This window comes from Enterobacter sp. S-33, from assembly GCF_028735835.1.
GTDB lineage: Bacteria > Pseudomonadota > Gammaproteobacteria > Enterobacterales > Enterobacteriaceae > Enterobacter > Enterobacter vonholyi.
Window position 1 is genome coordinate 3550175 of record NZ_CP117838.1, and the last position, 115343, is coordinate 3665517.

At 57.7% G+C, this 115343-nt stretch carries 111 protein-coding genes, 5 tRNA genes, 1 other RNA gene and 1 pseudogene (2 of these 118 running past the window's edge); 54 read left to right on the forward strand and 64 right to left on the reverse strand.

Annotation, left to right across the window (positions count from 1 at the left end):
- On the forward strand, positions 1-923 hold the 3' portion of the coding sequence (pheA, locus tag PUP35_RS16730) for a bifunctional chorismate mutase/prephenate dehydratase (RefSeq protein ID WP_274240638.1). It extends 238 nt beyond the left edge of the window; only the last 923 of its 1161 coding nucleotides appear in the window; the start codon falls outside the window, past its left edge; it ends in the stop codon at positions 921-923.
- Here pheA and PUP35_RS16735 read toward each other — a convergent pair.
- Genes PUP35_RS16735 through aroF form a run of 3 tightly spaced genes read right to left on the reverse strand, consistent with a single transcriptional unit; the run spans position 920 to position 4055 of the window.
- Complete coding sequence (locus PUP35_RS16735) at positions 920-1792, reverse strand: SMP-30/gluconolactonase/LRE family protein (protein ID WP_271369178.1); 873 nt, start codon at positions 1790-1792, stop codon at positions 920-922. The genes pheA and PUP35_RS16735 overlap by 4 nt on opposite strands.
- A 60-nt stretch (positions 1793-1852) precedes the next feature.
- On the reverse strand, positions 1853-2974 hold the full coding sequence (tyrA, locus tag PUP35_RS16740; RefSeq protein WP_143345408.1) for a bifunctional chorismate mutase/prephenate dehydrogenase: 1122 nt from the start codon (positions 2972-2974) through the stop codon (positions 1853-1855).
- A gap of 10 nt (positions 2975-2984) precedes the next feature.
- The gene (aroF, locus tag PUP35_RS16745) at positions 2985-4055 is read right to left on the reverse strand and encodes a 3-deoxy-7-phosphoheptulonate synthase AroF (RefSeq protein WP_111964897.1); all 1071 of its coding nucleotides are present in this window, start codon (positions 4053-4055) and stop codon (positions 2985-2987) included.
- A gap of 214 nt (positions 4056-4269) precedes the next feature.
- Here aroF and PUP35_RS16750 point away from each other — a divergent pair, with 214 nt between their 5' ends.
- The 4 genes from PUP35_RS16750 (at position 4270) to PUP35_RS16765 (ending at position 7045) form a co-directional block, all read left to right on the forward strand.
- Positions 4270-4644, forward strand: a complete 375-nt coding sequence (locus tag PUP35_RS16750; RefSeq protein ID WP_115876094.1) for a DUF2799 domain-containing protein — start codon at positions 4270-4272, stop codon at positions 4642-4644.
- A 138-nt stretch (positions 4645-4782) separates the two neighbouring features.
- On the forward strand, positions 4783-5334 hold the full coding sequence (locus PUP35_RS16755) for a YfiR family protein (protein ID WP_223580273.1): 552 nt from the start codon (positions 4783-4785) through the stop codon (positions 5332-5334).
- Positions 5327-6547: a diguanylate cyclase DgcN gene (gene dgcN, locus PUP35_RS16760; protein WP_115876095.1), complete on the forward strand. Its 1221-nt coding sequence runs from the start codon at positions 5327-5329 to the stop codon at positions 6545-6547. The genes PUP35_RS16755 and dgcN overlap by 8 nt, the downstream gene beginning before the upstream one ends.
- 12 nt (positions 6548-6559) lie before the next feature.
- Positions 6560-7045: an OmpA family protein gene (locus PUP35_RS16765; protein WP_045909260.1), complete on the forward strand. Its 486-nt coding sequence runs from the start codon at positions 6560-6562 to the stop codon at positions 7043-7045.
- Between the two features lie 2 nt (positions 7046-7047).
- Here the strand turns inward: PUP35_RS16765 and PUP35_RS16770 are convergent, their stop codons facing one another.
- The 7 genes from PUP35_RS16770 to ffh form a co-directional block, all read right to left on the reverse strand.
- Complete coding sequence (locus PUP35_RS16770; RefSeq protein ID WP_274240639.1) at positions 7048-8418, reverse strand: PepSY-associated TM helix domain-containing protein; 1371 nt, start codon at positions 8416-8418, stop codon at positions 7048-7050.
- Between the two features lie 39 nt (positions 8419-8457).
- Entirely contained in the window at positions 8458-8862 is a 405-nt protein-coding gene (locus PUP35_RS16775) for a DUF2946 domain-containing protein (protein WP_274240640.1), read from the reverse strand.
- 132 nt (positions 8863-8994) lie between these two features.
- On the reverse strand, positions 8995-9342 hold the full coding sequence (gene rplS, locus PUP35_RS16780; protein ID WP_002914145.1) for a 50S ribosomal protein L19: 348 nt from the start codon (positions 9340-9342) through the stop codon (positions 8995-8997).
- Between the two features lie 43 nt (positions 9343-9385).
- Entirely contained in the window at positions 9386-10153 is a 768-nt protein-coding gene (trmD, locus tag PUP35_RS16785; protein ID WP_014832949.1) for a tRNA (guanosine(37)-N1)-methyltransferase TrmD, read from the reverse strand.
- Between the two features lie 31 nt (positions 10154-10184).
- The gene (rimM, locus tag PUP35_RS16790; RefSeq protein ID WP_252093567.1) at positions 10185-10724 is read right to left on the reverse strand and encodes a ribosome maturation factor RimM; all 540 of its coding nucleotides are present in this window, start codon (positions 10722-10724) and stop codon (positions 10185-10187) included.
- Between the two features lie 15 nt (positions 10725-10739).
- Positions 10740-10988, reverse strand: a complete 249-nt coding sequence (gene rpsP / locus PUP35_RS16795; protein ID WP_003863133.1) for a 30S ribosomal protein S16 — start codon at positions 10986-10988, stop codon at positions 10740-10742.
- A 116-nt stretch (positions 10989-11104) separates the two neighbouring features.
- Entirely contained in the window at positions 11105-12466 is a 1362-nt protein-coding gene (gene ffh / locus PUP35_RS16800) for a signal recognition particle protein (protein WP_274240641.1), read from the reverse strand.
- Between the two features lie 166 nt (positions 12467-12632).
- Here ffh and PUP35_RS16805 point away from each other — a divergent pair, with 166 nt between their 5' ends.
- Both PUP35_RS16805 and PUP35_RS16810 read left to right on the forward strand, forming a co-directional pair.
- Positions 12633-13424, forward strand: coding sequence for a cytochrome C assembly family protein (locus PUP35_RS16805; protein WP_032623031.1), 792 nt, complete (start codon positions 12633-12635; stop codon positions 13422-13424).
- Between the two features lie 18 nt (positions 13425-13442).
- The gene (locus tag PUP35_RS16810; protein ID WP_039263458.1) at positions 13443-14729 is read left to right on the forward strand and encodes an HlyC/CorC family transporter; all 1287 of its coding nucleotides are present in this window, start codon (positions 13443-13445) and stop codon (positions 14727-14729) included.
- Between the two features lie 52 nt (positions 14730-14781).
- Here PUP35_RS16810 and grpE read toward each other — a convergent pair whose 3' ends face one another.
- The gene (gene grpE, locus PUP35_RS16815; protein ID WP_136195203.1) at positions 14782-15375 is read right to left on the reverse strand and encodes a nucleotide exchange factor GrpE; all 594 of its coding nucleotides are present in this window, start codon (positions 15373-15375) and stop codon (positions 14782-14784) included.
- A 122-nt stretch (positions 15376-15497) separates the two neighbouring features.
- Here grpE and nadK point away from each other — a divergent pair, with 122 nt between their 5' ends.
- The 3 genes from nadK (at position 15498) to bamE (ending at position 18600) form a co-directional block, all read left to right on the forward strand.
- Positions 15498-16376, forward strand: a complete 879-nt coding sequence (gene nadK, locus PUP35_RS16820) for an NAD(+) kinase (protein WP_008502500.1) — start codon at positions 15498-15500, stop codon at positions 16374-16376.
- 85 nt (positions 16377-16461) lie between these two features.
- On the forward strand, positions 16462-18123 hold the full coding sequence (gene recN, locus PUP35_RS16825) for a DNA repair protein RecN (protein WP_274240642.1): 1662 nt from the start codon (positions 16462-16464) through the stop codon (positions 18121-18123).
- A gap of 138 nt (positions 18124-18261) precedes the next feature.
- The gene (gene bamE, locus PUP35_RS16830; RefSeq protein ID WP_008502502.1) at positions 18262-18600 is read left to right on the forward strand and encodes an outer membrane protein assembly factor BamE; all 339 of its coding nucleotides are present in this window, start codon (positions 18262-18264) and stop codon (positions 18598-18600) included.
- A 98-nt stretch (positions 18601-18698) separates the two neighbouring features.
- On the opposite strand, the gene PUP35_RS16835 is transcribed toward bamE, so the two are convergent.
- Both PUP35_RS16835 and PUP35_RS16840 read right to left on the reverse strand, forming a co-directional pair.
- Positions 18699-18986 carry an RnfH family protein gene (locus PUP35_RS16835; protein ID WP_274240643.1) on the reverse strand — a complete coding sequence of 96 codons (288 nt, stop codon included), beginning with the start codon at positions 18984-18986 and terminating at the stop codon, positions 18699-18701.
- On the reverse strand, positions 18976-19413 hold the full coding sequence (locus PUP35_RS16840) for a type II toxin-antitoxin system RatA family toxin (protein ID WP_014832955.1): 438 nt from the start codon (positions 19411-19413) through the stop codon (positions 18976-18978). Before PUP35_RS16840 ends, PUP35_RS16835 begins: the two co-directional genes overlap by 11 nt.
- A gap of 156 nt (positions 19414-19569) precedes the next feature.
- Between PUP35_RS16840 and smpB the strand changes: the two genes are divergently transcribed.
- Together smpB and ssrA are read left to right on the forward strand one after the other, a co-directional pair.
- Complete coding sequence (gene smpB / locus PUP35_RS16845; protein WP_008502505.1) at positions 19570-20052, forward strand: SsrA-binding protein SmpB; 483 nt, start codon at positions 19570-19572, stop codon at positions 20050-20052.
- A gap of 89 nt (positions 20053-20141) precedes the next feature.
- Positions 20142-20505, forward strand: a transfer-messenger RNA (tmRNA) gene (ssrA, locus tag PUP35_RS16850).
- 141 nt (positions 20506-20646) lie between these two features.
- Here the strand turns inward: ssrA and PUP35_RS16855 are convergent.
- The 3 genes and pseudogenes from PUP35_RS16855 to PUP35_RS16865 all read right to left on the reverse strand — a co-directional run.
- On the reverse strand, positions 20647-21693 hold the full coding sequence (locus PUP35_RS16855; protein ID WP_274243290.1) for a bifunctional transcriptional activator/DNA repair enzyme AdaA: 1047 nt from the start codon (positions 21691-21693) through the stop codon (positions 20647-20649).
- On the reverse strand, positions 21677-22453 hold the full coding sequence (locus PUP35_RS16860; protein WP_133294998.1) for an isocitrate lyase/PEP mutase family protein: 777 nt from the start codon (positions 22451-22453) through the stop codon (positions 21677-21679). Before PUP35_RS16860 ends, PUP35_RS16855 begins: the two co-directional genes overlap by 17 nt.
- 157 nt (positions 22454-22610) lie before the next feature.
- Positions 22611-22808: pseudogene (locus tag PUP35_RS16865) on the reverse strand (nucleotidyltransferase domain-containing protein); the annotation flags it as partial.
- Positions 22809-23194: 386 nt separating this feature from the next.
- Between PUP35_RS16865 and PUP35_RS16870 the strand changes: the two are divergent.
- Both PUP35_RS16870 and PUP35_RS16875 read left to right on the forward strand, forming a co-directional pair.
- Complete coding sequence (locus tag PUP35_RS16870; protein WP_008502540.1) at positions 23195-23551, forward strand: hypothetical protein; 357 nt, start codon at positions 23195-23197, stop codon at positions 23549-23551.
- A 105-nt stretch (positions 23552-23656) separates the two neighbouring features.
- Entirely contained in the window at positions 23657-24217 is a 561-nt protein-coding gene (locus PUP35_RS16875; protein WP_115876103.1) for a YceI family protein, read from the forward strand.
- Here the strand turns inward: PUP35_RS16875 and PUP35_RS16880 are convergent.
- The 3 genes from PUP35_RS16880 to PUP35_RS16890 are packed head-to-tail and all read right to left on the reverse strand — an operon-like array spanning position 24209 to position 26062.
- Positions 24209-25000 carry an anti-sigma factor family protein gene (locus tag PUP35_RS16880; protein WP_274240644.1) on the reverse strand — a complete coding sequence of 264 codons (792 nt, stop codon included), beginning with the start codon at positions 24998-25000 and terminating at the stop codon, positions 24209-24211. The two genes, PUP35_RS16875 and PUP35_RS16880, sit on opposite strands and share 9 nt — an antisense overlap.
- Positions 24997-25527, reverse strand: coding sequence for a sigma-70 family RNA polymerase sigma factor (locus tag PUP35_RS16885; protein ID WP_133295001.1), 531 nt, complete (start codon positions 25525-25527; stop codon positions 24997-24999). The genes PUP35_RS16880 and PUP35_RS16885 overlap by 4 nt, the downstream gene beginning before the upstream one ends.
- A 7-nt stretch (positions 25528-25534) precedes the next feature.
- Positions 25535-26062, reverse strand: a complete 528-nt coding sequence (locus PUP35_RS16890; protein WP_274240645.1) for a tetratricopeptide repeat protein — start codon at positions 26060-26062, stop codon at positions 25535-25537.
- Positions 26063-26822: 760 nt separating this feature from the next.
- Between PUP35_RS16890 and PUP35_RS16895 the strand changes: the two genes are divergently transcribed.
- From PUP35_RS16895 to PUP35_RS16920, 6 genes are all read left to right on the forward strand, one after another.
- Positions 26823-36890, forward strand: coding sequence for a BapA/Bap/LapF family large adhesin (locus PUP35_RS16895; RefSeq protein WP_274240646.1), 10068 nt, complete (start codon positions 26823-26825; stop codon positions 36888-36890).
- 79 nt (positions 36891-36969) lie between these two features.
- A complete protein-coding gene (locus PUP35_RS16900; protein WP_274240647.1) occupies positions 36970-38373 on the forward strand; it encodes a TolC family outer membrane protein in 1404 nt (467 codons plus the stop codon).
- Entirely contained in the window at positions 38370-40568 is a 2199-nt protein-coding gene (locus PUP35_RS16905; RefSeq protein ID WP_274240648.1) for a type I secretion system permease/ATPase, read from the forward strand. Before PUP35_RS16900 ends, PUP35_RS16905 begins: the two co-directional genes overlap by 4 nt.
- Before the next feature lie 10 nt (positions 40569-40578).
- Positions 40579-41748, forward strand: coding sequence for an HlyD family efflux transporter periplasmic adaptor subunit (locus tag PUP35_RS16910; protein ID WP_086374946.1), 1170 nt, complete (start codon positions 40579-40581; stop codon positions 41746-41748).
- A 250-nt stretch (positions 41749-41998) separates the two neighbouring features.
- The gene (locus tag PUP35_RS16915) at positions 41999-42298 is read left to right on the forward strand and encodes a type II toxin-antitoxin system RelE/ParE family toxin (protein ID WP_111965881.1); all 300 of its coding nucleotides are present in this window, start codon (positions 41999-42001) and stop codon (positions 42296-42298) included.
- A gap of 10 nt (positions 42299-42308) precedes the next feature.
- Positions 42309-42656, forward strand: coding sequence for a HigA family addiction module antitoxin (locus PUP35_RS16920; protein ID WP_063408808.1), 348 nt, complete (start codon positions 42309-42311; stop codon positions 42654-42656).
- 20 nt (positions 42657-42676) lie between these two features.
- On the opposite strand, the gene PUP35_RS16925 is transcribed toward PUP35_RS16920, so the two are convergent.
- The 3 genes from PUP35_RS16925 to PUP35_RS16935 form a co-directional block, all read right to left on the reverse strand.
- Positions 42677-43195, reverse strand: a complete 519-nt coding sequence (locus tag PUP35_RS16925) for a DUF6622 family protein (RefSeq protein ID WP_133295004.1) — start codon at positions 43193-43195, stop codon at positions 42677-42679.
- A gap of 85 nt (positions 43196-43280) precedes the next feature.
- Complete coding sequence (locus PUP35_RS16930; RefSeq protein ID WP_274240649.1) at positions 43281-44462, reverse strand: aminotransferase-like domain-containing protein; 1182 nt, start codon at positions 44460-44462, stop codon at positions 43281-43283.
- A gap of 20 nt (positions 44463-44482) precedes the next feature.
- Positions 44483-45370 carry a LysR family transcriptional regulator gene (locus PUP35_RS16935; RefSeq protein ID WP_115876110.1) on the reverse strand — a complete coding sequence of 296 codons (888 nt, stop codon included), beginning with the start codon at positions 45368-45370 and terminating at the stop codon, positions 44483-44485.
- A 97-nt stretch (positions 45371-45467) separates the two neighbouring features.
- On the opposite strand from PUP35_RS16935, the gene PUP35_RS16940 reads away from it, so the two are divergent.
- Positions 45468-46070 (forward strand): short chain dehydrogenase, encoded by a 603-nt coding sequence (locus tag PUP35_RS16940; RefSeq protein ID WP_023308908.1) that lies wholly within the window; start codon positions 45468-45470, stop codon positions 46068-46070.
- A gap of 116 nt (positions 46071-46186) precedes the next feature.
- Here PUP35_RS16940 and PUP35_RS16945 read toward each other — a convergent pair whose 3' ends face one another.
- The 6 genes from PUP35_RS16945 to PUP35_RS16970 form a co-directional block, all read right to left on the reverse strand.
- Positions 46187-47566 (reverse strand): amidohydrolase family protein, encoded by a 1380-nt coding sequence (locus PUP35_RS16945; RefSeq protein WP_274240650.1) that lies wholly within the window; start codon positions 47564-47566, stop codon positions 46187-46189.
- A gap of 1 nt (position 47567) precedes the next feature.
- Positions 47568-48524: a carbamate kinase family protein gene (locus PUP35_RS16950; RefSeq protein WP_271369190.1), complete on the reverse strand. Its 957-nt coding sequence runs from the start codon at positions 48522-48524 to the stop codon at positions 47568-47570.
- Positions 48521-50074, reverse strand: coding sequence for a xanthine permease (locus PUP35_RS16955; protein ID WP_115876113.1), 1554 nt, complete (start codon positions 50072-50074; stop codon positions 48521-48523). Before PUP35_RS16955 ends, PUP35_RS16950 begins: the two co-directional genes overlap by 4 nt.
- A gap of 11 nt (positions 50075-50085) precedes the next feature.
- Positions 50086-51501, reverse strand: coding sequence for a DUF1116 domain-containing protein (locus PUP35_RS16960; RefSeq protein ID WP_274240651.1), 1416 nt, complete (start codon positions 51499-51501; stop codon positions 50086-50088).
- On the reverse strand, positions 51501-53042 hold the full coding sequence (gene fdrA, locus PUP35_RS16965; protein ID WP_274240652.1) for an acyl-CoA synthetase FdrA: 1542 nt from the start codon (positions 53040-53042) through the stop codon (positions 51501-51503). Before fdrA ends, PUP35_RS16960 begins: the two co-directional genes overlap by 1 nt.
- Positions 53043-53150: 108 nt before the next feature.
- Positions 53151-53756 carry an ankyrin repeat domain-containing protein gene (locus tag PUP35_RS16970; RefSeq protein ID WP_133295010.1) on the reverse strand — a complete coding sequence of 202 codons (606 nt, stop codon included), beginning with the start codon at positions 53754-53756 and terminating at the stop codon, positions 53151-53153.
- Between the two features lie 320 nt (positions 53757-54076).
- Between PUP35_RS16970 and PUP35_RS16975 the strand changes: the two genes are divergently transcribed.
- Positions 54077-55006: a LysR substrate-binding domain-containing protein gene (locus PUP35_RS16975; protein WP_115876116.1), complete on the forward strand. Its 930-nt coding sequence runs from the start codon at positions 54077-54079 to the stop codon at positions 55004-55006.
- Here PUP35_RS16975 and PUP35_RS16980 read toward each other — a convergent pair.
- Positions 55003-55161, reverse strand: a complete 159-nt coding sequence (locus tag PUP35_RS16980) for a YqaE/Pmp3 family membrane protein (protein WP_115876117.1) — start codon at positions 55159-55161, stop codon at positions 55003-55005. The two genes, PUP35_RS16975 and PUP35_RS16980, sit on opposite strands and share 4 nt — an antisense overlap.
- Positions 55162-55342: 181 nt before the next feature.
- Here PUP35_RS16980 and PUP35_RS16985 point away from each other — a divergent pair, with 181 nt between their 5' ends.
- The 3 genes from PUP35_RS16985 to PUP35_RS16995 all read left to right on the forward strand — a co-directional run bounded on the left by PUP35_RS16985 (position 55343) and on the right by PUP35_RS16995 (position 56432).
- A complete protein-coding gene (locus PUP35_RS16985; RefSeq protein WP_111965890.1) occupies positions 55343-55642 on the forward strand; it encodes an ArsR/SmtB family transcription factor in 300 nt (99 codons plus the stop codon).
- 9 nt (positions 55643-55651) lie between these two features.
- Positions 55652-56173, forward strand: a complete 522-nt coding sequence (locus PUP35_RS16990; RefSeq protein WP_274240653.1) for a rhodanese family protein — start codon at positions 55652-55654, stop codon at positions 56171-56173.
- Positions 56174-56252: 79 nt separating this feature from the next.
- Complete coding sequence (locus PUP35_RS16995) at positions 56253-56432, forward strand: hypothetical protein (protein ID WP_023308920.1); 180 nt, start codon at positions 56253-56255, stop codon at positions 56430-56432.
- A 38-nt stretch (positions 56433-56470) separates the two neighbouring features.
- On the opposite strand, the gene stpA is transcribed toward PUP35_RS16995, so the two are convergent.
- Entirely contained in the window at positions 56471-56875 is a 405-nt protein-coding gene (stpA, locus tag PUP35_RS17000) for a DNA-binding protein StpA (protein ID WP_127732086.1), read from the reverse strand.
- Between the two features lie 495 nt (positions 56876-57370).
- On the opposite strand from stpA, the gene alaE reads away from it, so the two are divergent.
- Positions 57371-57820 carry an L-alanine exporter AlaE gene (gene alaE / locus PUP35_RS17005; RefSeq protein WP_274240654.1) on the forward strand — a complete coding sequence of 150 codons (450 nt, stop codon included), beginning with the start codon at positions 57371-57373 and terminating at the stop codon, positions 57818-57820.
- Between the two features lie 32 nt (positions 57821-57852).
- On the opposite strand, the gene PUP35_RS17010 is transcribed toward alaE, so the two are convergent.
- The gene (locus PUP35_RS17010) at positions 57853-58197 is read right to left on the reverse strand and encodes a DUF2002 family protein (protein ID WP_023308923.1); all 345 of its coding nucleotides are present in this window, start codon (positions 58195-58197) and stop codon (positions 57853-57855) included.
- A 160-nt stretch (positions 58198-58357) separates the two neighbouring features.
- Between PUP35_RS17010 and PUP35_RS17015 the strand changes: the two genes are divergently transcribed.
- The 13 genes from PUP35_RS17015 (at position 58358) to leuA (ending at position 73116) form a co-directional block, all read left to right on the forward strand.
- Positions 58358-58684, forward strand: a complete 327-nt coding sequence (locus PUP35_RS17015; RefSeq protein WP_274240655.1) for a DUF883 domain-containing protein — start codon at positions 58358-58360, stop codon at positions 58682-58684.
- Positions 58685-58936: 252 nt separating this feature from the next.
- The gene (gene nrdH / locus PUP35_RS17020; protein WP_274240656.1) at positions 58937-59176 is read left to right on the forward strand and encodes a glutaredoxin-like protein NrdH; all 240 of its coding nucleotides are present in this window, start codon (positions 58937-58939) and stop codon (positions 59174-59176) included.
- A complete protein-coding gene (gene nrdI / locus PUP35_RS17025; protein WP_133295016.1) occupies positions 59173-59583 on the forward strand; it encodes a class Ib ribonucleoside-diphosphate reductase assembly flavoprotein NrdI in 411 nt (136 codons plus the stop codon). Before nrdH ends, nrdI begins: the two co-directional genes overlap by 4 nt.
- Complete coding sequence (gene nrdE / locus PUP35_RS17030; RefSeq protein ID WP_274240657.1) at positions 59556-61700, forward strand: class 1b ribonucleoside-diphosphate reductase subunit alpha; 2145 nt, start codon at positions 59556-59558, stop codon at positions 61698-61700. Before nrdI ends, nrdE begins: the two co-directional genes overlap by 28 nt.
- Before the next feature lie 9 nt (positions 61701-61709).
- A complete protein-coding gene (gene nrdF, locus PUP35_RS17035) occupies positions 61710-62669 on the forward strand; it encodes a class 1b ribonucleoside-diphosphate reductase subunit beta (protein WP_274240658.1) in 960 nt (319 codons plus the stop codon).
- Positions 62670-63000: 331 nt separating this feature from the next.
- On the forward strand, positions 63001-64203 hold the full coding sequence (gene proV, locus PUP35_RS17040; protein ID WP_127732090.1) for a glycine betaine/L-proline ABC transporter ATP-binding protein ProV: 1203 nt from the start codon (positions 63001-63003) through the stop codon (positions 64201-64203).
- The gene (gene proW / locus PUP35_RS17045) at positions 64196-65260 is read left to right on the forward strand and encodes a glycine betaine/L-proline ABC transporter permease ProW (protein WP_271369196.1); all 1065 of its coding nucleotides are present in this window, start codon (positions 64196-64198) and stop codon (positions 65258-65260) included. The genes proV and proW overlap by 8 nt, the downstream gene beginning before the upstream one ends.
- A 9-nt stretch (positions 65261-65269) precedes the next feature.
- The gene (gene proX, locus PUP35_RS17050; RefSeq protein ID WP_115876127.1) at positions 65270-66265 is read left to right on the forward strand and encodes a glycine betaine/L-proline ABC transporter substrate-binding protein ProX; all 996 of its coding nucleotides are present in this window, start codon (positions 65270-65272) and stop codon (positions 66263-66265) included.
- A 174-nt stretch (positions 66266-66439) separates the two neighbouring features.
- Complete coding sequence (locus PUP35_RS17055; RefSeq protein ID WP_274240659.1) at positions 66440-67624, forward strand: MFS transporter; 1185 nt, start codon at positions 66440-66442, stop codon at positions 67622-67624.
- Positions 67625-67937: 313 nt separating this feature from the next.
- On the forward strand, positions 67938-68468 hold the full coding sequence (gene mprA / locus PUP35_RS17060) for a transcriptional repressor MprA (RefSeq protein ID WP_023333174.1): 531 nt from the start codon (positions 67938-67940) through the stop codon (positions 68466-68468).
- Between the two features lie 126 nt (positions 68469-68594).
- Positions 68595-69767 (forward strand): multidrug efflux MFS transporter periplasmic adaptor subunit EmrA, encoded by a 1173-nt coding sequence (gene emrA, locus PUP35_RS17065; RefSeq protein ID WP_274240660.1) that lies wholly within the window; start codon positions 68595-68597, stop codon positions 69765-69767.
- 16 nt (positions 69768-69783) lie between these two features.
- The gene (gene emrB / locus PUP35_RS17070; RefSeq protein WP_115876129.1) at positions 69784-71331 is read left to right on the forward strand and encodes a multidrug efflux MFS transporter permease subunit EmrB; all 1548 of its coding nucleotides are present in this window, start codon (positions 69784-69786) and stop codon (positions 71329-71331) included.
- Between the two features lie 129 nt (positions 71332-71460).
- Entirely contained in the window at positions 71461-73116 is a 1656-nt protein-coding gene (leuA, locus tag PUP35_RS17075) for a 2-isopropylmalate synthase (protein WP_274240661.1), read from the forward strand.
- Here the strand turns inward: leuA and PUP35_RS17080 are convergent.
- The 19 genes from PUP35_RS17080 to mltB all read right to left on the reverse strand — a co-directional run bounded on the left by PUP35_RS17080 (position 73103) and on the right by mltB (position 87631).
- Entirely contained in the window at positions 73103-73867 is a 765-nt protein-coding gene (locus PUP35_RS17080) for an AraC family transcriptional regulator (RefSeq protein WP_274240662.1), read from the reverse strand. The two genes, leuA and PUP35_RS17080, sit on opposite strands and share 14 nt — an antisense overlap.
- A gap of 53 nt (positions 73868-73920) precedes the next feature.
- Positions 73921-74436, reverse strand: coding sequence for an S-ribosylhomocysteine lyase (gene luxS / locus PUP35_RS17085; RefSeq protein ID WP_014833019.1), 516 nt, complete (start codon positions 74434-74436; stop codon positions 73921-73923).
- A 153-nt stretch (positions 74437-74589) separates the two neighbouring features.
- Complete coding sequence (gene gshA, locus PUP35_RS17090; protein WP_274240663.1) at positions 74590-76134, reverse strand: glutamate--cysteine ligase; 1545 nt, start codon at positions 76132-76134, stop codon at positions 74590-74592.
- Between the two features lie 83 nt (positions 76135-76217).
- Complete coding sequence (locus PUP35_RS17095; RefSeq protein WP_008499541.1) at positions 76218-76646, reverse strand: YqaA family protein; 429 nt, start codon at positions 76644-76646, stop codon at positions 76218-76220.
- Positions 76643-77209 (reverse strand): fructose-1-phosphate/6-phosphogluconate phosphatase, encoded by a 567-nt coding sequence (yqaB, locus tag PUP35_RS17100; protein WP_032648006.1) that lies wholly within the window; start codon positions 77207-77209, stop codon positions 76643-76645. Before yqaB ends, PUP35_RS17095 begins: the two co-directional genes overlap by 4 nt.
- A 117-nt stretch (positions 77210-77326) precedes the next feature.
- Positions 77327-77403 (reverse strand) — tRNA-Arg (locus PUP35_RS17105).
- Between the two features lie 160 nt (positions 77404-77563).
- Positions 77564-77640: transfer RNA gene (locus PUP35_RS17110), tRNA-Arg, on the reverse strand.
- Between the two features lie 29 nt (positions 77641-77669).
- Positions 77670-77746, reverse strand: a tRNA-Arg gene (locus PUP35_RS17115).
- A 64-nt stretch (positions 77747-77810) separates the two neighbouring features.
- Positions 77811-77887: transfer RNA gene (locus PUP35_RS17120), tRNA-Arg, on the reverse strand.
- Between the two features lie 4 nt (positions 77888-77891).
- Positions 77892-77984: transfer RNA gene (locus PUP35_RS17125), tRNA-Ser, on the reverse strand.
- A 342-nt stretch (positions 77985-78326) separates the two neighbouring features.
- Positions 78327-78512 (reverse strand): carbon storage regulator CsrA, encoded by a 186-nt coding sequence (csrA, locus tag PUP35_RS17130; protein ID WP_000906486.1) that lies wholly within the window; start codon positions 78510-78512, stop codon positions 78327-78329.
- Positions 78513-78753: 241 nt separating this feature from the next.
- Positions 78754-81381, reverse strand: coding sequence for an alanine--tRNA ligase (gene alaS / locus PUP35_RS17135; protein ID WP_223580361.1), 2628 nt, complete (start codon positions 81379-81381; stop codon positions 78754-78756).
- 131 nt (positions 81382-81512) lie between these two features.
- The gene (gene recX / locus PUP35_RS17140) at positions 81513-82013 is read right to left on the reverse strand and encodes a recombination regulator RecX (RefSeq protein ID WP_111965498.1); all 501 of its coding nucleotides are present in this window, start codon (positions 82011-82013) and stop codon (positions 81513-81515) included.
- A 69-nt stretch (positions 82014-82082) separates the two neighbouring features.
- A complete protein-coding gene (gene recA / locus PUP35_RS17145; protein ID WP_024907698.1) occupies positions 82083-83141 on the reverse strand; it encodes a recombinase RecA in 1059 nt (352 codons plus the stop codon).
- An 89-nt stretch (positions 83142-83230) separates the two neighbouring features.
- The gene (pncC, locus tag PUP35_RS17150; RefSeq protein ID WP_032643004.1) at positions 83231-83728 is read right to left on the reverse strand and encodes a nicotinamide-nucleotide amidase; all 498 of its coding nucleotides are present in this window, start codon (positions 83726-83728) and stop codon (positions 83231-83233) included.
- A 129-nt stretch (positions 83729-83857) separates the two neighbouring features.
- Complete coding sequence (locus PUP35_RS17155; protein WP_274240664.1) at positions 83858-84736, reverse strand: metal ABC transporter substrate-binding protein; 879 nt, start codon at positions 84734-84736, stop codon at positions 83858-83860.
- 14 nt (positions 84737-84750) lie between these two features.
- A complete protein-coding gene (locus tag PUP35_RS17160) occupies positions 84751-85611 on the reverse strand; it encodes a metal ABC transporter permease (RefSeq protein WP_133295027.1) in 861 nt (286 codons plus the stop codon).
- Positions 85608-86261 carry a metal ABC transporter ATP-binding protein gene (locus PUP35_RS17165; protein ID WP_115876137.1) on the reverse strand — a complete coding sequence of 218 codons (654 nt, stop codon included), beginning with the start codon at positions 86259-86261 and terminating at the stop codon, positions 85608-85610. Before PUP35_RS17165 ends, PUP35_RS17160 begins: the two co-directional genes overlap by 4 nt.
- A gap of 269 nt (positions 86262-86530) precedes the next feature.
- The gene (mltB, locus tag PUP35_RS17170) at positions 86531-87631 is read right to left on the reverse strand and encodes a lytic murein transglycosylase B (RefSeq protein WP_181899769.1); all 1101 of its coding nucleotides are present in this window, start codon (positions 87629-87631) and stop codon (positions 86531-86533) included.
- A 252-nt stretch (positions 87632-87883) separates the two neighbouring features.
- On the opposite strand from mltB, the gene srlA reads away from it, so the two are divergent.
- The 7 genes from srlA (at position 87884) to gutQ (ending at position 92793) form a co-directional block, all read left to right on the forward strand.
- Complete coding sequence (gene srlA, locus PUP35_RS17175) at positions 87884-88447, forward strand: PTS glucitol/sorbitol transporter subunit IIC (RefSeq protein ID WP_115876139.1); 564 nt, start codon at positions 87884-87886, stop codon at positions 88445-88447.
- On the forward strand, positions 88444-89403 hold the full coding sequence (gene srlE, locus PUP35_RS17180) for a PTS glucitol/sorbitol transporter subunit IIB (protein WP_271369202.1): 960 nt from the start codon (positions 88444-88446) through the stop codon (positions 89401-89403). Before srlA ends, srlE begins: the two co-directional genes overlap by 4 nt.
- Before the next feature lie 12 nt (positions 89404-89415).
- Positions 89416-89778 (forward strand): PTS glucitol/sorbitol transporter subunit IIA, encoded by a 363-nt coding sequence (gene srlB, locus PUP35_RS17185; RefSeq protein WP_274240665.1) that lies wholly within the window; start codon positions 89416-89418, stop codon positions 89776-89778.
- 14 nt (positions 89779-89792) lie between these two features.
- Complete coding sequence (srlD, locus tag PUP35_RS17190) at positions 89793-90572, forward strand: sorbitol-6-phosphate dehydrogenase (RefSeq protein WP_274240666.1); 780 nt, start codon at positions 89793-89795, stop codon at positions 90570-90572.
- Between the two features lie 66 nt (positions 90573-90638).
- Entirely contained in the window at positions 90639-90998 is a 360-nt protein-coding gene (gene gutM, locus PUP35_RS17195; RefSeq protein ID WP_045908515.1) for a transcriptional regulator GutM, read from the forward strand.
- A 63-nt stretch (positions 90999-91061) separates the two neighbouring features.
- On the forward strand, positions 91062-91835 hold the full coding sequence (gene srlR / locus PUP35_RS17200; RefSeq protein WP_032640855.1) for a glucitol operon DNA-binding transcriptional repressor SrlR: 774 nt from the start codon (positions 91062-91064) through the stop codon (positions 91833-91835).
- Positions 91828-92793, forward strand: coding sequence for an arabinose-5-phosphate isomerase GutQ (gene gutQ / locus PUP35_RS17205; protein WP_111965491.1), 966 nt, complete (start codon positions 91828-91830; stop codon positions 92791-92793). The genes srlR and gutQ overlap by 8 nt, the downstream gene beginning before the upstream one ends.
- Here the strand turns inward: gutQ and norR are convergent.
- Positions 92790-94304: a nitric oxide reductase transcriptional regulator NorR gene (norR, locus tag PUP35_RS17210; protein WP_271369204.1), complete on the reverse strand. Its 1515-nt coding sequence runs from the start codon at positions 94302-94304 to the stop codon at positions 92790-92792. The two genes, gutQ and norR, sit on opposite strands and share 4 nt — an antisense overlap.
- A 186-nt stretch (positions 94305-94490) precedes the next feature.
- Here norR and norV point away from each other — a divergent pair, with 186 nt between their 5' ends.
- Positions 94491-95936 carry an anaerobic nitric oxide reductase flavorubredoxin gene (norV, locus tag PUP35_RS17215; protein WP_274240667.1) on the forward strand — a complete coding sequence of 482 codons (1446 nt, stop codon included), beginning with the start codon at positions 94491-94493 and terminating at the stop codon, positions 95934-95936.
- On the forward strand, positions 95933-97066 hold the full coding sequence (norW, locus tag PUP35_RS17220; protein ID WP_271369206.1) for an NADH:flavorubredoxin reductase NorW: 1134 nt from the start codon (positions 95933-95935) through the stop codon (positions 97064-97066). Before norV ends, norW begins: the two co-directional genes overlap by 4 nt.
- Before the next feature lie 449 nt (positions 97067-97515).
- Here norW and PUP35_RS17225 read toward each other — a convergent pair whose 3' ends face one another.
- From PUP35_RS17225 to PUP35_RS17240, 4 genes are all read right to left on the reverse strand, one after another.
- Positions 97516-98538, reverse strand: a complete 1023-nt coding sequence (locus PUP35_RS17225; protein ID WP_271369208.1) for a HoxN/HupN/NixA family nickel/cobalt transporter — start codon at positions 98536-98538, stop codon at positions 97516-97518.
- Positions 98516-100756, reverse strand: coding sequence for a carbamoyltransferase HypF (gene hypF, locus PUP35_RS17230; protein ID WP_271369209.1), 2241 nt, complete (start codon positions 100754-100756; stop codon positions 98516-98518). Before hypF ends, PUP35_RS17225 begins: the two co-directional genes overlap by 23 nt.
- Positions 100757-100761: 5 nt before the next feature.
- Complete coding sequence (gene hydN, locus PUP35_RS17235; protein ID WP_023308960.1) at positions 100762-101307, reverse strand: electron transport protein HydN; 546 nt, start codon at positions 101305-101307, stop codon at positions 100762-100764.
- Positions 101308-101441: 134 nt separating this feature from the next.
- Positions 101442-102455, reverse strand: a complete 1014-nt coding sequence (locus PUP35_RS17240; RefSeq protein ID WP_133295037.1) for a LacI family DNA-binding transcriptional regulator — start codon at positions 102453-102455, stop codon at positions 101442-101444.
- A gap of 214 nt (positions 102456-102669) precedes the next feature.
- Here PUP35_RS17240 and ascF point away from each other — a divergent pair, with 214 nt between their 5' ends.
- Together ascF and PUP35_RS17250 are read left to right on the forward strand one after the other, a co-directional pair.
- Positions 102670-104121, forward strand: a complete 1452-nt coding sequence (gene ascF, locus PUP35_RS17245) for a PTS cellobiose/arbutin/salicin transporter subunit IIBC (RefSeq protein WP_274240668.1) — start codon at positions 102670-102672, stop codon at positions 104119-104121.
- An 18-nt stretch (positions 104122-104139) separates the two neighbouring features.
- Positions 104140-105564, forward strand: a complete 1425-nt coding sequence (locus tag PUP35_RS17250) for a 6-phospho-beta-glucosidase (protein ID WP_023618131.1) — start codon at positions 104140-104142, stop codon at positions 105562-105564.
- A 67-nt stretch (positions 105565-105631) separates the two neighbouring features.
- Here PUP35_RS17250 and hycI read toward each other — a convergent pair whose 3' ends face one another.
- From hycI to hycA, 9 genes are all read right to left on the reverse strand, one after another.
- Positions 105632-106087, reverse strand: coding sequence for a hydrogenase maturation peptidase HycI (gene hycI, locus PUP35_RS17255; protein WP_115876149.1), 456 nt, complete (start codon positions 106085-106087; stop codon positions 105632-105634).
- Positions 106080-106490, reverse strand: coding sequence for a formate hydrogenlyase maturation HycH family protein (locus PUP35_RS17260; RefSeq protein WP_111965483.1), 411 nt, complete (start codon positions 106488-106490; stop codon positions 106080-106082). Before PUP35_RS17260 ends, hycI begins: the two co-directional genes overlap by 8 nt.
- Positions 106487-107254 carry a formate hydrogenlyase subunit HycG gene (hycG, locus tag PUP35_RS17265; RefSeq protein WP_048029233.1) on the reverse strand — a complete coding sequence of 256 codons (768 nt, stop codon included), beginning with the start codon at positions 107252-107254 and terminating at the stop codon, positions 106487-106489. The genes PUP35_RS17260 and hycG overlap by 4 nt, the downstream gene beginning before the upstream one ends.
- Positions 107254-107796 carry a formate hydrogenlyase complex iron-sulfur subunit gene (locus tag PUP35_RS17270; RefSeq protein ID WP_111965481.1) on the reverse strand — a complete coding sequence of 181 codons (543 nt, stop codon included), beginning with the start codon at positions 107794-107796 and terminating at the stop codon, positions 107254-107256. Before PUP35_RS17270 ends, hycG begins: the two co-directional genes overlap by 1 nt.
- Before the next feature lie 9 nt (positions 107797-107805).
- Complete coding sequence (hycE, locus tag PUP35_RS17275) at positions 107806-109515, reverse strand: formate hydrogenlyase subunit HycE (protein ID WP_271369212.1); 1710 nt, start codon at positions 109513-109515, stop codon at positions 107806-107808.
- A 15-nt stretch (positions 109516-109530) separates the two neighbouring features.
- Positions 109531-110454, reverse strand: a complete 924-nt coding sequence (locus tag PUP35_RS17280; protein ID WP_274240669.1) for a respiratory chain complex I subunit 1 family protein — start codon at positions 110452-110454, stop codon at positions 109531-109533.
- Between the two features lies 1 nt (position 110455).
- Positions 110456-112270, reverse strand: coding sequence for a formate hydrogenlyase subunit 3 (hycC, locus tag PUP35_RS17285; RefSeq protein ID WP_274240670.1), 1815 nt, complete (start codon positions 112268-112270; stop codon positions 110456-110458).
- Positions 112267-112875, reverse strand: a complete 609-nt coding sequence (locus tag PUP35_RS17290) for a 4Fe-4S dicluster domain-containing protein (RefSeq protein WP_023308971.1) — start codon at positions 112873-112875, stop codon at positions 112267-112269. Before PUP35_RS17290 ends, hycC begins: the two co-directional genes overlap by 4 nt.
- Positions 112876-112945: 70 nt before the next feature.
- A complete protein-coding gene (hycA, locus tag PUP35_RS17295) occupies positions 112946-113410 on the reverse strand; it encodes a formate hydrogenlyase regulator HycA (protein ID WP_032653166.1) in 465 nt (154 codons plus the stop codon).
- Between the two features lie 210 nt (positions 113411-113620).
- Between hycA and hypA the strand changes: the two genes are divergently transcribed.
- The 4 genes in view from hypA to hypD are tightly spaced (at most 3 nt apart) and all read left to right on the forward strand, a layout consistent with a single transcriptional unit that may run on beyond the window.
- A complete protein-coding gene (gene hypA, locus PUP35_RS17300) occupies positions 113621-113971 on the forward strand; it encodes a hydrogenase maturation nickel metallochaperone HypA (protein ID WP_008499580.1) in 351 nt (116 codons plus the stop codon).
- A 3-nt stretch (positions 113972-113974) separates the two neighbouring features.
- Positions 113975-114838, forward strand: coding sequence for a hydrogenase nickel incorporation protein HypB (gene hypB / locus PUP35_RS17305; RefSeq protein ID WP_127732128.1), 864 nt, complete (start codon positions 113975-113977; stop codon positions 114836-114838).
- Positions 114829-115101, forward strand: a complete 273-nt coding sequence (locus tag PUP35_RS17310) for a HypC/HybG/HupF family hydrogenase formation chaperone (protein ID WP_111965475.1) — start codon at positions 114829-114831, stop codon at positions 115099-115101. Before hypB ends, PUP35_RS17310 begins: the two co-directional genes overlap by 10 nt.
- 2 nt (positions 115102-115103) lie before the next feature.
- Positions 115104-115343 carry the beginning of a hydrogenase formation protein HypD gene (gene hypD, locus PUP35_RS17315; protein WP_274240671.1) on the forward strand. It continues 882 nt past the right edge of the window, so 240 of the gene's 1122 nt are visible here — the first part of the coding sequence; the start codon lies at positions 115104-115106; the stop codon falls past the right edge of the window.

Below are 115343 nucleotides of genomic sequence, written 5' to 3' on the forward strand. Positions count from 1 at the left end.
TCATTGAAGACTCCGTTCTGACCCAGCAAGCGTTACTCCAGCAGCACCTCAATAAAACCAATCCACACTCTGCGCGTATCGCCTTCCTGGGACCGAAGGGCTCTTATTCTCACCTGGCCGCACGTCAGTACGCTGCACGCCATTTCGAAGAATTTATTGAGAGCGGCTGCGCGAAGTTTGCCGACATTTTTAACCAGGTCGAGACCGGCCAGGCGGATTACGCCGTGGTGCCGATTGAAAACACCAGCTCCGGCGCCATCAACGACGTCTACGATTTGCTGCAGCACACCAGCCTGTCGCTGGTCGGCGAGCTGACGATCCCTATCGATCACTGCGTGCTGGTATCCGGTTCAACGGACCTGAACACGATCGAAACGGTTTACAGTCATCCGCAGCCGTTCCAGCAGTGCAGCCAGTTCCTGAACCGCTATCCGAACTGGAAAATTGAGTACACCGAAAGCACCTCGGCGGCGATGGAAAAAGTGGCGCAGGCTAATTCTCCCACCGTCGCGGCGCTCGGCAGCGAAGCGGGCGGCGCGCTGTATGGCCTGCAGGTGCTGGAACGCAACCTGGCAAACCAGACGCAAAACATTACCCGCTTCGTGGTGCTGGCCCGCAAGGCAATCAATGTGTCTGACCAGGTACCCGCCAAAACCACGCTGCTGATGGCAACCGGCCAACAGGCCGGTGCGCTGGTTGAAGCCCTGCTGGTGCTGCGTAATCACAACCTGATCATGACCAGGCTGGAATCACGCCCAATCCACGGTAACCCGTGGGAAGAGATGTTTTACCTCGACATCCAGGCCAACCTGGAGTCTGCTTCCATGCAGAAAGCTCTCCGCGAGCTGGGCGAGATCACGCGTTCCATGAAGGTGCTGGGCTGCTACCCGAGCGAAAACGTCGTGCCGGTCGATCCAATCTAACGTTCGATAAAGCGGCTTTTCTTCATCCCTGCCACGCTCACCGGCAGGGTGAAGATAGCTCCGGAGAGAGGATATTTCGCCACCTCCTCCGCATCCATATTTTCCCGTGTGGTAGTAATAAACAGCGTTTTCATGTCATCGCCGCCAAAACAGACCATCGTCGGGCAACGTACCGGCATGCGATACTCTTCCAGCTGCTCCCCTTGCGGTGAAAAACGCGCGATGCGCCAGCCGTCAAACAGCGCGCTCCAGTAGTAGCCTTCCACATCCATCGCCGCGCCGTCAGGTATCCCCTCGCCCTCTTTAAACTGACGAAACACCTCCCGCTTACCCGGCTCGCCCTGCTCATCAAGCGGGGTACGGTAAATAACACCGTTGGGCGTGTCTGAGGTAAACATCCACTGCTTATCAGGGCTAAACGCTAAGCCATTGTGACCGTGAATATCGCACTGGATCACCTTTGGCGTCAGGTCGTTGTCGATGCGCATCAGCAGGGCCCCGTTGTAATCTCCCGGTCCCCAGAACGTACCCGCATAGAACCGGCCCTGATGGTCGGTGCCTCCATCGTTAAAACGCGCCAGCTGCGGGTTAGAGGGGTTATCGCACACCTTGCGCTGCAGAAGGCCATGCTTATCGGCAAGCCAGATGCCATTGCGCATGGCGACGATAAAGCCGCCGCGCTCGCGCAGCGCGAAACAGCCCACCTCCTCATGAAAAGAAAGCACGGTGTGTTCCGCCGTCGGAAGATGGTAGCGGTGGATCTCTCCTTCCAGAATATCGGCCCAGTAGAGCGCGTGCTCTTCTGCACTCCACGTCGGGCATTCAGGCAAATGCCCGGTGTAATTCAACAGCAGCTGCGGTTCGGCCATGACAGTTCCCCAAAATGAAAAAAGCCAGCAATGCTGGCTTTCAGTATATACATCATCGCATTACTGGCGACTGTCATTTGCCTGGCGCAATAAAGTCCGACTCTCATTCTGGAAACGCTGCGCGTAATCGCCAAACCAGTGTTCGACCTTGCGGAAGCTATCGATAAACGCCTGCTTATCTCCGTGCTCCAGCAGCGTAATGGCTTCACCAAAGCGCTGATAGTAGCGCTTGATCAGCGCCAGGTTGTTTTCAGAGGACATAATAATGTCCGCGTACAGCTGTGGATCCTGCGCAAAGAGACGCCCGACCATCGCCAGCTCCAGACGATAGATAGGTGAAGAGAGCGCCAGAAGCTGTTCAAGCTGTACGTTCTCTTCCGCCAGATGCAGACCGTAGGCAAACGTGGCAAAGTGGCGCAGCGCCTGAATGAACGCCATGTTCTGGTCGTGCTCAACCGCGCTGATGCGGTGCAGTCGTGCCCCCCATACCTGAATCTGTTCCAGGAACCACTGATAGGCTTCCGGCTGACGACCGTCGCAGTAAACGACCACCTGCTTAGCCAGGCTGCCGCTGTCCGGGCCAAACATTGGGTGCAGACCCAGCACCGGACCCGTATGAGCAGCCAGCATTGCCTGCAGCGGACCATTTTTGACGGAGGCCAGATCCACCAGGATGCAATCTTTCGGTAAAGGAGGCAGCTTCCCGATGATTTGCTCCGTCACGTGGATCGGCACGCTGACGATAACCATCCCTGCATCTTTCATGAGTTCCGGAGCATGCGCCCAGTCCTCTTTTTCCAGAATGCGCACCTGATAGCCAGAAAGCGTAAGCATCTTTTCAAACAGACGCCCCATCTGCCCTGCCCCGCCGACAATCACGACCGGACGCAGGGAAGGACAGAGGGTTTTAAAGCCCTTGTCGTTTTCGCTGGAATAGGACTCCCGCATCACGCGACGCAGAACATCTTCAATCAAATCCGGCGAAACGCCCAGCGCCTGCGCCTCTTTACGGCGGGAGGCGAGCATAGAGGCTTCGCGCTCCGGGACGTAAATCGGCAGGCCGTATTTGCTTTTCACCTCACCGACTTCGGCAACCAGCGACATGCGTCGCGCCAGCAGATCCAGCAGCGCCTTATCCACTTCATCAATTTGATCGCGCAGTGCGGTCAATTCAGCAACCATAACTACCCTCTTAAGCCAGACGCGTCGCCAGCTGGCCGTTTAAATCTTTATGGATCTCACGCAGCAGTGCATCGGTAGTCTCCCAGCTGATGCAGGCATCCGTCACGGAGACGCCGTGCTTCATGGCACTGCGCGGTTGTTCAGATGACTGATTGCCTTCATGAATGTTGCTCTCAATCATCAGACCGATAATCGAACGATTGCCATCTTTGATCTGTGCGACCACGGATTCCGCAACCGCAGGCTGGCGACGGTAATCTTTATTCGAGTTACCATGACTGCAATCTACCATCAGTGCCGGGCGCAGTCCCGCCTGCTCCATCTCTTTTTCACACTGGGCCACGTCCGCCGGGCTGTAGTTAGGGGCTTTACCGCCGCGCAGGATCACGTGGCCGTCCGGGTTACCCTGCGTTTGCAGGAGGCATACCTGGCCTGCCTGGTTGATACCGACGAAACGGTGCGGCATGGCGGCAGCGCGCATGGCATTAATCGCCGTCGCCAGGCTGCCATCGGTACCGTTTTTAAAGCCAACCGGCATCGACAGGCCAGACGCCATCTCGCGGTGGGTTTGCGATTCCGTGGTACGCGCGCCAATCGCGGACCAGCTGAACAGATCGCCCAGGTACTGCGGGCTGTTCGGATCCAGCGCTTCGGTTGCCAGCGGCAGCCCCATGCTGACCAGCTCCACCAGCAGGCGACGCGCAATCTTCAGGCCTGCTTCCACATCAAACGAGCCATCCATGTGTGGATCGTTAATCAACCCTTTCCAGCCGACGGTAGTACGTGGCTTCTCAAAATAGACGCGCATCACCAGATAGAGGCTATCGCTGACCTCCTCCGCTAATGCTTTAAATCGACGAGCGTACTCAATGGCGGTTTCAGGATCGTGAATGGAGCAAGGACCACACACCACCAGCAGGCGCGGATCGCGGCCGGCGATGATATTTGAAATGGTCTGACGCGAGTGCTCAATCTGAGCCTCCTGCGCGACGCTCAGCGGAAATTCTGCTTTCAGTTGATCCGGGGTAATTAAAACCTGTTCGTCAGTGATATGTACGTTGTTCAGCGCGTCTTTTTGCATGATGGCGATCCTGTAAAGCTTGTTTGCGATAGTTGTTTTCCTCAATGAGGTGAAACCACGATACCATAAAAAGTAAACATTTCAATCCAAAATACGTACACATTACTTTACACGAGCCAATTTATTGCAAAAATCAGCCGTCAAAAACGTAAAGTTTAAATTACAGACATATATTCTTAAGCCAGGCTATGCTGAAGAAAAAAGGAGAATGGCTATGCGTTCAATTGCTCTCATGCTGTTGTCGCTGTTTTTAACGGGCTGCCAGATCAATCCTTATACCTTCCAGCCCGACTGGACCAGTCCCTCCTGGTTTGATGCAGGTAAAGAAGACGCCATGAATGGCCTGCCGGTTAAAGATAACCAGACCCTGGCCGATAGTTTTAACGACACCCACGTTGATCGTAGTGAATATCTTCGCGGCTACGCTGACGGCCAAAAGAAAGTCTGCGAAGAAGGGTTTATTCATGCCTGGGGATTAGCGGGCAAATCTTTCCCTGCCAGTTGCGATACTGCCGAAAACGCGACAAAACTGCGTGCGTCATGGCAGGAAGGGATGGATGAAAGTATGCGTTCCAGCAGACTTAATTAAGTCTATTTTTATCCACCGAAAAATAAACAACTGTAGGATTTAGCTTAGGTTGGCCTGATGCTATTTCTGACATAATGACGGCTCTGATAAACAATGGTATTCTGCCCGCAACTCTCAAGGACATCTATTTCCGGAGCGATGTGGCGGATTCTGGTGAGAAATTTATTCTTGATCTCTTTTTTCCGACTCACTCTGGTGTTAATGCTGTTCCTTATGGTGGGCCCTGCGGCGGCAGGCACGCTTACGGAAACGGATAAATCGGTACGCTCGATTGTCTCAGGCATTGTGAGCTATACGCGATGGCCGTCACTTTCCGGGCAGCCTAAACTTTGCGTCTATGCCACTTCTCACTATACGCACGCGCTCAGCGGCGACGAAGGGCACAACGAGTTACCCTATACTCCCGTTATTGTACGTAACGATCAGGAAGCCCTGGCCGCGACGTGTGATGCGATTTATTTCGGGTCTGAATCACCGGCAAAACAACTTGAATTAATAAGTCAATATCAGGGCAGAGCGTTGCTATTAATCTCAGAGCAAAATCCGGAATGTGTAATTGGCAGTGCCTTTTGCCTGATGATCGATCGCGGCCAGGTACGGTTTTCCGTCAACCTGGATGCGTTGACGCGCAGTGGCGTAAGAGTCAATCCGGATGTATTAATGCTGGCACGGAATAAGCAGCATGGATAAAGATTTCACTTCAACGCCACGTCCGACGTTTAAAAGAACGTTGAGGCGAAACAGCATGATAAGCGTCATTATCACAATGACGTTAATATGGCTGTTGCTCTGTTTTGCTTCCGTCGTGACGTTAAAACAATATGCGCAAAAGAACCTCGAATTAACCGGTGCCACAATGAGCCACAGCCTGGAAGCTTCGCTGGTTTTCAACGACTCGCTGGCGGCCAACGAAACGCTTGCAGCCCTGGGCAAACAGGGGCAGTTTGCCGCGGCGGAGGTGATTAACGCGCATAAAAAGCGGTTTGCCTACTGGTCATGGAACCCGGAAGATAACAACGACACGCTGGGCGCACTGGTCAGCCGCTGGCTTTTCCCCGTACCGGTTGCGCAGCCCATCATGCATAACGGCTTAAGGATCGGCGAAATCCGCCTTACCGCGCGTGACAGTTTGATCAGCCACTTCATCTGGACGTCGTTTGCCGTACTTACCGGCTGCATTCTCTTTGCCGCCGTCGTCGCGCTTATCATTACCCAGTCTTTGCATCGTGGGATGGTTATGGCCCTGCAGAACATTACCGACGTCGTGCATGACGTACGCACAAACCGCAACTTCTCCCGCCGGGTAAAAGACGGGCGTATCGAAGAGTTTCACCAGTTTGGCGAAGACTTCAACAGTCTTCTGGATGAAATGGAAGAGTGGCAGCTGAAGCTCCAGGCGAAAAACGCCCAGCTGTTGCGGACCGCCATGCACGACCCGCTCACCGGTCTTGCCAACCGCGCAGCGTTTCGTAACAGCATTGCGGCCTTAATGAACGACCCTTCAGCCAGAACAAACTCGGCCCTGCTCTTCCTCGACGGTGATAACTTTAAGTTTATTAACGACACCTGGGGCCACGCGGCAGGAGACTGCGTGCTGATCGAAGTCGCCAGCAGGATGATGGAGTTTGGCGACAAACGTCATCAGTCTTACCGTCTTGGCGGTGACGAATTTGCCATGGTGCTGTACGGCGTTCACTCTGAGCTTGAGGTTCAACACATTTGTGCTGCGCTTTCGCAGCAGTTTATTCGTCCGTTTGATCTTCATAACGGGCAAAAAGCATCGATGTCACTCAGCATTGGCTTTGCTCTGGCGTGGGAAAATGCTTCCGTGGAAGCATTACTGGAGAGGGCTGACCGCAATATGTACCAGGTTAAAAACCAGCGTACGAAAACAATAAGTTAGAAAGGATACACTATGTTAAAACGTTACTTCGCGCCGTTAGTACTGGCCTCACTGGTTCTGGCAGGCTGTCAGTCGCCGCCGGAAGGCAAATTCACTCCTGAGCAAATTGCGGCGATGAAGTCTTACGGTTTTAACGAACTGAACGGTGACTGGTCGCTTGGCATGTCGGACACCATCCTGTTTGATAAAAATGACGCCCGGCTGCGCCCGGAAAGTGAAACGCAGATCCAGTCCATGGCCTCTCGCCTGGCGGAAACCGGCCTGAACCACGCGCGAATGGACGGTCACACGGATAACTACGGGGAAGAAAGCTACAACGAAGCGCTGTCGTTAAAACGCGCCAACGCCGTGGCCGACGCCTGGGCGAAGGGGGCAAATATCCCGCGCAGCAATCTCACCACGCGGGGATTAGGTCAAAAATACCCGGTTGCGAGCAACAGTACTCCGCAAGGGCGCGCAGAAAACCGCCGCGTCGCAGTGGTGATCAGCACGCCATAGGGTTATTTAGCGGATGATTCGGCGAGCGTCACCCTGGTTGCCGCTCGCCAGCGCAGCCAGTCCACCAGAATAAACAGCGCCAGACTCACGCCCATGACCGGCAGGGCCAGCCCCAGCAGTACGCTGGTTATCAGCGTAACCCCTCTTCCCCATCCTGACAGCGCCAGCCAGCTCTGACAAAGCGTCTGTACCGGACTCACTGCCGATTGCGCAGGACGACGCATCCACCACATCCGGTATCCCCAGATAATGAGCACGCACAGGGCGAGGCCGAACGCCACCAGCAGCAGCTGATTTACGAGGCCGAATAAGATCCCCATATGGAAATCCACGCCCCAGCGGGTCAGTTTTGCCATTAACGGGAAATCCTCGAATCGGGTTCTGTCCAGGACCTGCATTGTATGGGGATCAACCGCAACGGCGTCCACCTGAGTCGGCCAGCTGCGATCGATTTCCGTTACGGTCCAGGCACGATCCATTGTTTTCGCCGGGCGGATCTCCAGCTTGCTGGCATTAATCCCCGCGTTACGCGCCGCGCTTAATACCCCGTCAAACTGCGTCAAATCCATCGCCATTTCCGGCATCATCATCCCACCGTGATGACCGCGATGTTCGGCATGTTCATCCATAACCTCATGTTGGCCGGATAGCGTCGTGTTCACCTGCGGGGTGAGCCAGTTCATCTCTGCACGCAGCTTATCCACGTTCCCGCCAGCCCACTGGGACCAGGTCAGGCCGGTTGCGGAGAACACCAGCATTCCACCCAGCAGAACCCAGCCCAGCGTCACGTGCACCCGACGCCGGTTCTGGAAGTGATTGTTGATCCGCCGTTTGGGTCGGGTATAAAACCACAGGGCAATACCGCCCAGCGCGGCAACCCACATCCACGAGGCCGCAAGCTCGCTGTAGAGGCGCCCAATGTCGCCCAGCATCAGGGACGTATGCAGGTAATCAATAGTCTGACGCAGCGGTAAAATCCCGCTGGTGCCGTATACCGTCATATCTCCCAGTACCGTCAGGCTTACCGGATCCACGAAGATAGCGCGGTTCTCCGATGACCCAAGTTTCGGGTCAGCGAACATCACGCGGGTGGTTTCGCCTTCAGCCAGCCCCGGACGAACGGCGTGCAAACGTAAATCTGATCCAACGGTTTTTTCCGCCACGGCGATTTGTTCGGCCAGAGGCTGCGGCTCGCCAACGGAATCCGCGTGGAGCGCGTGTCGGTAGAGCGCATTCTCCAGCTGCGGGGTCGCCACATACAGCGTCCCGGTCAGCGCGGCGAAGAAGATAAACGGGCCGACAAACAGCCCAACGTAGAAATGAAGGCGACGCAGCAGGTTTCCCCATGCCGCGCGCGAGGTGCAGGTAGTCATACTTTTCCTTTTTAAGGCAAAAAGTTATCGATTTTGTTTTTAAAGGGAAAAAGCAGACTGCCACGGCGGCGCGCGGGTATCAGGGTAAAGCCAGGGGAAGAAGTGCCAGTGGTTGACCGCCTGACGCGGCGGCTTAACGCGAAGCCTCTGCAGCACCACGCTGAGCAGGACGATGAGCGCCAGCATCACGCCAGGGACATGCGCTAACAGCACGCAGTAGCCGCACGCTTCCGCATGGTCGACAGGCATCGAGTGCGGCATATCGCCGTGATGCTCGTCCATCGACATCATGCTCATGTCATGATGCATGCCCGGCATGGCGCTCATGGGATCTTTCTGCAACGAGACGGAGATCAGCGGCGCCACCACGATCAGCAGGATCGCGAACAGCGCGGTCAAAGCCGCTGCGCGTTTCCGGTCAGGCTGATGCAGTACGTTATCCACTTCCCCTCCACTCAAGAGGCAAGCATTGTAAATGATTTATGACGAAAGGGTTAACTCGAGAGGTGCGATGGGATAAAAAAAGGGCCAGCCTTTCGGCCAGCCCTTTCTAACAGGATGTCGCTTAAGCGAATCTTAGTTCAGACGCTCTTTAATACGAGCAGACTTACCAGTACGCTCACGCAGGTAGTACAGTTTAGCTTTACGTACAGCACCACGACGTTTAACAGCAATGCTGTCAACTACCGGAGAGTGAGTCTGGAAGACACGCTCAACGCCTTCGCCGTTGGAAATTTTACGAACAGTGAATGCAGAGTGCAGACCGCGGTTACGAATAGCGATAACCACGCCCTCGAATGCCTGCAGACGTTTTTTGGAACCTTCAACAACCCATACTTTCACTTCCACGGTGTCACCTGGACGGAAGGAAGGTACGTCCTGCTTCATCTGCTCTTGTTCAAGTTGCTTAATAATGTTGCTCATAATTTAATCTCTTATCCTGGGTAAACTGATATTCGGGAGCGTATTACGCATTCCCATCATGTTCATGCTGCTGGTGCGCGTGTTCAGTTTTGAACTCGGCCAGCAACTTTGCTTGCTCTTCAGTCAGAGCCAGGTTTTCCAGAAGTTCAGGTCTTCTAAGCCAGGTTCGGCCCAGCGACTGTTTCAAACGCCAGCGACGTATCTCGGCATGGTTTCCAGACAGTAACACTGCCGGAACTTCCATCCCTTCTAACACTTCAGGACGAGTATAGTGTGGACAGTCCAGCAACCCGTCGGCAAAGGAATCTTCCGTTGCCGAAGCTTCATGGCCCAGAACACCCGGAATAAACCGGGCGACGGAGTCAATCAGCGTCATTGCCGGTAACTCACCACCGCTGAGAACGTAATCGCCGATAGACCATTCTTCGTCAATCTCGGTTTGAATTACGCGCTCATCTATCCCTTCGTAGCGCCCACAGACCAGAATCAGCTTTTGATTCGTCGCCAGTTCGCTCACGCCCGCTTGATCAAGCTTGCGTCCCTGAGGTGACAGATAAATCACCTTTGCGCCTTCACCTGCCGCGGCTTTTGCTGTGTGAATGGCGTCCCGTAAGGGTTGCACCATCATTAGCATCCCCGGTCCGCCGCCGTAAGGACGATCGTCCACGGTACGGTGCCGGTCATGAGTAAAGTCACGAGGACTCCAGCTCTGGATGCTCAGCAGGCCATTCTTTACTGCCCGGCCAGTTACCCCGTAATCGGTAATCGCGCGGAACATTTCAGGAAACAGGCTAATTATGCCAATCCACATAGCGCCGTCTTTTACCGTTTATCCGGAGAATTTAAAAACCAGGATCCCAATCTACTTCAATGATTTGAGTAGTGAGATCGACTTTCTTGATAACCTGTCCATCGAGGAACGGGACCAACCGCTCCTTGATGCCAAATGCATCTTTCAGGTTTGCCTTAATGACGAGAACGTCATTTGACCCGGTTTCCATCATATCGATGACTTTCCCCAGGCTGTAGCCTTCAGTAGTGACCACCTGGCAACCCATAAGGTCTTTCCAGTAGTAGTCGCCCTCTTCCAGCTTTGGCAACTGCGACGAATCCACGACAATTTCACAATTAGTCAGCGCATTCGCGGCATCACGATCGTCAACGCCTTTCAGCTTGATGATGATGTCCTGATTGTGGTGACGCCAGCTTTCCAGCTCGACCTCTTCCCACTTACCGCCTTTCTGGATGAACCAGGGCTGGTAATCAAAAATGCTATCAGCGTCTTCAGTGGAGGAAAACACTCTGAGCCAACCACGGATACCGTAGCAAGAACCCATTTTTCCCAATACGATCGGTTCAACAGGTGCTTTACTGCTCATCATGACCACCGTGACAGATTAAGCTGCTTTGTTTGCTGCTTTGATCAGCGTAGCAACGCGATCGGAAACAGTAGCGCCCTGGCCAACCCAGTGAGCGATACGATCCAGATCCAGACGAGTTTCTTCTTCTGCGCCAGCGGCCAGTGGGTTGAAGAAACCAACGCGCTCGATGAAGCGACCGTTGCGTGCATTACGGCTGTCAGTCACAACAACCTGGTAGAACGGACGCTTTTTAGCGCCGTGACGTGCTAAACGAATAGTTACCATAACATCCTCTTGTGTGAATAAAACAACCGGGCCCCATCGAGGAACGGAGCCCGGGTGTCATATTAAAAGCCCGAAAATTTTACTCATTTTCGGGCAAAAAGCAATCTCAAAAGCGATTAACGCCCTGGAAAACCGGGAGGCATCATCCCTTTCATCCCGCGCATCATCTTCGCCATGCCGCCTTTCTTCATTTTCTTCATCATGCGCCGCATGTCGTCGAACTGTTTCAGAAGGCGGTTAACGTCCTGCACCTGCATGCCGCAACCGGCTGCGATACGGCGTTTACGGGAACCTTTGATGATGTCCGGGTTAGCGCGCTCTTTCAGCGTCATCGAATTGATGATCGCCTCCATACGCACCAGCACCTTGTCATCCATCTGCGCTTTCACGTTGTCAGGGATCTGGCCCATGCCCGGCAGTTTGCCCATCAGGCTGGCCATGCCGCCCATGTTTTTCATCTGACGCAGCTGCTCAAGGAAGTCGGTGAGATCGAAACCGTCGCCTTTTTTCAGCTTGCTGGCGAGTTTCTCAGCCTGCGCGCGGTCAACCTTGCTCTCAATATCTTCGATCAGCGACAGCACGTCGCCCATGCCGAGGATACGGGAGGCAATACGGTCCGGGTGGAACGGCTCGAGCGCTTCAGTTTTCTCGCCCACGCCGAGGAATTTGATCGGCTTGCCGGTGATGTGGCGAATCGAGAGGGCCGCACCGCCGCGGGCGTCACCGTCCACTTTGGTCAGCACGACGCCGGTTAACGGCAGCGCTTCATTAAACGCTTTCGCGGTATTCGCCGCATCCTGACCGGTCATGGCGTCGACAACAAACAGGGTCTCTACCGGGTTGATAGAGGCGTGCACCTGCTTGATCTCGTCCATCATCGCTTCGTCAACGTGCAGACGACCGGCGGTATCCACCAGCAGCACGTCGTAGAATTTCAGCTTCGCCTCTTTCAGCGCGGCGTTAACGATGTCGACAGGCTTCTGCGCCACGTCGGACGGGAAGAAATCCACGCCAACCTGCTCGGCCAGAGTTTCCAGCTGCTTGATCGCCGCCGGGCGATAGACGTCCGCAGAGACCACCAGCACTTTCTTCTTGTGCTTTTCGCGCAGGAATTTACCCAGCTTACCGACGCTGGTGGTTTTACCCGCACCCTGCAGGCCCGCCATCAGCACCACGGCCGGAGGCTGAGCGGCCAGGTTAAGCACCTGGTTCTCTTCACCCATCGCCGAAACCAGTTCATTACGAACGATTTTGACGAACTCCTGACCCGGGGTCAGGCTCTTGTTAACTTCATGACCAACCGCCTTCTCTTTTACGCGGTTGATAAAATCACGAACAACCGGCAACGCGACGTCTGCTTCCAGCAGCGCCATGCGCACTTCGCGCAGCGTTTCCTTGATGTTCTCTTCAGTAAGGCGTCCGCGGCCGCTGATGTTGCGCAGCGTGCGCGACAAACGATCGGTTAAATTATCAAACATTGTCTCTCGCCTGAGTAGAAACGTTGGGTCGCATTGAGCGACACATACACAGAATTTTGCCGGAGTATAACATGAAGGCGCCTTTGTTGTTATGCAACGGTTGGAGCAGGCGTCACGTAACGTTATACTGCTTCTCTTTCTTATTAAGACAACTGTCGATGCCTATATGCCTGTTTTCGCACTGATCGCCCTTGTTGCCTACTCTGTCAGCCTCGCGCTGATTATTCCCGGACTGCTGCAAAAAAACAGCGGCTGGCGGCGCATGGCTATTCTTTCGGCGGTGATCGCACTGATTAGCCACGCCTTTGCGCTGGAATCACGCATCATCCCCGGTGACGGCAGCGTGCAAAACCTGAGCGTCCTCAACGTCGGCTCGCTGGTCAGCCTGATGATCTGTACGGTAATGACCATCGTCGCGTCTAAAAATCGCGGCTGGCTGCTGCTGCCAATTGTCTACACCTTCGCGCTGATCAATCTGGCCCTCGCCACCTTTATGCCTAATGAGTTCATTACGCATCTGGAGGCGACGCCGGGGATGCTGGTGCATATCGGCCTGTCGCTCTTTGCCTACGCGACGCTGATTATCGCCGCGCTTTACGCCATGCAGCTCGCCTGGATTGACTACCAGCTGAAAAACAAAAAGCTGGCCTTTAACCATGAAATGCCGCCGCTGATGGTCATTGAGCGTAAGATGTTCCACATCACCCAGGTGGGGGTGGTGCTGCTGACGCTCACGCTCTGCACGGGGCTGTTTTACATGAAGAACCTGTTCAGCGTGGAGAATATCGATAAAGCGGTGCTCTCCATCATCGCGTGGTTTGTCTATATTGTCCTGTTATGGGGCCATTATCATGAAGGCTGGCGCGGTCGTCGCGTGGTCTGGTTCAACGTCGCGGGTGCGGGCATTCTCACCCTTGCCTATTTTGGCAGCCGCTTCATACAGCAATTTGCTGGCTAAGATACAAAGGAGTTCCCCCTGGAACACATCTCTACCACCACGCTGATCGTTATCCTGATCGTCATGGTGGTCATCTCCGCCTATTTCTCCGGCTCGGAAACCGGCATGATGACCTTAAACCGCTACCGGTTACGTCATCGTGCTAAACAGGGTAACCGTGCCGCACGTCGCGTTGAAAAGCTGCTCCGCAAGCCGGATCGCCTGATAAGCCTGGTGCTCATCGGCAACAACCTCGTCAACATTCTGGCCTCTGCCCTCGGCACCATCGTCGGGATGCGCCTCTACGGCAACGCCGGGGTAGCGATTGCCACCGGCGTGCTGACGTTCGTGGTGCTGGTGTTTGCCGAAGTGCTGCCGAAAACCATCGCCGCGCTTTATCCTGAGAAAGTTGCCTACCCGAGCAGCTTCCTGCTGGCGCCGCTGCTGATCCTGATGATGCCGCTGGTCTGGCTGCTGAACATGGTGACGCGCGTCCTGATGCGGATGGTGGGAATCAAAGCCGACGTCACCATCAGCAGCGCACTCAGCAAAGAGGAGCTGCGCACCATTGTGAATGAATCCCGCTCGCAGATCTCCCGGCGCAATCAGGACATGCTCCTGTCGGTGCTGGATCTGGAAAAGGTGAGCGTGAACGACATCATGGTGCCGCGTAACGAAATCGTCGGTATCGACATCAATGACGACTGGAAAGCCATCGTTCGCCAGCTGACGCACTCCCCGCACGGGCGCATTGTGCTCTATCGTGATTCACTGGATGACGCTATCAGCATGCTCCGCGTGCGCGAAGCGTACCGTCTGATGACCGAGAAAAAAGAGTTCACCAAAGAGGTGATGCTGCGCGCCGCCGACGAAATTTACTACGTGCCGGAAGGAACGCCGCTCAGCACGCAGCTGGTAAAATTCCAGCGAAACAAGAAGAAGGTCGGCCTGGTGGTCAACGAGTACGGCGATATCCAGGGGCTGGTGACGGTCGAAGATATTCTGGAAGAGATTGTCGGGGACTTTACTACCTCAATGTCGCCCTCCCTCGCGGAAGAGGTCACCCCGCAAAACGATGGCTCGGTGCTGATTGACGGCAGCGCAAACATTCGTGAACTCAACAAAGCCTTTAACTGGCATTTACCGGAAGATGAGGCTCGCACCATTAACGGGATGATTCTGGAAGCGCTGGAAGAGATACCGGCAGCGGGCACGCGGGTGCGCATTGAACAGTACGATATTGATATCCTGGACGTGCAGGACAATATGATTAAGCAGGTGAAAGTCCTGCCCGTAAAACCCCTGCGCGAAAGTATCGCGGAGTAAGGTTGTAGGCCGGGTAAGGCGAACGCCGCTACCCGGCACTACGGATTGCGAATTACGCTTTCGCTTTCGCCACGGTCACCATCGCCGCGCGAATGGTACGGCCGTTCAGGGTGTAACCTTTCTGCATTACGCCCAGTACCTTACCGGCTTCAATCTCTTCAGATTCAACCATCGCAATCGCCTGGTGAACGTTTGGATCCAGCGGAACGTCGGTATCGGCAATCACTTCCACGCCAAACTTACGCACCACGTCGAGCATGGATTTCAGCGTCAGTTCGATGCCTTCGATCATTGCCGCGTTGTCCGGATTCGCTTTGTCAGCCACTTCCAGCGCGCGATCGAGGCTATCGATCACCGGCAGCAGTTCGTTGACGAATTTCTCCAGCGCGAACTTGTGCGCCTTCTCAACGTCCTGCTCGGTACGACGACGCAGGTTTTCCATTTCCGCCTTGATGCGCAGAACACTCTCGCGTTCGCGATTCTGTGCTTCTACCAGTTGGGCTTCCAGATTCGCAATTTTTTCATCGCGCGGGTCCACCTGCTCAGCAGATGCGTCTGGCTCTACAGCCTCAACTTCATCGTGCTGTTCCGTGATAATTTCTTCAGGGGCTTGCCCCTCAGGCGTTTTCTGTTCTTTACTACTCATGAATTTCTCCGCGTTTTTCTGCATTCATCTCGCTAACTTCGCTTATTATGGGGATCAGTTTCCTGGATTCAAGGGAACAAGACAGATTGTCATCATTCATCAGGCACAAGGACCTCCAGAAAATGAATAATCATTTCAGGTGTATTGGGATCGTCGGGCATCCGCGTCACCCTACCGCACTAACGACACATGAAATGTTGTATCGCTGGTTGTGTAGCAAAGGCTATGAAGTGATGGTCGAGCAGCAGATTGCCCAGGAGCTGCAGCTGAAGAGCGTCAAAACCGGCACGCTGGCGGAAATTGGCCAACAGGCCGATCTCGCCGTGGTGGTGGGCGGCGACGGCAACATGCTAGGCGCGGCGCGCACGCTGGCGCGTTATGACATCAAGGTCATCGGCATCAACCGTGGCAATCTCGGTTTTTTAACCGATCTCGACCCGGACAATGCCCAGCAGCAGCTGGCCGACGTGCTGGAAGGTCACTATATCAGTGAAAAACGCTTTTTACTGGAGGCACAGGTGTGCCAGCAGGACTGTCAGAAGCGCATCAGCACCGCGATTAACGAGGTGGTTCTTCACCCCGGAAAAGTGGCGCACATGATCGAGTTTGAAGTCTATATCGACGAAATCTTTGCCTTCTCCCAGCGTTCCGACGGGCTGATTATCTCGACACCGACCGGCTCAACCGCCTACTCGCTGTCTGCCGGCGGCCCGATTCTGACCCCCTCTCTGGACGCCATTACCCTGGTGCCGATGTTCCCGCACACGCTCTCCGCCCGCCCGCTGGTCATCAACGGCGACAGCACGATTCGTCTGCGCTTCTCGCACCGCCGTAACGACCTGGAGATCAGCTGCGACAGCCAGATAGCGCTGCCAATTCAGGAAGGTGAAGATGTGCTTATTCGCAGGTGTGATTACCACCTGAACTTGATTCATCCGAAAGATTACAGCTATTTCAACACATTAAGCTCAAAGCTAGGCTGGTCAAAAAAATTGTTCTGATTTTGCATCCAGGACTTTACTGTATATAAAACCAGTTTATACTGTATGAAAACACAGTTATGGTTTTTCATACAGGAAAACAATTATGCTGGCACAACTGACCATCAGCAACTTTGCCATTGTTCGTGAGCTTGAGATCGATTTCCACAGCGGCATGACGGCGATCACCGGGGAAACCGGTGCAGGTAAATCCATTGCCATTGATGCCCTCGGCTTGTGCCTTGGCGGCCGCGCCGAGGGGGACATGGTGCGCATGGGCGCAAACCGTGCCGACCTGTGCGCCCGCTTCTCCCTGAAAGACACCCCTGCCGCCCAGCGCTGGCTGGAACAGAACCAGCTTGAAGATGGACGTGAGTGTTTACTTCGCCGCGTGTTCAGCAGCGACGGTCGCTCCCGCGGCTTTATCAACGGCACGGCGGTCCCGCTCTCCCAGCTTCGTGAACTCGGCCAGCTGCTTATTCAGATCCACGGTCAGCACGCGCATCAGCAACTCGTCAAACCCGAACAGCAGAAAGCGCTGCTGGATGGCTATGCGGGTGAGTACGCGCTTACTCAGCTTATGGCCGAGCACTATCGCCAGTGGCATCAGAGCTGCCGCGAGCTCGCTCAGCACCAGCAGCAAAGCCAGGAGCGTGCCGCCCGCGCGGAGCTGCTGGAATACCAGCTCAAAGAGCTGAATGAATTTAACCCGCAGGCGGGTGAGTTTGAGCAAATCGACGAAGAGTACAAACGCCTGGCGAACAGCGGGCATCTGCTCTCAACCAGTCAGAATGCGCTCAACCTTCTGGCCGATGGCGAAGACGTGAACCTGCAGAGCCAGCTGTATAACGTCCGCCAGCTGCTTACCGAACTGGTCGGCATGGACAGCAAACTTTCTGGCGTCCTGGATATGCTGGAAGAGGCAGCCATTCAGATCTCTGAAGCCGGTGATGAACTGCGCCACTACTGTGAGCGTCTGGATCTCGACCCGAACCGTCTGTTTGAGCTGGAACAGCGTATCTCCCGTCAGATCTCGCTGGCGCGCAAGCACCACGTTACGCCGGAAGAACTCCCGGGTTACTATCAGTCTCTGCTGGAAGAACAGCAGCAGCTTGACGATCAGGCTGACTCGCTGGAAACCCTCTCCCTGGCGGTGAGCCTGCACCATGAACAGGCGCTGGCCACAGCGCAAAAGCTGCATGAAATCCGTCAGCACTATGCTCAGGAGTTAAGCCAGCACATTACCGACAGCATGCACACGCTGGCGATGCCGCACGGCGTCTTCACCATTGACGTTCGCTTTGAAGAGAATCACCTGACGGCGGAAGGTGCGGATCGCATCGAATTCCGCGTCACCACCAACCCGGGGCAGCCGTTGCAGGCGATTTCCAAAGTGGCCTCCGGCGGTGAACTGTCGCGTATTGCGCTGGCGATTCAGGTGATCACCGCGCGTAAAATGGACACCCCGGCGCTGATTTTCGATGAAGTGGATGTCGGCATCAGCGGCCCGACGGCGGCAGTGGTGGGTAAACTGCTGCGCCAGCTCGGCGAATCAACGCAGGTGATGTGTGTCACCCACCTGCCGCAGGTTGCGGGCTGCGGTCATCATCACTTTATCGTCAGCAAAGAAACCGACGGTGAAATGACCGAAACGCACATGAAGCCGCTGGATAAACGTGCTCGCCTGCAGGAGCTGGCACGCCTGCTCGGCGGCAGCGAAGTCACGCGCAATACGCTTGCGAACGCGAAAGAACTGCTGGCGGCATAAACTTTTTCGGGATCTCAGGGTCATACAGAACAACAAAAACGCCGCCAGACCGGTTTCAAAGTGGGGCAAGGTCTATTATCATCGGCATATTACATATGAGCCGCGTTCTGCTCGGGCCCGAAAAGGAATCAAATCACTATGCGTTGTAAAATGCTGACCGCTGCCGCAGCGGTTCTTCTGATGTTGACCGCAGGCTGTTCCACTCTGGAGAAAGTGGTTTACCGTCCTGACATCAACCAGGGGAACTACCTTACCCCTAACGATGTGTCCAAAATCCGCGTGGGGATGACACAACAGCAGGTCGCTTATGCACTGGGAACCCCGATGATGTCCGATCCGTTTGGCACTAACACCTGGTTCTATGTATTCCGCCAGAAGCCGGGCCATGAAGATGCGACCCAGCAGACCCTGACGCTGACCTTCAGCAGCGCCGGTGTGTTGACCAACATCGACAACAAGCCTGCCCTGACCAAATAATCCGGTGTCAGAAATGCAAAAAGGTGCTCATTGAGCACCTTTTTTGTTTTGTGTTGATCCCCTCGCCGCTTTGGGGAGAGGGTAAGGGTAAGAAAGCGCTACTTGCTGGCCTTCTCCGCACGCTGACGACGCAACTCTTTCGGGTCGGCAATCAGCGGACGATAAATCTCCACCCGGTCGCCCTCTTTCAGCACATCGCCCAGCTTCACCGGACGGCTGTAAATCCCGACCTTATTCTTCGCCAGGTCGATATCGCTGCGAAGCTCTAGGATGCCGGAAGCACGGATGGCCGCCTCAACGGTCGCCCCCTCTTCCAGCGTCACGAGCTGCAGATACTGCTTCTCCGGCAGCGCGTAAACCACTTCCACAGCAATCTTATGCGACACTGTAAACCTCTTTGGCGCGGGTGGTGAACGCCTGAACCATATTCGATGCCAGCTCTTTAAAGATGCGGCCAAACGCCAGCTCAATCAGCTTATTGGTGAACTCGAAGTCCAGATGGAACTCAATGCGGCAGGCGTCAGCGCTCAGCGGCGTAAACTTCCAGCCCCCCATCAGGGTCTTAAACGGACCATCCACCAGATGCATCAAAATACTCTGATTGCTCGTCAGCGTATTACGGGTGGTGAACGTCTTGCTGATCCCCGCTTTGGAGACATCCACCGCCGCGGTCATCTGCGTCGGGCCAGACTCCAGAACGCGGCTCCCGGTGCATCCCGGAATAAACTCTGGATAAGACTGAACGTCGTTCACTAACTGATACATTTGTTCCGCGCTGTAAGGCACAAGCGCAGTACGGCTAATCTGAGGCATAGCATTTCCCATGGTCACACAACGGACAAATAATAACATTTATCACCTGTTAAAAAAACGCTAAGCCTCATCTCGTGCTAAGATAGCGCGTTAGACCTCACAGGACGCAATGAGGTGACTTTTTGAAATCAGATTACCGACGGCTTTACGACACTTATGACGAAGAAAAAAGCACATAAACCAGGCTCGGCGACCATTGCGCTCAACAAGCGTGCTCGCCACGAGTATTTCATTGAAGAAGAATTCGAAGCTGGCCTTGCGTTGCAGGGCTGGGAAGTAAAATCGCTGCGCGCTGGGAAAGCCAACATCGGCGATAGCTACGTGATCCTGAAAGATGGCGAAGCCTTCCTGTTCGGCGCAAACTTTACGCCGCTGACCGTCGCCTCTTCACACTACGTGTGTGACCCAACGCGCACGCGTAAACTGCTGCTAAACAAGCGTGAACTGGAATCCCTCTACGGACGCATCAACCGTGAAGGTTTCACCGTGGTCGCCCTGTCGCTGTACTGGAAAAACGCCTGGTGCAAAGTGAAAGTTGGCGTCGCGAAGGGTAAAAAACAGCACGACAAACGCACTGACCTGAAAGAGCGCGAATGGCAGTTGGACAAAGCGCGCATTATGAAAAACGCAGGACGTTGATTCTGCACACTTATTGTACTATTCAATAAGTTAGCGTTCCGGGCTGGTATCCAGGAAGTGAAATCTGGTATACTCAGTTCAACACTATTGGGGCTGATTCTGGATTCGACGGGATTTGCGAAACCCAAGGTGCATGCCGAGGGGCGGTTTGCCTCGTTAAAAGCCGCAAAAAAATAGTCGCAAACGACGAAAACTACGCTTTAGCAGCTTAATAACCTGCTCTGAGCCCTCTCTCCCTAGCTTCCGCTCTTAAGACGGGGATCAAAGAGAGGTCAAACCCAAAAGAGATCGCGTGGAAGCCCTGCCTGGGGTTGAAGCGTTAAAACTAATCAGGCTAGTTCGTTAGTGGCGTGTCTGTCCGCAGCTGGCGTGCGAATGTAAAGACAAACTAAGCATGTAGTACCGAGGATGTAGAAATTTCGGACGCGGGTTCAACTCCCGCCAGCTCCACCAAAATTCTCCATCGGTGATTACCAGAGTCATCCGATGAAGTCCTAAGAGCCCGCACGGCGCAAGCCCTGCGGGCTTTTTTGTACCCTCAACATGTCCCGCGAAGTCCGTAAAATTTCCCGGCGACACAGAAACATCACGCCATTAAACATTCTTCCTCTCATGCTCAATGAGCCATTCTTTGCGTGAAATCCCCCCTCCGTAACCTGTCATCGCGCCATCTTTTCCAATTATCCTGTGACAGGGAATCACAATCGCAATCCGGTTGGCACCGTTAGCTGCAGCGACGGCGCGCACAGCATTGGGCTTATTAAGCCTTAGTGAAATGGCCTGATAGTGTGAGGTGTGTCCATAGGGAACAGCACGCAACGCATGCCAGACGGATTGTTGAAAATCACTGCCCGGAGCATCTAAAGCCAGATCAAACTGTCGGCGCGTTCCGGCAAAATACTCGCCGATCTCTTTTACTGTCTGCCGGGTATGGCTGTTTTCGCCGGTGACGATTCTGGCGTTAAATAAACGCTGAATATCGCGGAATTCTGTTTCCAACATCCGGCGATCGGTAAACTCCAGCAGACAGACTCCCCGCTCTGTCGCGCAGACAAACATCGGTCCAAGCGTCGTGGTAAACCGGTGAATGACTATCACCTGGGTTGCCTGAGTCGGCGCTGCGCCAGTCAGCCGCTTGTAGGTATAACCAAAGCCGCTAAGCGATTCATAGCCATTGTCCAGCGCAACATCAGTCGCCGCTCGTCCACTTTTTAGCTCCTGCAGGGCAACGTTCACCCGCTGCATTCGCTGGAAAGCCTGAAAAGTGATGCCGTGATGTTGCAGGAACCAGCGCCTTACCCGCTCCGGGCTGATGCCATGCTGACGAAGCTCCGCGTCTGCTACACGGGATTTGATATCGCGCCTGACAAGCGCAAGCGCCTGCTCAACGAATAATGGCGCGCTGTGCGCATTTTCCGCAGGTCTGCAGACCTTACAGGGACGAAAGCCGTCCGCCAGGGCAGATTTGGCATCTTTATAAAATTCGACATTTTCGCGCTTGGGCTTTCGCGCCCGGCATACCGAAATGCAGAATACGCCAGTGGTTTTGACGCCAACAAAAAACACGCCAGTGTAGTCTGAAGCACGTTCAAGTAATGCCTGATACCAGATATCACACAGATTTTTATCGGTTATTTTCATCACCAAAAAGTCCTTCAAACGTCTGACGAGATCGGATCGCATGCATGACATCAATCAGCGTTGACTGCATCGCTGAATGAACAAAATTGCCCATTGAAATGCGGCTTACCCCTGCCCGTTTCAGCCTGTCGAATGACGGAAGATCGGGCATACACATGACATTCAAAGGCAATCCCGTTGCCTCTGCAATGAGGCTGATGTCTTTCTCTGAAGTCAGGCAGGGAACAAAAAGGCCGTCAGCACCTGCAGCTTTGTAGCGTTGACCCCGTAATATCGTCTCCTGCAACGCGTCTTCATGCCCGAGCAGGTAAGTGTCAGTCCGGATGTTCAGAAACAGGCTGTAATTTTCGCTTCTCAGCGTATCGCATACTGTTCTCAGGTTACGGGAAAAATCAGAGGCATCGTCAAGCTGACGAACCCCGTTTATGACTCGGCTGTCTTCGAGGTTAACGCCTGAGACGCCTGTCTGAGCAAGGCGCCGCAGATTGTCTGCTATCTCTTCGGCTGAATCACCATACCCTGCTTCCATGTCAACGCTCAATGGCAGGCTGCTGGCAGCCCGGATCCGGGTGACCATATAAAATAACTCATCAAACGGCACTCGCTGCCCGTCGTCATATCCCAGTGTGGACGCTATAGCTGCACTGGACGTTCCCAGAACCTGGTAGCCTGCTTTTTGCGCAGCGACAGCACTGGCGGCATCCCAGACGTTGGCGATAAGAAGAGGCTCATGCTGATAGTGGCGTTCTGCAAAGTTCATATTCATATCCTCTCGATAGATTGAAAATGAATCTAAGCACTCAGGAAGAACCTCACAACCGAAATTCAGACGACCATTTTTTAGCAAACGTCGTCTGAACATGAGGGCGGAACAGACCAAAACCTTTCAGGCCCGGGCTCCGGCTTTCAGCATGGCTAAGCAGACGAGGCTCTCCCACATGTTCCCCGGTGAAAGCATGGAGCAGGTGACCCAGTGTTCCGTCGAACACAATACGCTGAGCCATAATTTCGTCATAGTAGAGAGGGTCTACCACAACGACAAAATCAAGATCGGAGTATTGATCGAACCCGCCATGAACAAGCGAGCCGCCAGCGAGAAGGGAGTGAATCTGCGATCATTCCACCACAATCACTACGTCCAGCCCTGAAAGAGCTCATTCATGTTCTCGCTTGAGAAGCTACCCTCTCCCTTTGACCAACATCAACGACACCGCCCCTCCCCCTATGGAGAATAAAAAAACACCCCCACCCAGCGCTACGGAATAGCCGCTCACCCCGGAAGGAGCCCCACCATGTACAGACCCATAACCGTCATAATATTCATTCTCCTGACCCTCGCCGCCCTCGCGGAAATAGGCGTTTTATCCTTTGGATAATCCTCAGGCGAAATACCCCTCATCGGGGCATGTTGATCTCATTACAGTTTTTTCCTAAAGCCATCCCGTTTCGCCTGTGCCATGCTGAATCACGCTCATAACCGATAACGTTAAATGAGGATATTATGAAAAAAACAATTATCGCATTATCTGCCGTTCTGCTGGCTTCCCCAGTATTTGCTGCGACCACACATGCAACTGACGATACCGTCGCGGCGGCGAACGCAAACGCCAACGAGGCGAAGCAAAAACTGCACGAAGAGCAGAACAAAGGTGAAGAGCTGAAGCTGAAACAGAAGCATGCTGCGGAAGGTAAAAGCGAAAGCTTTGGCAGCAAGGTCAGCGAAGATTCCCAGAAAGCCTGGCATAAAACCAAAGAAGGCACCGAGAAAGGGTGGGATGCCACCAAAGAAGGCGCTGAGAAAGGCTGGAACAAAACCAAAGAAGGTGCCAGCGAGCTGGAAAAGAAAGTCACTGAGTAAATATTTATGCTCGCAAAAAGGTCGCGCTTGCGGCCTTTTTTATTTCTTCGAATATAATTAGCACCTCGGGCGTTTACGCAGTGCGCATTTATCGGAGAAACCACTATGTATCGCCTTTTGGCCTTTCTGGCCGTTCTGCTTTTATGCCCTTCTCTGCACGCCGCCCCGAAAAGCTACATTATCGACACCGATAACACCGCCATTCGGCTGTCGTGGCATGCCTTCGGCGGCATCCTCTCCTGGGCGACATTCAGCGGCGTGACGGGAGCCGTAACGCTCAACCCGGAAAACGACGTCGACGATCATATTCACGTCACCATTCCCGTAGCGACTCTCGTAGCCTCAAACAAGCTGCTCACCTGGCAGCTCAAAAGCGACATGTTTTTTGAATCCGAGCGTTACCCGACTATCGAGTTCATCAGCTCTCGCGTGGTCGCCCAGGGCGACGGTCGGTTCAGGGTGTTCGGCACGCTGACCGTGCGAAACATTGCCCGTCCGGTGATCCTGGAGGCCATCGTGAAAAACCCGCATGCGCAAGCCCTCACGCTGGATGCCACCACGGCGATCTCGCGCGCGTCCTACGGAATGGATAAGTTTGCCCTGGTCGTGGACGATCGAATTGCCATTGCCATTGCGATTCAGACGAATAAAGTGCCGTCATCCTGAGATCAGGCGCTGTAGCTGCTCCGCGTTTCCCCGCAGATGTGACGGCGGGTTGCGGCCAATCAGGACAAACTGGTAGCCCGCATCCTGCCACCACGCCAGGTTCATGCTGTGCCGCTTCTCCTGGCGGAGCGAGGCCGTCGCCTTTTCATCAACAGGAGAGATACAAAGCGCCATCGGGCCGTAGTCGGCGTTGATCCAGGCAATCTGCGCGATCGAGGTGGTTTCATAGCGCAGCATTCGCACCATTTTCAGCTCTGCCCCCTGAAGGACAAGCTGCGACAGGTTTAGCATCATGCCGATGTCCTGCGCGGCCCGTTTCAGCCCGCGCTGCAGAACCGGCGTTGCGCTGTCCATATCCAGCAGCGTCTCGACGCTGTACAGGGACATATATTGCGCTTCAAGGTCGCGGATATGGGCATTCTCATCCGCAGGCGCAGCTGCGGGACGCAGCAGGTAGCCCAGACCGGAGCCAACCATCAAAAAGCTGACCGATGCGGCAATCAGCGCCCGCCTGCTGACGCCGACCGGCGAAGAGGATTGTGGATCGGGAAGAGCTGCCAGACGCGCCTGCATTGTCTCAAGAGGCGCGTCATCCAGCAGGGAGGCAAACGCCCCGGCGTAATCCTGGCTGCTTTTCATCAGTTCGTCGGTTCGCCCGGCGAGGCGTTCGTCATTTTTCAGTTGTTCTTCAAACTGCTGCGCGTCGGCGCGGCACATCTCGCCATCTATCCAGGCCACGATAGCGTCGTCGTTATAGGGCGGTACAAAACGGTGCGCGTTCAAGAGCGTTTCTCCTTTACCGGAGGCAGTGCGTCAGCGGATCTGGCAAGCCGAGCCCGTGCCGTCGCCAGCCGGCTCATCACGGTTCCGATCGGCACCGCCAGAGTGTCTGCCGCCTCCTGGTAGGTAAAGCCTTCGACATAAACCAAAAATACCGCGTTGCGCTGGGCTTCAGGCAGCGCGTTGACGCGCTGCATCACCTTAAGGTAATGCAGGCGTGTCTCATCCTGTTCACGGGTGTCCGGTGCCATAAGCTCGTCGCTGGCCACAAATCCCTGCCCCTGACGCACGTGTCGTGCCCGAAGTTCAGAGATCCAGATGGAGTGAAGGATCGCGAACAGCCACCTGTCTATGCGTGTGCCCGGCGTATACTGGCTGCTTCTTTCAAGCGCACGCACGCAGGTGGACTGAACCAGCTCTTCGGCGATATCCCTGTTTCGCGACAGCACCAGCCCATACCGCCAGAGACGCGGCAGGTGTGCGGCTAACTGTTGACGAACCTCACGGGTAGCGATGTGTTTTCCCTCCACGAGAAAATCAGGATTCCGGATGTCCGTTGATAGCGGCCTGCAGGTCGCGATACTCCTCACAGGACTGGCCACAAATACCGGCAATCACCTTCAGCTGTTCTTTCGCGAGGTCCGGGCGTCCTTTTACCATCCACGCTTCACCGAGATATTCCCGGGCTTTGGCATAATCCGGGGCGATAGCCAGCGCGCGCTGGTAGTAACCAATCCCTTCGTCCGTGCGGCCCAGTTTGCGCGTGGCGAACCCGCGGTAGTTCCACGCTTCAGCCGTATTGCCATTTTTCAGCGAATCAAGCAGGTTCAGCGCCACCTGGTATTCTCCTTTCTTCGCAAGATGGTACGCATAGTTGGTTTTGTCCTGATCGCTGAGGCTGCTGCTCTTGTCCGGCACGCATTTCTGTGTGGCGCTGTCATATGCCTGTCCGGAAGGACAATCGGGCGTTTTGCTCTCGGTACTATTATTGCCCATGGCCAGCGCCAGTGGGGACAGCAGGGAAAAAATCAGCACCGGGATCAAACGAAACGAGGTCGTGTTCATACAAAGCTCCAGGGTAAGAAGGAAGTGACGTCAGTTAACGCCCGACTGACGATTTTTATTCATTCTCCCCGTATTTTTTTGTTGTCGCAAAATCATGCCGACATCGTAGCCGCAATGGAAATAAATCAGGTTATTTTACCCTTTCCTTAACGCTATTCATTTCGCGTGATAGCAGAACTTTAACCCCTCACAAGAATATATTTCATTGTACTAGTGATATAATATATTTTATATCAAAAATGTTATCCTAACTTAAATGCATATTAAGCACGCTTAAAAAACAACGTTGATCATTATATTGAAATTGTCCCCTACCAATTATCATACTGCGTTAATGATATTTATAATCAGCATCAAAAGGAAAAAACAAAATCATATAAAACAATATGTTATGCAATTTAAATTATTAACGCCCCCCATGTATTAATGCCCTCTTCATTGTTTTGGCACTTATTTAAGAAAGCTTAAGTTGCACAACTATCGTTTTCTGTCTATATCATTTTTATATTCCGAAAAATAATTCCTCTATTAAATACAGGGTTTTATAAGACGCAAAACACCCATAAAAACTGTTCTCTTTTATAAGTCATTAGATTCGCTCTGATGTTGCCACTCTGAATTCTGGCGGGCATCGTGCGCGCAAAAAACGACGGTGAGTGCTGCGTTATAACAGCGACTGCGCCGGGGGCGCCCTTTACCTTCTGCAGAGATGGCTCGTCTTGCTCGCCGTTCATGACACATCTGCTGGAGTAATACCTAAATGAGCCAAATCTCTGTTATTTCGAAACTTACTGGCGTGGAAACGACCACGGAAGGCACCCAGGTTACGCTGAGCCATTCCTCTGTCGTTGAGCTTCATGTCGAGCGAGCGAGCGTCTCTCACTTCGCGCGAAATGGTAACGATCTGCTGGTTACGCTCCACTCCGGCGAGGTGATCACCCTTAAAAATTTCTACGTCGCGGACGCGCAGGGCGTGAGCCAGCTGGTGCTACAGGACAGCCAGGGCGCTTTATGGTGGATTGAAGATCCAACCGGAGCCGCCACGTACGAATCCATCGCGTCCACGGACGTGCTGCTTGCAGCCTCAGGGAGCGACACCGGTGGTGCCGCCATCTGGCCATGGGCCCTGGGCGGGATTGCCGCTGCGGGCGGCATTGCGGCGGCGGCAAGCACTGGCGGTGGTGGTGGTGATAATGGCAGCAGTAACAATTCGGCCGATCCGGATACGACAGCGCCGAACGCGCCTTCCGGCCTTAAGTTTTCTTCAGATGGCAAAACGGTCACCGGTACCGCAGAACCCGGCAGTACCATCACGCTGAAAGACGCGAACGGTAACGTCATTGGCACAGGAAAAACGGGCAGCGATGGCAATTTTACCGTCTCTCTCGACACGCCGTTGACCAACGGCGAGCAGGTGACCGCCACCGCGACGGATAACGCCGGGAATACCAGCCCGGGCACGAATCTTACCGCCCCGGACACCACTGCGCCCGATGCGCCAGCCATCACCAGCGTAACTGACGATACGGCTCCACAGACGGGGGCAGTCAGCAACGGCGGCAGCACCAACGATCAGCGTCCGCAGCTTACCGGCACCGGTGAAGCGGGTTCGACCGTGACGATTTATGACGGCGGGATCGCCATTGGTACGGCGGTCGTCGCCAGCAACGGCACCTGGACCTTTACCCCTTCAGTTGATCTGAGCGAAAGCACTCACCAGATTACCGTGCGGGCAACCGATGCTGCCGGCAACACCGGGCCTGCCTCGCCGGTGTTTACCCTGACGGTGGATCTTACTCCGCCGGACGCCCCGACCGCGATTGTGCTGACCGACGATACGGGCGTTATCAAGGGAACCATCACGTCGGGCGCGCCTACCGATGCTTCACTGCCGATCCTGGCGGGAACGGGCGAGCCCGGCGGAACCATCACTATTTACGATAACGGCGTGGTGGTTGGCACAACGACGGTACTGCCCAACGGCACCTGGAGCGTAACGCCGAACGGTCCGCTTCCGGACGGGACGCACTCCATAACCGTCACTGAAACCGATGCCGCCGGAAACCTGAGCGCGACCTCAGAGCCTGTCATCTTCACCGTGGACACCACGCCGCCGTTAGCCCCTGGAAACCTCGTGGTTTCAAATGATGGCGGCACCATCAGCGGTACAGCAGAGCCGGGCAGCACGGTGACCATCCGTGAAGGCGGCGCACTCGTTGGCACTCCAGTTGTTGCCGATAGTCAGGGTAACTTCAGCCTGACGCTGACCCCGCCGAAGCTCAACGGCGAAATCCTGACCGCTGACGCCACCGACACGGCTGGCAACACGAGTCCTACCACCTCCGCGGCGGCACCGGATATTACTCCACCGCAGACGCCAGTTATCGTGTCGGTTGTTGATGACGTACAGGCCTCCACCGGCCCCGTGGGCCCGAACGGGATCACCAACGACCGGGCGCCGACCGTGAACGGGACGGGCGAAGCGGGCTCGACCATCACGATTTATAACGGCAGCGATGTCCTCGGTACGGTGGTTGTTCCCTCTTCCGGCCTGTGGAGCTTTACGCCGCCCGCACCGCTAACCGATGGCACGTACGTGCTGACGGCGAAGGCGACGGACCCCGCCGGTAACCCGAGCGGGTTATCAGACTCCTGGACAATTGACGTCGACGGGACGGCACCTGGCGCCCCGGTGATTTCACAAGTCGTGGACGATGTCCCCGGGCGCACCGGCGCGATCGACCTGAATGGGACCACTAACGACACCACCCCGACGCTCAGCGGTACCGCCGAAGCAAACGCGACTGTCACCGTGCGCGTGGACGGTGTTGCTGTTGGTACGACCGTCGCCAATGGCCTTGGCGTATGGATCTTTACCCCTTCCACCCCGATCGGTGAAGGCCCCCATGATCTTACCGCCGTCTCGACCGATGCGGCAGGCAACACTAGCGGCGTCTCCAACACCTGGACTCTGACGGTTGACAGCGTGGCGCCTGCTGCCCCAATCATCACCCAGGTGGTGGATGATGTGCCGGAACGCCTCGGCGCGCTCAACCCTAACGACAGCACTAACGACACCACGCCGACGCTCAACGGCACGGCTGAACCCGGCTCAACCGTCACCATCCGCCTCGATGGCACCGATCTTGTCACGGTTCCGGTCGACAACAATGGCGCGTGGACCTATACCCTCACGACGCCTCTTGTCAGCGGGCCTCATACCTTTACCGTTGTCGCCACCGATACGGCGGGTAACACCAGCCAGCCGTCAGGCGGCTTCACCCTGACCGTCGATACCACGCCACCAGTGGCGGCAACCATCGGCACCGTGACCGATGACGTCGGCGGCGTTCAGGGTCCGCTCAGCAGCGGCGATACCACGGATGACACCAAACCGCAGCTGCAGGGCACCGCTCCGGCCGATGCGACGATCACCATTTATGACGGCACCACCCTGCTCGGCACCGCCACCCTCGACGGCAACGGCGGCTGGAGCTTTACGCCCGTTACCCCGCTCACCGACGGCCCGCATTCGCTGACGGTTCACGCCACCGATGCCGCGGGCAATACCACCATCTCCAGCCCGTTTGTGTTGACGGTAGATACCGTCGCGCCTGTCACGCCGGACGTGCCGGCCATCACCGTCAATCCTGACGGAACAGAAACAACGCTGAACCCGGGCGAAACCACCCGCGACACCACGCCAACCCTGAGCGGTACCGGCACGGCCGGCGATACCGTGACGATCTACAACAACGGCGTCAAAATCGGCGATGCTGTCGTGGACAATACCGGCAGCTGGTCGTGGACACCATCAACCCCGCTGCCCGGCGGTACCTATGACATCACCCTGACCGTCACCAACGTGGACGGCACGGGCAACGAAAGCGCTCCGTCGCAGCCGGTTACCATCACCATTGATACCGAGGCGCCGGCTACGCCTGCGGCACCGACCGTCACCGACAGCGTCACCCAGATCACCGGCCCCGTACCCGATGGCGGAACCACCAACGATCCGCGCCCGGTCCTGAGCGGCACCGGGACGCCGAACGATATCATCAACATCACTGACACCGTCAACGGCATATCGACCGTCGTGGGCACCGTCACGGTAGACAGCAGCGGCAACTGGAGCTGGCGTCCTGGCAGCGACATTGCCGAGGGCAGCCACGCCTTTACCGCCACCGCCACCGATGAAGCGGGCAACGTTTCTGACGCTTCTCCTGCGATTACGATCGTCGTGGATACCCTGGCACCGGCTACGCCAGCGATCAGCGCCGTGGGCGGTGAACCGAACGGAGGCTACATTACGGATACCACGCCGACAGTGGGAGGAACCGGCGTTAACGGTGAGACGGTGATCGTCTACAACAATGGCGTCGAGCTGGGTCGTGTCGTGGTGGCTAATGGAGAATGGAGCCTGACGCTCCCCACGCAAACGGACGGCCCGCTCAACATTACCGTAGCGGGAGTGGACGCAGCGGGTAACCTCAGCGCGCCGAGTTCAGTCTTTACCGTCACGCTCGATACCGTTGCGCCTGAGATCCCCGTCATTAGTGCCGTAGCCGACAGCCAGCTGTCCAGTAACGTGCTCTACACGAAGGACGGCACGCCAACTCTTACCGGGACCGGTGAACCCGGCACCACCGTTATCGTTTCCGTAGACGGCACACCGTCTACAGTGCTTGTGACGGTCCAGCCGGGCGGCACCTGGAGCTGGACCGCCGACACGACGTTGCCGGATGGTCCTCATACGTTCACCGTCTCTTCCAGCGATCCAGCAGGTAATTCCTCCGGTGATTCAGTACCGCTGAGCGTGACGGTGGATACTGCCGCACCTGCCGACCCGGTCAACATGGCTCTGGCTCAGGAAGGAACGCCGCTGACCGGTACAGGTGAAATAGGAAGTACTATTACCGTGAAAGATAGCGGTGGCACGGTCATTGGTACCGGCGTTATCGGTAGCGACGGCAGCTTCTCGATTGCGCTGAGTCCGGCGCAGCTGGATCCGACCACGCTGACCGTGAACGCTACGGACGCCGCAGGGAATGCCAGCGCGGGCGTGCCTTTTGTCGTCACCGACTCGTCGCTTGAGCTGCCGCAGGTGCCCGTCATCACGGCGATCGTCGATGACGCGGATCCGATAACTGGCGATGTGAAAGGCAAAACGACCAACGACACCACGCCAACGCTTACCGGCACGGCCGAAGCGGGCAGCCTGATTACCATCTATCAGGACGGTAGCACGACGCCATTGACGACGGTGACCGCCGACGGCAGCGGCAACTGGAGCTATACGCCGGCGGCGCTTGGCGAGGGGCTGCACACCTTTGAAGTGACTGCGACCCTCAACGGCCAGACCAGCGGCCGCTCTCCGGCGGCCAGCGTCACCGTCGACCTCACCGCCCCGGGCACGCCAACTATCGGCGCGGTGATTGACGACGTCGGTCCGGGCACCGGCCCGCTGACCAGCGGCCAGACCACCAACGACAACCAGCCGACCCTCACCGGCACCGGCGCGGTGGGCGATACCATCTCCATCTACAACAACGGGACGCTGCTGGGCAGCGTGCTGGTAGGCAACACCGGCACCTGGAGCTACACCACGCCCACCCTGGCAGAGGGCAACCATGTCCTGACCATCCGCGCGACCGATCCTGCGGGGAATCAGAGCGGCCCTTCGGCGGGCTTCACCGTCGTGGTGGACTCCGTTTCCGCCACGCCGGTCATCACCAACGTCACGGATAATGTCGGCAACGCCGCCACCACGGTGGTCAGCGGCAGCGAAACGAACGACGCCACGCCAACCCTTTCGGGGACAGCGGACGCAAACAGCGTGGTGACCATTTTCGACGGCGGCACCCAGATTGCCGTGGTAACGGCTGACGGCACCGGCGCATGGACGTTTACCCCTGACACCGCGCTCGGCGAAGGCTCGCACAGCTTCACCGTCCGGGCGACCGACCCGCTGGGCAACGTCAGCGCGGTCTCTGCTCCCTGGAGCGTGGTGGTTGATCTGACCGCTCCGACGGTTCCGACGCTGGATAATGTGAACGACGACGTCCCTGGCGGCGTCCAGGGTAACCTCACCAGCGGCCAGGTAACCAACGACAGCACCCCAACCATCAGCGGCACCGGGCTGGCGGGCAGCACTATCCACATCATGAATAACGGCACGCAGATTGGTACAACGACCGTTGACGGAAGCGGGAACTGGTCCTTTACGCCGACCGCGCCGCTGAGCGACGGCAGCTACTCCCTGCGCGCGTATGCAACGGATACCGCAGGCAACGCCTCGGCGAACTCATCGGTCTTCGCTTTTACCATTGATACCGCAGCCCCCGGCGTACCGGTGGTGACCAGCGTGATTGACGATGTCGGTCCGGTCACCGGGACGCTCACGTCGGGTAACAGCACCAACGACGCGCGTCCAACCTTCAACGGTACGGGCGAAGTAGGTTCTACCGTGCACGTGATCGTTGATGGCAACGAAATTGGCACAGCGGTGGTCAATGCCCAGGGCAGCTGGACCTTTACCCCGGGTACCGATCTGGGCGAAGGGCCACACGCCATCACCTTCAACGCCACCGATGCGGCGGGCAATACCGGCGGCACAACGACGCCGTTTACCCTGACGGTGGATACGGGCGTGCCGTCGGCGCCGATCATTTCGACCGCGGGTGACAACGTGGGCAGCATTCAAACCCCGCTCTCTTCGGGGCAGAGCACCGACGACACCACGCCGACGCTGAACGGCACCGCGACCGCCAACGCCACGGTCACCGTTTATGAGAACGGGCAGCCGGTCGGCACCGTTCAGGCGGACGGTACAGGAGCATGGAGCTTTACGCCATCAGCACCGCTGGGCAACGGCAGCCATACCTGGACCGCCACGGTCACCGATGCAGCGGGCAACGTCAGCCCGACCTCGCCGGGCTTTACCCTGATTGTTGATACCGCGGCACCAAACGCGCCGGTTATCAGCCAGGCGGTAGACGACGTGGGCAGCATCACCGGCCCGCTAACGTCCGGGCAAACAACCGACGATACCGTTCCGCGCCTTGTCGGGACCAGCGAACCGTTTGCCACCGTGAAAATCTATGAGGGAACTACGCTTGTCGGAACAGGCACTGCGGATAGCAACGGGAGCTGGAGTATCTTGCTCAACACCACGCTGACAGCGGGCGCGCACAGCTTCACCGCGCAGGCGACGGATGCGGCGGGCAATACCAGCCTGTCGTCCACCAGCTTCAGCCTCACCGTTGACACCACGCCGCCTGCGCTGCCGGTGCTGACCAGCATTCTGGATGACGTGGGCAATGCGGCGACGCCGGTTGCAAACGGCGGGTTCACCAACGACGCGCAGCCAACCCTCAGCGGCACGGCGGAAGCCGGGTCGACGGTGAAAATCTTTGATAACGGCGTACAGATCGGCAGCGTGACGGCGACCGGCGGCGCGTGGAGCTTTACGCCATCTCCGGCGCTGAGCAACGGCGCGCACACGTTGACCTTCACCGCCACCGATGCGGTGGGCAACGCCAGCGCCCCCACCGCCGGATATGTCATTAACGTCGATACCCTCGCGCCGGGCGCGCCGGTTATCAGTTCGGTGATTGATGATGTCGGCAGCGTTATCGGTCCGGTGACCGGTACGAATCCGACCAACGATACGCGCCCAACGCTAAGCGGGACAGCCGAAGCGAATGCCACGGTCAGGATCTACGATGGTATTACGCTGGTCGGCACGGTGACCGCCGATGGCAACGGCAACTGGACCCTGCCGCAAACCACCACGCTGACGCAGGGCACGCATAACTTCACCGCCACGGCCACCGATGAGGCAGGCAACACCAGCACGGCGTCAGGCGTGACGACGATTATCGTCGATACGACCGCCCCAACGGCGCCGACCGGGACCCTCAACGCCGACGGTAGCGTCCTGACCGGGAGCGCGGAGGCGGGAAGTACCGTCACAATCCGCCTTGCGGACGGCTCGACGGTGACCGCCATTGCGGGCAACAACGGCACCTACAGCTACACCTTCATTAACAAACAGATCGAAGGCCAGACGCTGCAGATCACCGCTACCGACGCCGCGGGCAACACCTCCCTGCCGGGCTCCGTCCTTGCGCCGGTGTTGCCGCTCTCCGCCAGCAATAACGTTGAAGAGCTAAACCTCAGCACCACGGCGACCGTGACCAACAGCCAGTACAGCGACTACGGCTTCCTGCTGGTCGGCGCCGTGGGCAACGTCCTGACGCTGCTGGGCAATGACACCGCGCAGGTGAACTTTACGGTGGGCAACGGCGGCAGCGCGGATATCGTGGTGAATGCTAACGCTACGGGGGCGGTGCTCTCTCTGCTCAACACTCTTGAGCTGGTAGTTCAGCACTACGTCAACGGCGTCTGGACTACCGTGGTGGATACCGGCCAACCGCAGTTTGCCGATCTCCTGACCCTCGGCGCTACCGGCGTCTCGCTGAACCTGACCGGGCTGGCCGACGGTAACTACCGCGTGCTTAGCTATAACACCAACCTGCTGGCAACCGGCTCCTACACCAGCCTCGACGTGGCGGTGAAAGAGACCGGTCCGGGTACGGTTACCGGCGATACCAGTCTCAACGGCAACGTGATCCTCGATACGGATCCGACCGCCGGCAGCGACAACGCGCCGGCCGGAACCACTATCTCCACGGTGACTAACGCGCAGGGCGTTACCACCAGCGTGAACGCCGACGGCACGGTGATCCAGGGCAAATACGGTACGCTGACCATCAACCGCGACGGCAGCTATACCTATAACCTGACCGACACCAGCGCCGCGGTCGTTGGCCGGACGGAGAGCTTCACCTACACCATCACCCATAACGGCGTCAGCGCGTCGGCGAACCTGGTGCTGTCTCTGGGTGCCGGTACGGTAATCAACGGCATTGTGGCAGTGGACGACACGGCCTCGCTGACCTTTGACACCACCGTGAGTGAGGTGAATAACGGCGCCTCGTCTCAGAACGGTTTTACCCTGGTGGGCATTAATCTCGGCAGCACGCTGGGGCTTAACCTGCTGGACGACATGACCAACCCGATCATCTACAACGTGGAGGAAGGGACGACCCGCACCATGACCATCCAGGCCTCCGTGGGCGGCGTGGCGCTGGCGTCGGTGTTCGACCTGTACGTCTATAAGTTCAACAATGCGACCCAGACCTTCGAGCAGGTTCGCGTCGAGTCGGGCTGGCTGCGCGCCCCGCTGCTGGGGGGTACGTCACCGCAGCTGACGCTGAACCTGCCTGCCGGGGAGTATCTGTTCCTGCTGAATACCGCATCCGGGATCGCCGTACTGACGGCCTACACGCTTAACGTCCTGCAGGACCATGTCTACAGCGTGGCGAGCATCAGCGAAACCACCACGGGCGACGTGCTGGCGAATGATCCGGTTCCAGCGGGCACGCTGGTTACCGAAGTGAACGGCGTGGCGGTCAACAGCAGTGGAACCACCACCATTCAGGGAGAATACGGCACGCTGACCATCAATTCGTCCGGTCAGTACACCTATACCCTGAGAAGCGGCGTGGGGGCGGACCATATCAGCACGCCGGATACCTTCGTCTACACCGTTACCGCGCCTGACGGCTCGAAGGATACGGCATCGCTCAACATCACCCCAACCGCGCAGGCGATGAATGCGGTGAACGATGTCAGCGCCACGATGGACCTTACCTCGGTACATCACACGTCGGTCTACTCGGATACGACCGTGGGCACCGCCAGCTGGACGACGGCCCTGCTCTCGTCAACCCAGGGCAGCGGCAGCGGAACCTTCGTGGTCGACGCGAACACCGCGCTGCACAACGCGTCGCTGCACTTTAGCGTGGCATCGCTGCTGTCGCTGACCGGGTTGACGGTGAACTGGTCTATCAGCGACGGCTCGGGCGTGATCCGCAGCGGCTCCTTCAGCGGGGCCTCGCTGCTGGGCGGCAGTATCGACGTCGCGCTGACCGGGCTGGATCTCAACGCCGGGACCTATACGCTGAACTTTACCGGTAGCGTCCCGGGGCTGAGCGTCGGAAACATCACCATTACCCCAAGCGTGAACGGCACCACCTACTCGCTGAGTAATTTCGACGTCACCGGCAGCCACACCGTCAACGGCAATATCTTTGACGGCACCGACTCCGGCGGCGTGCTGGATCAGCTCCACTCGGTGGATACCCGTCTGAGCGTGACCGGCTACAACGGCGTGACCACCACGCTGGACCCGTATACCGGCAGCGCAACGGTGAACATTGTCGGCCACTACGGCACGCTGGCGATCGGCGCTGACGGCCATTACACCTATACCCTCAACAGCGGGGTATCGCTCTCAACCATGACTTCGAAGGAGACCTTCAACTACACCCTGACCGATTCTGCCGGAAGAACGGACAGCGCCACGTTGACCATCAATATGGCGCCGCAGTTCATCAGCTCTGAGCATAACGACGCCATCACCGGTACGGCCTACGGCGATACGCTGATTTACCAGGTGCTGAACAGCACGGTGGGCAACGGTACGGGGGGTAACACCAGCAGTGCCGCGGGCGATCACTGGACCGGCTTCTCGCTGGCACAGGGCGACAAGATCGACATCGGCGATCTGCTGGTGGGCTGGAACGGTAGCGCCGCGACGCTCGGGAATTATCTCCATGTCACTAATAGTAATGGCAATACCGTGATCTCCATCGACCGTGATGGTGCAGGGGGCACCTACACTAATACCACGCTCGTTACGCTTGATGGCGTTCAGACCACCTACGACGAGCTTGTTAACCAGCAACACATCATTACCTGATACCACCTGCAAGAGATGACCCGGGCGCGCAGCGCCCGGGCATAAATAATAAAGCCGTATTTTTTTATAGGGACATGACATGGGAATGAAGATGCCTTACTGGTGGCTCTCGTGCTGCCTGATATCTGTGCCCGCTTTCTGCGCAAATCCGGCGGCCACCATCAATACCGGACAGCTTCGCGAAACGCAGGAACTCCCCTCGCTCAACGGCCGCGTCGCACCTGCGGCTGGCAAAGCCGCACCCGGTTCATTGCAGCTTGGCGATGCCGTTAACCGCGCCGTCACCTGGCACCCGGCCATCAGCGAAGCCGTGGGGAAACTCTACCAGCAGAGCGAAGAGGTAGACGTCGCTAAGTCAAAATACTATCCGCAGATTAATGCCGGCGTGGACAACGGTTATTCCCACGACGGCGACCAGAACGGCTTTACGCCGTCGCTGGTGCTTTCTCTCTCACAGATGCTCTACGACTTTGGCAAAGTGGCAAGCCAGGTACGCGCCGAGAGCGCCGGCGTTGCCCAGCAGCAGGCCAACGTGCTGGTGAGTATCGACACTATCGCCCACGATACCGCCGTCGCCATGGTGCAGGTGCAAACCTGGCAGCAGATGGTTGAGACCGCTAAAGAGCAGCTCGACGCCCTCTCCTCTATCGGCACGCTGACCCGCCAGCGTAACGACGAAGGGGCTACATCGCTCTCTGACGTGGTGCAGACCGATGCCCGAATCGAAGGCGCGCGAGCCCAGCTGAAGCAGTACCAGGCCAGCCTGGACAGCGCCCGCGCCACGCTGATGAGCTTTCTCGGCTGGAACAGCCTGAACGCGATAAGCAATGACTTTCCGCAAAAGCTGGGCCGGAGCTGCGACATCGCCGAGCCGGACGACCGTCTGGTTCCCGCCGTTCTCGCCGCCTGGGCGCAGGCTAACGTCGCCCAGGCTAACCTGGACTATGCCGACGCGCAGATGACGCCAACCGTCTCGCTGGAGCCGGAGGTGCGCCACTACATGAACGATCGCTACGCGGGCAGCGACACGCGGGATCGCACCCAGTATTCCGCATGGGTGAAAGTTCAGATGCCGCTTTATCAGGGCGGCGGCCTCACCGCACGGCGTAACGCTGCCGGACACGCGGTGGAGGCGGCGCAGTCCACCATTCAGCGCACGCGTCTTGATGTCCGCCAGAAACTGCTGGAAGCCCGCAGCCAGGTGATGAGCCTGCAAAGCACGCTGCAAATTCAGGGCCGTCAGGAGGCGCTCAGCGCCCGCACCCGCGAACTGTACCAGCAGCAGTATCTTGACCTCGGCTCGCGCCCGCTGCTCGACGTGCTCAACGCCGAACAGGAGGTTTATCAGGCGCGCTTCACCCAGCAGCAGACCCTCGGTCAGCTGCACCAGCTGCAGCTCAACTGCCTGTATAACACCGGACAGCTGCGTCACGCGTTCGATCTTGATAACCGCACCATCCAGACCGTGGAGATCCAGCCATGAAGCAGCGTGATATCCCGCAAGGTGAAAACATGACGGATGAGGCGCTGGCGCAGTGGGCACAGGCCTTTGGTTTTGTTGCCACGCGCTATCGCGTCGCCTGCTCGCCCGGCGCGCTGATTGCAGGCGCACCCTGGCTGAAAGGCAAACCGATGGTGCCCGCCCTCACCCAGCTGGCCCGCGAAGCAGGGCTGTCGTTTCAGCCCCTTACCGACGATCGACAGGCGATCAACAGCTGGCGTCTGCCGGTTGTCGTAGCGATGAATGACGGCAGGATCGGCGTGATCGAGCATTTCGACGGGGACGATACGCTGGAAGTCAGCTTTTTCGACGATGAGACCTACACCAACCGGCTGTCGATGACGGCGATGCTGCCCGCTATACGCCACGTTATTGCCCTGCGTCCACTCGCCGCGCTGAAGGACAGCCGCGTGGATGCCTATATCTCCAAATATCGTCCGGACTGGCTCTACCGGCTGGTGATGCGCGATCTCCGCCCCTACAGCTGGGTGATGCTCGCCGCGCTGTTTATCAACGTGCTGTCGCTCTCCGGGATCGTCTTTTCCATGCAGGTCTATGACCGGGTGATCCCCGCCCAGTCCTACCCGACGCTGTACGTCCTGACCATCGGGGTGCTGATTGCCACCCTGTTTGGTTTTGTGCTGCGCGTGGCGCGCGGGCACATTATGGATCTGCTGGGCAAGCGCTCGGATATGCGCGTTTCGGATCGCGTATTCGGCCACGCTCTGCGGCTGCGCAACAGCGCGATCCCCCGCTCCACCGGCAGCTTTATCTCACAGCTGCGCGAGCTGGAGCAGATCCGTGAGATGGTGACCTCATCCACCATCTCGACAATTGTCGATTTGCCCTTCTTTTTACTGTTCGTGGTGGTGCTGGCGATCATCGCCCCGCAGCTGGCGTGGATCGCCCCGGTCGCGGCGGTGATCATGGTCCTGCCCGGCCTGCTGCTGCAGAAGAAGCTGGCGGAGCTGGCAAAGCAGTCGGCCCATGAATCAACCCTGCGCAACGCGGTGCTGGTGGAGAGCGTGCAGGGCCTGGAGGACATCAAGCTGATGCAGGCGGAAAACCGCTTTTTGCAGCAGTGGAACAGCTATATCCAGATCACCGCGGAATCCGGCCTGCGCACTCGTGAGCTGACGCAGAACCTGATCAGCTGGGGGATGACCATTCAGAGCCTGGTCTACGCCGGGGTGATTGTGGTCGGCGCGCCGATGGTGATCGACGGTACCCTGACCACCGGCTCGGTGGTCGCCGCGTCGATGCTGGCTTCCCGCATGATCGCCCCAATGGCGACGCTGTGCGGCGTGCTGGCGCGCTGGCAGCAGGTCAAAGCCGCAAAAGAGGGACTGGACAGCATCATGCAGCTTCCCACCGAAAACCAGCGCGAGGAGACGCCGATCCGCCAGGACGTCCTGCGCGGACACTATCTTTTCGAGCAGGCGCAGTTCCGCTATCAGCCGGACGATCCGCGCATGGCGCTGCGCATTAATCGCCTGGAGATAAGGCCGGGAGAAAAAGTGGCGATCCTCGGGCGCAACGGCGCGGGCAAATCAACCCTGCTGCAGGCGATGGCGGGCGGGATGGACCTGGCGGCGGGCGAACTGCGGCTCGACGGCTTCAGCCTGCCGCATCTCGACGTGGCGGACGTGCGGCGCAACGTCGGCTTTATGACTCAGAACGCGCGGCTGTTTTACGGCACCCTGCGCGAAAACATCACCCTCGGCATGCCGCGCGCCACCGACGAAGAAATTTTCGAGGCGCTGGAGCTGACCGGCGCGGCGGGCTTCGTCCAGAAGCTGCCCAAGGGGCTGGACTATCCGATCATGGAAAACGGCGTAGGGCTCTCCGGCGGGCAGCGCCAGTCGATTCTGCTGGCGCGAATGCTCCTGCGCGATCCGAATATTGTGCTGATGGATGAACCCACCGCGTCGCTGGATGAGCACACCGAGCGGGAATTCATCCAGCGCCTGGGCGACTGGCTCGGGCATCGCACCCTGATCGTCGCCACGCACCGCGTACCGGTTCTGGAACTGGTGGAGCGCGTCGTGGTGTTAAAAGAAGGCATGCTGGTGATGGACGCACCAAAAGCCCAGGCGCTGAGCAACAGCCGTATGCAGCAGCAACAGCAGCAGGCAGCAACCGGACGGGAGTGGAAAAATGAAAATCAGTCAGCGTGACGTGGCGGCAATGGACGATCTGGATAACGCCCTCGACTCCGAAAGCGGCTACACCGGCGCGCGCCGGATCGTGATCTTCTCGCTGCTGATGTTTGTGGTGCTGGGCGTCTGGGCGTGGTTTGGCGTGCTGGATGAGGTGTCAACCGGTTCGGGTAAAGTAATCCCCAGCTCGCGCGAGCAGGTCTTACAGTCTCTCGACGGCGGGATCCTCACCGAACTGAACGTCCACGAAGGCGATCAGGTGCAGGCCGGACAGGTGCTGGCGCGGCTTGACCCGACGCGTTCTGAGTCGAACGTCGGCGAAAGCGCGGCGCGCTACCGGGCCTCACTGGCCTCCAGCGCCCGCCTGTACGCCGAGGTGAACGATCTGCCGCTGAAATTCCCGCCTTCGCTGGCGAAATGGCCGGATCTGATTGCCGACGAAACGCGGCTGTACAACTCGCGCCGCGCGCAGCTGGAGGATACCCAGCGGGAGCTTCGCGCCGCGTTAGATCTCGCCAATAAAGAGCTGGCCATTACCCAGCGGCTGGTGAAAACCGGGGCCGCCAGCCACGTGGAGGTGCTGCGCCTGCAGCGGCAGAAAAGCGATCTGGAGCTGAAGCTCACCGACGTGCGTTCGCAGTATTACGTCCAGGCGCGCGAGGCGTTATCCAAAGCCAACGCTGAGGTGGATATGGTTTCAGCCATCCTCAAGGGCCGCCAGGATTCCGTCACCCGTCTGACGGTAAAATCCCCGGTGCGCGGGATCGTGAAAAATATCAAGGTGACCACCATCGGCGGGGTGATCCCGCCCAACGGCGAGCTGATGGAGATTGTGCCGGTGGACGATCACCTGCTGATCGAAACTCGCCTGTCGCCGCGCGATATCGCCTTTATCCACCCGAACCAGGAGGCGCTGGTCAAAATCACCGCCTACGATTACGCCATTTACGGCGGCCTGCACGGGGTCGTTGAGACGATTTCTCCGGATACCATTCAGGATGAGGCCAAGCCGGAGGTGTTCTATTACAGGGTGTTTATCCGCACCAGTCAGGATTACCTGGTCAATAAGGCGGGCAGGCACTTCTCGATTGTACCGGGGATGATTGCGACGGTGGACATTAAGACCGGAGAGAAAACGGTGCTGGATTATCTGATTAAACCGTTCAACCGGGCGAAAGAGGCGCTAAGGGAGCGATAGCCAATCGCCGGGTGGCGGCTGCGCCTTACCCGGCCTACATCCCCCCAGGCCCTTGCAAGCGCAGCGCCGCCGGGCATTAAACCGCACGCCAGAACTGGAACCTGCCTCGGAGGATTAATCTTTAGTCATGCATCCCACTTCCCTTCAGCCATCGCCCAGGTAATATTAACCGCAGACAAAACGCACTTGCGCACAGTGCAGGAGTGCATTACTATTCATTCAGCTTCACGGACTGGAGCTCGCCAGCATTATGATTAGTTATTTTCGGGATCAATGGCTTGAGGATTTTTTTCTTTACGGCAGATCGAGCAATGTTATCCCTTCAAATCTGGAAACAGCGCTTGCGAGAAAGCTCGATATCATCAGGGCAGCAACCTCGCACAGGGATTTGCGATCGCCACCGGGCAATATGTATGAAGCATTGAATCCTCCGCTGAAGGGCTATTCCTCCATCCGGGTAAACAGGCAATACAGGCTCGTATTTTGCTGGACAGAGGGTAAAGCAGAAGATCTGTACCTCTCTCCACACAAGTACACGCAACACAAGTGAGGCATCATCTATGACACTTCAACAGGCACTCCGCAAACCCACCACGCCGGGCGACGTGTTGCAGTATGAGTATCTTGAACCGCTCAATCTGAAAATCAGCGATCTGGCGGAGATGCTCAATGTTCATCGCAACACCATCAGCGCGCTGGTCAATAACAATCGCAAGCTTACTGCCGATATGGCGATCAAGCTGGCAAAAGCCTTTGATACCACGATTGAATTCTGGCTGAACTTACAGCTGAACGTCGATATCTGGGAAGCGCAATCTAACGCCAGGACGCAGGAGGAACTAAGCCGTATAAAGACCGTTGCGGACGTCATGGCTAAGCGAAAATCTGGCCAACCGGATGTAGCCTGACCCGAACAGGCGCGGAGATCTTACTCCGCCGGACGAGGTGCGGCGCTGTTATACACGCCAATATAACGCGCAAATTTCCCAATAAACACACCGGCAAACACGCCGCCGGAGACGATCGCCAGCGCGCTCATGGCGGGCTGCTGCATCGTCTGGGGAGAGACCGCGCTCATCACGCCCAGCACATACTTCACCCCGAACGCCAGCATCATAAACGGCAGCGCGGTGTAGTCCGCCTGGCGGTAAATGCTTCTCGGCGCCTCTGCGCGGGTGATAACCGCCTGCTTAATCAGAACATACCCCAGCGCGGCACCGGCAAGGATCCCCGCCGTCCACAATGCAACAGTCCCGGGAGTCAGCGTGCGATAGACTATCAGATCGTAAATATCCCAGATAAGAAAGATGCCCGGAATAATGGCAAGCCGCTCCAGCGTCACGGTGGCGGGCCGTCGGGCTTTAAGGCCGCGGGAGATAAGGAAGATAAACAGCACCCACACCCAGACGGGCGTGTGCGTCACAACACCGATCAGAAATTCAAACATGGAGTTCTCCATGGACGATTGCGGCCCGTGCCGCCCTGAACGCGTATTGCGCATAACGGCAAAACCACCGTTATGCGCAGGTCTTTTACAGCGATTTTTTCAGGCGTCGAACCGCTTCTATCAGCTCTTCATCCGTTGGGGTGACGAATGACATGCGCAGCGTTGAATGGTCCGGCTCATTGCAGTAGAAAAATTCGCCCGGCACAAATACTACGCCGTTACTTAACGTTTTTTCCAGCCAGCGGGTGGTATTACTACCATTTTTCATATTCGCCCACAGGAACATGCCGCCCTTCGGCTTGTGGAAAGACATCACGTCGCCAAGCTCAGCCTCCAGCTCTGTTGCGAACGTCTGGAATTTCTGGCGATAGGCTTCGCGGATCGTTTTAATCTGATCGGCCAGACGGCCGGTCTTCAGATACTCATACGTCATCAGCTGCGACAGCGTGCTGGTGTGCAGATCGGTGGTTTGCTTCAGGTTCACCACCGCGCGCTTCAGCCATTCCGGTACCACCACCCAGCCCACGCGAGTGCCCGGCGCGAGGATTTTAGAGAAGGTAGAGGTATACACCACGTTCTCTTCGTTGCCGATATCTTTGGCATGAGCAATTAACGGGCGGAAGACTTCATCGGTATAGTTAATTTCGCTATACGGATCGTCTTCGATGATCACGAAGTCATAGCGCTTCGAGAGTTCCACCAGCTGTTTACGACGCGCCTCAGAAAGCGTCACGCCGCCCGGGTTGCCAAACGTCGGGACAATATAGACCGCTTTGATAGTTTTATTTGCCACCAGCACTTCGAGCTCGTCGACCTTCATGCCGTCACCGTCGGTGCCGACGGATTCAAAATTCGCCTGCGCCAGGCCGAATACCTGCAGCGCAGCAAGATAGGTTGGACGCTCGACGACGACAATATCGCCCGGATTAATCAAAGCACGCGCCAGCACGTCGAGGGACTGCTGTGAACCAGAGGTCACGACCACGTCATCCGCCTTACAGCGAATGCCTCGCCCCTCGCAAATACGCTGAATCTCTTCCCGCAGTCCCGGCACGCCTTCGGTCAGGCCGTACTGGAATGCCTCGCCAAAATGCTGAGATAACACGGCATCAGCGGCAATTTTCAGGCCTTCGTGATCGAACAAGGCCGGATTCGGAATCCCCCCACCGAGCGAAATGACGCCGGCCATTTTGCTATGTTTTAATAATTCACGGATGGCAGATGATTGCAGGCCCTGCGCGCTGCTGGCGAGTTTACTCACAGACATTCTTTGCTTACCTTCTTTTTTTATAGTGTGCCCAATCTTAGCAGAATATGGGCGATAAATTCCGTAAGCTTAGGCAGTTGACGTAAATCCTGACGCCACAATAAATGCACGGGTCTCGGCGCCGGAATATACTCTTCCAGCACCCGAACCAGCCTGCCGCTTTCCAGATCTTCCGCCACCAGCACCTCCGGCTGCAGCAGCAGTCCCGCTCCGGCTCTCGCGGCCATCCGGAGCCCGTAGCCGTCATTACATTTTAAGACCGCATCCCGCTTCCAGCGCACCTCGCCCTCGACGCCAGGCAGCCGCCACTCGTTGCGCGCGGTCCACACGCTGTGGGACAGGCAGAGATGATCCACCAGATCGGCAGGGGTTTGCGGCGTACCGTAGCGTGCCAGGTAGTCCGGCGCGGCGCAGATCACCATCCGGTAAGGGCAGAGGTATTTCGCCACCAGATCGTCGTTGTGAATGTCGCCAATACGAATGGCCAGATCGATACCCTCCTCCACCAGATCCACCATCCGGTTGGTGAGATCCAGCTCGATGCGCACTTCCGGGTAGCGCTGCAAAAAGGAGGCCGTAAGCGGCGCGATCGCGCTGCCGCCAAACGAGGTGGGCGCCGTCACGCGCAGGGTGCCTGACGGTGCGGCGCGCAGGCGTTCCACGGCGCTTTCGGCGATCGCGACCTGCTCCAGCACCCGCTTCGCCTCGTCGAAATAGACCCGTCCGGCGTCGGTCAGGCTCTGGCGCCGCGTGTTACGCTCCAGCAGGCGGGTGCCAAGCTGGGATTCCAGCAGCGCAACGTACTTCCCCACCATCACCGCCGACATCTCGAGCCGTGCTGCCGCGCCGGTGAAGCTGCCGCTTTCAACCACCGCAATAAAGGTCTCCATGCTGCGAAGCTTATCCATATTCCAAACCTCTGGTTAGCAATCTTCTAACTTTAGCCCAGTTTATCCGTATTTTAATTTATTAAAGAATGAAGGCTCACAACAGAAGGAGTCGGCTATGAAAATCGTCATTATTGGTGCCAGCGGTACGGTTGGTCGTGCGGTAACGGAAGAGCTGAGTCGTCGCCACGAGGTCATCCGCGTCGGCCGCACGCAGGGCGACGAGCAGGTAGATATCACCTCTCAGGCGAGCGTTCAGGCGCTGTTCGAGAAAATCGGTCCGGTGGATGCCATTGTGTCCGCCAGCGGTGGCCTCTACTTTGGCCCGCTCGCGACCATGAAAGATAGCGACTTTAACCAGGGGCTACAGGATAAGCTGCTAGGACAGGTGCGCCTGGCGCTGACCGGCCAGCACTACCTGAACGAAGGCGGCTCGATTACGCTGATAAGCGGAATTGTGGCGCACGAGCCGATTGCGCAGGGCGTAAATGCCACCACGGTGAATGCGGCGCTGGAAGGGTTTGTTCGCGCCGCAGCCTGCGAATTGCCGCGCGGGATCCGCATCAACCTGATTAGCCCGACGGTTCTCACCGAATCCGTCGAAACGTACGATGGCTTCTTCCCGGGCTTCGAAAGCGTGCCTGCCGCGACGGTGGCGCAAGCCTATCGCCGCAGCGTGGAAGGCGTGCAGAGCGGGCGGGTATACAAGGTCGGCTACTGAGCCGTGCGCGCGGCGATCGGCACCAGCATCGGGCGTGGAAGCTGCGCTTACCCGGCCTACAGAAGTGCGGCCTGATGCCATCCCCCCTCTCCCACAGGGAGAGGGAGAAATGCACATCAACCCACAACGCCCCAGACGAGGTTGCCCTTGTGGAACGTTGCGGTACGCGGAGAGATGCGCGCCACGGCTTCGGCGGAACAGGAGGCGTCCACCAGCACAAAGCTGGCGTCATCCTGCGCTTTCGGCCACACGCGCTCGCCTTTGTCGTTCAGCGGCAGCACGTCGCCGGTCGCGATACCTAATGCGCGGGAGAGCGTCTGCTCGTTCGGGCGGATGTAGAGCTGGGCGTAGAGATTCGCTTTTTCCAGCATGTCCCCCAGACCGTACGGCGACCAGTGGTCGATCACGCTGTCGGTTCCCGTCATCACAAACACGCCCTTGTCCCGCAGCTGCTTCAGCGGCATATGCAGGGTGCCAATCGGCACGGTGGAGGCGATGGTCACCTGCTGCGCCGCCATGCGGGTGGCGATCTCATCCACCTGCTTTTCGTTAAGCGTCGCCAGCGCAAAGGCGTGGCTGATGGTCAGCTTCCCCTTCAGCTCCGGCGTTTTCTCCACGGTTTCGATCATGTAGTTCACCGCCGCCACGCCCGCCGGGCTGGTCTCGTGCAGATGAATATCCACTCCTTTGTCGTAGTCCAGCGCAATCTGGAACATCAGGTCGAGAGATTTCTCCATCGCGCCGTCAACGTTGGTTGGATCCAGCCCGCCCACGTAGTGCGCCCCGGCCTGCATCGCCTCGCGCATCAGCTTTTCGGAATGGGACAGCAGCAGCCCGTGCTGTGGGAAGGCGACGATTTCACAGTCAAAGCCGGGCTTACGGCGCGCCAGGACCGCCTGCAGGTTTTCGAGATTCTTCAGGCCGGAGGTCGGCTCGATATTGCAATGGCTGCGGGCGATGGTGGAGCCTTTCGACTGGATCAGATCGATCAGCTTTTCCGCACGCTCCTGGGTGTAGGGCTGAAGCTCCGGCAGCAGCTTCTGTTCCAGGCGGATCATATCCTGAATGGTGGTACCTGCCGGGCGGTTGAGGGAACGCCACGGGCCACCGTAAAAGGTTTTATCCAGGTGAATGTGCATGTCGCGCATCGGCGGAAGCATCAGCTTGTTGCCCGCGTCGTAGTGCGGCAGCGTGGCGTCGGCGTGGCGCTTGTTATCGCGCAGGGCGACGATCTTCCCGTCTTGAATCTCAAGCGTTTTCAGCTCGGTGCGGGTGCTCGTCGCCACGCTGCCGTCGAAATTAAACCCGGCTTCGAGCAGCACGTTGTCCAGATAGTAATGTTTCGCGGTGATCGTCATCGGTTTACCCGTCTCGCAGGTTGGCTTTGCGGAGTCGGCAGCATACGCGACGGATCCGGTCGCGCCAAACAGCGCGCAGGCGGTCACCATTTTGCCGCTCTGGCTGATGAATTCACGGCGGCTTTTATTTTCACTCATCTTATCTTCCTTCATTAATAATATGGGTACCGGTTTCCCCGCGCAGCGCGGCGGGCAGGCAGTCCGGCGAGGTGATAATCACGCGCTTGCCGCCGTGGTGTAAAAACGCCAGCGAGGCGACGATTTTGGGCAGCATGCTGCCCGCCGGGAAGTGGCCTTCGTCCATGTAGCGCGTCATCTCTGCTACGTCGACGGTCTCCAGCGCCTGCTGATTTGGCTTGCCGAAGTTGATGCACACCTTTTCCACGCCGGTAGTTATCACCAGCACGTCGGCGCAAATCTCACGGGCCAGCAGCGCGGTGGAGAGATCTTTATCGATCACCGCGTCGACGCTCTGGTAATCGCCCTGCTCAGTGCGCACCACGGGAATACCGCCGCCGCCCGCGCCGATGACCACAAAACCTTTCTGCGTTAGCGCCTTAATCGCATCCGCCTCGACGATGCGCAGCGGCTGGGGCGAGGCCACCACGCGACGATATCCCCGGCCCGAATCCTCAACAAAGTGCCAGTCCGGGTGCGCGCGCTGCAGCTCGTCGCGCTGCGCCTCGCTGAAGAACGCGCCGATCGGCTTCGTGGGGTGCGCAAAGCCGGGATCGTTTTTATCCACTTCCACCTGCGTGACGACCGTGACCGCCTTTTGCTCGCCGCGCGCGGCAAGGCGGTTGTTCAGCGCCTGCTGGATCAGGTAGCCAATGCCGCCCTGGGTGTCCGCCACGCAGTTTGCCAGCGGCGTGAGGGGAAGCCCCTCCCGCTCGTGGGCGATTTCGGCACGGCGCAGATCCAGCCCCACCTGAGGGCCGTTGCCGTGGGTGAGCACGATGTCATAGTCGGAGGCCAGCATTTCCAGCACCGACTCTGCCACCGCTTTCACCGCCTGCGCCTGATGTTCAACCGACTGGCTGGCGTTGTCTTTGATAATGCTGTTGCCGCCGATGGCAACGACCATAAGCTCTTTCATACGTGTTCCTTCGCAACATTACCCGACGCAGCGCTCGCAACTTCCCGGCTGTCGAGAAAATGCTTCACCACAAACATGCCGCCCATCATCAGATACGCGGTGACGAACATCAGCGAACTGCCTTCGGCAAAGCCCACCACCGGGGCGTGGATCACCCCGAACAGCGCCAGCAGCGCCCCGCCCGCCGCAGCCACGGCACCGCGCAGCGGTTTGTTGATGATGGCAAAAATGGCGATACAGCCCCACAGCATGCTGGCGAGCGGTGCCCCGTTCCCCAGATGGACTAATCCTTCGTAGTAGATCCCTTTGCTGTGCAGCACGTCGGTACCGATTTTGGCGGCATTCGTGCCCGCCGCTCCCATCACGCTGTTCATCATGGTCAGCGCCCAGTTGGCGATCCACGGGAACAGGCAGATGAAGATCACCGGCACTTCCACCTTCGGCGTTTCCCTCACCACCTGGTTGGCGGTGACCACGCCGATAAACACCAGAATCGGCACGATGGCGGTCATCGGAATGATGGCGAGCATAAACGCCCCCAGCCCGAACAGCGGCACGATGAACATGGTCACGCCGGAGGCCAGCGTGTAGCCGATGCTGGCCCCCATCGCTTTCCAGCCGGGATGGCCGACGTAAACCGTCACCGGGAACGGGTTCCCCATCAGGCAGCCGAGCATGGAGGCCAGACCGTTCGCCAGCATGACTTTACGCGTCGGGTATTCATCTCCCGCCGCGTGGGCGCTTTCGATGTTCTCCAGGTCAAAGATGTAGTTCGCCAGACCCAGCGGTACGGCAGAGGCAAGATACGGCAGCGCGTGCGGCAGCCCCTGCAGGAAGCCCTCCACATGCACCTGCGGCGGGTTAAAGCCGAAGGATGACATGGACGCTTTAATCGCTTCCGGGCTCTGCAGGCCGGAGATCCACGCCAGTGCGGTACCGGCTATCAGCAACAGCAGGCCGGTAGGGATTCTGGCGAAAATCGGCTTTTTGCCGAACCAGTTGATGAAGATCAGCAGCAGGACAATGAACGATACGGTCGGCGCTTCAAACGCCTGCAGCATCGGGTTCATCGCCAGCAGCAGCAGTCCTAAACCGGAGAGGCATGACAGCAGCACGGTGCGCGGGATCATCTTGCGGATGGTTTCGCCCAGGAATGAACCGCCCGCAAGAATCATCGCCTCAACGAAGCACCAGACCAGGCCAATCTGAATAGCGAACTCCGCATCACCGGTCTGCTGATAGACCGGCATCAGCACCAGGAAGGTCACGGTAAAAATTGACGGCGCGCTGGGGCCGGACGGCAGCGCGGTGACGTCCGTGCGCCCGGTCTGGCGCGCCATCTGCATGCCGAACCACGCGTAGCAGATACTCGCGGCCAGCACCGCCAGCCCGAAGGCCGGCGCGATGCGTCCATAAACAATCTCCTTCGGGATGCCGACGACAAAAATGAGCAACCCCATCATGGTCAGCAAATTGGTCAGGTTGTTGGTCATCAACCCGAAATAAGCCGCCCAGTCACCTCTTTTCCACTCCAGCTTCATGTTTTTCATGGATGCATGCCTTATAAAAAGTAGCGATCGCGGAAGGTCAACAGCGCCTTTTCAAAACAGCTAAACGGCGGGTGAACGATGCCCGCCCCAATCATGCCGATGCCCGCGTCTTTGTGCGCAATGGCGGTATTGATGACCGGCAGAATGCCGCTGCCAGCGACCTTCGTGATGTCGATGGCGGTCGGAATGCCCATAAACGAGAGCAGTGGAATGGTGACGTTCGGATTTTCGCCGAGGGTGATTTCGCGCATCTGGCGGGAGAAGTCGATGGCTTCCTCCACCGTCCCGCCCACCAGGGCGACAATCGCCGGGGCCGTCGCCATCGCAAAGCCGCCGATGCCGTAGGTTTCGGTGATCGCGCTGTCGCCGATGTCCAGCCCGGAATCTTCCGGCTTATAGCCCGCGAACATCGGGCCGATCACCTGCTGCGCCGGGCCGGTGAACCACTGCCCCGGAAGCCCCGAAACGCGCAGGCCGAATTCGTAGCCGTTGCGCGCCATGGTGGTAACCACGGTGCTGTATTCAATGCCGTGGGCGGCGTCCAGTGCGGCTTTACACATCGCCATCCACGTCGGGCCGGAGAAGTAGTCGCTGCTGGCAACAAACTCGAACACCTCGCGCTGCTGCTCCACCGAATAGCCCGCCTGAATTAGCCCCGGCGTCAGCGCCTGGATCAGCAGCGTCGTGCCCGCGTTATTGCGGTTGTGGCACTCGTCGCCCATGTGCAGCGCCTGGGCCAGCATCAGGCGCAGGTCGATTTCGCCGATAATGTTCATGGCGTCGCGCAGCATCGGGCCGAGCACATCGCGCATCCAGTTCAGTCGGTCGATGACGCTCTGGTCGTTGGCCCCCATGCGCAGGATCTTCGCCATCTGCTCGCTAAGGTTGGTGAACGCGCGGTTGCCGTAGGTTTTGTTCTCAACGATGTGCATAAACATCGACGCGGAGGTGACGCCCGCCATGGAGCCCACGCAGTCGTGCTCGTGGCACGGCGAGAAGGCGATCTTCCCGGAGGCGGCAAGTCGCGCCGCGTCGTCCAGATCCTTCGCCAGCCCTTCAAACACCAGCGCCCCGGTGACCGCGCCCTTCATCGCGCCGCACATGTTTTCCCAGGAGACAGGCGGACCGGCGTGCAGAATGGTGGTGCGGGTCATCCCCGGCACAACGTTAATCGCCTGGTCATAGCCCACCAGCACCGGATGAGACTGAATAATGCGCTCAAGGGCGATTTGGTTGGCGGCGGCGATTTTATCCGCCAGCGGTTTTTCCGCCAGCTGGTCGAGCGCTTCAACGACCTGCATATTGCCCTGCCCCGGCGGCGTCCAGTCGAGCTGGGTCACGGGAACGTGCTGCTTTTTAAGATCGTCGCTGAACATCGCGAGACCCACGTTAATGACGTTCAGCGGCTGGTTAAATAAGGTAGTCATTATGCGTTCTCCCCTTTGCAGACAAATTCGCGTGCCAGTAATCCGGTATTGGTGCTGCTGCTGGCCCAGATGACGCCTGCGTCGGTCAGCAGCTGACACTGCTGCGCCAGCGACTGCGGATCCTGGTCGGTGCCGAGCACGTAGCCGAGGATCTCCAGCGGACGGTTATCGGCCTTCGCGATGGCCTGTGCTTCTTTAATGGCGTCGATCATCACGCCGACCGGATCCTCGTGGGCGCCGAAGCCGAGCACAAAGTCCATCACAATCACCCCGACTTCCGGGTCGCGAGCCTCCTGCAGCAGGCGGCTGATGCGGTTGGTCGGGTCAATCATCGGGTGCGGCTTGCCGTTGGTGAAATCGTCATCGCCAAAATCGAGGAAAGTGTGGGCTTTACTGACGCTGATGTCGCTCAGGCGCTTAGCCTGATCCGGCTGGATGTTGCTGTAAACGTCGTCGAATTTCGCAAGCGCCGCAAACATCGCCTCATCGCACAGGGTGCCGCCGCAGAACAGGCCACGAATGTACTTCTGCTGCGGGGTCAGGCGGGCGCGCACCTCTTCAATTAATGGCCAGTTGAGCGGGTGCAGATCGAGGGACTCTTTTTTGATGCCGGTGAGCAGGACGGCCTTCAGCGCCGCCTCTTTGGTGCCGCGCGCAAACTGAAGTCCGTCCTCATCGGCGGGCGGTTCATTGCGACCGAGGAAGCACGCGATCACGGGCTTACGACAGGCGCGCGCGCGGGCCAGCACTTTCTCCGCCACCGCTGGCGCGGGCGGCTTGGAGATCAGCGCAATCACTTCTGTACCCTCGTCGGCTTCCAGCATTTCAATGGCGTCAAGCATCATCAGGCCGCCGATCTTCTCGCTGAGATCGCGTCCGCCGGTGCCGATCAGCTGCGACACGCCGCCGCCGAATTCGTGAATACGCACGCTCAGCTCCTGGCTGCCGGTGCCGGATGCGCCGACGATACCAATCGGTCCGCGACGCACCGCGTTGGCGAAGCACAGTCCCGCGCCGTTGATGATGGCGGTGCCGCAGTCCGGCCCCATCATCAGCAGCCCTTTCCGGTGCGCGAGCTTCTTCAGCGCCAGCTCGTCGTCAAGCGACACGTTATCGGAAAACAGCATCACGTTGAGATCGTTTTCCAGCGCCTGACGCGCTTCGCGGGCGGCGAAGGTACCGTTGACGGAAATGACCGCGAGGTTACTGTCCGGGCGATGGGTTTTGGCGCTGGCAATCGTCGCGTAGCGCGCTTCATGGGAGCCCGCGCTCTCTTTACGCGTGAACAGCGCTTCAATAGCGGCCAGCGTTTCTTCATTCGCCGCGTCGCCTTTAATGACGATCATCAGGTCACCGTTTTTCGCCTCATTTAATTCCGGCGTTAAAAGCCCGAGGTTTTTTAAAACGCCCTTATTCATTTCCGTTGCCATGGCGACAAAGGCCTGTTCGACGCCCGGCAATTTATTGGCTTTAGTGGAAACGGACATTAATGATACGGAGTCAAAATAGGTGTTCTTTTTAATCACGATTTTCGTTGGCATTATTTGCACCTGTTCGCGGATAAAAGGGGGCCGCCGTCGTGCAAAATGCACGTCGGTAAAAATGCTTTATTTAATTAGCGGCCAGCCGGAACGGGCTGACCGACCGTCTTACGCGCCCGCCGCTAGCAGCAGGTCTGCAATCTCAGTGAAGCCTTTCTCCCGCGCCAGTTCGAGCGGGGTTTTGCCGTATTTGTCGGTCATATGCGGGTTCGCGCCGTGCTCGAGCAGCAGCTTCACGATCGCCTGCTGCTTTGCGCCGCCGTCGTTGAGTACGATGGCTTCCAGCAGCGGCGTCCAGCCGACAAAATTGGTGTGGTTAACGTTGATATCGGTTTTTTCCAGCAGCTCGCGGACGATCTCCACGTGCCCTTTTTCACTGGCTGGCGTAATGCCTACACCGCCAAAACGCGTCAGACGGTCGAGATCCGGGTTCGCGGGTAATACCAGCCGCAGGAGAGTTAAATCGTTCGTCAGGCAGCTAATCAGGAAAGGGTTAAAGCAGGTCTGATCCTGTTTATCAATATCCGCCCCGGCGGCAATTAAGAACTCCACGCAGGCATAATGTTTTTTCAGGCTGGCAATAATAACGGCGGTTCTTTTCTGGCGGTTCGTGGCGTTAATATCCACGCCCTTCTCCAGACAGGCTTTTAGCGCATCGCTATTGCCCTCTTCTGCCGCCAGCAAAAATTCCGTAACCAGTTCAGTTGCAGACATATTCAGACTCCCGATGTTTTTATTTCTGTTGACCTGAGAATAGCAACAGCCTGGTCATAAAAGAATCCGCTTAAAAATGATTCATCGACAGACAATTCATTGTTGAGATAAATTCAATAAACCGGTCAAAACGTGCGTCTGTGCAACCTTTTTCTTATGTTTAACCGCTTTTTAGCGCGTCAAAACGCATTATGCTTATGTCTGGAAAAGCCTTGTATGGCGCGGCATTGATGAAATAGCCAGAACTGTGATCGGCTTCAAATGCGTTGTAACGACGCTGTTAAAATATGTTCAAAACTGATGGCTGAAGGGAGTGAGATATGAATTCCATCTTTACCGAGGAGAACCTGCTGGCCTTTACCACCGCCGCACGCTTCGGCAGCTTCAGCAAAGCCGCCGCCGAACTGGGTGTAACGACCTCCGCCATCAGTTACACCATTAAGCGCATGGAGACCGGGCTGGACGTGGTGCTGTTCGTCCGCAGCACGCGCAGCATTGAGCTGACCGAATCCGGCTTTTACTTTTACCGCAAAGCCACCGACCTGCTTAACGACTTTCACGCCATCAAGCGCGGGATTGATACCATTTCACAGGGCATCGAGGCGCGTGTACGCATCTGTATCAACCAGCTGTTATATACGCCGCGCCATACCGCGCGGCTGCTGCAGGTGCTGAAAAAGCAGTTCCCCACCTGTCAGATCACCGTCACCACCGAGGTCTATAACGGCGTGTGGGACTCTATCATCAACAACCAGGCCAATATCGCCATTGGCGCGCCGGACACGCTGCTCGACGGCGGCGGAATTGACTACACCGAAATCGGCGCCATTCGTTGGGTGTTTGCCATCGCGCCGGAGCACCCGCTGGCGTTCGTTCCGGAACCGATCGCGGAAAGCCAGCTGCGCCTGTATCCCAACATCATGGTGGAAGATACCGCGCACACCATTAACAAAAAGGTCGGCTGGCTGCTGCACGGGCAGGAGGCGATTCTGGTGCCGGACTTTAACACCAAGTGTCAGTGTCAGATCCTGGGCGAAGGGATAGGCTTTTTGCCGGAATATATGGCGCGGGAAGCGGTTGAAGATGGCCTGCTGGTGACGCGGCGTATCAATAACCCGCGTCAGGATTCGCGCATGCTGCTTGCCACGCAGCATGCCGCAACCGGTCAGGTCACGCGCTGGATCAAACAGCAGTTTGGCCCCCAGGGCGTGCTGACCGGGATCTACAGCGACTTACTCTGGCGTGCTTAGTTCTTACTCTGAATCCAGAAGGCATGGATAAGACCCGGGATGTAGCCCAGCAGCGTCAGAATAATGTTGATAATAAACGCCCAGCCAAACCCTTTGCCTAACAGCACGCCCAGCGGCGGCAACAGGATGGTAAAAACAATACGCCAAAAACCCATATCAAAACTCCGTGCAAGCTAATCCATTGAAAATAATAAAGAGAACTCTTTGTAAGCATAGCCAGCTTACCTGTCTGCGCCAGTTTTCTGCCCCGCGTTTACCCTCTTTTACGCTTGTGACGCTGGTTTAATATACCGGATTAGTTTAGCATTACCTTAATTAAGAAAACACTAAACTAATATGACTGAACTCGAACAGCTTCAGGCCAGCGCCGAGCAGGCCGCCACACTTTTAAAAGCGATGAGCAACCCGCGTAGGCTGCTGATCCTCTGCACCCTGTGCGGAGCGCCCGGCACCAGCGCGGGAGAACTGGCGCGAGCCACGGGGCTTAGTCCTTCCGCCACGTCGCAGCATCTGGCGCGCATGCGTGAGGAAGGTCTGATCGACAGCACCCGCGACGCGCAGCGCATTCTCTATTTCATTAAAAAGGATGCGGTGCATCAGCTCATCAGCACCCTGAAAAAGCTTTATTGCCCGTAAGGAGCCGCTATGTCACTTCCCCTTATTTCGCCGCGCGAGGCCAGTGCCCGCATCGCTGAAGGCGCAAAACTGATTGATATTCGTGATGCCGATGAGTACGCCCGCGAGCATATTCCCGCCGCGCGGTCCGTGCCGCTGGTTACCTTACCCGGTGGACTTAAAACGCAGGCGGGCGAAACGGTGATTTTTCACTGCCAGTCCGGCGCCCGTACCTCAGGCAATGCCGATCGCCTGACGCAGGCTGCCGTTGCCGCTCAGGCATTTGTGGTCGAGGGTGGCATTCAGGGCTGGAAGCAGGCCGGGCTGCCGACTGTCGAAGACAAATCCCAGCCGCTGCCGCTGATGCGTCAGGTGCAAATTGCCGCCGGGCTGCTAATACTCTGTGGCGTGGTTCTGGGCTATAGCGTCTCCAGCGGCTTTTTCCTGCTCAGCGGCTTTGTCGGTGCCGGGCTGCTGTTTGCGGGTGTGACGGGCTTTTGCGGCATGGCGCGGCTGCTTAAGATGATGCCATGGAACCGTCGTACCTCATAAGCAGTAATCGGTGAAATACGCTGTACCCGGCGTCATGCGTGGGCTAATGTGAAGATCGCTAAAACGATGAGGAGGTAATATGTTTTCTGTCGGTGATTATGTGCAACCGCGTAAAGGCGGCCCGAAACTGAAAGTGCTCGAAGTGAACGGTGACAGCATTGTGGCGGTCCAGGCCAGCAATGAGCAAGGTGAGAAATATACGCTGAAAGCCGCCGATGTGGCGCCGTATACCGAAGAAGGTGATTTCGGCGTCTGCTGAACAGATAACCGGGCGGCATGTTCCGCCCGGTCAACGCATTAGATTAGAAAATCATCCAGTGATTTACCGTTTTCCAGCGCGCTGGCGATAGGCTTCGGCGTGCGGCCCTGACCGGTCCACGTTTTTTCTTCACCGTTCTGGTCAATAAAGCGATATTTTGCTTCACGTGGCTTACGCTTTTTCGCTTGCTTACCCGCCAGCGCCAGTTCAGAGCCCAGCAGATCCGTCGGTGAAATACCATCGGCTTTCATCAGTTCCAGCAGGGCATTAATTTTTTCCTGCTGCTCGGCGCGCTGCTGCTCTAATTCCGTGAGTTCACTCCGTTTCTCTTCAGTAACGACCCTGACCTTTTCCAGCATTTCCTCAAGAACGTCCAGGGATAATTCACGCGCCATGGCGCGCAGGGTTCGGATATTATTAAGATTCTGTAACGTCAAAGACATATTATTTGAAAACCTTTTCTTTGGGGTAAATAGATAAATCGCCGACAGAATAATTCATTTGAGTTGAAATATCTACCCAAGGGTCCGTATGGACATCAGTGTAAATATATTAAAATCTCATTGCGAATAATAGCGCACGGGGCTGCCAGGAAACAGGGGAATCTAATCACCGCATTAATATAAATGGTCAACTTTACTCCAAATCACAGCATACTGCGCCGCTGTCATGAGGCGGATTCGTCGCCTGCGCCATCAATAAAACCAACATCTTGATTTTGATATAAAAAAAGCCAAGCGAGAGAGATTATAACGATCGGAGCAAAAAACGAACAGTTTTAGAGAATTTTGTGGACTAAAGGCGATTAAATAAAAATTAATCACTAGTTGTTAGTTCAAACTCAGAGATATACGCTATACACGTCAAACAAACCAACCTAAAGCACTATGCGCCGAAGGGAAATCGTTTCTTTTGTGTTCTTCTCAAGGAGTTCAGACATGTTCTCGCCGCAATCTCGCCTGCGCCACGCGGTGGCGGATACCTTCGCGATGGTTGTTTACTGTTCCGTCGTGAACATGCTGATCGAAATATTCCTCTCCGGAATGTCCTTCGAGCAGTCATTTTCTTCTCGTCTGGTGGCGATCCCGGTCAATATTATTATTGCATGGCCTTACGGATTATACCGCGATGCGGTAATGCGTTTCGCACGTCGAATTAGTCCTGTAGGCTGGGTGAAAAACCTGGCAGACGTCCTGGCGTATGTAACGTTCCAGTCGCCGGTTTACGTGGCCATTCTTCTGACAGTCGGTGCAGACTGGCACCAGATCGCTGCGGCAGTGAGTTCGAATATTGTCATTTCGATGCTGATGGGAGCCGTTTACGGCTATTTCCTCGACTACTGCCGCCGCCTGTTTAAGGTCAGCCAGTACAGCCAGGCTAAAGCGTGATGTGAAGCGACTGGCGCACGCCAGTCGCGGATTTACTGTACGTCGCCAAACAGTCCCTTCAAAAATCGCTCCAGCGCCATACGCGAACTGAAACCGTGCGGAATACCATAATGCTCATGCCGTTCACCGCCTAAATAGAGCGGAAATTGCTGATAATGATCGCAGGTTTTAATATCCGAGGCAGGCTCAGCAAATGACAGGCTTCTGTCTTTCAGCGTCGGGTGAATAATGAGAGCGGTACGTCCCATTCTTGCTTCGCGATTAACATAAACATAATTCTCGCCGCGGCGATATCCATACGCTTTTGGCGTCACCTCATCCATGGTGAATCCCTCTTTTTCAAGAACGCGTGCCACCTCGTCAGGTCGTAAATACATATCTTTTCCTCGTTATCTTTTCCTGCCCGGCAACCTTACAGTATTCAGCAATAGCAGGGCTTTCAGAATAGTCCATAAACTGCCGGATAACGCGTGATGGGCTTCAGATATTAAATTTCTGAACTAAACTGAACGGGAACACAAAATTACGGAGGATCGCATGTTTAACAGACCGAACCGAAACGATATTAACGACGACGCTCAGGATATTCGTAATGATGTCAGCCAATTAGCGGACACGCTGGAAGAGGTGCTGAAGTCCTGGGGAAGTGACGCGAAGGACGAAGCGGATGCCGCAAAGCGTAAGGCTCAGTCTCTGCTCAGTGAAACCCGCGCACGTTTAAACGGCCGCACGCGTACGACACAGGCTGCCTGCGATGCGGTCAGCTGCGCAACGACCTTCGTACGCGAGAAACCGCTCTGTACACTCGGCACGGTAGCGGCAGTCGGTATCTTCGTGGGCGCTCTGCTTAGCCTGCGTAAATAACCCGATCGCGCACCGTTATCTGCCCCGGTGGTCAGTGGCTGCCGGGGCTTTTCTTTGCCTTCTCGCCTGTCTAACCCGCATAGCCTACCATGCCCCGCTGGGCTCATCATCGGGACAACATCAATCTAAATTTCCCATATCTTGTATGGTTGAAACTTAAGACAACTACATCTAGTATTCCTTTTAGCAAGACACATACAACCTGACGCGATGATTCGCGCCGTTCTCTCATTTTAAATGGAAATACGAATCATGAGCATTATTATTTACACTCGTAACGATTGTGTTCAGTGCCACGCGACCAAACGGGCGATGGAAAGCCGCGGCGTGCCGTTTGAGATGGTGAATATTGACCAGCAGCCCGAGGCCGCAGACACCCTTCGCGCGCAGGGTTTCCGTCAGCTTCCGGTGGTGGTAGCCGGGGAGACCAGCTGGTCTGGCTTTCGCCCGGACATGATCAACCGCCTCGCCTCGCAGGCCGCACGGGCATGAGCAGACTGGTGTTCTTCTCCAGCAGCTCGGAAAACACGCTCCGTTTTATTGAGCGCGTCGGGCTGCCTGCGGTGCGCATTCCGCTCAACGAGCGGGAGCGGATCCGGGTAGAGGAACCGTACATTCTGGTGGTGCCCAGCTATGGCGGAGGCGGTACGGCGGGCGCGGTACCTCGTCAGGTGATCCGCTTTCTGAACGATCCTCATAATCGCGGGCTAATCCGCGGCGTGATCGCGGCGGGGAATCGCAATTTCGGCGATGCCTTTTGCCGCGCCGGTGATGTCATCTCTCAAAAATGCGGCGTGCCGTATCTCTATCGCTTTGAGCTGATGGGGACGCAGCAGGACGTCGAAAACGTGCGTAAAGGAGTGAACGAATTTTGGCAACGACAACCGCAGAACGGGTGATCCAGGCGACGCCGGATTACCACGCATTAAACGCGATGCTTAACCTCTATGACCGGGAGGGACGCATTCAGTTTGATAAAGACCGTGAGGCGGTGGACGCCTTTTTTGCCGCCCACGTGCGGCCCAACAGCGTGACTTTTGCCAGCCAGGATGAACGTCTTGACCATCTGGTTAACGAGGGTTACTACGACGCGCGCGTACTCACCCGCTACGACCGTGCCTTTGTGGTGAAGCTGTTTGAACGCGCCCACGCCAGCGGCTTTCGTTTCCAGACTTTCCTAGGCGCGTGGAAGTACTACACCAGCTATACGCTGAAGACTTTCGACGGCAAACGCTACTTAGAGAGCTTTGAAGATCGCGTGGTGATGGTCGCACTGACCCTGGCGCAGGGCGATGAAGCGCTGGCGCAACAGCTCACCGACGAGATCCTCTCCGGCCGCTTCCAGCCCGCCACGCCGACCTTCCTCAACTGCGGTAAAGCCCAGCGCGGCGAGCTGGTTTCCTGCTTCCTGCTACGTATCGAAGATAACATGGAGTCGATTGGCCGCGCGGTGAACTCGGCGCTGCAGCTTTCCAAACGCGGCGGTGGCGTGGCGTTTCTGCTTTCTAACCTGCGTGAAGCGGGCGCGCCGATCAAGCGCATCGAAAACCAGTCTTCCGGCGTGATCCCGGTGATGAAGATGCTGGAGGATGCGTTCTCTTATGCTAACCAGCTTGGCGCGCGCCAGGGAGCGGGGGCGGTTTACCTGCACGCGCATCATCCGGACATTCTGCGTTTTCTCGATACCAAACGCGAAAACGCCGACGAAAAAATCCGTATCAAAACCCTGTCGCTGGGCGTGGTGATCCCGGATATCACCTTTAAACTGGCCAAAGAGAATGCCGGGATGGCGCTCTTCTCGCCGTATGACGTTGAGCGTATTTACGGCAAAGCGTTTGGTGACGTGGCGATAAGCGAGCTGTATGACGAGCTGGTAGCCGACGAGCGCATTCGCAAAAAATATATCAACGCCCGCGATTTCTTCCAGACGCTTGCGGAGATCCAGTTTGAGTCCGGCTATCCGTACATCATGTATGAAGATACGGTGAACCGCGCGAACCCGATTGCCGGGCGCATCAACATGAGCAACCTGTGCTCGGAGATCTTGCAGGTCAACAGCGCATCGGCCTACGACGAAAACCTCGACTATGCTGACATCGGCAAAGATATCTCCTGCAACCTCGGATCGCTGAATATCGCCCACACCATGGATTCTCCCGACTTTGGCCGCACGGTGGAGACCGCCATTCGCGGGCTGACGGCGGTGTCGGACATGAGCCACATCCGCAGCGTGCCGTCCATCGAGGCGGGCAACGCCGCGTCGCACGCCATCGGGCTGGGGCAGATGAACCTGCACGGCTACCTGGCGCGGGAGGGCATCGCCTATGGCAGTCCGGAAGGGCTGGACTTCACCAACCTCTATTTTTACAACATCACCTGGCACGCGCTGCACACCTCGATGATGCTGGCCCGCGAGCGCAACCAGCGGTTCGCGGGCTTTGAGCAGTCCCGCTACGCCAGCGGGGAATATTTCAGCCAGTATCTGGAAGGCGACTGGCAGCCGAAAACCGAAAAAGTGCGCGAACTGTTTGCTCTCTCCGGAATCGAGTTGCCGACGCGCGAAATGTGGCAGCAATTGCGGAATGACGTGATGCGCTACGGCATCTACAACCAGAACCTGCAGGCGGTGCCGCCAACCGGTTCGATCTCCTATATCAATCACGCCACGTCGAGCATTCACCCGATCGTGTCGAAAATCGAGATTCGCAAAGAAGGCAAAACCGGGCGCGTTTACTACCCTGCCCCGTTTATGACCAATGAGAACCTGGCGCTCTATCAGGACGCGTATGAGATCGGCCCGGAAAAAATCATCGATACCTACGCGGAGGCGACAAAACACGTGGATCAGGGGCTCTCGCTGACGCTGTTCTTCCCGGATACCGCCACCACGCGGGATATCAACAGGGCGCAGATCTACGCCTGGAAGAAAGGTATCAAGACGCTTTACTACATTCGCCTGCGCCAGCTTGCGCTGGAAGGCACCGAAATTGAAGGCTGCGTGTCCTGCGCGCTGTAAGGAGAAAGGATGAAACTGTCACGCGTGAGTGCCGTTAACTGGAACAAAATCCAGGACGATAAAGATCTGGAGGTCTGGAACCGTCTGACCAGCAACTTCTGGCTGCCGGAAAAGGTCCCGCTCTCCAACGATATTCCGGCCTGGCAAACCCTGAGCTACGCCGAACAGCAGCTGACGATCCGCGTCTTTACCGGCCTGACGCTGCTGGACACCATTCAGAATACCGTCGGCGCACCGGCTCTGATGAGCGACGCGCTGACGCCGCACGAAGAGGCGGTGATGTCGAACATCAGCTTTATGGAGGCGGTGCACGCCCGCTCTTACAGCTCGATTTTCTCCACGCTGTGCCAGACCAAAGACGTGGACGCAGCCTATACCTGGAGTGAAGAGAGTGAGTCATTACAGAGAAAGGCGGAGCTGGTACTGACGTATTATCGGGCCGACGAGCCGCTGAAAAAGAAAATCGCCAGCGTATTCCTGGAATCGTTCCTCTTCTATTCCGGCTTCTGGCTGCCCATGTACTGGTCGAGCCGGGGCAAGCTCACCAATACCGCCGATTTGATTCGGCTTATCATTCGGGATGAAGCGGTTCATGGGTATTATATCGGCTATAAGTATCAGAAAGGGCTAGAGAAAGTCAGCGAGGCAAAGCGCGATGAGCTTAAAGGCTTTGCGCTCGATTTGCTGATGGATCTGTACGACAACGAGCTGAGCTATACCGAAGAACTCTACGCCGGCACCGGCTGGGAGGATGACGTGAAGGCCTTCCTCTGCTACAACGCCAACAAGGCGCTGATGAACCTGGGTTACGAGGCGCTTTTCCCGCCGGAGATGGCGGAGGTGAACCCGGCGATTCTGGCCGCGCTGTCGCCCAATGCCGACGAAAACCACGATTTTTTCTCGGGATCGGGCTCATCGTACGTGATGGGCAAAGCGGTGGAAACCGAGGATGAAGACTGGGATTTTTAATGAACGCTAACGTTCGTTAATTTAATATAAACCCAACAATTCCCTCTCTAATATTTACAAAACAACTACACTGTAATTTCCACGTCATATTCGCCTGAATCATTCCAATTCAGGCGAAATTTCCCGATGCAGCAGCAAAAAATTGAGAAAAATTCAGATCACGCTCAGCCCTTTACTCATGGGAAATTCAGCCGTTTCGCTTCCCTGAAAATTCATGCCATAAGCAAACCCAGGGTTGTCTCAGATTCTCAGTATGTTAGGGTTATGCCCGTTAACAATTTACCATGGTAATCATATCGGCATAAACAAATAACAGGACACTCTCTATTGCATGGCAATTAAATTAGAAGTGAAAAATCTTTATAAAGTATTTGGCGAGCATCCGCAGCGCGCATTCAAATATATTGAGAAAGGCCTTACGAAAGAGCAAATTCTGGAAAAAACCGGGCTATCGCTTGGCGTTAAAGACGCCAGTCTGGCCATTGAAGAAGGCGAGATTTTTGTCATCATGGGATTATCCGGTTCGGGTAAATCCACTATGGTTCGCCTTCTCAATCGCCTGATTGAACCCACCCGCGGACAGGTGCTGATTGACGGCGTGGATATCGCCAGAATATCAGACGCCGAGCTTCGCGAGGTGCGCAGAAAGAAGATCGCAATGGTGTTTCAGTCATTCGCGCTAATGCCGCACATGACGGTACTGGATAATACCGCCTTCGGCATGGAATTAGCCGGCACGCCGGCTCAGGAACGTCAGGAAAAAGCTCTGGATGCACTGCGTCAGGTTGGGCTGGAAAATTATGCGCATGCGTACCCGGATGAACTTTCCGGCGGTATGCGCCAGCGCGTGGGATTAGCCCGTGCATTAGCCATTAATCCAGACATATTATTAATGGATGAAGCCTTCTCCGCCCTCGATCCGTTAATTCGTACCGAGATGCAGGACGAGCTGGTAAAATTACAGGCTAAACATCAGCGAACCATTGTGTTTATTTCCCACGATCTGGATGAAGCCATGCGTATTGGTGACCGTATTGCCATTATGCAAAACGGTGAAGTGGTTCAGGTCGGCACGCCGGATGAAATTCTCAATAATCCGGCGAATGATTATGTACGCACCTTCTTCCGCGGCGTGGATATTAGCCAGGTCTTTAGCGCCAAAGATATTGCCCGTCGAACGCCAAACGGCATTATTCGTAAAACCCCAGGTTTCGGCCCACGCTCGGCACTTAAGCTGCTGCAGGACGAAGACCGTGAATACGGTTATCTGGTTGAACGCGGCAATAAATTTGTCGGCGTTGTCTCCATCGATTCTCTGAAAACCGCGCTCAGCGAAAACCAGGGCATCGATGCGGCGTTAATTGACGCTCCGCTTGCCGTGGACGCCGAAACGCCGCTCAGCGAGCTGCTCTCTCACGTGGGGCAGGCGCCTTGCGCCGTACCGGTCGTGGGTGAGGAACAACAGTACGTCGGTATCATCTCCAAACGGATGCTGCTGCAGGCTTTAGATCGCGAGGGGGCAAATAATGGCTGATCAAACTAACCCGTGGGGCACCGCTGAAGCGGCGGACAACGCTGCACAATCCGCCGACGCGTGGGGTTCCACGCCAGCACCCGCCGACGGTGGCGGTGCGGCGGACTGGCTCAATAGCGCACCCGCGCCTGCGCCAGAGCATTTCAACATCATGGATCCGTTCCATAAAACGCTGATCCCGCTGGACAGCTGGGTCACGGAGGGGATCGACTGGGTGGTGACGCACTTCCGCCCGGTTTTCCAGGGGATCCGCATTCCGGTGGATTACATCCTGAACGGCTTCCAGCAGCTGATGCTGGGCATGCCGGCGCCGGTGGCGATTATTCTGTTCTCCCTGATCGCCTGGCAGTTTGGCAGCGCCGGGATGGGGATCGCCACGCTGATTTCGCTGATTGCCATCGGCGCGATTGGGGCCTGGTCGCAGGCGATGATCACCCTGGCGCTGGTGCTGACTGCCCTGCTCTTCTGCATCGTCATCGGCCTGCCGATGGGGATCTGGCTGGCGCGCAGCCCGCGGGCGGCGAAGATTATCCGTCCGCTGCTGGATGCAATGCAGACTACCCCGGCATTCGTCTATCTGGTGCCGATTGTGATGCTGTTCGGCATCGGCAACGTGCCGGGCGTGGTGGTCACCATTATCTTCGCGCTGCCGCCGATTATTCGTCTGACCATTCTCGGGATAAACCAGGTGCCTGCGGACCTGATCGAAGCGTCACGCTCGTTCGGCGCCAGCCCGCGCCAGATGCTGTTTAAGGTTCAGCTCCCGCTGGCCATGCCAACCATCATGGCGGGCGTTAACCAGACGCTGATGCTGGCCCTTTCGATGGTGGTGATTGCCTCGATGATCGCCGTTGGCGGTCTGGGTCAGATGGTGCTGCGCGGCATTGGCCGTCTCGACATGGGGCTGGCTACCGTTGGCGGCGTCGGGATTGTGATCCTCGCCATTATTCTTGACCGCCTGACCCAGGCCGTCGGTCGCGATTCACGCAGTCGCGGCAACCGTCGCTGGTATTCCACCGGCCCTGTCGGGTTACTCACCCGCCCCTTTATAAAATAAGGAACAACGATGCGACATAACGTACTTTTTGCCACAGCGTTTGCCACCCTTGTCTCCACCAGCACGTTTGCGGCAGACCTGCCGGGCAAAGGCATTACCGTGCAGCCGGTGCAGAGCACCATTTCGGAAGAGAGCTTCCAGACCCTGATCGTCAGCCGCGCGCTGGAAAAACTGGGCTATACGGTTAACACGCCGAGCGAAGTGGATTACAACGTGGGCTACACCTCGATTGCCTCCGGTGACGCCACCTTTACCGCCGTAAACTGGCAGCCGCTGCACGACGACATGTATGCCGCCGCCGGTGGCGATAAGAAATTCTATCGCGAGGGTACCTTCGTGACGGGCGCGGCGCAGGGTTATCTGATCGACAAGAAAACCGCCGATAAGTACCACATCACCAATATTGAACAGCTGAAAGATCCGAAGATCGCCAAACTGTTTGACACCAACGGTGACGGCAAGGCCGACATGATGGGCTGCTCGCCTGGCTGGGGCTGTGAAGCGGTGATTAACCACCAGAACCAAGCTTTCGATCTGGCGAAAACGGTCGACGTGAGCCACGGCAACTATTCAGCGATGATGGCCGACACCATTGCCCGCTTCAAAGAGGGTAAACCGGTGATCTACTACACCTGGACGCCGTACTGGGTGAGCGATGTGCTGAAGCCGGGTAAAGACGTGGTGTGGCTGCAGGTGCCGTTCTCTTCCCTGCCGGGCGAGCAGAAAGATATCGACACCAAACTGCCGAACGGCATGAACTACGGCTTCCCGGTGAACACCATGCATATCGTGGCGAACAAAGCCTGGGCGGAGAAAAACCCGGCGGCCGCGAAGCTGTTTTCGGTAATGAAGCTGCCGCTGGCTGACATCAACGCCCAGAACGCGATGATGCACGCGGGCAAATCGTCTGAAGCGGATGTCAAAGGCCACGTCGACGGCTGGATCAAAGCCCACCAGCAGCAGTTTGACGGCTGGGTGAAAGAGGCGCTTGAGGCGCAGAAGTAAAACATTTTTCCTCACCCTAACCCTCTCCCAAAGGGAGAGGGCCGGGGTGAGGGGATCAAACCGCACCCAACCTAAACCGCACAATCCATCACCCAACAATCCCCCAACTTTCACAATCATTAGCTATTATGGTTTCCGGAAAAATAATCACTCAACTAACGATTCCTGAAACTAATGACAAAAACAACTCAAGGGCTTAGCCCCGCACTCATCCTTTTAATGTCCGTGGCAACGGGTCTGGCCGTCGCCAGCAACTATTACGCGCAGCCTCTTCTCGACACCATCGCCCGCGCGTTCAATCTCTCCGCCAGCTCCGCAGGCTTTATCGTCACCGCAGCACAGCTAGGCTATGCCGCCGGGCTGCTGTTTCTGGTGCCGCTGGGCGATATGTTTGAACGCCGAATGCTGATCGTCTCCATGACCCTGCTGGCCGCCGGTGGGATGCTGATCACCGCCAGCAGCCAGTCGCTGACGATGATGATCGTCGGAACCGCGCTAACGGGACTGTTCTCCGTGGTGGCGCAAATTCTGGTCCCGCTCGCCGCGACTCTCGCCTCTCCGGAAAAACGCGGCAAGGTGGTGGGTACCATCATGAGCGGCCTGCTGCTGGGGATTTTGCTGGCGCGTACCGTTGCAGGGCTGCTGGCAAGCCTCGGCGGCTGGCGCACCGTATACTGGGTGGCGAGCGTGCTGATGGTCGTTATGGCGCTGGCGCTGTGGCGCGGGCTGCCAAAAGTGAAGCAGGAAAACCACCTGAACTACCCGCAGCTGCTGGCCTCCGTTTTCAGCCTGTTCACCCAGGATAAGCTTCTGCGCACTCGCGCCCTGCTGGGCTGCTTCACCTTCGCTAACTTCAGCATTCTGTGGACGTCGATGGCGTTTCTGCTGGCCGCACCGCCGTTCAATTATTCCGAAGGGGTGATTGGCCTGTTCGGCCTGGCCGGTGCCGCAGGCGCACTGGGCGCGCGTCCCGCAGGCGGGCTGGCCGACAAGGGCAAATCCCACCTGACCACCTCCGCAGGACTGATTTTACTTCTGCTCTCCTGGGCGGCGATCTGGTACGGACACATCTCGGTGCTGGCGCTGATCGTCGGTATCCTGGTACTCGATCTCACCGTACAGGGCGTTCACATTACCAATCAGACCGTCATCTATCGCGTGAAGCCAGAGGCGCGTAACCGCCTGACGGCTGGTTACATGACCAGCTACTTCATCGGCGGCGCTGCGGGTTCGCTAATTTCAGCGTCGGCGTGGCAGCATGCGGGCTGGTCGGGGGTGTGTGCGATTGGGGCCATCGTCGCTACCGTCAACCTGCTAGTATGGTGGCGCGGTTACCACCGCCAGGATGCAATTAACTAACATTTACATTGAGTTGGCCTCTTAGGGTGTTAAGAGGCCCTTCACTCTGTTAATGTAAACGTAATCATTTATCCCAGAAATTTTAATGTGGGTGACATATTTACAATTGGCATGAATAGTTCAGACCCCCGTCCTCACATCCTCTCCTCAGCGGGTTCATACCCTACGCTTTCTGTGCTCACCGGGTCACGGACTTACCCGGCGCTTTCTGATGGTGACATAAGTTTGGCGGATATAACCGCACAAATAATTCATTTACATTATTTGTCACCGTCGTTACTATATCGGCTGTAATTAATGAGGTTATGCCCAAATGGATAGTTCGTTTACGCCCATTGAACAAATGCTTAAATTCCGCGCCAGTCGCCATGAGGACTTTCCGTACCAGGAAATCCTGCTGACTCGCCTGTGCATGCACATGCAGGGTAAGCTGCTGGAAAACCGTAATAAAATGCTGAAAGCTCAAGGGATTAACGAGACATTGTTTATGGCGTTGATCACGCTGGAGTCTCAGGAAAATCACAGCATTCAGCCTTCCGAACTGAGCTGCGCGCTGGGCTCCTCCCGTACCAATGCGACCCGTATTGCCGATGAACTCGAAAAGCGTGGCTGGATTGAGCGCCGCGAAAGCGACAACGATCGCCGCTGCCTGCATCTGCAACTGACCGATAAAGGTCACCAGTTCCTGCGCGAGGTGCTGCCACCTCAGCACAATTGCCTGCACAAACTCTGGTCTGTCCTCAGCACCGCCGAGCGCGACCAGCTTGAGCACATCACTCGCAAGCTGCTCACCCGTCTGGACCAGATGGATGAAGACGGCGCCGTTCTTGAGGCGCTGCGCTAACGCGACGACACGCTCACCATTCCTGATTCATAAGAAAACCGACAGGCCAGCACGTCACACTGCTGGCCTTTCTGACAACAGGTCGGCTCAGCCGATGTGAAAATAAGAAGATCGTGGAGAACAACAATGAGCGCAAATGCGGAGAGCACTACCCCGCAGCAACCGGCCAACAAGAAAGGCAAACGTAAGAGCGCCCTTCTTCTGTTGACCTTGCTCTTTATCATTATTGCCGTGGCATATGGGATCTATTGGTTTTTAGTACTGCGTCATGCTGAAGAGACTGACGACGCTTACGTGGCAGGGAACCAGGTACAAATTATGGCGCAGGTGTCGGGCAGCGTGACGAAAGTCTGGGCTGACAATACCGACTTTGTGCAAAAAGGCGATGTGTTGGTGACCCTCGATCCAACCGACGCCCAGCAGGCTTTTGAAAAAGCACAGACCGCGCTGGCCTCCAGCGTCCGTCAGACCCGCCAGCTGATGATCAACAGCAAACAGCTGCAGGCCAACATCGACGTGCAGAAAACAGCGCTGGCGCAGGCGCAGAGCGACCTGAACCGCCGCGTGCCGCTCGGCACCGCCAACCTGATTGGCCGTGAAGAGCTGCAGCACGCCCGCGATGCCGTTGCCAGCGCTCAGGCACAGCTGGATGTGGCCATTCAACAGTACAACGCCAACCAGGCGATGGTGCTGGGCACCAGTCTGGAAAACCAGCCCGCCGTACAGCAGGCGGCGACTGAAGTGCGCAACGCGTGGCTTGCCCTGCAGCGTACCAAAATCGTCAGCCCGATGACCGGCTATGTCTCCCGTCGTTCCGTCCAGCCAGGGGCACAGATTAGCCCAACCACGCCGCTGATGGCGGTCGTACCGGCAGACAATCTTTGGGTCGACGCTAACTTTAAAGAGACGCAGCTTGCCCATATGCGTATCGGCCAGACCGCGACGGTTGTCAGCGACATTTACGGCGATGACGTGAAGTACACCGGTAAAGTGGTCGGCCTGGATATGGGGACCGGCAGCGCCTTCTCCCTGCTGCCTGCGCAGAACGCCACCGGTAACTGGATCAAAGTGGTTCAGCGTCTGCCCGTGCGTATCGAACTGGATGCCAAACAGCTGGCGGATCACCCGCTGCGTATCGGCCTCTCTACGCTGGTGACCGTTGACACCGCCAACCGCGACGGTCAGATCCTGGCAAGCCAGGTGCGCAGCAGCCCGGCTTATGAAAGTAACGCCCGTGAAATTAGCCTCGATCCGGTCAACAAGATGATCGATGACATCGTGAAGGCAAACGCCGGTTAATCCGAAGGTGAGCGTTATGCAACAGCAAAAGCCGCAAAAACCGCTGGAAGGCGCGCAGCTGGTCATTATGACCATCGCGCTGTCGCTGGCGACATTCATGCAGGTGCTGGACTCCACCATCGCAAACGTGGCGATCCCGACCATTGCCGGTAACCTTGGCTCGTCGCTGAGCCAGGGGACTTGGGTCATTACCTCGTTTGGGGTGGCAAACGCCATCTCCATTCCGATTACCGGCTGGCTGGCAAAGCGCGTCGGTGAGGTGAAGCTGTTCCTCTGGTCCACGGTGGCGTTTGTACTGGCCTCGTGGGCGTGCGGCATGTCCAGCAGCCTGACGATGCTGATTTTCTTCCGCGTCATTCAGGGGATTGTCGCCGGGCCGCTGATACCGCTTTCCCAGAGTTTGCTGCTGAGCAACTACCCTCCCGCAAAACGTTCCGTCGCGCTGGCGCTCTGGTCGATGACCGTTATCGTCGCGCCTATCTGCGGACCGATTCTGGGCGGGTACATCAGCGATAACTACCACTGGGGCTGGATCTTCTTCATCAACGTACCGATTGGCGCCGTCGTGGTATTAATGACGCTGCAGTCGCTGCGGGGACGTGAGACCCGTACCGAACAGCGGCGAATCGACAGCATCGGGCTGGCGCTGCTGATCCTGGGTATCGGCAGTCTGCAGATCATGCTCGACCGCGGTAAAGAGCTCGACTGGTTCAACTCGCAGGAAATTATCATCCTGACCATTGTCGCGGTGGTGTCGATAAGCTTCCTGATCGTCTGGGAGCTGACGGACGACAACCCGATAGTCGATCTCTCGCTGTTTAAGTCGCGAAACTTTACCATTGGCTGCCTGTGTATCAGCCTCGCCTATATGCTCTACTTCGGCGCGATTGTTCTGCTGCCGCAGCTATTGCAGGAGGTGTATGGCTATACCGCAACCTGGGCGGGTCTGGCCTCAGCGCCGGTCGGGGTGATCCCGGTCCTGCTGTCGCCGATAATTGGCCGCTTCGCCCATAAGCTCGACATGCGCCGTCTGGTGACGTTCAGCTTCATCATGTATGCGGTGTGCTTCTACTGGCGTGCGTATACCTTTGAGCCGGGAATGGACTTTGGCGCCTCTGCGTGGCCGCAGTTCATTCAGGGCTTCGCGGTCGCGTGCTTCTTTATGCCGCTGACTACCATCACGCTCTCTGGCTTACCGCCCGAGCGTCTGGCGGCCGCGTCGAGCCTGTCGAACTTCACCCGTACGCTGGCGGGCTCCATCGGTACGTCGATCACCACCACCCTGTGGACGAACCGTGAATCTATGCACCACGCCCAGCTGACCGAAGCGGTGAACCCGTACAACCCGAATGCTCAGCAGATGTATAGCCAGCTTCAGGGGATGGGAATGACGGAGCAGCAGGCGTCCGGCTGGATTGCCCAGCAGATAACCAACCAGGGGCTAATTATCTCGGCCAACGAGATTTTCTGGATATCGGCAGGGATCTTTATCATCCTGCTGGGGCTGGTGTGGTTTGCCAGACCGCCGTTTGGTGCCGGCGGCGGCGGCGGCGGTGCGCATTAATCCTCTGCGCTGGTAGCCGCCACAGGGCAACCGCCCCGGTTGTCCAGAACGCGACAGCGATTGTCAGTTTCGATAAAGCAGCGCTCCTGTAATCAATTCACGATAGTGAAAAGACAACAGGAGCGCATCATGCTGAACACACCCGCTGACAAGTACCAACCCTATCCGACCCTTTCCCTGCCCGACCGCCGCTGGCCGGAGCAACGCATCACCCGCGCGCCTCGCTGGCTTTCCACCGACCTCCGCGACGGCAACCAGGCCCTTGCCGAGCCGATGGACAGCACCCGCAAGCTGCAGTTCTGGGATTTGCTGCTGGGCTGCGGATTCAAAGAAATTGAGGTGGCTTTTCCTTCAGCCTCGCAGACGGATTTCAACTTCGTTCGCCAGCTGATTGAAGAGAACCGCATCCCGGATGACGTGACGATTCAGGTATTAACCCAGGCGCGGGAAGATCTCATCCATCGCACTTTTGAATCCCTGCGCGGCGCAAAGCAGGCCACCGTGCATCTGTATAACGCCACCGCCCCGCTGTTCCGCCGCCTGGTCTTCGGCATGGAGAAAGCGCAAATCGTTGAGCTGGCGACGCGCGCGACGCGGCTTATTCGCCAGCTGTGTGAGGAAAATCCCGACACCCGCTGGCAGTATGAATACTCTCCGGAAACCTTCTGCTTTACCGAGCCGGAGTTTGCGCTGGAGATTTGTGAAGCCGTGGCGGAGATCTGGCAGCCGTGCGATGAACGGCCTATGGTGATCAACTTACCCGCCACAGTCGAAGTGAGCACGCCGAACGTCTATGCCGACCAGATCGAGTACTTCTGTCGCCATTTTAGCCGCCGCCGCGACGTCTGCATCAGCGTGCATCCGCATAACGACCGCGGTACCGGCGTCGCCTGCGCGGAGTTGGCCGTAATGGCGGGGGCTGACCGCGTGGAGGGCTGTCTGTTTGGTAACGGGGAACGTACGGGCAACGTCTGCCTGGTAACGCTGGCGATGAACCTCTACAGCCAGGGGGTTAGCCCGAATCTGGACTTTAGCGATATGAATCGGGTGGTGGAAGTGGTGGAAACCTGCAATCAGCTGCCGGTGCACCCGCGCCATCCGTGGGCAGGACGGCTGGCCTATACCGCCTTCTCCGGCTCGCATCAGGACGCGATTAAAAAAGGCTTTGATGCCCGCAGGCCGGGCGATCGCTGGGAGATGCCTTACCTGCCTGTCGATCCCCAGGATATCGGCTGCACCTACGAAGCGGTGATCCGCGTGAACAGCCAGTCAGGAAAAAGCGGCAGCGCATGGCTCATCGAACAGAATCATGGCCTGAAATTACCTCGCACCCTTCAGCAGGATTTCAGCCTGCACGTGCAGCAGGAAACCGATCGCCACGGAAAAGAGATGACGCATAATGCACTTTGGCAGCTCTTCCGCGCCCGCTACGGCCTGGTGGCAACGCCGCACTATGCGCTGCAATCCTACCGCAGCGACAGCCAGCAGGACGGCCAGCTGCGTCTGACGGCCAGCGTCGCCACACAGGGAGGAACGCGCCAGCTGGAGGGTCAGGGTAACGGTCTGCTCTCCGCCGCCGCTCACGGCTTAAGCCGCTGGGTCAACGCCCCGTTCGTGATAAAGGATTACCACGAGCATACGTTAGGCGAACGCAGCGACAGCCGCTCGGTGGCCTACATCCGCTGCCTGTTCCAGGACGGCAGCAGCCGCTGGGGCGTAGGCATTGACAGCGACGTGGCGCGCGCGTCGCTTCAGGCGCTGTTTAACGCCGTCAGTCGTTCTTAAAGTAATCGCTGGGAGAGACGCCCATCACCCGGCGAAACATCGCCGTAAAGGCGCTGTGGCTACCGTATCCCAGATCCAGCGCCACGCGTAATACCGGCTGGCCCTGCGCCAGCCGCACTAAGGCTTCCAGCAGGCGCGCCCTTCTCAGCCACTCGCCGTAGCTTAATCCCGTCTGCTGCTGAAAATGGCGGTTCAGGGTGCGCTCGCTCACGTTCATCATGCTCGCCGCCTGCGCGCTGGTCCAGCTTTCCCCCGGGTGTTGCCGGATTTGCAGACACAGGCGACGTAGCGCCTCACTTTCCGGCTCCGGCAGGTGAAACGGCAGCACCGGCATAGTGCGGATTTCATCGAGAATGAGCTCATAGACGCGCTCATCCCGGCTTCCGGGTGAGTACGATTCAGGTAAAGCAAGGCAGACGAGGATCAGCTCGCGCAGCAGCGGCGTTATCTGCACGATCTGGCAGGTGGCCGGGAGATCGGCCCGCGCCAGCGGATCGATAAATAGCGTTCGCGCCGCCACGTTGCCGGTGATGCGAAGCGAGTGGCGAGTCCCCGCAGGTAGCCAGACGCCGCGACCGGGAGGCACAACCCAACAGCCTGATGCGGTATCCACCCGTACCACGCCGCTCAGGGTGTGCAGCAGCTGCGCGCAGTCGTGCTTGTGCCACGGTTCGCTGTCACCATGAATGTAATCATGGGCAAACGGAACGAGGGGACGGTGGATAAAGGAAAAAGTCGAGGTTGTGGTCATGGGTTAAACAACCCTCACCCTACCCTCTCCCTGAGGGAGAGGGAAAAGGTGCACTAGATGTGCAGTTCCTGCAGTTTTTCTTTCGGCAGGGCCAGCTCTTCGTTGCTGTTCACGCGCACATCACGCTCGATGATATGACGCGCGATTTCCTGCGCTTCTTCCAGAGAGTGCATCTGGTAGGTGCCGCACTGGTAAACGTTCAGCTCTGGGATCTGGTTCTGCTCTTTCACCTTCAGCACGTCCTGCATGGCCGCTTTCCAGGCATCTGCCACACGTTTCTCTTCAGGCTGACCAATCAGGCTCATGTAGAAACCGGTACGGCAGCCCATCGGAGAGATATCGATGATCTCAACGCCGTTGCCGTTCAGGTGGTCACGCATGAAGCCAGCGAACAGGTGTTCCAGCGTATGAATGCCTTTCTCCGGCATCACTTCTTTGTTTGGCACGCAGAAACGCAGATCGAAGACGGTGATCGTGTCGCCGTGCGGGGTGTGCATGGTCTTCGCCACGCGGACTGCAGGTGCTTCCATACGGGTATGGTCGACAGTAAAGCTATCTAATAACGGCATACGTCACCTCCGATAGTGATTTTTTTTAAAATAAACTGAACTCTTCTACAGAATGCGCGTCTGAGTATATGAAAGACGCGCATTTGTTATCATCATCCCTGAATTCAGAGATGTATATTTTGGCCACAGCGATGTGGCCTTTTTCTTTTCTGCTTAAGCCTGCTTAGCCAGAAACGCCTCAAACGACTCGGTATCCGCCGCTTCAACCTCTTTCTGACGCACCACGGACGCATCGCGTTCCGCGACAAAATCCGCTTCGCTCAGCACTTCTAACGGCTCCTGCATCAGCATCTCACGGTACTCCGCTGAGAGTGAACGCCCCGTGCCGCCAATGCCCTGATCAATCATAGAACGCAGAATGCGTGCTGAGAACGTCAGTTCCGGGTTATCAAAGCACGCCACCAGCTGGTCGCAGATCTGTTGATACGCATCCCCGCCGTCGATGCTGTCCATCGTCCGGGCAACACGCTTCAGATCGCCGAACAGATCTTTGCCGACTTTCGTCAGCGGGAACTGTGCCGTTTCGCAGCCGATCCCCAGCGTCAGACCCGGTTTACGCCCTTCCAGAATCACGCGGTTCCAGTTTGTACGGGTACAGAGCAGTTCGTCTGAACTCATTTCCGGCGCATCCGCCAGCACGCACCAGACCATAAACAGATCCAGGAAGCGAATCTGCTGTTCATCAACGCCAATCGGTGAGAACGGGTTGATATCCAGCGAGCGCACTTCAATGTATTCGATCCCACCGCGCTGCAGCGCATCCGACGGGGTTTCGCCGCTGCGCGTCACGCGCTTAGGACGAATAGGCGCATACAGCTCGTTTTCAATCTGCAGCACATTGCTGTTGATTTGCAGGCGCTTACCGTCTTTTTCGAGGCCGATTTTCTCGTACTCTTCCGACGGGGTTTTGATCGCCCGCTTCAATCCTGCCACATATTCGTGCAATTCGTTAAACGTAATACCGAGATTGCTTTGCGATTTATTGGTATAACCGAGATCGCTCAGGCGCAGAGAGGTGGCATACGGGAGATAGTACATTCCGCAATCGGTCTTCTCGAATGGCAGCGTGGTCGGTTTCCCCTGCAGGAACGAAGAACAGATCGCCGGGGAGGCACCAAACAGATACGGGATCACCCAGCCGAAACGGTAATAGTTGCGGATGAGGCGGAAATAGCCCTCCGAGATCGCGTCTTTATCCGTTTCACCGCATTTCGCCTGCCAGAATGCCATTGGCAGCGAGAAGTTGTAATGCACACCCGAGATCGTCTGCATCAACGCGCCGTAGCGGTTTTTCAGCCCTTCACGATAGAGCGTTTTCAGCCGGCCGATATTTGACGTGCCGTACTGCGCCAGCTCAATCTCCTGGCCCTGCTCGATATAGCACGGCATGCTGAGGGGCCACATACGTTCGTCGCCCAGGTTGCGCGCGGTATAACGATGGATATCGCGCATGATCGTCAGCATATGATCAATATCACCCTCTACTGGGGTGATGAACTCCAGCAGCGCTTCAGCGAAATCGGTTGTGATCCATTTATGTGTCAGCGCCGAGCCTAACGCCTTCGGGTGACCCGTTGTCGCTAAACTGCCGTCCGCGTTAACGCGCAGCGTTTCACGCTCAAGCCCACGCTGAATACCCTTCAATGCCTGAGGGTGGTTTTCCAGCCAGGCCAGCGCCTGAGATACGTCCGGGATCAAATTGACCTCCCGCCTGTCAAAGTAATGTTACTCAGCATAATTGTAATGGTTGACGATTGAAGGTCGCGTATTCATTCCACCAATTAGTGCCACCACGTCATACCCTGCAGCGTTGCCCACGCCACGAGAACATAGCGCAACGCCTTGCCAAGGCACAAAAAAAAGAGCACCGGTCCCCAGGAGATGCGCATCCATCCCGCCAGCAGACACAGTAAATCGCCTATTACAGGCATCCAGCTTAATAACAGCGTGGCAGCGCCATAGCGTTTTAGCCAGCCGACTGCCTTTTCCTGCCAGCGCGATTTTTCACGCAGCGGAAAGAAACGCCCAAGAATAACGTTAGTCAGCCCTCCAAGGCTATTACCCATTGTTGCTATTAATACAAGCAGCCAGGGCTGACTCACGCCGGACAACAGCATCGCCACCAGCACCACTTCCGAATTTCCCGGTAACAGCGTGGCGCTTAAAAAACTGCTGGCGAATAATGAGGCAAGTGACAGCGCGTCACTCACAGTAAGCGTACATCCACCGCATCCATTCCGGCATCACGCGCGGCCTGGATGCCGAAATCGGCATCTTCAAACACGACGCATTTTGCCGCCGGGACGCCCATTAATTCTGCGCAAAGCAGGAAGGTGTCCGGTGCGGGCTTGTGATGTTTAACATGATCGGCGGCGACCACGGCAGAAAAATAGTGGCGCAGGCCAAGATGATTGAGCAAAGCTTCTGCAATCGCACTTTCGCTGCCTGTTCCTACCGACATCGGGCGACGCCCGTGCCACTCTTTTACCACATCAATCAGCGGCAGAGGGCGTACGGTATCTAAAAGCATGGCTTTTACTGCATCGGTTTTTTCGCGCGCGAGCAGGTGCGGGTCGAGATCGGCCTGATTCAGTTCAATCACGGCCTGTGCAATACGCCAGGTGGGAGATCCGTTGAGGGCAATCATCGCCTGAAGATCGAAACGCATACCGTAGCGGCCCAGGACGTCTGTCCAGGCTTGACGATGCGTGGGTTCGGTATCCAGGAGAGTGCCATCCATATCGAAGATCAAACCGTCATACTGTGCGTACATCGTGCTCTCGCTAAACGATTAACAAAGCATTACTTTATCGTAAATGGTGGTTTTTGTCGCTGACTGAGAGTGTGATTGCTGACGGAACGTCGAAGGAATAAACAAAGAAGGAGAAGATGGTGCATCCGGGAGGATTCGAACCTCCGACCGCTCGGTTCGTAGCCGAGTACTCTATCCAGCTGAGCTACGGATGCATCGGGAAATGCTTTCAGAAACAGTAAATGGTGCATCCGGGAGGATTACTCGGCTGCGCCTCGCCCTTCGGGCCGTTGCTAAAGCAACGTTATCCTCCCTGGTGCTTGCGATTAACTCGCAGACCTTGAAACAACAGCATAACTGTTGTCTCGGAGAATATGGTGCATCCGGGAGGATTCGAACCTCCGACCGCTCGGTTCGTAGCCGAGTACTCTATCCAGCTGAGCTACGGATGCATCAGGGTGCTGCTTTCAGAAATAGTAAATGGTGCATCCGGGAGGATTCGAACCTCCGACCGCTCGGTTCGTAGCCGAGTACTCTATCCAGCTGAGCTACGGATGCATCGGGATTTACTACTGTACTGCTCGATATTCATATCACTTCTAAAGCAATATGAAGTAATAGATGGTGCATCCGGGAGGATTCGAACCTCCGACCGCTCGGTTCGTAGCCGAGTACTCTATCCAGCTGAGCTACGGATGCAAAATGGCGGTGAGGCGGGGATTCGAACCCCGGATGCAGCTTTTGACCGCATACTCCCTTAGCAGGGGAGCGCCTTCAGCCTCTCGGCCACCTCACCACACAACGCCTCTTTCGAGTGCTTCGAGCAACTCGTTAAGAGCTTCTCGTCGCTGCGTGGCGCATATATTACTTTCTGGGACTTATAAGTCAAACAATTTTCCAAAAGCTTTTATCGTTTGCACAAATCACACGCAATTCGCATGTAAAAGCCGCAAAGAGGGTGTTTTATAAGCGGATTTTGCAGGCTTCTTCACAGAAAACCTATGCAGAAAAGGCGGAGATAGGACGAGTTAAGGGTTATGGAGCGGTTAAAAAGAGAGCGATTGAAATTAAACGGTAACTTTGAGCAGGAAAAATGACAGGAGGGTTGCGTCTCGCCCGACAGCGAGACGCGACAATATCAGTAACTGGACTGCTGGGATTTTTCAGCCTGGATACGCTGGTAGATCTCTTCACGGTGGACAGATACTTCTTTAGGAGCGTTAACACCAATACGTACCTGGTTACCCTTTACCCCTAAAACTGTCACGGTGACCTCATCCCCAATCATGAGGGTCTCACCAACTCGACGAGTCAGAATCAGCATTCTTTGCTCCTTGAAAGATTAAAAGAGTCGGGTCTCTTGTATCCCGGCATTATCCATCATATAACGCCAAAAAGTAAGCGATGACAAACACGTAAAGTGTAAGCAGTCACGGCATCACATTCTGTTAAACGTAAGTTTAGCCGATATACACAAACTCAACCTGACTTTATCGTTATCGATAGCACAGTGAACAAGACGCCATAACGTTACCGCTATGGCGTCTGCTTGTGCTTTGTAGTTATTACAGTTTCGCGCTTACCCAGCTTTCAACGCTGGCCAATGCTGCAGGGAGTGCCGCCGCATCCGTACCACCGGCTTGCGCCATGTCCGGACGACCGCCACCCTTGCCGCCCACCTGCTGAGCGACCATACCAATCAGTTCCCCTGCTTTTACGCGGTCGGTCACATCCTTAGATACGCCCGCAATCAGAGAAACCTTACCTTCTGCCACTGTCGCCAGCACGATAACGGTAGAACCAAGCTGGTTCTTGAGATCGTCGACCATAGTACGCAGCATCTTAGGCTCAACGCCCGCCAGATCGCTGACCAGCAGTTTGACGCCCTTAATGTCTACAGCCTTGCTGGAGAGGTTTGCACTCTCCTGCGCCGCAGCCTGCTCTTTCAGCTGCTGCAGCTCTTTTTCCAGCTGACGCGTGCGATCCAGCGCAACGCGCACTTTCTCGCCCAGGTTCTGGCTATCGCCTTTCAGCAGCTGCGCGATATCGTGCAGTTGATCGCTCTGCGCATGCAGGCTGGCAATCGCACCTTCACCGGTCACCGCTTCAATACGACGCACGCCTGCCGCCGTACCCGACTCGGAAACAATACGGAACAGGCCGATGTCACCGGTGCGCGAGGCGTGTGTACCGCCGCACAGCTCGGTAGAGAAGTCGCCCATGCTCAGCACGCGAACACGTTCATCGTATTTCTCGCCAAACAGCGCCATCGCACCTTTTTTCTTCGCGTCCTCGAGATCCATGATATGAGTCTCGATTGGCAGGTTACGACGGATCTGCGCGTTCACCAGATCTTCCACCGCACGGATTTCAGATGGCTTCATCGCTTCAAAATGCGAGAAGTCGAAGCGCAGCACTTTGTCGTTAACCAGAGAACCTTTCTGTGCAACGTGGGTACCGAGCACATCGCGCAGGGCAGCGTGCATCAGGTGGGTTGCCGAGTGGTTCAGACGAATGCGCGCGCGGCGAGCTTCATCAACGTTAGCCTGGACGCCCTCGCCCACTTTCAGAGAACCGGAAACCAGTTTGCCCTGGTGACCAATCGCCTGACCGTATTTTTGGGTGTCGCTGACGCTGAAGCTAAAGCCATTGCCCTTCAGTTCGCCCTTATCGCCAACCTGGCCGCCGGATTCGGCGTAGAACGGCGTTTTGTCCAGAATGACAACCGCATCCTGACCCGCACTGATGCTGTCCACGGCTTTGCCGTCAACAAACAGGGCGGTCACTTTGCCGGTCAGTTCCAGCGCCTCATAACCTTTGAATTCAGACGCGCTATCAACGCGGATCATCGCGTTGTAGTCTGCACCGAAACCGCTGGACTCACGCGCACGACGGCGCTGCTCTTCCATCGCGGCTTCGAAGCCCGCTTCGTCAACTTTGATGTTGCGCTCACGGCAAACGTCCGCTGTCAGGTCAACCGGGAAGCCGTAGGTGTCGTACAGGCGGAAAGCGGTTTCGCCATCCAGCGTGTCGCCCTTGAGCTTCGCCAGCTCTTCGTCCAGCAGCGCCAGACCGCGCTCCAGAGTACGGGCAAACTGCTCTTCTTCGGTTTTCAGAACCTGCTCAACCTGCGCCTGCTGGCGTTTCAGCTCGTCACCGGCTGAACCCATCACGCCGATCAGTGGCCCAACGAGTTTGTAGAAGAAGGTGTCCTTCGCGCCCAGCATGTTGCCGTGACGAATAGCACGACGAATGATACGACGCAGCACGTAGCCACGGTTTTCATTCGACGGGATAACGCCGTCTGCAATCAGGAACGCGCAGGAGCGAATGTGGTCCGCGATAACGCGCAGCGATTTGTTGTTCAGATCGGTCGCGCCGGTGACTTCGGCAACGGCTTTGATCAGGGTGCTGAACAGGTCAATCTCATAGTTGGAGTTAACGTGCTGCAGAACCGCGGCAATACGCTCCAGGCCCATACCGGTATCAACGGAAGGCTTCGGCAGCGGCTCCATCGTACCGTCGGCCTGACGGTTGAACTGCATGAAGACGATGTTCCAGATCTCAATGTAGCGATCGCCGTCTTCTTCCGGGCTTCCCGGAGGGCCGCCCCAGATGTGGTCGCCGTGATCGTAGAAGATCTCGGTGCACGGACCGCAAGGACCGGTATCACCCATCTGCCAGAAGTTGTCGGACGCGTAAGGCGCGCCTTTGTTATCGCCGATGCGAATAATACGCTCGCGCGGGATCCCGACTTCTTTTTCCCAGATTTCGTAGGCTTCGTCATCGGTTTCATAGACGGTAACCCACAGACGCTCTTTCGGCAGGTTGAACCAGTTTTCACCGGTCAGCAGTTCCCACGCATATTGAATGGCATCGTGTTTGAAGTAGTCGCCGAAGCTGAAGTTACCCAGCATTTCGAAGAAGGTGTGGTGACGCGCGGTGTAACCGACGTTTTCCAGGTCGTTGTGTTTACCGCCCGCACGCACGCAACGCTGTGAGGTTGTGGCGCGGGAATAATTACGCTTGTCGAGACCAAGGAACACATCCTTGAACTGGTTCATCCCGGCGTTGGTAAACAGCAGAGTCGGATCGTTGTTCGGTACCAGGGAGCTGCTGGCAACAACCTGGTGTCCCTTACTATGGAAAAAATCGAGAAACGCCTGACGGATCTCAGCGGTGCTCTTGCTCATAATTATCCTGAAATCAAGCTAACGAAATGTCGTAGCCAGCCTGTATCGGTAAACCGTTGGACAGACCAGCTACTGGAAAAAGTGGGAATAAGATAAGTTTTCTTTAGTGGGAAGTAAAATCCCGCATGCGTTCAATCGGCAAAATTACGCCAGATATCCTGAATATCTTCCATCAGAAAGCCGCGGTAGAGCAAAAAGCGCTGGATTTTGACTTTTTCTGAAAATTCACGCGGCAGCGGCTCGCCGTACTTGCGAATCGCCTGTTCTCTTGCCAGTTCGCACCAGTCAATATCGCATTCGCGCATCGCTTTTTCGATGGACTCCCGGGCTACCCCTTTCTGGTTTAGCTCCTGCCGGATGCGCGCGGGCCCGTATCCTTTACGGCCACGGCTGGCGAGAAACCGCGAGGCAAAACGCTCGTCATCAAGATAGCGATGCTCATAGCACCAGGCGATGACGCGGTCATAATCTTCCGCGGCGGCATCAATCTCTTCCGGGCCGTTTTTACTCATCACCGGCGCCGACAGTTTTCGCCGCAGCTCCTGTTCACTGTGGTCACGGACGGCCAGGATGCGCACCGCGCGATCAAGTAAGCGTGCATACGCGGGTCGACGTGTTGTCGGTTCACTCATAAAAAAACCTGCTGATTCAGAAATGCAAAAAGGGCCGCATCAGCAGCCCTTCATTGTTAAACGAGAGAATTAAAAGTCTTCGTTAGTTTCTTCAGCATCCGCGCTATCAACCGCGAAATCAGGCGTGGAGTCCTGGTTGTTCAGCAGAAGCTCACGCACTTTCTTCTCGATCTCTTTCGCCGCAGCCGGGTTCTCTTTCAGCCAGGAGATGGCATTCGCTTTACCCTGACCAATCTTGTCACCGTTGTAGCTGTACCAGGCGCCCGCTTTTTCAATCAGCTTCTCTTTCACGCCCAGGTCAACCAGCTCACCGAAGAAGTTAATACCTTCGCCGTAGAGGATCTGGAACTCAGCCTGCTTGAACGGCGCTGCGATTTTGTTCTTCACAACCTTGACGCGGGTTTCGCTACCGACGACGTTCTCCCCCTCTTTCACCGCGCCGATACGGCGGATATCCAGACGGACAGAGGCGTAGAATTTCAGGGCGTTCCCCCCGGTCGTGGTTTCCGGGTTACCGAACATCACGCCGATTTTCATACGGATCTGGTTGATGAAGATCAGCAGCGTGTTGGACTGCTTCAGGTTACCCGCCAGCTTACGCATCGCCTGGCTCATCATACGAGCCGCAAGGCCCATATGAGAGTCGCCGATTTCGCCTTCGATTTCGGCTTTTGGCGTCAGTGCGGCAACGGAGTCGACCACGATAACGTCAACAGCACCAGAACGCGCCAGCGCGTCACAAATTTCCAGTGCCTGCTCACCGGTGTCCGGCTGAGAACACAGCAGGTTGTCGATATCGACGCCCAGCTTACGGGCATACACAGGGTCCAGCGCGTGCTCGGCATCGATAAACGCACAGGTTTTACCTTCGCGCTGTGCCGCGGCAATGACCTGCAGCGTCAGGGTGGTTTTACCGGAGGACTCTGGCCCGTAGATTTCTACGATACGGCCCATAGGCAGGCCGCCAGCGCCCAGCGCGATATCCAGAGAAAGCGAACCGGTGGAGATAGTTTCCACATCCATGGAACGGTCTTCACCCAGGCGCATGATGGAGCCTTTACCGAATTGCTTTTCGATCTGGCCCAGTGCTGCCGCCAACGCTTTCTGTTTGTTTTCGTCGATAGCCATTATTACTCCTGTCATGCCGGGAGAAGCGACTGTGCTTCACCGTGGATTTCTGTTCTGTTGGTGCAATTATACTGTATAGTCATACAGTATCAAGTGTTTTGTAGAAATTGTTGCCAGAGCGTTTTTAACGCATATTCCGTTGCCTGACGACGCACGCTTTCGCGATCGCCGCTGAAGCACTCCCGGCGGGTGATGCCTTCGCCTTTAGAAGTAGCAAACCCAAACCAGACTGTGCCAACAGGCTTCACGTCGCTACCGCCGTCCGGGCCCGCAATGCCGCTAATGGAAATTGCGTAATCTGCGCGCGCCTCTTTGAGCGCACCAATGGCCATCTCGATCACCACCGGTTCGCTGACCGCGCCATGCTGTTCAAGCGTGGATTCGCGCACGCCAATCATCTGTGCTTTAGCTTCGTTACTGTAGGTCACAAATCCGCGTTCAAACCAGGCGGAACTGCCGGCAATATCGGTAATCGCTTTCGCCACCCAGCCGCCGGTGCAGGATTCCGCGGTGGTGATTGTCGCGCCACGCTGCTTCAGCGCAAGGCCAACAATCTCGCTAAGCTGCATCAATTCATGGTCAGTCATTCTCGCTCCAGGCATCAGAAAAACGTGCTGCACAAGATAGCACTTTCTCGTCAGATGTGGGGATGCACTTCAGGTTTTACGAGGGAGCTTCAGAAAAAAGCCGATGCGGGCGCACCGGCCGTGGAAATGTTATTTCATGCTGTCGGCGAGGGTGTTCACATTGTGGCGAAATGCCTTAACGTAGGTGTCTGCCACCCCGCCTTTTGCCGACAGCGCTTCCGGATACAGTTCGCCCCCCGGCTGTGCGCCCGTCGCCGACGCTATCTGCTTCACCAGACGCGGATCGAGCTGATTTTCCATAAACCAGGTTTTGACGCCGTCGGCTTTGATCTGATTGATAATCTCAGCAACCTGCGACGCGCTGGCCTCGCTCTCGGACGACAGTCCCTGCGGCGCCATAAACGTCACGCCGTAGGCGCGGCTGAAATAGCCGAATGCGTCATGGCTGGTCAACACGTTACGCTTCGCCTGCGGGATCTGGCTAAAGCGCGTTTTGGCCCAGCTATCCAGCTGGTTAAGCTGCGCGATATACGGTTTACCGGAGGCTTCCAGCGCGGCTTTGTCCTGCGGATCGGCTTTCACCAGCCCGTTCAGAATATTTTGTGCATACAGCGCCCCGTTCGCCGCGCTGTTCCACGCATGCGGATCGGTCACGGTCTTTCCATCTTCCTCAAGCGTGTGGGTTTTCACCCCGGCTGAGGCGACGACCAGCTGTCCTTTGAACCCGGAGGCCTTCACCAGCCGATCGAGCCAGCCCTCCAGCCCCAGGCCGTTCACCACCACCACATCGGCCTTGCTCAGCGCCGCGCTGTCTTTCGGCGACGGTTCAAAGGTATGCGGATCGCCGTCCGGCCCGACCAGCGTCGTCACGTTCACATGGTCACCGCCCACCTCCTGCGTGATATCTCCCAGTATCGAAAAGCTGGTCACCACACTCAGCGTTTTTGCCATCACGCCGTGCGACATCATCCCCAGCGCGAGCGCCATGACTAATCCTGTACGTTTCATCGTTTCCCCTTGCGTTAAAAAAGCGCGCGCAGGCTGCCAGCGAGCCTGCTTCGCGTGCCCAGTAAAATGGAAATAAAGAACAGCGCGCTGGCGGTAAGCACAATGGAAGGCCCGGCAGGCAAACTCATTGCCCAGGAGAGGCTCAGCCCCAGCCATGCGCAGAAAATACCGCTGATGCCCGCCATCAGGAGTAACGCAGGCAGCGTGCGCACCCAGCAGCGGGCCGCCACGGCTGGAAGCATCATCAGCCCGACGGCCATCAGCGTGCCGAGCACCTGAAAACCAGCCACCAGGTTAAGAACCAGCAGCGCCAGAAACAATCCGTGCAGCAGGCCGGGCAGCCAGCGGGCGTTCACCTGCAGCCAGGCGGTGTCAAACGCTTCGGTAACCAGTCCGCGATAGAACATCGCCAGCACGATAAGGGTGAACATGCACACGCCCGTGACAAACAGCGCGGCGTCGTTGTCCACGGCGAGGATGGAGCCAAACAGCAGATGCAGCAGATCGACATTCGACCCGCGCAGCGACACCAGCGTGACCCCCAGCGCCAGCGAGCCAAGATAAAACCCGGCAAAGCTGGCATCTTCCTTAAGCGGCGTGCGTCGACTGACCAGACCGGCCAGCAGCGCCACGGTAATGCCCGCGATAAAACCGCCAATACTCATCGCCAGCAGCGACATACCGCTGAGCAAATACCCCACGGCGACACCCGGCAAAATGGCGTGAGAAAGGGCGTCGCCCATCAGGCTCATCCGTCGCAGCTGAAGAAACACCCCGAGCGCGGTAGTGCTGACGGAGAGCGCCAGGCAAACCACCAGCGCGCGACGCATAAAGCCGTACTCAATAAACGGCTGAAAAAAGAGATGCCAGATCATGCCACCCTCACCCGCTCGGTTTTCCACTGGGGCACGTCAGCATCCAGCCGCAGCGTTTGCGGGAAATGGCGCGACACGCGCTCGCTGTCGTGCAGTACCGCGAGCAGAGTTTGCCCCTGCATATACATCTCCAGCATCACGTCCATCAGCACGTTGCAGGTGGCTTCATCGACGCCGGTAAAGGGCTCATCCAGCATCACCAGCGGCGCCTGCTGTACCAGAACGCGGGCAAACAGCATGCGCTGGAACTGCCCGCCGGAGAGCTCATCGATGGTGGATAACGCCATGGTTTCCAGTCCGACGCGCTCAAGAGCGCTGGCAAGGCGCAGCCGCGCTTCGCGACGAAACCCGGAAAACAGCGAAATGCCCGGCCAGCATCCCATGCTTACCACGTCCTGTACGGTCAGCGGAAACTGCGCCTCCAGCGCGTGGCGCTGTGCCAGCCATCCGATTACCGGGCGCTTCCCCTGCCAGCGAAAGCCGCCGCTGACGGGAGGAATAAACCCCGCCAGCGTTTTCAGCAGCGTGGATTTCCCGCAGCCGTTAGCGCCGATAATGGCGGTCATGCTTCCGCGCTCAATCGTGCCCGAAAGGGGCCGCGTAATGGGCTGGCGTTCATAACCCGCGACCAGTTCATTCATCACAATCATGGCAATGCCACCGCCCAGCACACGGCCAGCCCAATAAAGACAACCAGCACCAGCGCCAGCAAAAGCCGAACCGGAGCAGACAGAGAGAAAAGGGACGTTGACATCTCGACACCAAATTAAACGTTATAACATAACAATAATAAAAGGTAGTTAAGATGTAAATGGCGGGTTTGCAGAGGGAGTGTGGCGAAATGTTTCTGCGGGAAATAGATGCGCGCGGATGCCCTCACCCCAGCCCTCTCCCACAGGGAGAGGGGGAATAAGGTGACTTACTGACTAAACGGTGACGCCGCCGGCACGCGGGCCTGCGATACCGCCAGCCCCAGCTGCCATACGGCCATCGCATAGTGGGTGCTGTGGTTATAGCGGGTAATGGTGTAGAAATTCGGCAGACCGTACCAGTACTGATAGCCCGTCCCGACATCCAGACGCAGCAGACTCACCTGATCGACATTGCCCAGCGGCTGGGTTGGCGTTAAGCCTGCCGCCGTCAGCTGTGCAACGCTGTATTTGGTTTTAAAGCCGTTTTCCAGCCCAAACGCCTCGCCGTTCGCCTGCACCGCAACTTGCCCGCCCGGCACCCAGCCGTGCGCCTTGAAGTAGTTCGCCACGCTGCCGATGGCATCCACCGGATCCCACAGGTTGATATGGCCATCTCCGTTAAAGTCGACGGCATACTGTTTATAGGACGACGGCATAAACTGGCCGTAGCCCATCGCGCCGGCAAATGACCCTTTCAGATCGAGCGGATCGTCCTGCTCGTTGCGCGCCATCAGCAGGAAGGTTTCCAGCTCGGAAGAGAAATACTCCGCTCGGCGCGGATAGTTAAAGGAGAGCGTCGCCAGCGCATCCAGGATGCGGGTTTTCCCCATCACGCGGCCCCAGCGGGTTTCCACGCCGATAATCCCGACGATGATTTCAGGCGGTACGCCGTACACCTGCCACGCGCGGTTGAGCGCCTCTTCATACTGATTCCAGAACGCCACGCCGTTTTGCACGTTGTCCGGAGTAATAAACTGCTTGCGATAGCGCAGCCACGCGCCGTTCGGCCCGCTCGGCACCTGGGCCGTCGGCGCCTGTCTGTCCATCAGACGCAGCACGTAGTCCAGACGCTTCGCCTGAGACAAAATTTCGTGCAGCTGCTGTCTGTCAAAGCCGTGTTTGCTCACCATTTTATCGATGAACTGCTCGGCCGCCGGGTTATTCGCGAAGTCGCCCCCCATCTGCATCATATTGTGCTGCGGCTCCAACAGGAATCCTCCGGAAGGCGCGCCCGCCGTTTGCTGAACGGCTTCGGTCTTAGGTTTGCTACTACAGGCAGACAGCAGAATAAGCGCAGGCAACAGCGCTGCATAACGACGCTTGAACATGAGACATCCATTTAACGGGTTCGATAAGAACCCAGTATGGTAAAGCATCCGCAACACCTCAAGGAAGCGGTACGCACCTTCCCTACGCAAATCCGCGCTTTTTTCCATCGAAAATCATTAGCCCCACCAATAAACTTTCAAAATAATCCTTTTTTCTTTCATTGTGAGATCTAATTAACACTTTAAAAGCTTTCAAAGTGATTATTATTAGCCCAGCCAGACAAAAACAAAAAAGCCTCACAGGAGAGAAGAATGATAGAAACCATCACCCACGGCGCCGAGTGGTTCATCGGGCTATTTCAAAAAGGCGGAGAAGTGTTCACCGGCATGGTGACCGGGATCCTGCCCCTGCTGATCAGCCTGCTGGTCATCATGAACGCGCTGATCAACTTTATCGGCCAGCAGCGCATTGAACGCTTCGCCCAGCGCTGCGCCGGAAACCCGCTGTCCCGCTACCTGATACTGCCCTTTATCGGCACCTTCGTGTTCTGCAACCCGATGACCTTAAGCCTCGGCCGCTTTATGCCGGAAAAGTACAAGCCGAGCTACTACGCCGCCGCCTCCTACAGCTGCCATTCGATGAACGGCCTGTTCCCGCACATCAACCCCGGCGAGCTGTTCGTTTATCTCGGGATCGCTAGCGGCATTACTACGCTTGGCCTGCCGCTCGGCCCGCTGGCGGTGAGCTACCTGCTGGTCGGTCTGGTGACTAACTTCTTCCGCGGCTGGGTGACCGACCTCACCACCGCTATTTTCGAGAAAAAAATGGGCATCCAGCTTGAACAGAAGGTCCATCTTTCAGGAGCCACAGCATGAACCGGATCCGCATTGACAAAGGCACGGGCGGCTGGGGTGGCCCGCTGGAGTTCGACGCCACCGAAGGCAAAAAGATTGTTTACATCACCGCGGGTACCCGCCCGGCGATCGTCGACAGGCTGCGCGAGCTGACCGGCTGGGAAGCGGTCGACGGCTTCAAAGAAGGCGAGCCGCCGGAAGCAGAAATTGGCGTGGCGGTGATCGACTGCGGCGGCACGCTGCGCTGCGGTATCTATCCGAAGCGCCGTATTCCGACGGTAAATATTCACTCCACCGGAAAATCCGGCCCGCTGGCGCAGTACATCCTCGAAGACATTTATGTCTCGGGCGTTAAGGAAGACAACATCACCCTGGTGAAGGGGACGTCTGCACCGCAAAAAGCGGCTCCGCGCGAGTACGACACCAGCAAGAAAATCACCGAGCAGAGCGACGGCCTGCTGGCGAAGGTCGGGATGGGCATGGGTTCCGCCGTGGCGGTGCTTTTCCAGTCCGGGCGCGACACCATCGACACGGTGCTGAAAACCATTCTGCCGTTTATGGCGTTCGTCTCGGCGCTGATCGGCATCATCATGGCCTCCGGCCTGGGCGACTGGATTGCCCACGGCCTCGCCCCGCTCGCTAGCCACCCGCTCGGGCTGGTGACGCTGGCGCTGATCTGTTCCTTCCCGCTGCTGTCGCCGTTCCTCGGCCCGGGCGCGGTGATCGCTCAGGTCATCGGCGTGCTGATTGGCGTGCAGATTGGTCTGGGGAACATTCCCCCGCACCTCGCCCTGCCCGCCCTGTTTGCCATTAACGCCCAGGCGGCTTGCGATTTCATCCCCGTTGGGCTGTCGCTGGCCGAAGCGCGCCAGGACACCGTGCGCGTGGGCGTGCCGTCCGTGCTGGTCAGCCGCTTCCTGACGGGCGCGCCCACGGTGCTGATTGCCTGGTTTGTCTCCGGCTTTATTTATCAATAAGAGGTTCCTGCAATGACCGTGATTTACCAGACCACCATTACCCGCATTGGCCAGAGCGCCGCCGACGCGCTGAGCGACCAGATGCTGATCACCTTTCGCGAAGGGGCGCCTGCGGATATCGAAGAGTTTTGTTTTATCCACTGCCACGGCGAGCTGAACGGTGAGCTGAAGGCCGGTAGCCAGCTTGAGCTGGGCGAGGCGCGCTATGCCGTGACCGCCGTCGGCGACGTCGCTGAACAAAACCTGCGCGAGCTGGGCCACATCACCCTGCGTTTCGACGGCCAGCTACAGGCCGAATATCCCGGCACGGTTCACGTCGATGGTCCGGTTCCGCAGGCTGTCACCCCAGGCTGCACGTTAAAATTTGTTGCGTAATTAAGGAGATAGACATGAGTCAGGTTGCCGTTGTCATTGGTGGAGGACAAACCTTAGGCGAGTTCCTCTGCCGTGGGCTTGCCGCAGAGGGCTACCGCGTGGCGGTAGTGGATATTCAGAGTGAAAAAGCCGCCCGCGTGGCGGACACCATTAACACCGAGTTTGGCGAAGAAATGGCGTACGGGTTTGGCGCCGACGCCACCAGCGAGCAGAGCGTGATGGCGCTGGCCCGCGGCGTGGACGAGATTTTTGGGCGTACCGACCTGCTGGTCTACAGCGCGGGAATTGCGAAAGCGGCCTTTATCAGCGATTTCGAACTGGGGGATTTTGACCGCTCGCTGCAGGTCAATCTGGTGGGCTATTTCCTCTGTGCCCGCGAGTTTTCCCGTCTGATGATCCGCGACGGCATTCAGGGACGCATCATTCAGATCAACTCCAAATCAGGAAAAGTGGGCAGCAAGCACAACTCCGGCTACAGCGCGGCGAAGTTTGGCGGCGTGGGGCTGACGCAGTCTCTGGCGCTGGATCTGGCCGAGTACGGCATTACCGTGCACTCGCTGATGCTGGGTAACCTGCTGAAATCGCCGATGTTCCAGTCCCTCCTGCCGCAGTATGCCACCAAGCTCGGCATCAAGGCTGAGGAAGTGGAGCAGTACTACATCGATAAAGTGCCGCTGAAGCGCGGGTGCGATTATCAGGACGTGCTGAACATGCTGCTGTTTTACGCCAGCCCGAAAGCCTCGTACTGCACCGGGCAGTCGATTAACGTCACCGGCGGGCAGGTAATGTTCTGATCGAGCGGCCTGATGCCCTCACCCTAACCCTCTCCACCGGGAGAGGGAACACAATAAGGAGCCGATATGGTCACCGCACTCATCACCGTCGCCGCCCTCGCCTGGCTCTGCCAGATGGCGTTCGGCGGCTGGCAAATTCACCAGTTTAACCGCGCGTTTGACGCACTGTGCCAGAAAGGCCGCGTGGGCGTCGGGCGTTCCGGCGGACGCTTTAAACCGCGAGTCGTCGTGGCTATTGCGCTGGACGAAAACAATAACGTCTGCGATTCCCTCATCATGCGCGGCATGACCGTCTTTGCCCGTCCGGTGAAAATCCAGGCAATCAACGGCATTTCGCTGCAGGAATTGCAGCCTGATGTGATCTTTCCCCATGATCCACTCTGTCAGAATGCACTATCATTAGCGCTTAATCTGAAACATGGATAATTTCGTTGTGAAAGATATAGACTTGCGAAATTATCATTTCGCAACCTAAGGAACGAAGCGCCTATGAAACCTCGCCAGCGGCAGGCGGCCATTCTCGAGCATCTGCAAAAGCAGGGAAAATGTTCGGTAGAGGATCTGGCCCACTACTTTGACACCACCGGCACGACGATACGCAAGGACCTCGTATTGCTCGAAAACTCTGGCGCCGTCATTCGAACCTACGGCGGCGTGGTGCTCAATAAGGACGAAGCCGACCCGCCTATCGACCACAAAACGCTGATCAATACCCACCAGAAAGCGCTGATTGCCGAAGCCGCCGTAAAATTTATCCACGATGGCGACTCCATCATTCTGGATGCAGGCAGTACCGTTCTGCAGATGATCCCGCTGCTCAGCCGCTTTAACAACATCACGGTGATGACCAACAGCCTGCATATCGTCAACGCCCTGTCGGAGTTCGACAGCGAGCAGACCATCCTGATGCCCGGCGGCACATTCCGCAAAAAATCCGCCTCATTCCACGGACAGCTGGCGGAGAACGCCTTCGACCACTTCAGCTTTGATAAGCTGTTTATGGGCACCGACGGCATCGACCTGAACGCCGGCGTTACGACGTTCAACGAGGTGTTCAGCGTCAGTAAAGCCATGTGTAACGCCGCGCGGGAAGTGATTCTGATGGCGGACTCGTCGAAGTTTGGCCGCAAAAGCCCCAACATTGTCTGTAGCCTTGAAAGCGTCGATAAGCTGATTACCGACGCGGGTATCGACCCGGCGTTCAAAAAAGCGCTGGAAGAGAAAGGAATCGACGTGATCGTAACCGGAGAGAGAGATGAGTGATTTTCTGTTAGAAACGGGCCGCCAGACGCTGATGCTGGAGCTGCAGGAAGCCAGCCGCCTGCCGGAACGTCTGGGCGAGGATTTTGTCCGCGCCGCCAACACCATTATCCACTGCGAAGGCAAAGTGATCGTGGCGGGCATCGGTAAATCCGGCCATATCGGCAAAAAGATTGCTGCGACGCTCGCCAGCACCGGCACCCCGGCCTTCTTCGTGCATCCGGCAGAGGCGCTGCACGGCGATCTGGGGATGATAGAAAGCCGCGACGTGATGCTGTTTATCTCCTACTCCGGTTCGGCCAAAGAGCTGGATCTCATTATTCCGCGCCTGCAGGAAAAATCCGTCGCCCTGCTGGCGATGACCGGGAAATCCCGCTCGCCGCTAGCGCTGGCCGCCAAAGCGACGCTGGATATTTCCGTTGAGCGTGAAGCCTGTCCGATGCACCTCGCCCCGACCTCCAGCACCGTGAATACCCTGATGATGGGCGACGCGCTGGCGATGGCGGTAATGCAGGCGCGCGGCTTTAACGAAGAAGATTTCGCCCGCTCGCATCCGGCAGGTGCGCTCGGGGCACGCCTGCTCAACAAGGTTCACCACCTGATGCGCACCGACGATGCTATTCCGCAGGTCAAACTCAATACCAGCGTCATGGACGCGATGCTGGAGCTCAGCCGCACCGGTCTGGGGCTGGTGGCGGTGTGCGATGACGACGGGTACGTCAAAGGCGTATTCACCGACGGCGACCTGCGCCGCTGGCTGGTGGGCGGCGGCAGGCTGGAAACCCAAGTGTCGGACGCCATGACCAAAGGGGGGCTGACGCTGAACGCCGAGAGCCGCGCCATTGAAGCCAAAGAGGTGCTGATGAAGCGCAAAATCACCGCCGCACCGGTGGTGGATGACACCGGCAGGCTGTGCGGCGCCATCAACCTGCAGGATTTCTATCAGGCCGGGATTATCTAACCCTTCAGCCCGAGACGCTTCGCCAGCCGGTGCAGGTTGGCGACGTCCATCTCCAGCGCCCGCGCGCACGCCGCCCAGCTGCGGTTATTCTGCTCCAGCGCGCGGGTAATCATCCGACGCTGGAATTCTTCCGTCGCCTCGCGTAGATTCTCGTTTGCGCTCTCGGGCGCAGCAGCCTTCACGGTCGGGGCAGTTTCCTCATGCAGTGCAAAATGCCGCGCATGAATTACCACCTCATCTCCCGAACGCGTCGCCCGCGCCAGCACGACCGCGCGGTGAATTGCGTGTTCCAGCTCGCGCACGTTGCCCGGCCAGCCGTAGCTCAGTAGATGCGTTCTCGCACCCGGGCTCAGCACCACGCGGGAAAGCCCCATCCTGAGACGGCACTGCTCGCAGAAAAAGCCCGCCAGCAGCAATACGTCATCCCCGCGCTCGCGCAGCGGCGGCACGGTAAGCGGGAACACGCTCAGGCGATGGAACAGGTCGGCGCGGAACTGCCCGGCCAGCACCGCTTCACGCAGGTCGCGGTTGGTCGCCGCCAGCACGCGAACGTCCACTCTGTGACTGCGGTCATCCCCCACGCGCTGGATATCGCCGTACTGCAGCACGCGCAGGAGTTTGGCCTGTAGCGACAGGGAGAGCTCGCCGATTTCATCCAGAAACAGCGTGCCGTTATCGGCCATTTCGAACTTGCCGCTGCGGTTGCTGATGGCCCCGGTAAACGCCCCTTTAACGTGACCAAAAAGCTCGCTTTCCGCCACGCTTTCCGGCAGCGCGGCGCAGTTGAGGTACACCAGCGGGTTCACCGCGCGCGGCGACGCTTCGTGAATGGACTTCGCCACCAGCTCCTTCCCGGTGCCGGTCTCCCCGGAGATCAGCACGTTCAAATCGGAAGCGGCAACGATCTCAATCTCTTTTTTGAGCTGCGCCATGCCCGGAGAGAGGCCAATCATCTCCGTATACGTGACTTGCTCAAACGCCGCCGGGCTGCCGGGAAGGATATTCTGGCTCTCCAGCTGTTCAATCAGCAGCGCGTTGTTAAGCGCCCCGGCGGCCAGGGCGGCAATCAGGCGCAGCTCTTCGTCGCTAAAGGCATCGAACTGGTCCGGCGAAAGGCCGTCGAGGGTCAGCGCCCCAATCAGGTTTTGCCCGGCAAACAGCGGCAGGCCGATACAGGCGTGCACCTTCAGGCTCTCCTGGCCGGGAATCAGCCCGTCGTACGGGTCGGGCAAGTCGCTGTCCGCCGGGAAGCGCACCACGTCACCCGCGCGGGCGATAGTCTCCAGACGCGGATGGCCTTCAAGGGTAAAACGCCGTCCGAGCACGTCCTTCGCCAGCCCGTCGATAGCCAGCGGGATAAACTGCCCTCCTTCGTAGCGCAGCAGCGCCGAGGCGTCACACGCCAGCACGTAGCGCAGCGTGGAGATCAGCCGCTGAAAGCGGTCCTGATGGCCGATACCGGTCTGCAGCTCAATGGCGATCTTCGCCAGCACGTCTACGGAAAAGCTCATAGTGACCTCGTTGTCATTTTGACAATGAATAGTGTCATATTGACAATATATTTGATAGTCATAATGACTACCCACTACGAGGCACGACAACATTAATTCATTAAAATCAAATAATTAAAAACTGGCACGCAACTTGATATAAGCAAATCATCTTATTTGAAAATGCTGTATTACGTAGAGGTTGCTATGTCTATTCTGGTTAAAAATAACATTCATTGGGTGGGTCAACGTGACTGGGAAGTGCGCGATTTCCACGGGACGGAATACAAAACGCTGCGCGGCAGCAGCTACAATAGCTATCTCATCCGCGAAGAAAAAAACGTGCTGATCGATACTGTCGATCACAAGTTCAGCCGCGAGTTCGTGCAGAACCTGCGCAGTGAAATCGACCTGGACGCCATCGACTACATCATCATCAACCACGCGGAAGAAGATCACGCCGGCGCGCTGACCGAGCTGATGTCTTACATCCCGAACACGCCGATCTACTGCACCACCAACGCCATCGACTCGATCAACGGCCACCACCACCATCCGGAGTGGAACTTCCACACCGTGAAAACAGGCGACGCGCTGGATATCGGCAACGGCAAGAAGCTGATCTTCGTGGAAACGCCGATGCTGCACTGGCCGGACAGCATGATGACCTACATGACCGGCGACGCGGTGCTGTTCAGCAACGATGCCTTCGGCCAGCACTACTGCGACGAACGCCTGTTTAATGACGAAGTGGATCAGACCGAACTGTTCGAACAGTGCCAGCGGTACTACGCCAACATCCTTACCCCGTTCAGCCGCCTGGTGACGCCAAAAATCACCGAGATCCTCGGCTTTAATCTGCCGGTGGAGATGATTGCTACCTCTCACGGCGTGGTGTGGCGTGAAAATCCCACCCAGATTGTGGAGCTGTACCTGAAATGGGCGGCGGACTATCAGGAAGACCGCATTACGATTTTCTACGACACCATGTCCAACAACACCCGCATGATGGCGGACGCCATTGCCCAGGGCATCAACGAAGTGGACCCGAACGTGGCGGTGAAAATCTTCAACGTGGCGCGCAGCGATAAGAACGAGGTATTGACCAACGTGTTCCGCTCTAAGGGCGTGCTGGTGGGCACCTCCACCATGAACAACGTAATGATGCCGAAAATTGCCGGTCTGGTGGAAGAGATGACCGGCCTGCGCTTCCGTAACAAGCGCGCCAGCGCCTTTGGCTCCCATGGCTGGAACGGCGGCGCGGTAGACCGCCTTTCCACCCGTTTACAGGATGCCGGTTTTGAGATGTCCCTCAGCCTTAAAGCCAAATGGCGACCGGATATCGACGCCCTGGAGATCTGCCGCCAGCACGGCCGCGACATTGCGCGGCAGTGGGCGCTTGCACCGCTTCCGCAAGCAGCGAAACCGGTCGAACAGCAGGGCACCTGTGCCTGCGCCGCTGCGGCTGCCGCCGACCTCGGCCCGCGCATGCAGTGCAGCGTCTGCCAGTGGATCTACGACCCTGAGCTGGGCGAGCCGCTGCAGGACGTTGCGCCGGGTACGCCGTGGAGTGACGTGCCGGACAACTTCCTCTGCCCGGAATGCTCCCTCGGGAAAGACGTTTTTGATGAACTGGCAACGGAGGCAAAATGAGCCACGGCATCGTCATCATCGGCTCGGGCTTTGCCGCCCGTCAGCTGGTGAAAAACATCCGCAAACAGGACGCCAGCGTGCCGCTGACGTTGATTGCCGCCGACAGCATGGACGAGTACAACAAGCCTGACTTAAGCCACGTGATTAGTCAGAATCAGCGCGCCGAAGATCTCACCCGCCAGACGGCGGGGGAGTTCGCCGAGCTGTTTAACCTGCGCCTGTTCCCGTACACCTGGGTCACCGACATCGACGCCGCCGCTCACGTTGTGAAAGCGACAGAGAAAACCTGGCAGTACGACAGGCTGGTGCTTGCCACGGGTGCCTCTGCGTTTGTGCCGCCGATTGAGGGCCGCGAGCTGATAATCACCCTCAACAGCCAGCAGGAGTATCAGGCCAGCGAAACGGGGCTTCGCGACGCGCAGCGCGTGATGATTGTCGGCGGCGGGCTGATAGGCACCGAGCTGGCGATGGATTTCTGCCGGGCGGGAAAATCCGTGACTCTGGTCGACCATGCGGCGAGCATTCTGTCGTCGCTGATGCCCGCAGAAGTAAGCAGTCGCTTACAGCATCGCCTGACCGACATGGGGGTACATCTGCTGTTGAAATCGCAGCTGCAAAGCCTGAGTAAAACCGAAGGCGGCATTCGTGCCATGCTCGACCGCAACCGCAGCGTTGAGGTGGATGCGGTTATCGCGGCGACGGGCCTGCGCCCGGAAACCGCGCTGGCGCATCGCGCAGGCGCCGAAATACAGCGTGGCGTGAAGGTAAATAGCTATCTGCAAACCACGCAACCTGATATTTACGCGTTAGGAGACTGCGCTGAAATTAATGGTCAGGTACTTCCCTTTTTACAGCCAATCCAATTAAGCTCGATGTATCTTGCTAAAAACCTGCTCGGCGGAAGCGCGCCGCTGAAATTACCCGCCATGCTAATTAAAGTAAAAACGCCGGAATTACCGCTGCATCTCGCAGGTGAAACGCAGCGTCAGGATCTGAGCTGGAAAATAACCCTCGAACAGCAGGGGATGGTCGCGCATGGCGTAGACAACGAGGATCAACTACGCGCTTTTGTGGTCAGTGAAGATCGGATGAAGGAGGCTTTCGCTCTGCTGAAATTGCTACCTGCTTAACCCTCTTTTTGCCGGGTGGCACTTCGCCTACCCGGCCTGCAAAAGGGTCATGCTTACTTAACCTTTGGATATTATTATTCACCGCCCCGATATCCCGGAGCTTTTTTTTACGAATCCTATTCATAAAATAAATGCAAAGCAGATATATCATCGCTATCAATCCCTTATTTATTATTTTCGTAAATACTTTAATCTGAAACAAATTAAAAACATCATTCTGTTTTATTATTCGCAGCCAACTCAGTCTAAAAAGACATGATCGGCCGGAGGCAAATCATGGCGAATTTTTATAAATAACTCAATTATCTTTCTCGCTATTTCACACAAGCGAAGAATGCGGAATATATTTTATTCCGCAAAAGTCCTATATTTTCAGCATTTTTTATCGGTATGCCGCTATGCGCCAGCCATTGAGGAAGTCGCGGAGGTTACGCTGTGCAGGAGCCGGATCAGGAACGCACCACCAGCGCGTCGTAGCCGCGCCAGCGGTAGTTGACCATGGAGATCAGCCAGCAGGCAACGAACAGCCCGACCACCACAAACCCGGCGTTGCCCAGGTTGTCGTTTACCGTGCCAATCAGTTCCCACACGCCGCCGCTGAGGGCAAATTTATCCATCAGCAGACCCAGCGCTTCCAGCCCGCCGATAAACAGCGCCACCACCACGGAGGTGCCGGTGATGGTCATGTTGTAGTAGAGCTTGCGCTGCGGCTTGTTAAACGCCCAGCCGTAGGCGCCGACCATCAGCAGGTTATCGAGGGTATCCACCAGCGCCATGCCGCTGGCGAAGAGTGCCGGGAAGATCATGATTGACCACACCGACATCCCGCTGGAGGCGCTGGCGGCAGAGATCCCCAGCACGCCAATCTCGGTGGCCGTGTCAAAACCGAGACCGAACAGGAAACCCACCAGATACATCTGCCAGCTTTTATTGACGAGGCGGAAGGTTTTGCCAAACAGCCAGTTCATGACGCCGCCCTGGGCAGGCAGCGTGATGTCGCCCTGCACCGGCTGGCCTTTTTTCAGCGCCTGAAAACTGCGCCAGACTCCGCGCAGGATCACCGTGTTCACCAGCGCCATCGCCAGCAGGAAGGTGGCGGAAACGGCGGTGCCAATCAGGCTGCCGGTTTCGTGGAACCATTCCATGTTTTTCTGAAACGCCGTGGCGGTGGCGGCAATAGCAATGGAGGCCAGCACCACGATGGTGGAGTGTCCCAGCGAGAACCACGCCCCTACGCCGGACGGGCGTTTGCCCTGCTGCATCATCTTACGCGTCACGGTATCAATGGCGGCAATGTGGTCGGCGTCCACCGCGTGACGCAGCCCGTAGCACCACGCCAGCAGGCTGGCGGCCATCAGCGCCGTGCTGCCGCTAAAGGTCTGCCATGCCCATCCCCAGGCCAGCAGGTTTGCCATTACCAGAGCCAGCAGCAGAAGCGCGGCACGAGGTTCATTGCGTAACAGTCGTAACATTTTTAGTCCTTTGTAAACATGACCGGGCAGCGGCGACCACCGCCTGCCCGAAGGAGATCGCTCCGTCACCTGCGGGCAGGTGCGAAGGAAAAAGAAGCGTAAAGTCAGAAAGATAATGACGCAGGCGCGCGCGCAGCAGACGGTTGTGCAGCACGCCGCCGCTGAGACAGATTGTCGACAGCGACAGGCGTCGGGCATGGAACGCGGCAAGATGCGCCAGCCCTTTTGCCAGCGCGTCGTGAAATGCCCACGCGCGCTCGCAGGGCTCCGCCTGCCAGCTCAGCCACTGCAGCCAGAATTGCGCGAGGTTATCCACTTCCAGCGTCACCGGATGGTCAACACCCGTGCACTGCGATGCCAGGGCTTCCAGCCGGCAGGCCGCTTCCCCTTCGTAACGCTGCGTGTCGATGCCGAGCGCACAGGCAACCGCGTCAAACAGGCGACCACAGGAAGAAGCTCGCGGCGCGTTGATGCCACGCCGGATCGCCGTCGCCAGCAGCGGCCAGTTCTGGCGCTGTACCGCACGCGTTTCAGGGTACTGCTGCCAGTCAGGCACAAACGCCAGGCAGTGGGCGAGCAGATTGCGCCACGGCTGCCGCGCCGCCAGATCGCCCCCCGGAAGCGCAACGGCAGGCAGCCCGCCCAGACGCTCGCACGCGAGATAGTTCACCCGCAGGCACTCCCCGCCCCACAGCGCGCCGTTCTCGCCCATGCCGATCCCGTCCAGCGTCAGGGCAATTGCGTCTTCGCCGTCGAGTGGCCAGCCGTTCTCCGCCAGGCACGCAGCCGCGTGGGCGTGATGATGCAGGACAGTTTCAACGGGCAGCCCCTGCACCTGCGCCCACTGACGCGCGCGGTACCCCGGATGGGCATCGCATACAATGCGTTCCGGCTGAAAGCCGTAAATTTCCTGCATCGTCGAGAGCGCGCTGCGCCACTGCGCTTCGACACCCTCGTCACCGAGATCGCCAAAATGCTGGCTCAGCACCGCCTGGTTCCCACGCGCCAGGCAGAAGGTATTTTTCATCTCTGCACCGGTGCATAACATAGCGGGAATATTCTCGAAACCCGCAGGCAGCGTGATGGCATCGGGCACAAAACCGCGCGCGCGGCGCAGCATCGCCCCGTCCCGATCCATCACCGAGTCGTCCATCCGCTGCAGGATATCGCGGTTATGCAGCAGGAAGCCGTCCGCGATGCCGCTGAGCTCCTCCAGCGCCTGCCGGCTGGTGATGGCTGGCGGTCTGCCGCTGAGGTTACCTGAAGTCATCACCAGCGGGCGCTGGCAGTCCATCATCAAAAGGTGCTGCAGCGGGTTCGCAGGAAGCATGATGCCCACGGTGTCCAGACCGGGCGCGATACCTTCCGGGAACGCGGGCAGCCAGGCTTTTGGCGTGAGCACAATGGGTGCGGCGGGTGAGCGCAGCAGCGCCTGAACCGTCTCCGGCAGGTCATCCGCATGCGGGATCATCACCGCCAGCGGCTTCGACGGGCGCTGTTTGCGTGATCGCAATTTCACTATCGCCTGTGGGTTTTGCGCATCGCAGACGAGGTGAAAGCCGCCCAGCCCTTTGACGGCGACAATACCGCCGCTTTTCAGCATCGCCACCGCCGCGCGCAGCGCAGCTTCACGGTCAGCAGTTATGTCGCCCGCACGCCACATAAGCGCGGGCCCGCAGTCCGGGCAGGCTACCGGCTGAGCGTGAAAACGGCGGTCGGCAGGATTGCGGTACTCTGCTTCACACGGCACACAGAGCGGGAACGGTGCCATTGCCGTGGCCGGGCGGTCGTAGGGCATCGCGCGGATAATGGTAAACCGCGGCCCGCAGTGCGTGCAGTTGATGAACGGATAGCGATAGCGGCGCTCGCCGGGGTCGCGCATTTCAGCCAGACATGCCGGACAGGTCGCGGCATCCGGCACTATCTGGGTGTCCATCGCCCCGCCCGCGCTGTGGCGGATGGTAAAGTCCTCCGGCACGTGCGCCCAGGTAAACGGCTGCGTTTCCACGTGGTCAATGCGTGCCAGCGGCGGGCAGTCCTGATGCAGCCTCGCGGTAAAGGCCCCCCCATTACCCGCGAGGCGCACCAGCACGCCCTCTCCGTCATTGCAGACGTCACCGGTCAACTGAAGCGCCTGCGCCAGCTGCCAGACGAAGGGACGAAACCCTACGCCCTGCACTTTGCCGCGCACGCGCAGCTGAACGCCGTTGCTGCTCATACGGTTCAGAACAGCAGTGATGACGAGGTGTCGAACGCCGCGCGACGGCGCTTTTCGGCGCTCATCTGCTCAAGCTTGTCGCGATCCACGCAGACCAGCGCGTGCGTCGGGCAGGCTTCCATGCAGGCCGGACCGGCGTCGCGGTGGTAGCACAGGTCGCACTTGTTGGCTTCGGCTTTCTCCGCCCGCACGCTCAGCCCCATACCGCTGTTGCGCACCACCGGACGGACCACCACCTCCATCGCGCCATACGGACAGGCGACCACGCAGGTTTTGCAGCCAATGCAGCGCTCCTGCATCACGTGCACAAAGCCTTTCTCGCGTTTAATCGCCCCGTTCGGGCAGACGTTCGCGCACGGTGCGTCTTCGCACTGGCGACAGATGGCGGCGGTGGAAATATTCACGCCTTTGATGACGTGGATGCGCGGCAGGAAGGTGTCAGGGGTAAGCGACGCGCAGTCCTGCTCCGCCTGATGGGAAACCACGCACGCCACTTCACAGGTACGGCAACCAATACATTTACTGGCATCGGCCATAATAAAACGGTTCATCTGCTTCTCCAGCATTACAGTTATGCGCGGAGATATTCATAAACCGTGCCAATAATTAACACGTTGATTTTATAGAACTTTAAAAATCGCAGCGGCGCTGTCATCGTCACTTATGACGATGACAGCTGTCGACATCAGCGGTGCGGGCCGTCAATAACGGAGTCGCGCAGGACAAGCTCGCCGGAGAAGGTTTGTTGATACTTAAACTCGCCGCCGTCGAGCATGAAGATCAGGCGGCTGATGGTTTCTTTAATCATCTCCGTCACCGGAATACGCACGCTGGAAAGCGACGGCACGATGTAGGGCGCGATGGCCACGTCGTCGAAACCGATCACCGACACCGCGTCCGGTGCGGTCACGCCGCTGTCGTGCAGCTGCTTCATGGCGCCGATCGCCATGTCGTCATTACTCGCCACCAGCGCCGTAAAGCGTTCACCGCGAGCAAGCAGTTCGGCAACCGCCGCCGCGCCGCTGGCGGGGTTCCACTTTCCCTGCGCAATCAGCCCCTCGCGCAGCGGAATACCGTGCTGCGCCAGCGCGTCCTTGTAGCCGGAGAGACGCTCAACCCCGGTGGGAGAATCCAGCGAGCCGGTGATAAACGCGATCTCCCGGTGCCCTTTCGCAATCAGCTGCGACACCGCGTCCTGGCTGGAGGCTTTATGATCTGACCAGACGCTGTGGCTGCTGTTTTTCCGCAGGCGACGGTTGAGCACCATTATGGGCTGCTCGCACTTCTCGACGATCTCATCCATTTCATCCACGCTCAGAAAACGCGGATAGATGATCACCGCGTCGCAGCGCATATCGAGCAGGTACTGGATCGCCTCGCGCTCTTCATCCGCGCTATGCTTGCCGTCCGCGAGGATCAGCTGCCGCCCCTTTTCTTCCGTCATGCGCGCGGCGTGAAACAGCAGTTCGCTAAAGTAGACGCCGTGATAAAGGGTGTTCGTCACCACCAGGCCCAGCGTCTGGGTACGTTTGGTAGCCAGGTTTCGCGCCAGCAAATTCGGGCGATAGCCACTCTCTTCAATGGCCTGAAACACCCGATCTTTGGTTTCCTGGCTAACGTAGCCATTTCCCGACAGCACCCGGGATACCGTGGCTTTCGAAACGCCTGCCCGCTTCGCCACTTCCAGCATCGTGGTCATGTTGTTATTCCGTCTGAATCTGATGGAGCGCAGTGTACTGCACTGCAAAAAAATTGTCGCAGCGATGAAATCACGCTTTCGATACCCCATTGCGATCTGCATCACGAAAAGAAAAAATGGTCAGAAAGCGATCTTGTTTCATTCATAGAAACTAATGATGATTATGTGGAACCGGTTTCCTACATGTCTCACAACAATAACAGGATCACATCCGATGGCCAAAAATTACGCTGCGCTGGCGAACGACGTCATCAGCGCGCTGGGCGGCAAAGAGAACATCATCGCCGTCACCCACTGCATGACGCGACTACGTTTCGTTCTGAAAGATGAAACCCTCACCGATGCCGCACGCCTGAAAAGCATCAGCGGCGTCCTTGGCGTAGTGCGCAACGACAACCAGTGCCAGGTGATTATTGGCAACACGGTGTCACAGGCGTACCGCGAAGTGGTAAGCCTGCTGCCCACGGAACTGCAGCCCGCGGTGCCGGAAGGACCACAGAAGCTGACGCTGCGCCGCATTGGCGCCGGGATCCTCGACGCGCTGATCGGCACCATGTCCCCGCTGATCCCGGCGATCATTGGCGGCTCGATGGTCAAGCTGCTGGCGATGATCCTTGAGATGACCGGCGTGCTGCCCAAAGGCGCGCCGACGCTCACCATTTTGACCGTCATCGGCGACGGCGCGTTCTTCTTCCTGCCGCTGATGGTGGCGGCCTCGGCGGCGGTGAAATTCAAAACCAACATGTCGCTGGCGATAGCCATCGCGGGCGTGCTGGTGCACCCGAGCTTTATCGAGCTGATGGCAAAAGCCGCGCAGGGCGAGCACGTTGAGTTCGCCTTTATCCCGGTGACGGCGGTGAAATACACCTACACCGTCATCCCGGCGCTGGTGATGACCTGGTGCCTGTCATACATCGAACGCTGGGTGGATCGTATTACCCCGGCGGTGACGAAAAACTTCCTCAAGCCGATGCTGATCGTGCTGATTGCCGCCCCGCTCGCCATCGTGCTGATTGGCCCGCTGGGGATCTGGATCGGTAGCGCCATCTCCGCGCTGGTCTACACCATTCACGGCTACCTGGGCTGGCTCTCCGTCGCCATCATGGGCGCGCTGTGGCCGCTGCTGGTCATGACCGGCATGCACCGCGTGTTTACGCCAACCATCATTCAGACCATTGCCGAAACGGGCAAGGAAGGGATGGTGATGCCGTCGGAAATTGGCGCCAACCTGTCGCTCGGCGGTTCGTCGCTGGCGGTGGCGTGGAAAACCAAAAACCCGGAGCTGCGCCAGACGGCGCTGGCAGCGGCGGCCTCCGCCATCATGGCGGGGATCTCTGAACCGGCCCTGTACGGCGTCGCAATACGTCTGAAACGCCCGCTGATTGCAAGCTTGATCAGCGGCTTTATCTGCGGCGCGGTGGCCGGTATCGCGGGTCTTGCCAGCCACTCGATGGCGGCACCGGGGCTGTTTACCAGCGTGCAGTTCTTCGATCCGGCCAACCCGATGACCATCGTCTGGGTGTTTGGCGTGATGGGTCTGGCAGTGGTGCTGTCGTTTGTTCTGACCCTGATACTGGGCTTTGAGGATATTCCTGTCGAAGACGACGCCGAAAAAGCGCGCGCCCTGCAGACCGCACCGGTACAGAACAACGCAGCAAAAGCATAAATTGAAAGCGAGGTAAGAATGTCTGTTTTTCCACAAGGATTTTTATGGGGCGGCGCGCTTGCCGCCAACCAGAGTGAAGGCGCTTACCGTGAGGGCGGCAAAGGGCTGACGACGGTCGATATGATCCCCCACGGCGCGAACCGCCTGGCGGTGAAGCTCGGTAAGGAAAAGCGTTTTTCGCTGCGTGACGACGAATTCTACCCGAGCCACGAGGCGATTGATTTTTACCATCGCTATAAAGAGGACATCGCCCTGATGGCGGAGATGGGCTTTACGGTGTTCCGCACCTCGATCGCCTGGAGCCGCCTCTATCCGAACGGCGACGAACCGCTGCCGAATAAAGAGGGTATTGCCTTTTACCGCGCGGTATTCGAAGAGTGCAAAAAATACAACATCGAGCCGCTGGTGACGCTCTGCCACTTCGACGTGCCGATGCACCTGGTGACGGAGTACGGCTCCTGGCGCAACCGCAAGATGGTGGATTTCTTCGCCCGCTACGCCCGCACCTGCTTTGAGGAATTTAACGGGCTGGTGAAATACTGGCTGACCTTCAACGAAATCAACATCATGCTGCACAGCCCGTTCTCCGGGGCGGGACTGGTGTTTGAGGAAGGCGAAAACGAAGACCAGGTGAAATACCAGGCCGCGCACCACGAGCTGGTGGCGAGCGCGCTGGCGACCAAAATTGCCCACGAGGTGAACCCGGAAAACCAGGTCGGCTGCATGCTGGCGGGCGGGAATTTCTATCCGTACTCCTGCAAGCCGGAAGACGTGTGGATGGCGCTGGAGAAAGACCGCGAGAATCTGTTCTTTATCGACGTGCAGGCGCGCGGCAGCTATCCGGCTTACTCCGCCCGCGTGTTCCGCGAGAAAGGCGTGGTGATTGTGAAAGATCCCGGCGACGACGAACTGCTGAAAAATACCGTCGACTTTGTCTCGTTCAGCTATTACGCCTCGCGCTGCGCCTCGGCGGATATGAATGCGAACAATACCAATGCGGCGAACATCGTCAAATCCCTGCGCAACCCACACATTCAGGTGAGCGAATGGGGCTGGGGCATCGACCCGCTCGGCCTGCGCATCACCATGAACATGATGTACGACCGCTACCAGAAGCCGCTGTTCCTGGTAGAAAACGGCCTCGGGGCGAAAGATGTCGTTGATGAAAACGGCGAGATTAACGACGACTACCGCATCAGCTATCTGCGCGAGCATATCCGCGCGATGGGCGATGCGATTGAGGACGGCGTGCCGCTGATGGGCTACACCACCTGGGGCTGCATTGACCTGGTTTCGGCCTCAACAGGCGAGATGAGCAAGCGCTACGGGTTTGTGTACGTTGACCGCGACGACGCCGGGAACGGCACGCTGGAGCGGAAACGTAAGAAATCGTTCGGATGGTATAAGAAGGTGATTGCGAGTAACGGGGCGGATCTGGAGTAGACTGTTTTGCCGGGTGGCGGCTTCGCCTTACCCGGCCTACAAAACCGTAGGCCCGGTAAGCCGCTGCTCAGAGCTGAGAAAACCCTCCGTCTCCAGCCCACCCGGCTAGTCGTGAATACACCACCTCCACCGCCTCCTTCACCGGCGGCGTCATCGGGTAATAAAACCCAACGATGTCCGGCTGAATGCCCAAAAACAGCACCTCGCCCACGTCACCTTTGATCTGATCCACAAGGTAGTTCAGCGGCATATTGTGGGTGGTCATCATAAACATCTCGGCGATGTCGTCCGGGTCAATCAGGCGGATCTCGCCGGGGTTGAGCCCCATATCGGTGGCATCGACGATTAACAGCCTGTCCGGACGCAGTTCGCGAATGGCGACCACGTCGTTTTCCGGCGCGCTGCCGCCGTCAATCACCAGCCAACTGCCCTGCGGGTTGGCGGCACACATCTCTGCGAGCAGCGGACCCGCGCCGTCGTCGCCCATCATGCTGTTGCCGACACACAGTAAAACGTCAGTCACGTAATCTCCTCACCATCAGGTAGATGGCGCTCTCCTGATGAATATCATGCAGCATGCCGAGCAGCGTTTTGCTCCACGCCTGCTGCGCCGGGGTTTGCCTGCCGAGCGCCGCGTCAAAGGCGTTGGCGAGCATCGCAATGTGGTTCACATCGATCACGATCTCGCCGTACTTCGGCACGCCTTCCATCTTGCGCCGCGCCGTACTGCCCTCCTCCAGCGTGGCAATCCACGCCAGGTATTCCGGCCAGGGGCAGCTCAGCGCGGCCTCCAGGCAGTCAATCACCCCGAGGTGATGCCCAATCGCCAGGCTGTAATAGACCACCTGCTGCGCCGCATCCGGCGTGGCATCGTTCTCATCAATAAACTTACGGCTCAGCTGACTGAACACCACCGTTTCACTCATCGGATTCGCGCCTCATCGACGATGCTGTTCAGGTTCGCCACGATCTCATTGAGGCGCGGATCGTTTTCCGCCTCCAGCCAGCGCGCCACCTGATGCTCGCCCTGGCTCAGCAGGCGCAGATAATCATCGGCAATCTGACGGCCGTAGCGATAGCCCGCCAGCCTGCGCGCCGTGCGGTCGACCTTCACCCGCAGCGGTTGCACCATGTCCGGGTGCAGAATGGCGGCAGGCTGGTTGTCCAGCTCGCCCGGCTCGCGGGCGTGGATTTTCTGCTCCAGCAGGCCGAGCGCCATCGCGAAGCCGTACAGCGTGGCGGCGGGCGTCGGCGGGCAGCCCGGAATGTAGACGTCGACCGGCACGATTTTGTCGGTGCCGCCCCAGACGCAGTAGAGGTCATGGAAGATGCCGCCGCTGTTGCCGCAGGCGCCGTACGAGATGCAGATTTTCGGGTCCGGCGCGGACTGCCAGGCGCGCAGCGCGGGCGAGCGCATGGCGCGGGTGACGGCGCCGGTAAACAGCAGGATGTCCGCATGACGCGGGGACGGTACCACCTTGATGCCGAAGCGCTCGGCGTCAAACAGCGGCGACAGCGTAGCGAAGATCTCGATCTCGCAGCCGTTGCAGCCGCCGCAGTCCACGCGGTAGACGTAGGCCGAGCGTTTGATTTTTTTCAGCAGCGACGCCTTCATGCTGGCGATGGATTCGTCCACCGTCATCGGCACCGGAATGCCGTTAGCGTCGCGCGGGCCCAGTAGGTTTTCCATCAGCTGGCCTCTCTCATGTGGCGGGTGATATCAATGCGGTCGGACGGCAGCAGGCACTTCTGACGCTTGCACGCCGGGCAGGTTTCAAAGCTTTCGCGGTGATGCTCCGCGCGGGCGTCGCCGTTGTGCTGCAGCAGCGCGATGGCGTAGTCGATCTCTTTCTGCACGGCGAACGGACGTCTGCAGACGCGGCAGTTGCACAGCTCAAAGCGCGACTGCTGCAGAAAATCCTCTTTCTTCCACACCGCCAGCTCGTATTCCTGCGACAGGCGAATGGCGACCGTCGGGCAGACCTCCTCGCAGCGGCCGCAGAAGATGCAGCGCCCGAGGTTAAACTGCCAGGCCAGCTCGCCGGTTTTGAGATCCGTTTCCACCGTCAGGGCATTCGACGGACAGGCGTTGACGCAGGCCGCGCAGCCGATGCACTGCTGCGGGTTGTGCTCCGGCTTGCCGCGAAAGTTTTTATCCACCGGCATCGGCTCCAGCGGATAGCTGCTGGTTTGCGTGCCGGTTTTGATCGCTTTTTTGATAAAGGTAAACATGACTAATCCTTATTTCAGCGGCGAGTTCTTACGCTCGATGCTGTAGCGCTCAAGCTCTTTGTACGGCACCACCTGGCTTTTCTTCTTGCGCACGTCGACGACGGTCATGCGGTCGGTGCAGGAGTAGCACGGGTCGAGGCTGCCGATGATCAGCGGCGCATCGGAAACCGTGTTGCCGCGCAGCATGTAGCGCAGGGTTGGCCAGTTGGCGTAGGTGGCCGCGCGGCAGCGCCAGCGGTAAAGCTTCTGGTTGTCGCCGGTCATGCTCCAGTGAATGTCGTCCCCGCGCGGCGCTTCGGCAAAGCCGAGGGCAAAGCGGTTCGGAATGTAGGTGAAGCCCTCCACCATCAGCGGGCCGCCCGGCAGGTTATCAAGGCCGTAGTCGATCATGTTCAGCGCCGTGAACACCTCGTTGATGCGCACCTTGAGGCGAGAGATGACGTCGCAGCCCTGCTCGCTGTGCACGGTCATCGGCAGCAGGCCGTAGCCGACGAACGGGTGATCGGCACGGGTGTCGCGGGCGTGACCGCTGGCGCGCACCATCGGGCCGACGTTGCTGAAGTCGCGGGCAATTTCCGGGTCAAGACGGCCGATGCCGACGGTGCGCTGCTCGATGTTGGGCGTGCTGAGCAGCATATCCACCAGCTCCTGCACGTCGCGGCGCATCTGCTGCGCCAGCTGGCGGGTCTGGATCATATCGTTTTTCAGCAGGTCGCGACGGATCCCGCCGATCAGGTTCAGACCGTAGGTTTTGCGCGCCCCGGTGAGGATCTCCGCCATCTTCATCGACGCTTCGCGCACGCGGAAGAACTGCATAAACCCGGAGTCAAAGCCGACGAAGTGACAGGCCAGGCCGAGGTTCAGCAGGTGCGAATGCAGGCGCTCCACCTCGAGCAGAATGGCGCGGATCATCTGAGCGCGTTCCGGCACCACGATCCCCATGCCGTTTTCCACCGAGGTGGTGTAGGCGGTGCTGTGGGCGAAGCCGCAGATGCCGCACACGCGGTCAGAGAGGAAGGTCACTTCGTTGTAGCCCATGCGGGTTTCCGCCAGCTTTTCCATGCCGCGGTGGACGTAGAACAGGCGGTAGTCGGCGTCAATAATGTTTTCGCCGTCGACGAACAGGCGGAAGTGGCCCGGCTCGTCAGAGGTGACGTGCAGCGGGCCGATCGGCACCACGTTGTTCTTCTTGCTGCCCAGCTCGTTGATGAACTCGTAGGTTTCGCTGTCGGTAGTTGGGGCCGGACGCTGGCGGTAGTCCATGCTGTCTTTGCGCAGCGGATAGAGCTCGTCCGGCCAGTCGTCAGGCAGCACCAGGCGGCGCTCGTCCGGCAGGCCGACCGGCACCAGACCGTACATGTCGCGCACTTCACGCTCGCCCCAGACGGCAGCGGGCACGCGGGGCGTGACGGACGGGTATTCTGGCTTAGCCGGGTCGACCTCGACGCGCACGGTGATCCAGCACTTCTCGCCCTGCTCCATCGACATCACGTAGTACACCGCGTAGTTGCCGCACAGCTGGCGCTCGTCGTTACCGAACAGCACCGACAGCCAGCCGCCCTGCTGGTAGTAGAGAAACTCCACCACTTCCGGCAGATAGTTCACCTTAATGGTGACGGTTATCTGGTCTTTGGTTTGCCAGGACTCCTCCAGCACCACGCCGGGGAAAGCCTGATGCAATGCGGCGAGATACTGCTGACCTTTCTTTTCTTCAGACATAAACACTCTCTTTAATCACGCCACCAGCAAGGAGACGAACGCTAAAAATGCAAAACCAAAACCGGCCCAGGTAATGCGTGACGTTTCCACAAAACGCAGACGCGCCATGCTGTTTTCGAACAGGGCAATGACCAGCACGCCGACCAGCAGCTTGAGGACGGCAACCACGACGGCCAGCAGCAGACCGCCCGCGGAGAAGTGCGTCATCTGCCCCCACGGGAAGAAGACGCCAACGAACATCTGCAGCACCACCAGCTGTTTGAGGCTAATGCCCCACTTCAGCACCGCAAAGCCGTAGCCGCTGTACTCGGTGAGCGGCCCTTCCTGCAGTTCCTGCTCGGCTTCCGCCAGATCGAACGGCAGTTTGCCCATCTCGATAAAGGTGGCGAACGCGCAAGCGCACAGCGCCAGCACCAGCGGAATGGAGCGGGCAACCGGCCAGTGGTAGACGGCGTGGGTGATAAAGCTGATGTGGGTGGAGCCCGCAACCTGCGCGGCAACCCAAAGCCCCAGCAGCAGGATCGGCTCAACCAGCACGCCGAGCATCGCCTCGCGGCTGGCACCGATGCCGGTAAACGGGCTCCCGGTGTCCAGGCCCGCGATGGCAAAGAAGAAGCGGGCGATAGCGAAGAGGTAGATAAGCGTGATCAGATCGCCGAGCGCCGGCAGCGGCGACGCCACCGTGACCACCGGCAGCGCGGTGGCGATGGTCAGCATCACGCCCACCATCACAAACGGCGTCAGACGGAAGACCCAGCCTGCGGCATTCGGCGCCACGCTCTGGCGAGAAAACAGCTTGAAGAGATCGCGATACTCCTGGAGCACACCAGGGCCGCGACGGTTGTGCATCCGGGCGCGCGCCACGCGCGTGATGCCCGACAGCAGCGGCGCCACGGCGAACAACACCAGCGCCTGAAGAATTGCCAGTAACAGATTCATGTCAGGCTCCTCGTGAAATCACAATGACCACCAGCACCGCCAGTTCGATCAGCGCCAGACGGCGGAACAGCGCGGGTGCGGCAGCGCTCTGCCAGCCGGGTACCCAGCTGACCGGGTTCAGCCAGTGGCGCAGCTTCAGCACGGCGGCAAAGTTTTCTTTTACCGGCATGGCGAAACCGTGGGCGGTAATGACCATCGACTGTTCGTGTTCGTAGCCACAGGCCCACGCCGCACCGCGCGAGCGGGAGGCGAGCCGGTCGCGTTTGAAGAACATCATCAGGATGAGCGGTAGCAGCGGTGCGCCAATCAGCAGCAGCGCAATCATTGGCTGAGAGACGGTGGTATTCGCCACGGTCAGCGGCAGCGGAATGGCGCTGCCCAGCAGCGGTAACAGCCACGGCGCAGCGACGCCGCCCGCAATGCAGCACAGCGCCAGCGCGACCACGCTCACGCCCATCAACAACGGTGCGCAGCAGGCGTTTTCCGCTTCGCGGGTGCGCGGCGCACCGAGGAAGGTCACGCCGTAGACTTTCGCCATGCACATCACCGCCAGCGCCCCGGTAATCGCCAGCCCGACCGCCAGCAGCGGCCCCAGCAGACGAGCGATAAACGCATCGCTCTGACCGAGGGCGAAGAAGGACTGATAGATCACCCACTCCCCGGCAAAGCCGTTCAGCGGCGGCAGCGCGGCCATCGCCATCAGCCCGACCAGCATCGCCAGTGAAATCACCGGCATCTTTTTGCCAATCCCACCGAGCTTTTCGATATCCCGATGGCCGGTGCGGAACCAGACGCTTCCCGCGCCGAGGAACAGCGTGCTTTTAAACAGGCTGTGGTTGATCAGGTGATAAAGACCACCGATAAAACCGGCCGCAATCAGCGCCGGTTGATTCAGCGCCAGCCCGGTCACGCCCGCGCCAATGCCGAGCAGAATGATGCCGATATTCTCCAGCGTGTGGTACGCCAGAAGACGCTGGATATTGTGCTCCATCAGCGCGTACAGGCCGCCGACGAAGGCGGTGATCATGCCCGCAATCAACAGCACCACGCCCCACCACAGCGGCGGTTGTCCGCCGGTCAGCGTAATCGCCAGGATCCCAAACAGACCGACCTTCATCACCACCACAGAAAACAGCGCGGCGGCGGGCGCGGAGGCATTCGCATGCGCCTGCGGCACCCAGCCGTGCAGCGGGATGATTCCGGCGAGCAGGCCAAAGCCGAGCACGCCCAACAGCCAGACGTCATTCCCCAGCGGATGCCCGTTAAGCGCAGCGAAGTCCAGCGTGCCGAAGCGCTGCCACACCAGCCAGCAGGCCAGCGCCAGCAGCAGCGTCCCGAGGCGTCCCAGCGCAAACCACAATTTCCCGGAGGCGCTGCAGCCCGTCAGGAACACGCCGCAGAGCGCCATGATCTCCGCCATCACCACCAGCGCGCCGAGGTTGCTGGCGGTCACGGTGCAGACCGCCGTCGCCATCAGCAGGTTAACCAGCAGGCCGTTGGCTTTAGCGTGCGGGTGGCGATGCCATTCGATATTGAACAGGCTGATAAACAGCCCGCACAGGCCAAACGTCACCAGCCAGAGGGCGTTCAGCGGCGTAATCTCAACGGTGTGGCGAACCAGCGGTATGAGGGTGTCAACGGATTGTCCGCCTAGCAGAACAACGCCGCCTGCCGCCAGCGTCAACAGGCTACCTGCCGCCCCGCCGATCCCGGCAATTCCGCCGCTCAGGGTTTTATGGAAGGAGAAGATCGGCGCCAGAATAGCTGCGGCAATAAAACAGGCTACCGCGCCGGTAATCATCATGGCCGCGTTCATTTCGCCCCCTCGTTAAGCGCCTGTAGCAGAGAAAGGTCGCCAAAATCACTGTTGATGGTCAGCTCGCGCTTGCGCTTGCTGGTACGGGCGATGTCGCGAATGTTAACCAGAATCAGCGCTTTCGTCGGACAGGTCCGTACGCAGGCCGGGCCCTGTTCATCGAAGCTGCACAGGTCGCACTTCACCGCCACGGCACGGATGCCGGGCACCCAGTCCAGCAGCGTGCTGACGCGTGCAGGCGCCGGCGGCGCGGGCGGGGCTTTAGGCGAGTTGGCATTGGCCGGAATATGCAGCGGGCGGCTGCCGGAAAATTCAATCGCGCCGAACGGGCAGGCAATGCCGCACAGCTTGCAGCTTACGCACAGGCTTTCGTTCAGCTGGACAGCGCCATCCACGCGGGTGATGGCATTTACAGGACAGACGCCCGCGCACGGGGCATCCTCACAGTGATGGCAGAGCTGCGGGGCAGACTCTTTTTCATTACGCATGACGTGCAGGCGCGGCATGGACTGCAGCCCATGCAGGCGATGCGTTTCCGAACACGCCGCCTCACAGGTTCGACAGCCAATGCAGACCGTCGAGTCAGCAATTACAAAACGGTTCACCGGGTTATCCTCTGGTGATAGTCATTTTTGTCGAAAAGCTGTCTTGTCGACACTTCTCGACACGCATGGATCAGGCCACGTTCGCTGAGGCATTTCCGTCCATCAGCTGCTTCAGGTTGACAGGAAGATCGTGCTCAACGGCGGCGTACAGGCCGTTATAAACCGGCGCGATTTTTTCCAGATAGTGTTCCAGCACCTGCTGGCGATCGCGGTTGCTTACGTGGCCGTCCACCATGCCGTCGGCCATCAGCTGCGCCTTCGCAATACACTGTTTTTCGCCGTCTTTTGTCTCGAGGTAGTACTCAATGGTGTGGCTGTTGAAGTTGTCCGCCAGGGTAACGTTGATGGTGAAATGGCCGAACAGAACGAAGCGCATGTCGCCCTGCGCCGCGCAGCTCATCGCATGGTGAAGACGCGCTTTCGACAAGGTAATGCCCTGGACCAGAGAGTTGCAGTAAAGGTGCCACTGGTCCTGCAGCTGCTGATGACGCTGCGCGATGTAATCCGCTTTTTCGCTGATTTCCCAAATAGTCATAAAAGGTATCCGTTTAATGGAGATAGCGGCTGTTAAGCAGATTCCATGCCAGTTTTTATCTTTATGATTTTCAATACATTTACCTTAAAAATTGCTGTCAACACCGCGGTGTCGACGTGTCATTTCGACAGCGTTGACATCGTCACGCCTTAACAAAAATCAAGCTGGCACCGTTATTGCATTACCGGGGCAATTCATTGAGGAGGCGTCATGCACGAAATCACCCTCTGCCAGCGGGCTCTGGAACTTATCGAACAGCAGGCAGTGCAAAACCACGCGAAGCGCGTCACCGGCGTCTGGCTGAAGGTCGGAGCGTTTTCCTGCGTCGAGACCAGCGCCCTGACCTTCTGTTTTGAGCTGGTCTGCCGCGGCACGCTGGCGGAAGGCTGCGAACTGCATATTGAAGAACAGCAGGCGGAGTGCTGGTGCGAGCAGTGCCAGCAGTACGTCACCCTGCTGTCATCAAAGGTACAGCGCTGCCCGCAGTGTCAGAGCACCGGTCTGCGCATCGTGGCGGATGACGGCATGCAGATCCAACGCCTCGAAATCGAGAAGGAGTAAAGTATGTGTAGTACCTGCGGTTGCGCCGAAGGCAACCTGTATATAGAAGGGGATGAACATCGCCCCCACTCCGCGTTTCGCTCCGCGCCCTTTTCACCCGCCCCACGCCCTGCGGCAGCCCTGACCGGCATTACCTTTGCGCCGCAACGCTCCGACGCGGGCGACCTGCATTACGGCCACGGCGAAGCGGGCACCCACGCGCCGGGCATGAGCCAGCGCCAGATGCTGGAGGTGGAAATCAACGTGCTGGACAAGAATAACCAGATCGCCACCCGCAACCGCGCCCGCTTTGCCACCCGCAAACAGCTGGCGCTGAACCTTGTCTCCAGCCCCGGCTCCGGCAAAACCACGCTACTGACCGAAACGCTCAAGCGCCTGAACGGGCTTGTCTCCTGCGCGGTGATCGAAGGCGACCAGCAAACCGTTAACGATGCGGCGCGCATTCGCGAAACCGGCACCCCGGCGATTCAGGTCAACACCGGTAAAGGCTGCCACCTCGATGCGCAGATGATTGCCGACGCCGCCCCGCGCCTGCCGCTGGCGGATAACGGCATCCTGTTTATTGAAAACGTCGGCAACCTCGTCTGCCCGGCGAGCTTCGACCTCGGCGAACGACACAAGGTTGCGGTGCTTTCGGTGACCGAAGGCGAAGACAAGCCGCTGAAGTACCCGCACATGTTTGCCGCCGCGTCCATCATGCTGCTGAACAAAGTCGACCTGCTGCCGTACCTGAATTTCGACGTGGATAAGTGCGTGGCGTATGCCCGCGAGGTGAACCCGGAGATTGAGATCCTGCTGGTCTCCGCCACGCGCGGCGACGGCATGGACGGCTGGCTACACTGGCTGGAGAGCGAACGATGTGCATAGGCGTACCGGGACAAATTCACGCCATCGACGGTAATCAGGCCAAAGTCGAGGTCTGCGGCATCCTGCGCGACGTCGACCTGACGCTGGTGGGCACCACCGATGAGAGCGGCGCATCGCGTCTCGGCCAGTGGGTGCTGGTCCACGTGGGGTTTGCCATGAGCGTGATTAACGAAGCGGAAGCCCGCGACACGCTCGACGCCCTGCAAAATATGTTCGACGTGGAGCCTGACGTGGGCGCGCTGCTGTACGGCGAGGAGCGATAATCATGCGTTACGTTGATGAATACCGCGCGCCGGAGCAGGTGCTGCAGCTTATCGGCCACCTGAAAACGCGCGCAGCGCGGCTGGACTACACGAAAGAAAGGCCGCTGCGGATCATGGAGGTGTGCGGCGGGCACACGCACGCCATCTTCAAATTTGGCCTCGACCAGCTGTTGCCGGAAAACATTGAGTTTATCCACGGCCCCGGCTGTCCGGTCTGCGTGCTGCCGATGGGGCGCATCGAC

Coding starts and splice junctions, on each gene's coding strand:
- rplS (WP_002914145.1), bottom strand. CDS start 9,342: ATGAGCAACATTATTAAGCAACTTGAACAAGAGCAGATGAAGCAGGAC.
- PUP35_RS17280 (WP_274240669.1), bottom strand. CDS start 110,454: ATGAATCTGTTACTGGCAATTCTTCAGGCGCTGGTGTTGTTCGCCGTG.
- srlD (WP_274240666.1), top strand. CDS start 89,793: ATGAGTCAGGTTGCCGTTGTCATTGGTGGAGGACAAACCTTAGGCGAG.
- PUP35_RS16805 (WP_032623031.1), top strand. CDS start 12,633: ATGCCTGTTTTCGCACTGATCGCCCTTGTTGCCTACTCTGTCAGCCTC.
- PUP35_RS16995 (WP_023308920.1), top strand. CDS start 56,253: ATGTTTTCTGTCGGTGATTATGTGCAACCGCGTAAAGGCGGCCCGAAA.
- alaS (WP_223580361.1), bottom strand. CDS start 81,381: ATGAGCAAGAGCACCGCTGAGATCCGTCAGGCGTTTCTCGATTTTTTC.
- ascF (WP_274240668.1), top strand. CDS start 102,670: ATGGCCAAAAATTACGCTGCGCTGGCGAACGACGTCATCAGCGCGCTG.
- PUP35_RS16960 (WP_274240651.1), bottom strand. CDS start 51,501: ATGACTACCTTATTTAACCAGCCGCTGAACGTCATTAACGTGGGTCTC.
- pncC (WP_032643004.1), bottom strand. CDS start 83,728: ATGACTGACCATGAATTGATGCAGCTTAGCGAGATTGTTGGCCTTGCG.
- PUP35_RS16875 (WP_115876103.1), top strand. CDS start 23,657: ATGTATCGCCTTTTGGCCTTTCTGGCCGTTCTGCTTTTATGCCCTTCT.
- norW (WP_271369206.1), top strand. CDS start 95,933: ATGAGCCACGGCATCGTCATCATCGGCTCGGGCTTTGCCGCCCGTCAG.
- hycA (WP_032653166.1), bottom strand. CDS start 113,410: ATGACTATTTGGGAAATCAGCGAAAAAGCGGATTACATCGCGCAGCGT.
- stpA (WP_127732086.1), bottom strand. CDS start 56,875: ATGTCTTTGACGTTACAGAATCTTAATAATATCCGAACCCTGCGCGCC.
- PUP35_RS16755 (WP_223580273.1), top strand. CDS start 4,783: ATGTGGCGGATTCTGGTGAGAAATTTATTCTTGATCTCTTTTTTCCGA.
- gutM (WP_045908515.1), top strand. CDS start 90,639: ATGGTCACCGCACTCATCACCGTCGCCGCCCTCGCCTGGCTCTGCCAG.
- nrdH (WP_274240656.1), top strand. CDS start 58,937: ATGAGCATTATTATTTACACTCGTAACGATTGTGTTCAGTGCCACGCG.
- hypF (WP_271369209.1), bottom strand. CDS start 100,756: ATGAGCAGCAACGGCGTTCAGCTGCGCGTGCGCGGCAAAGTGCAGGGC.
- emrB (WP_115876129.1), top strand. CDS start 69,784: ATGCAACAGCAAAAGCCGCAAAAACCGCTGGAAGGCGCGCAGCTGGTC.
- hydN (WP_023308960.1), bottom strand. CDS start 101,307: ATGAACCGTTTTATTATGGCCGATGCCAGTAAATGTATTGGTTGCCGT.
- hypB (WP_127732128.1), top strand. CDS start 113,975: ATGTGTAGTACCTGCGGTTGCGCCGAAGGCAACCTGTATATAGAAGGG.
- nrdF (WP_274240658.1), top strand. CDS start 61,710: ATGAAACTGTCACGCGTGAGTGCCGTTAACTGGAACAAAATCCAGGAC.
- PUP35_RS17310 (WP_111965475.1), top strand. CDS start 114,829: ATGTGCATAGGCGTACCGGGACAAATTCACGCCATCGACGGTAATCAG.
- PUP35_RS16955 (WP_115876113.1), bottom strand. CDS start 50,074: ATGAAAAACATGAAGCTGGAGTGGAAAAGAGGTGACTGGGCGGCTTAT.
- recN (WP_274240642.1), top strand. CDS start 16,462: ATGCTGGCACAACTGACCATCAGCAACTTTGCCATTGTTCGTGAGCTT.
- yqaB (WP_032648006.1), bottom strand. CDS start 77,209: ATGTACGCACAGTATGACGGTTTGATCTTCGATATGGATGGCACTCTC.
- nadK (WP_008502500.1), top strand. CDS start 15,498: ATGAATAATCATTTCAGGTGTATTGGGATCGTCGGGCATCCGCGTCAC.
- hycC (WP_274240670.1), bottom strand. CDS start 112,270: ATGAACGCGGCCATGATGATTACCGGCGCGGTAGCCTGTTTTATTGCC.
- rimM (WP_252093567.1), bottom strand. CDS start 10,724: ATGATGAGCAGTAAAGCACCTGTTGAACCGATCGTATTGGGAAAAATG.
- PUP35_RS16925 (WP_133295004.1), bottom strand. CDS start 43,195: ATGTTTGAATTTCTGATCGGTGTTGTGACGCACACGCCCGTCTGGGTG.
- PUP35_RS16855 (WP_274243290.1), bottom strand. CDS start 21,693: ATGAAAATAACCGATAAAAATCTGTGTGATATCTGGTATCAGGCATTA.
- PUP35_RS17015 (WP_274240655.1), top strand. CDS start 58,358: ATGTTTAACAGACCGAACCGAAACGATATTAACGACGACGCTCAGGAT.
- mltB (WP_181899769.1), bottom strand. CDS start 87,631: ATGTTCAAGCGTCGTTATGCAGCGCTGTTGCCTGCGCTTATTCTGCTG.
- PUP35_RS16975 (WP_115876116.1), top strand. CDS start 54,077: ATGAATTCCATCTTTACCGAGGAGAACCTGCTGGCCTTTACCACCGCC.
- PUP35_RS16985 (WP_111965890.1), top strand. CDS start 55,343: ATGACTGAACTCGAACAGCTTCAGGCCAGCGCCGAGCAGGCCGCCACA.
- dgcN (WP_115876095.1), top strand. CDS start 5,327: ATGGATAAAGATTTCACTTCAACGCCACGTCCGACGTTTAAAAGAACG.
- srlE (WP_271369202.1), top strand. CDS start 88,444: ATGAACCGGATCCGCATTGACAAAGGCACGGGCGGCTGGGGTGGCCCG.
- rpsP (WP_003863133.1), bottom strand. CDS start 10,988: ATGGTAACTATTCGTTTAGCACGTCACGGCGCTAAAAAGCGTCCGTTC.
- srlB (WP_274240665.1), top strand. CDS start 89,416: ATGACCGTGATTTACCAGACCACCATTACCCGCATTGGCCAGAGCGCC.
- tyrA (WP_143345408.1), bottom strand. CDS start 2,974: ATGGTTGCTGAATTGACCGCACTGCGCGATCAAATTGATGAAGTGGAT.
- PUP35_RS16895 (WP_274240646.1), top strand. CDS start 26,823: ATGAGCCAAATCTCTGTTATTTCGAAACTTACTGGCGTGGAAACGACC.
- luxS (WP_014833019.1), bottom strand. CDS start 74,436: ATGCCGTTATTAGATAGCTTTACTGTCGACCATACCCGTATGGAAGCA.
- csrA (WP_000906486.1), bottom strand. CDS start 78,512: ATGCTGATTCTGACTCGTCGAGTTGGTGAGACCCTCATGATTGGGGAT.
- PUP35_RS16735 (WP_271369178.1), bottom strand. CDS start 1,792: ATGGCCGAACCGCAGCTGCTGTTGAATTACACCGGGCATTTGCCTGAA.
- proX (WP_115876127.1), top strand. CDS start 65,270: ATGCGACATAACGTACTTTTTGCCACAGCGTTTGCCACCCTTGTCTCC.
- PUP35_RS16920 (WP_063408808.1), top strand. CDS start 42,309: ATGACACTTCAACAGGCACTCCGCAAACCCACCACGCCGGGCGACGTG.
- PUP35_RS16870 (WP_008502540.1), top strand. CDS start 23,195: ATGAAAAAAACAATTATCGCATTATCTGCCGTTCTGCTGGCTTCCCCA.
- norR (WP_271369204.1), bottom strand. CDS start 94,304: ATGAGCTTTTCCGTAGACGTGCTGGCGAAGATCGCCATTGAGCTGCAG.
- PUP35_RS16945 (WP_274240650.1), bottom strand. CDS start 47,566: ATGAGTGAAAATAAAAGCCGCCGTGAATTCATCAGCCAGAGCGGCAAA.
- PUP35_RS16980 (WP_115876117.1), bottom strand. CDS start 55,161: ATGGGTTTTTGGCGTATTGTTTTTACCATCCTGTTGCCGCCGCTGGGC.
- PUP35_RS17240 (WP_133295037.1), bottom strand. CDS start 102,455: ATGACCACGATGCTGGAAGTGGCGAAGCGGGCAGGCGTTTCGAAAGCC.
- nrdI (WP_133295016.1), top strand. CDS start 59,173: ATGAGCAGACTGGTGTTCTTCTCCAGCAGCTCGGAAAACACGCTCCGT.
- PUP35_RS16765 (WP_045909260.1), top strand. CDS start 6,560: ATGTTAAAACGTTACTTCGCGCCGTTAGTACTGGCCTCACTGGTTCTG.
- proV (WP_127732090.1), top strand. CDS start 63,001: ATGGCAATTAAATTAGAAGTGAAAAATCTTTATAAAGTATTTGGCGAG.
- trmD (WP_014832949.1), bottom strand. CDS start 10,153: ATGTGGATTGGCATAATTAGCCTGTTTCCTGAAATGTTCCGCGCGATT.
- grpE (WP_136195203.1), bottom strand. CDS start 15,375: ATGAGTAGTAAAGAACAGAAAACGCCTGAGGGGCAAGCCCCTGAAGAA.
- PUP35_RS17165 (WP_115876137.1), bottom strand. CDS start 86,261: ATGATTGTGATGAATGAACTGGTCGCGGGTTATGAACGCCAGCCCATT.
- alaE (WP_274240654.1), top strand. CDS start 57,371: ATGTTCTCGCCGCAATCTCGCCTGCGCCACGCGGTGGCGGATACCTTC.
- PUP35_RS16840 (WP_014832955.1), bottom strand. CDS start 19,413: ATGCCTCAGATTAGCCGTACTGCGCTTGTGCCTTACAGCGCGGAACAA.
- smpB (WP_008502505.1), top strand. CDS start 19,570: ATGACGAAGAAAAAAGCACATAAACCAGGCTCGGCGACCATTGCGCTC.
- PUP35_RS17250 (WP_023618131.1), top strand. CDS start 104,140: ATGTCTGTTTTTCCACAAGGATTTTTATGGGGCGGCGCGCTTGCCGCC.
- recX (WP_111965498.1), bottom strand. CDS start 82,013: ATGAGTGAACCGACAACACGTCGACCCGCGTATGCACGCTTACTTGAT.
- PUP35_RS16905 (WP_274240648.1), top strand. CDS start 38,370: ATGAAGCAGCGTGATATCCCGCAAGGTGAAAACATGACGGATGAGGCG.
- PUP35_RS16940 (WP_023308908.1), top strand. CDS start 45,468: ATGAAAATCGTCATTATTGGTGCCAGCGGTACGGTTGGTCGTGCGGTA.
- PUP35_RS17270 (WP_111965481.1), bottom strand. CDS start 107,796: ATGTTTACCTTTATCAAAAAAGCGATCAAAACCGGCACGCAAACCAGC.
- PUP35_RS16860 (WP_133294998.1), bottom strand. CDS start 22,453: ATGAACTTTGCAGAACGCCACTATCAGCATGAGCCTCTTCTTATCGCC.
- hypA (WP_008499580.1), top strand. CDS start 113,621: ATGCACGAAATCACCCTCTGCCAGCGGGCTCTGGAACTTATCGAACAG.
- PUP35_RS16770 (WP_274240639.1), bottom strand. CDS start 8,418: ATGACTACCTGCACCTCGCGCGCGGCATGGGGAAACCTGCTGCGTCGC.
- srlR (WP_032640855.1), top strand. CDS start 91,062: ATGAAACCTCGCCAGCGGCAGGCGGCCATTCTCGAGCATCTGCAAAAG.
- PUP35_RS16950 (WP_271369190.1), bottom strand. CDS start 48,524: ATGAAAGAGCTTATGGTCGTTGCCATCGGCGGCAACAGCATTATCAAA.
- hycE (WP_271369212.1), bottom strand. CDS start 109,515: ATGTCTGAAGAAAAGAAAGGTCAGCAGTATCTCGCCGCATTGCATCAG.
- srlA (WP_115876139.1), top strand. CDS start 87,884: ATGATAGAAACCATCACCCACGGCGCCGAGTGGTTCATCGGGCTATTT.
- gutQ (WP_111965491.1), top strand. CDS start 91,828: ATGAGTGATTTTCTGTTAGAAACGGGCCGCCAGACGCTGATGCTGGAG.
- PUP35_RS16910 (WP_086374946.1), top strand. CDS start 40,579: ATGGACGATCTGGATAACGCCCTCGACTCCGAAAGCGGCTACACCGGC.
- bamE (WP_008502502.1), top strand. CDS start 18,262: ATGCGTTGTAAAATGCTGACCGCTGCCGCAGCGGTTCTTCTGATGTTG.
- ffh (WP_274240641.1), bottom strand. CDS start 12,466: ATGTTTGATAATTTAACCGATCGTTTGTCGCGCACGCTGCGCAACATC.
- PUP35_RS16890 (WP_274240645.1), bottom strand. CDS start 26,062: ATGAACACGACCTCGTTTCGTTTGATCCCGGTGCTGATTTTTTCCCTG.
- fdrA (WP_274240652.1), bottom strand. CDS start 53,042: ATGCCAACGAAAATCGTGATTAAAAAGAACACCTATTTTGACTCCGTA.
- proW (WP_271369196.1), top strand. CDS start 64,196: ATGGCTGATCAAACTAACCCGTGGGGCACCGCTGAAGCGGCGGACAAC.
- norV (WP_274240667.1), top strand. CDS start 94,491: ATGTCTATTCTGGTTAAAAATAACATTCATTGGGTGGGTCAACGTGAC.
- PUP35_RS16935 (WP_115876110.1), bottom strand. CDS start 45,370: ATGGATAAGCTTCGCAGCATGGAGACCTTTATTGCGGTGGTTGAAAGC.
- PUP35_RS17055 (WP_274240659.1), top strand. CDS start 66,440: ATGACAAAAACAACTCAAGGGCTTAGCCCCGCACTCATCCTTTTAATG.
- PUP35_RS16990 (WP_274240653.1), top strand. CDS start 55,652: ATGTCACTTCCCCTTATTTCGCCGCGCGAGGCCAGTGCCCGCATCGCT.
- mprA (WP_023333174.1), top strand. CDS start 67,938: ATGGATAGTTCGTTTACGCCCATTGAACAAATGCTTAAATTCCGCGCC.
- PUP35_RS17160 (WP_133295027.1), bottom strand. CDS start 85,611: ATGATCTGGCATCTCTTTTTTCAGCCGTTTATTGAGTACGGCTTTATG.
- hycG (WP_048029233.1), bottom strand. CDS start 107,254: ATGGAAAACCTACTGGGCCCGCGCGACGCTAACGGCATTCCGGTGCCG.
- PUP35_RS16915 (WP_111965881.1), top strand. CDS start 41,999: ATGATTAGTTATTTTCGGGATCAATGGCTTGAGGATTTTTTTCTTTAC.
- PUP35_RS17225 (WP_271369208.1), bottom strand. CDS start 98,538: ATGTTACGACTGTTACGCAATGAACCTCGTGCCGCGCTTCTGCTGCTG.
- aroF (WP_111964897.1), bottom strand. CDS start 4,055: ATGCAAAAAGACGCGCTGAACAACGTACATATCACTGACGAACAGGTT.
- recA (WP_024907698.1), bottom strand. CDS start 83,141: ATGGCTATCGACGAAAACAAACAGAAAGCGTTGGCGGCAGCACTGGGC.
- PUP35_RS16750 (WP_115876094.1), top strand. CDS start 4,270: ATGCGTTCAATTGCTCTCATGCTGTTGTCGCTGTTTTTAACGGGCTGC.
- PUP35_RS16900 (WP_274240647.1), top strand. CDS start 36,970: ATGGGAATGAAGATGCCTTACTGGTGGCTCTCGTGCTGCCTGATATCT.
- PUP35_RS16930 (WP_274240649.1), bottom strand. CDS start 44,462: ATGTCTGTGAGTAAACTCGCCAGCAGCGCGCAGGGCCTGCAATCATCT.
- PUP35_RS17010 (WP_023308923.1), bottom strand. CDS start 58,197: ATGTATTTACGACCTGACGAGGTGGCACGCGTTCTTGAAAAAGAGGGA.
- PUP35_RS17080 (WP_274240662.1), bottom strand. CDS start 73,867: ATGACCACAACCTCGACTTTTTCCTTTATCCACCGTCCCCTCGTTCCG.
- leuA (WP_274240661.1), top strand. CDS start 71,461: ATGCTGAACACACCCGCTGACAAGTACCAACCCTATCCGACCCTTTCC.
- PUP35_RS17155 (WP_274240664.1), bottom strand. CDS start 84,736: ATGAAACGTACAGGATTAGTCATGGCGCTCGCGCTGGGGATGATGTCG.
- PUP35_RS17260 (WP_111965483.1), bottom strand. CDS start 106,490: ATGAGTGAAACGGTGGTGTTCAGTCAGCTGAGCCGTAAGTTTATTGAT.
- PUP35_RS16970 (WP_133295010.1), bottom strand. CDS start 53,756: ATGTCTGCAACTGAACTGGTTACGGAATTTTTGCTGGCGGCAGAAGAG.
- emrA (WP_274240660.1), top strand. CDS start 68,595: ATGAGCGCAAATGCGGAGAGCACTACCCCGCAGCAACCGGCCAACAAG.